We start from the raw sequence: 91,646 nt of genomic DNA, 5'->3' as shown, positions 1-91,646 counted from the left end.
CGCTCGCCCGCCTGCAAAAGACGCCCCGCATCGTGCGCGCCTTCTTCGGCGACCCGCACCTGTCCTACATCCGAGATGCCCCTCCGGACCACGCATGAAGTACGGAAACTTATGAATTAATTAGTATCGCCGAACTCCTCCGGCGAGCACCCTTCCAACCAGCCGTCGGCCCCCTCGTCCCGTTCCCCGCCGAGACGGAGACCGGAGCCGCCAGAGCCGCTTGAGGACCGGCCGCTAGCGCCGGAAAGCCGATACCCGATCCGGCCACCCTGCGAGTGGGCCCCCTTCCCCGTAGACCCGAACGCGGTGCCGCCCGGCCTGCGCTCCATCGTGTTCACCCACTGACCGGTCCCGGGGGCGGGCCACCGCACGCTCCGCTCCCTCCGGACACGGCGCGCTTCTGCGGCCGGGAGTTCCACGCCGACGAGTGGACCACCGACGACCACCACCACACGCCACACGGCTGGCTTCGCGTGCGCTCCCACACGACCCCCGCCGAGGAATGATGATCCTGCTGTCGTGTCCGCCATGCCCTTTCGCACCCACCTACCGATCCCCCCGAGCGAGCAGGACCGGACACACGATCCTATAAGAAGCACCTAGCAATCTCGCGTTGAGTAAGCAGAACGCAAGGCCGCGATCCTCTCGATTTCAATCTCATATTGACTTCCGCTCTCCGGGTCCAGTTCTTGCATCTGCAAGAAAAAACCCTCCCCCGCATCGATCAAATTCTGAACAAACTCCCCCTCTTGCACCCGGGTTGAGTTATTGAACTTTCCAGACCGAGAACCAATGGATACATGAAGCACACCCCGAGCAATCCTCTTCATTTCCAATTTTATTGGCTGATCGGGAAAGTACGCATGCGAGGAATTATCCGAAGCAAGCTCATTAAGAGAGTTAAGGATGTAGGCCCATAGTTGATCAATGTAGTCCCACATGGCCGTGGTGATCAACGGGGTTCCGTTTACATTTAGCTCCAGAGCCCCCTCCAGGTAATCAGTATCGCCAATTGGACCCTTCCACGACTGAACAGGAACAAAATTCCCGTCTGCTTTCCTCAGAAACGATTTAATACGGACAGACACGCGCCCCCACCTCCCTGGACCGAACTCCCTAGTATACAGGATAAAATTGCCCAACCCTTCCATTCTTAAGCCCAAGCACAAATTTTTCCCCGCCCACCTTCCCAGAAATTTGATACATCCCCAGTGAACCCTTTTCGATCAGCTCCCCCTTTTTTTGATTCATCACCTGCCCAATAGCGTCCACGACATCGTCGATGCTCATGCTTTGCAGAAAATAACTCTGGTCGGCCTTCTTGGACCCGTTCCAATATGCAGGGTGGTGGCGCTCCAATATATGCTTGAGCCCGGACCGGTCGAGCATAAACACAGAATCGCCATACTTCATTATTCTTGAATCAAAATCCCTCAAGTCATTAATGACCCTCTCGGGCAGAGCAGGCCTACTAGGTTCGCGGGGGTCAACTGACTCGGAGTCTTCGGTACCAGCACCGCCGTCATCAAGATCGTTACTGGGACTACCCTCGCCATCACCACGTTCAACTCGCTCGCCACCGAGTCCGTCACTGCTGCCACCCTCGGGAACGGGGCGGCCGCCGGTGGTGCCCCCCCGGCTGGTGTCTCCGTCACCGCCGGGTGTGAAACCGGTGCTGGAGGTGCCGTCCTGGGACGTCCGGGGCGGACCATCGCCATTGCCCGAGTTCGGGTCATGGGAGGCGGTGATCCCGAAGTCCTCGTTTACGAAGCCGCCGAAGTCGGAGTTCTGCGGGCCTCCCACGTTGGCGCCGACCAGCTGGTTCACGCGCAGCCACTCAAGCTGCCTTTCGGCGGGCAGCGCGCGGAACTCCTCCACCGTGTCGACGACCTGCTGCGTCGTCCGTTCGACGTCCCGCTCGTACTCCCGCTCGATCTCCCCTGCGTCCAGACCGAGGGAAGCGAACAGCCTGTTGTTCGGGGCGGCACCAGAGGCACTATCCGCCGTGACGTCCAGCGGCCGGTGGGAGTCCGCCTCGGAGAACTCCGAATCCCGGTCCGCGACGGACTGTTCGTCGTCCCCACGCCGGTGCTCGGAGTCCAGGAACTCCTCCATCTCCGGCCAGCGCTCGGTGCTCGGCGCGTCGAGATGGTGCGGAGCCAGGGAAGGCCGGTCCTCGTCCCCGCGACGCGGCGGACCGGGCTGGTCCGCCGCGGCCAGCACCTCGTGCTCGTCCTCGCGGCGCGGCCGGTCCGATTCACCCGGACGGTCGCCACCTGACCGCCCGTTGCCCGGACGACCGTCGTCCGGCGCGCCGGAGTCCCCTGCGACCGGCGCGGTGACGGGACGCGCGGCCCCCGGCGCACCCGGCTCCGGAACGAAGACGGGCAGGTCCGAACCACCGCCCCCAGCCGGGACGCCGCCACCCACCGGACCGCCCGCCGAGAAGCGGTCGATCAGCGCCGACAGGTCCCCGAACCCCGCCCCGAAGCCCCCCGTGGTGTCGGAGAAGTCGTCGCTGATCTCGCTGAACGTCTGCGACAGGCTGAACCCCGGCCGCGCCGCCGCGCCCGGCTCCCACACCACCTCCGGCCGGTCCACCGGGTCGAGGTCGGGCAGGCCCGAGCCGCCCCGGCCGAGGCTGCTCAGGATCGTCCCTCCCCTGACCGGGAGGGACACCAGGGTCAGCGCCGCGTTCCCGGCCCCGGTGTAGACCGTGTACGCGGGCCGGTCCTCCCACTCCCGCCACGGCACGACGTCGTGCGCCACCTCGGTCCAGGCCGCACCCGCGTTGGCCCGCCACGTCTGGCCGGAGCGCTCGTCCGAGTCGAACGGGTTCATCCACCCGTCCTCGCCGTAGAGCCCGGCGAGCGAGCCGAGCCCTTCGAGGGTCTCCTGCTTGTGCGTGAAGAAGTTGTCCGTGGCCTCACCGACGCTGTTGGCCCACCCGCTGCCCTCGCGCCACAGGCCGGTCCAGGCGACCGCCCCCACGCCCACGTCCCAGAGCATGCCGGGGCCGAAGTTGTCCCACTGGGCCATGAAGGCGTCGGTCGCCCAGTCCGCGGGCCAGGGCTTCTCCGAGTACTCCAGCTGGTGCCAGGTGTCCTCCATCGCCCGCTGCCAGTCGGCGAGGCTGGTGAGGTCGTACGCCACGTCAGGGACGTCGTCCGGGTCCAGGCCGTAGACGATCTCCCCCGCGCCCGGCGCTTCGCCGCTGGCCGCGACGTAGGAGTTACCGGAACCGGAGACGGCCGAGATGGCGTTGGCGCAGGTCCGCTCCGCCTCCTGGAACGTGGCCCAGACCCCGTTCACCTGGAGCTTCAGCCTGCGGTTCTCCGCATAGTCGAGGGGGTTGGCGCTCCAGTGCTCCTTGTCCCTCATCTCCTCGGCGAAGGTCGTGGCCTCGTCCTTGAGCGCGTTGAGGGTGGTCTTGGCGGTCTGCGCCGCTTCGGCGAAGGTGTCCAGCGCGCTGGCGACCGTGGTGACGTCGTCCAGGATGGTCCCGCCCTTGGCCGCCACCGGACCCATCGCGGCGAACAGGGTCTCGGACTCGGGCGCGGTGTAGTGGGGCTGCAACCCCTGCCAGGTGGACTCGTTCCCCTCCCCTCCCCTCCCTCAGCGACCTCGCCCGCGGCCGTGCGCATGGCGGAGACCGCGCCCTGGAGGATCTCCACGGAGGTCCCCGGGATCGGGATGGCCCCGGGAACGATCAGGACATCGAAGTCCATGTCCAGCGGCTGCTGGTTGCGGGGGTCGGGGACGGGACTCATCACGTCGACGGGAGGCACGTCAACTCCGGGGGGTGGTGGGGGAACGGGGGCTCGGGGGCGGCTTGGCGCCCGGAAGGGCCGGAACTCGGGCTACGCACCGGGCGGGCCGGGGAGGCCCGCGCGGCGGAAGGAGCGGGGGCGGCCCTCCGTTCACACGGGCGGGTTGAGGGGGTCGAGGGTGTCGATCGAACCGGCGTTGCCCTGCGCCTCGGCGGCCATCTCCTCGTCGCCGAGGAGGTAGGCGTCCACGGCGAGCGCGCATCCCTCCATCGCCGAACCCGCGCGGGCGACCGTCTCCTCGGCCATGCCGCCGACGTGCTCCAGGAAGTAGTACAGCTCCGTCTCCACGGGCCCGCTGCACGCGGCGGTGGCGGCGTCGAGGATCTCGTCGCCGGTGGTGGTCAGCGAACCGTCCAGGGCCTCGCCGCCGCCGTCGCCCACCTGGCCCAGCACGTCGTTGAGCACGACGCCCACCGAGGGCGCGTCGATGTTCCATCCGCTCATCGGTTCTCCTCGTTCGTCGCGGGGGCGGGGGCCACGGCCGCCGGGCCCGAACCTTCTGCCGGAGCCGTGACCGCCTCCCGTGCCGTCTTACCGGCGAAGCGGTCAGCGCGGAAGGTGTCCGGGGGCACGGGGGCGGGGCCGTGACCGGAACCGGCCAGTTCGCGCTCCGCCCGGACGATGCCCGCCTCCATCCGGTGGAGCGCGGGCCGGACGGCCTCGATGATCCTGGTCAGACGCGTGCCCAGCTCCTCGCTGCGGTCGCGCATGCGCGCGGCCAGCACCTCGTGCGCCCCAGGAGAGGAGGCGGGGGGCACCGTGGGCTCGGCGGAGGACCCGGTCGCGACGCCTGCCGCCGGCTCCGGGGCATCCGGTGGCTCCGCCGGTTCCACCAGCTCGAACTTCACGTGCTCCCCTTCCGTCCCGCGCCTGAGTGCCCATCTCCGCGCTGCCCTTTTGTGCGTATTATGCCGGTATCCAACGACAGACAGTGATGCGTCTCTCGCGCAGGATGTCCGTCTCGGTACCGCGTTCCTTGACACGGCGCGGAACGCTCCCCCCAGCCCCGAAGCTCACTCCCCTTCCCCCGCACCCCGATCCCCCGACCCGCCAAGGAGAACGGTTGAGCTACGACGTGGTGGCCCTGCTCGCCGCCGAACCCGGCATGCGCGCGATCTCCCGGGCCCTGCGCGAGGCCGGTCCCGAACTGCTGGTGCGCGTGCTGGACAGCGGCAACGTCCTCCAACTGTGCGACACCGACCGCCGCGTCCTGGCCGCGCTCGAACCCGCCCAGCTGGTCGAGTCGCGCGGCGAGGTCGCCCGGCTGCTCGGCGGGGAGGCCGCCGTGAACCTCCCCGAGACGTGCTGGTGGACCGAGATCCGCGCCCGTCCCGACGAGGCGGGACGCGAGGCCGCCCACCGGCTCGCCGACGCCCTCGCCCTGCGGCTGGGCGGCGGCGTCTGGACCTCGGGCCGCGCCGACTTCTCCCTGTGGGAGGAGAGCGGGCACCCCGCCGTCGAGGCCGCCGCCGAGAAGGCGGTGGTCGTCGCCCAGGACCGCGAGGTCGTCCCCCTCTCCTCCTGGATCCTCGACGCGGTGGCCGCCCACGGCGCACAGGGAACGGCACTCCAACTGCTCACCCCGAGGACCTCCCGGCTCACCTACGCCCTGCGCACCCTGCTCACCCAGCCGCTGGCCCGCTGGGCCGTGCGCGCCGAGGACGGGAGCTGCTTCGACGGCGTCAGCGGCGTCCCATTGCGCTGGGACCCCGTACACGCCTACGTTCCCGTCCCACCGGAGGAGGGCGCGCCCGAACCGGCGGAGGGGTTCCTGGACGACTCCCCGACGGGCGCGCACCTGGTCGTGGACCTGTCGGTGCGCCACCGCGAGTCCTTCGCCCCTCCCCTGGGCCGGGCCGTGGAGGTGGTCGCCGAGCACCTGGCCGGGGCGCTGCCCGCCGGGTGGGGCGAGCACGAACCGGCGCTCGCCCCCTGGGAGCGCGAGCGGCTGGTGCGGTTGGCGCGCCACCGCGCGCCGAAGGGGACGATCCTCCAGTTCTCCGGACCGCACGGGACGGGTCACCCGTTCACCGGCGGCGTCCGCGTCGGCTGGGACGGGGGTCGGGGCACCGAGCGGATCTCCATGGCCGTCGGCTACGGGGACGAGTCGGCGCAGCCCCTCGACGCGCTGCCCGGCCTGGTGGCGACCCTCGCTGAGGAAGGCCTGCTGGACGTGCTCCACGTCCGCAGGGCGCGCGGACGCCGCGACGTCACGTACGAACCCCGCTGGCACGGGCTGGCCGTCCCGGTCGGCATGGCCCTGGGCCCGGACGGGGTGCGCCGCGCGGGCGTGGAACACGCGCTGGGCGGACCGCTCCCCGGCACCATGTTGGGCGGGGAGGACGCCCCCGCGGTCTGGTACCCCGTGCCCGAGGACGCACCGCGCCACCTCGGGAGCCGGGCCGTGGCCGCGCAGACGCGGCACCTGGCGGCGGCTCCGTCCGCCTGACCGGCACGTCCGGCCCTCCCCGCACGGGGAAGCCGGGGTCGGCCGCGCCACCATTCTCACTCTCTGTGATTTCGTGGCGACTCTTTGCGAGAATGCGTTCAGTCCTCCTGCCGGTCACCACGCCGACCCGCACACGGTTCGCACGACCCGCACGACCGCACGACCAAGGGAGAATCCTCCGTGAAACCCAGCCGCCCGCTGCTCGCCCTGACCATGGGCACGCTGCTCCTACTCCCCGCCGGGGCCGCGACCGCGGCGCCAGCCGCACCAGCCGCCCCCGCCTCAGGGGCCGACCACTCCCGTGTGGTCGGCGAACAGCCCGTGCGGTGGACGCCGCACGTCCTGGACGGGGCGGTCAAGGACATCCTGCGCGTCGGCGACACCGTCCTCGTCGCCGGAAGCTTCACGCGGGTCAGCGCGGCCGAGGGGGGCCGCGCCCACGACCTGCCCCACCTGTTCGCGTTCGAGCACGGCACCGGGCGCATCCTCCACGGGTTCGAACCGGAGCTGGACGGCACCGTCACCACGCTGGCCCCCGGGCCCGACGGGACGGTGATCGCGGGCGGGGACTTCCGCTCGGTCGACGGTGAACCCTCCACCGGTCTGACCCGGCTGTCGGTCGACGACGGCGACGAGGTGCCGCGGTTCCGCGCCGACCTCGACGGGGGCCGGGTCCACCGCGTCGCCAGCGACGGCGGGCACCTGTACGTGGGCGGCAGCTTCCCCGGTGTGAACGGCGTGGAGCAGCCCGCGCTGGTCCGCCTCGACTCCGGTTCCGGCGAGGTGGACACCGGCTTCACCCCCAGCGTGACCGAGGAGCGCAACGGCGTGTTGAAGGTCCAGGAGCTGGCGCTGAGCCCGGACGGGCGGCGGCTGGTCGTCAACGGGTCCTTCACCGAGGTGGACGGCGAGGACCGCTACCAGATCGCCATGATCGACACCGCGAGCGGCTCGGTCTCCCCGTGGTCCACGTCGGCCTACGAGGCCCCCTGCGAGGACGTGCGGCTGCACACCTACATGCGGCGGATGGACTTCTCCCCGGACGGCTCGTACTTCGCGGTGGTGACGGCGGGCGGCCCGGAGGTCAAGCCGGGCCTGTGCAAGTCCGTCGCGCGCTTCGAGAACACCGACACCCCGGACTCCGACCCCACCTGGAGCAACAAGACCGGCGGCGACTCGCTGTACTCGGTGGAGATCACGTCGGCGGCGGTGTACGTGGGCGGGCACCAGCGCTGGATGGACAACGAGAAGGGCGCCCTCAACCCCGGCCCCGGCTCGGTGGCCCGCGAGGGCATCGGGGCCGTGGACCCCGGGACCGGCAGGGCACTGCCGTGGAACCCGGGCCGGACGCGCGGCCACGGCGTGGAGGCGATGCTCGCCACCTCCGGCGGGCTGTACGTGGGCAGCGACACCGAGCGCCTCGCCGGCGAGTACCACGCCCGGCTGGGGATGTTCCCGCTCTCCTGAACCGGGGAGGTCAGGACACGGGGGCGTCCCTGCGGCGCCCCCGGCGTCCGCCGGGCACCGGCGTGTCCACGCCCTTGAGCAGCTGGTGGACACGCTGGTGGGAGAGGTCGACGACGTCGGCCATGGCCCGCTGGGTGACGCCCTCCCTCCGCATGGTCTCCAGGACCCGGGCGCGGGCCCGGTCGCGCTCGGCCTGGGAACGCCGGAACTCCTCCTCCGCCACGAGGTACTGGATGACGTCCTCGGTCACGTCCTCGCCGCCGAACTCGTAACGCCAGGTGATCGTGAAGTCCTCCGGGTCGGTGTCCGTGAGATCGGCGATGGCCTCGGGAACCTCGTCCTTGATCTCGGAGAAGTGCACGTAGTCGACCGTTCCGACGACGTGTTCGGGCAGCCCCGCGATACGTACGACCCAGAGGTCCTCGTCGCGGATGACGGTAGCCGTGTAGTCAAGCATCACTTCTCCATCCATTTCTCACCGAACAGGTGCTGCAAGCCGTCCTCCACGTCCCTTAGAAGGCCCCGGGACAGCTCCTTGGAATGTTGCGTGACCACGAAACGGCCAACCTGTGCTCCGCCTTCGTCCAGGAGGACACAGGTCTGGTGTGTTCCTTTGCCTCGCCCTTTGGGTTCTTCCGGGCGCAGGCCGTTCTTACGCGCCATCCGGCGCACCAGGGCGAGCAGGACCCGCGCCTTCATCCGCTTGTTGACCATGAGCCTAAAGCTAGGCCGGTTGCCACTCAAGCGACCAGGAAACTAGATATATGAAGCACGAGCCCGTGGGTTCCGGATTACCGAAACCGCCCCAAGACTTCTTGGCCAACACCTCTTGGCCAAGAACCCTTGGGCGTTTACGGTGACCGCATGAACGACTCCGCCCCCCGCGACAGCGAGAACCCCGACCGAGCCGCCGACCACACCCCCGGCCCGGACCCGAACCCCGTCCCCGACGCCTTCGCCCACGCGGCGACCCTCGACGCCCGCTCCCTGCGCGGACTGGCCCACCCCCTGCGCATCCGCGTCCTCAACCTCCTCCAGCAGCGGGGACCCGCCACCGGCAAGACCGTCTCGGAGTGGCTGGACGTCTCGTCGGCCTCGGCCAGCTACCACCTGCGGCAGCTGGAGGCCCACGGGTTCATCGAGGAGGATCCCTCCCTGGGCTCCTCCCGGGAACGCTGGTGGCGCTCCCGGCACAGGGGCTTCCGCTTCCCCGAGCACCTGGACACCGACGAGCCCGAGCTGAGCACCGCCGTGCGCATGGCCCTGGCCGCCAGCTGGAGCGAGGAACTGGCCGCGGCCGTCAACGTGTGGGCGGCCCAGCCCGAGGGCTGGCGCGAGGCGCAGGTCATGTCCGGGCGGCGCACCGAGCTGACCCTGGACGAGCTCACCGCCTTCCGGGCGGAGGTCCGCGCGCTCTTCGACCGCTACGCGCGCGGGACCGGCGCACCCGGCAGCCGACCGGTGCACATCCAGTTCGCCGCCTTCCCCGACCCCGAGGACCGGGGCCCGGACGGAGAGGACGCCGGGAAGGGCGGCGCGGAGGCGGGGACGTGAAGGACGTCGGCGGACTGGTCGCCGCCCAGGCCCTGTGCTACACCGCCACGCGGCTGGCGATGATCGCCATCCCCTGGTTCGTCCTGGAGACCACCGGCAGCCCGGCGTCCATGGGGGTGGTGGCCTTCTTCGAGATCGGCTCCTACACCCTGGCCCGGCTGCTGGGCGGACCGCTGCTGGATCGCATGGGCCAGCGCGCGGTGAGCGTGCGCGCCGACCTCGTCGCCGCCGCGGCGGTGGCCTGCGTCCCGCTGCTGCACGCGACCGGGCTGCTGTCCTTCCCCGTGCTCCTGGCGCTGGTGACCGTGATCGGCCTGGCCACCGGCCCCGCCGAGGCCGCCAAGGTCTCCATGGCCCCGGCCGTCGCCGAACGCACGGGGACGCGCCTCGAACGGGTCACCGGGCTCACCGGGACCGTGGACCGGCTGTCCACGACCGTCGGACCGGTGGCCGCGGGCGGGCTGGTGTCCCTGCTCGGCGCGCTCCCGGCCCTGTACGCGAACGCCGCGCTGCTCGCCGCGGCGGCGGTGGTGCTGGCCGTCACCCAGCCCGGGGAGCGTCCCGGCCCCGGCGAGGACCCCGAGGCGGACGCGGGCTACCTGGCCAGGCTGCGCACCGGCTGGCGGGCGGTCTGGGGCGACGCCACCCTGCGCGTCCTGGTGGTCGTGCTCGCGGTCACCAACATGATCGACATGTCCGTGGCGTCGGTGCTGCTGCCGGTGTGGGTGGACGAGAACGGCATGGGACCCGCGGTGGTCGGGCTCCTGGGCGGTGTGATGGGCGCGGCCTCGGTGGCGGGTTCGCTCGCGGCCACGGCGGTCGGGCACCTGCTGCCCCGGCGGGCGGTGTTCTTCGCGGGACTGGTGCTGGCCGGGCCGCCCCGGCTGCTCGTGCTGGCGCTGGACGTGCCGCTGTGGGCGGTCCTGGCGGTATGGGGCCTGTGCGGGCTCGCGGGCGGGGTGCTCAACCCGATCCTGGGCGCGGTCCTGTTCGAGCGCCTGCCCCGCCGCGCCGTGGGACGCGGGACGGCGACGATCGGCGCGCTGACCCGGATGGCGGCGCCGCTGGGCGCGCCCGTGGCGGGCGCGGCGGCCGGGCTGCTCGGAGCGGCGCCGGTGCTGCTGGTGTGCGCGGCCGTCTACCTGGCCGCGGTCCTGCCGCCGCTCGTGGGCCGCGCGGCCGAGGGCCTCGACCGGCGCGGGTCGGGGGCGGACCGGTCGCCGGACGGAGCGGGCACGGGCTGAGGCACCGGTCGGGGCGCACGGACCCGGACCCGGGCCGATGTGCACGGGCGCGGGATCCGGATTCCGGCCGGGACGCGCCGGGACAACGCCGGCAGTCCCCGGCTGGGGTGCGCGGAGGCGCGGGACCCGGTCAGGACTCCCTGGCCGCGGCCGGCGCGTCCTCGCCCCTCTCGCCCTTCTCGCCCCCGTCCGCCTCGGCACCGGAGCCGGAACCGGAGTCGGCGTCCGCCCCGGCCGGGGCCTCCCCGTGGCCCGGTGCTTCCTGGTTCGGTGCTTCCTGGGCCGGTGCTTCCTGGAACTCGTCCTCACGCGCGGAGGCGGCCGACAGGCGCTCGGACACGCTGTCCGCCTTGCGGCGCTCCATCCGCTCCACCGCGCTCGCCGAGATCTTGTCGCGCATCCCGGACAGCAGGACGTAGGAGGCCAGTCCGCTGACCAACCAGGCCAGGATCAGGGCGATCCACGCACGGGCGCCGAAAAGGTAGACCACTCCGAAGGCCGCCGCGAACAGTCCCAGGCGGGCGGCGGTATAGGTCAGCAAGCTACGCATCCAAAAGCCTCACAACAGACGATTACCTGGACTAGATTGGTCGCTACGCCCATCGGCGGCGCGGAACGCCCGGTCAACACCTGTGTCCGGACGTTCCCACGCCCGGCACGGGTCGGGCTGAGGGCGTCCCACAGGTCCTTATCTCCAGGTTAAGGGCGTGCCCGCAGCGACGGGCATCGGGTCGGTGTGTCGCCTGCGGCACAGGGGAACCGGACATAGGCGAACACGATTCGCATAGTCATGGGATGTTTTCAATCCCGACAGCAGGGCCCGAACATCACGTTCCGGTCACATATCCGGTACTCCTCCCCCCAACACCGCAATTTCTCCGAAAACTAGGGAGGAAACGGTCCAACTCGTGCACACTAGGGGATCAAACGCCCGCCGCCCCCAGAGTCCGAGGCGGGCACGATTGGGGGAATGTGAAGGTGGAACGAGCAAGCGAACGCCTGTTGACCCCCGGGGAAGTGGCCTCACTCTTCCGGGTTGATCCCAAGACCGTCACGCGCTGGGCCGCCTCCGGGCGGATCAGCAGCATCCGGACTCCGGGCGGGCACCGCCGCTTCCGCGAGTCCGAGGTGCGCGCCCTCCTGCTCGGGGAGCCGAGCGAGAGCACGCCCTGAGTCAGAGCGCCCTGGGTCAGAGCGCCCCGAGACAGCCCATCCGGCGGGAGCAAGAGCTCCAGGAGCCACGGGGCTTTCCGGCCGCCCCGTCGGCCGGGCAGCCGCCCCGCGGTCTCCCCCTGCCCTCCGGCCCGGTGTCCCGACCGTGAGGAGTCGACTGCAAGAGTTAGGCTGGAACCATGGTGTGGCTTGGTGGCCTGATCACGCTCGTATCGATCGTTCTGTGGGTGTACGCGTTCTTCGACGCGCTCACCACCCCTTCCTCTGAGGTGCGCACTCTGCCGAAGGTGCTGTGGGTGTTCGTCATCGTGCTGTTCGTGCCCGTCGGCGCCGTCCTGTGGCTCCTCCTCGGCCGCCCGCGCCAGGCGGCCGCACCCCGCGGGAGCGCGCCCTCCCCGGAACAGACCACGGCCTCGGCCGACGACCTCGACCCGTCCGACTTCACCAAGCCCTCGGGCAGCCCGCACCCGCTCGGACCGGACGACGACCCCGAGTTCCTGCGACGACTCAACCGGCGCATCGATCCGGAGGACTGACCCGGACACGACCGGGCCGGACCGGCGCACGACGAAGACGAAGGTGGGGGCCGCCCGACAGGGGGCGGCCCCCATCGTTGTCCACGGCGCGGCACCCGTGCGTCGACCGGAGGCGTCGCCGCCGGGGCCCGGGAGGGGTCCGGAGCCCCGCCCGCCCAGGCGGTCTCCTGGTGGGCACCGTGCGGACGGACCGGTCATCGATGTCACATCCCCGCATCGAAGCCCCGTACCTGGGAACCCGCTCGTCGCTTTCGGCGTCCAGACCCGTGCACACCGCCGAACCCTGAGGAGGTCGCAATGCGGCAGACCGGACGTCGTCGAGTCATCACCGGAACAGCGCTGGGCGCGGTTTCCCTTCTCCTGACCACCGGCTGTTCGTTCGAGTTCAGCGTCGGCGGCCCCGACGCCGTCGACGCCGAGCAGGTCGCCGAACGATCGAGTGAGATGCTGGCCGAGCAGGTGGGCCAGACCCCCGACGACCTCACCTGCTCCGAGGACCTCCCCGCGGAGGTGGGCGCCGAGATCCGCTGTGAGCTCACCGCCGACGGCCAGACCCTCGGCGTGACCGTCACGACCACCTCGGTCGACGGTGACGACGTCCAGTGGGACGTCAAGGTCGACGACGCCCCGGCCGGGGACGACGCCGCCGAGGAGAGCGCCGCCGGCGGGGGCGCGGGCGAGGGCACCGGTGGGGACGACAGCGCCGCCGCCGCGAGCAACGGGGTCGTCCCCGCCGAGCAGGTCGCCCAGCAGTCGGCCGCGCAGCTGGAGGCGGTGGTCGGCCAGGCCCCCGAGGACTTCACCTGCTCCCAGGGCCTCCCCGCGGAGGTGGGCGCGGAGATCCGCTGCAACCTCGTGGACGGCGGCACGAACTACGGCGTGACCGTCACGACGACCTCCGTCGACGGTACCGACGTCCAGTGGGACATCAAGGTCGACGACCAGCCCCTGTAGCGGCGGCGGCCCGCCCGGCGGGGGCCGGGCGGGCCTGCTCCCCGGTGCGTGATCACGCCGGGAGCGCCGGTCTCAGAGCAGTCCGGCGCCCGCCTCGCGCGGCACGCCGCGGACCGCGTGCACCGGCTCCACCCGCGTGGAGTACTGCGGCACCCAGGTCAGGTCGGTGCCCAGCGACTGGTCGGGGTAGGCGTCGTTGTGCGCCTCCACCAGGTCGACCTCCGTGACGCGCCCGCGGCCGTCCTCCATCACCGCGTTGCCGTGCTCCACGATGTCGGTGCCGCCCCAGTTGGCGACGATCTCCCCTGCCCCGATGCCGTCGCGCAGGTCGAACAGGTTGTTCTCCGCGTACAGGTGCGACTCGAAGCCCACGCCCAGGCTGTACTGGTACAGGTCCGTGGCCACCGTGTAGTGGTTGTTGTAGACGTGCACCTGGCCGTAGCGCACGCGGGGCGCGCGCTGGCCCAGGCCGTCGAAGTGGTTGTGGTGCCAGGTGGTGCGCAGGTACCCGCGGTCGGTGGTGCGGCCGTCGCTGTTGCCCACCAGGATGGCCTTGTCCCGTCCCTCGAAGTGGTTGTACGACACCGTCACCAGGTCGCTGGCGCGCACGATGTCGAGCAGGCCGTCGTGCACCTCGTACCTGCGCCCGAAGTACTCCGGCAGCTCCGAGCCCGGGTTGTCGCCGTCGTCGAACGTGTTGTGGTCGATCCACACGTTCGTGGAGCCGGAGACCTCCAGGTGGTCGTACTCGGAGTTCCAGTTGCCCTCGCCGCCGTCGCCGGGGTCCCAGCCGGGGAAGCAGTCGTGCGTGTCGGAGAGGGTGAGGTTGCGCAGGATGACGTTGTGCGCGCCCACCACACGGATGCTCATCCCGGTGATCTCGGCGCCGTCCCCGACCCCCACCACGGTCGTGTTGGAGCCGACCTCCACCCGGACCCGCTCCGCCTGGGCGGCGTACGAGGCCTCGCGGGCCTCCTCCAGCGGGCCGCTGGGATCCTGCCAGCCCCACACCTCGGGGTCGTAGGCGGCCAGGTAGTCCTCCAGCGTGTAGCCGTCCACGGCGTAGTCCTCACACGACAGGGGCGTGCCGTCCGGCGCCGTGTTCGCGTCGAGGAGGCCCTCGACATGGACGATCTTGGGCTCGTCGCCGCTCACCGCCTCGCGGAACTCCTGTGCCGTGGAGACGTGGAAGACGTTCTCCGGGGAGGCGTCCGCGCCTCCCGTCGTCCCGCCTCCGGCCGAGGCCCAGCCGTCGCCCTCGGGCAGGACCTGCCTGCCCACGTCGGGCGCCGCCTGGACGGGCGCGACCGCGGTCATCACCAACACCGTGCTCAGAGGGAGTACGAGCCTGCGCATGGTTCTGCTCCTCAGGGGGGAAACTGCAAACGGTTGCATGAACATCTCCCAAGAGCCGGATCCGCGTCAACCCCTCCCACCCGGGAAAACCCCGGAAAACCAGGCACCGGACCCAAAAGTACGCACTGGTCAACCACAACCGGTTGCCAGTAACCTCGGAACCGTTCCCCACCGAAGGAGGCCACGGGTGGCCGTGACCATCAAGGACGTCGCCCTGGCGAGCGGGGTGCACGTCTCCACCGTCTCCCGGACCTTCTCCGCCGCGCACCTGGTCAACCCCGACACCCGGACCCGCGTGCTCGCCGCCGCCAGCGCCCTGGGCTACCGGCCCAACCGCGCCGCGCGCGCCCTGTCCACCCGGCGCACCGGCAACCTGGGGCTGATCGTCGCCGACATCGCCAACCCCTTCTTCCCACCCCTGATCAAGGCCGCCCAGGCCCACGCCCGCCGCAGCGACCACCACGTGTTCGTCGCCGACACCGACGAGCAGGCCCGCGTGGAGGAGGAGCTGATCCGCTCCATGGCCACCCAGGTGGACGGCGCGCTCCTGGTGGCGCCGCGCCTGAGCAACCGCCTGATCGCCGAACTCAGCGCCGACGTGCCCTTCGTCGTGGTCAACCGCCAGCCCGCCGGGCTGCCCGCCGTCCTCATGGACGTGGCCTCGGGCGCCGCGCAGGCCGTGGACCACCTCGCCTCCCTCGGCCACCGCGAGATCGCCCTGCTCACCGGCCCGCGCGCGTCGTGGACCAACCAGCGCCTGGAGCGCGCGGCGGAGGAGGCCGCCCTGCGCCGAGGCCTCCTCCTGCACAGCGTGGGCCCCAACCAGCCCACCGAGGAGGGCGGCGCCGCCGCTGCCCCCGGGGTGCTGGCCCTCGACGCCACCGCCGTCCTGGCCTACAACGACCTGGTCGCCCTCGGCCTGGTCCAGGAGCTCCGTGCCCTGGGCGCGTCCGTGCCGGGCGACCTCAGCGTCGTGGGCGTCGACAACACCCACACCGCCCGCCACTGCGACCTGACCAGCGTCGACATGCCCACCGCCGCCGCCGGGCGCTCCGCCATCGACCTGCTGCTCCACCGCATCAGCAGCGAGGATCCCCCCGGCACCGTCACCCTGGACACCCGCCTGGTGGTGCGCGGGTCCACCGCTCCCCCGCCCGTCTGAACACGGAGAGCACCGCGCGTAGCGTCCGTCGGGGGCGGTGGCCCGCCCCGAAGCGAAAGGCCCCGCCGTGGCGGGGCCTCGTGCGTCAGTCGGGGTCAGGCGTAGGAGTGCAGCCCGCTGAACATGTAGTTCACCGCGAAGAAGTTGAACAGGATGGTCGCGAAGCCCACCACGTTGATCCACGTGGCCTTGGGTCCGCGCCAGCCGCCGGTGGCGCGGGCGTGCAGGTAGGCCGCGTAGATCACCCAGGAGATGAACGACCAGACCTCCTTGGGGTCCCAGCCCCAGAAGCGGCCCCAGGCCTCGTCCGCCCAGATGGAACCGGCGATGATGCCGAAGGTCCACAGCGGGAAGGCGAAGAGGATGAACCGGTGGGAGATCCGGTCCAGCAGCTCGGGGCTGGGCAGGCGGCCCGCGATACCGGCCACCGTCTCGCCCAGCGCGCGCTTGGCCTCGGCCCGGTGCGCCACGAGGTAGGTGACACCGGCCGCGCCGGAGACCATGAAGGCGCCGCCCGCGATGATCGTCGCGGTCACGTGGATGGGCACCCAGTACGAGTGCAGGGCGGGGATGAGCGGGCCCGGGTCCACGTACAGCCAGCGGACGCCGATGCCCAGCAGGACGAGCACCGGGACCAGCACGAACGCGCCCAGGAAACGCGCCTGGTACCGGTAGGAGGCGAAGAGCAGACCGCCCACCGCGACCAGGCACAGGGCCACGACGAACTCGAACATGTTGCCCCACGGCCAGCGCCCGGCGGCCAGGCCGCGGGCGATGATCTGGGCGACGCCCATCACGAAGCCGAACGCCGTCACGCCCAGGGCGATCTTGCCCAGGACGCTCTGGGAGGCCTTGGCCTCCGCCTCGGTGCTGCGGACGTTGACCTCGATGCCGTCGTCGGCGCCGGACTCGGCACCGGCGTTGACCGGCATGAGCCGGCCGGACCTGAGCTTGGTGCGTTGTCCGTAGGCGGCCTCGATGGCGAAGAGGAACAGCGCAGCCGCGTACGTGACGATCATCGCGATGATCAACGAGTCACTGACTGACGCCATCACCTCGTCCACCTGTGCGGCGAGTGTGTACGTCACCGGTCACTCCCTTGTGTCGTCGACTCTGGCGGGTCGGATGGCGGATGGGGGTCGGAGCCCGGAACGGGGTCCGGGTCGAGGTCCGGCTCGGGGTCCGGACGGCCGTCCGGTTCGGAGCCGGGGTCCCCGTCGGACCGGCTCCGGAGCCGTCCGGCGAGTTCCGTGGTGAGTTCGTGGAACTCCACGTTGTTGCCCGCCGCCTCGGTCTTGCCCAGGGCGGCCAGCTCCACACGGGTGCGGCCGTCCCCGCCCCTGGTCGCGCGCACCCACACGCGGCGCGGACGGACGAACAGGGTGATGACCAGCCCGGCCACGGCCAGGGAGGCCGCGGTCAGCGCGGGCAGCCGGGCGCCGTCCCGGTTCATCTGGAGGCTGACGTACTCCTTGTAACCGGAGAAGGTGATCGACCCGGCGCCCTCGGGCAGCTCCCAGGTGTCCCCGATCTCCATCACGGGGGAGCTGCCGAGCTCCTCCATGCCGCCGGTGCGCAGCTGGTAGACCGACTGCGGGTCGACCAGGCCCAGGTCGCCCTGGTAGCCCTCCAGCGTGATCCGGGGGTTCTCGGCGCCCGGGAAGTTGGACACCAGCTCCCCCTCGGACGTCTCCACCGCGCTGGGCAGGAACACGCCGACGAAGCCGAGCTGCTCGCCCCCGGTGTCGGGCACCTTGACCACGCCGTCGGAGGTGTAGGAGGCGGTGTCCCGGTGCAGGAAGGGGACCGCCTGGTCGAAGACCACGTCGCCCTCGCCGTTGCGCACCTCGAACTCCGGCGCGTACCCGTGGCCGAGCAGGTAGACCTGTACGCCGGACACGCTCAGCGGGTGGTTGACCTCCAGCCGGTGCTGCTCCTCCTGCGCGTCGGGCGCCTCCCTGTAGGTGAGGTCGGCGACGTAGGACTCGGCCTGCCCGCGCAGGTCGCCGTCCTCGATGAAGGAGGCCTCGAAGTCGTCCAGGTGGATGGAGAAGGGCTCCAGGGAGTCGGTGTCGGTCCAGTGTCCGGGGTAGATGGCGTCGTAGGAGGTCAGGGTGTTGGCGAACCCGTCGCCCTCCACCAGGAGCATGTTGCCGCGGTAGCCGAGGAAGGATCCGGCGGCCAGCGCCAGCAGCAGGCCCAGCAGGGCCAGGTGGAACAGGACGTTCCCGGCCTCGCGCAGGTAGCCGGTCTCGGTGGAGAGCGAGTCGCCGTAGCGCTCGGTCCGGTAGCGCCGCAGGACCTTGCGGGACTGCTCCAGCACCGTCTCGGGGTCGGCGTCGGTGGTGAACGCGGCCGCGTAGGGCATCCGGCCCAGGTTCTTGGGCGTGCGCACCGGGCGGGCCCGCACTGCGCGGGCGTGGGCCAGCGCGCGGGGGAGCACGCAGCCCGCCAGGGAGACGAACAGCAGCAGGTAGATCGCCGCGTACCAGGGCGAGGAGAACACGTCGAAGAGGTAGAACCGGTCCAGCCAGGGCGCCAGTTCGGGGTTCTCCTGGAAGTAGGTGTTGACCTCGTCGACGCTCACCACGTTCTGCGGCAGGATCGAGCCCGGGATGGCCCCGACCGCCAGCAGGAACAGCAGGATCAGGGCGGTGCGCATCGAGGTGAGGGTGCGCCAGATCCAGCGCAGCCAGCCGACCGCGCCCAGGCCCTTGGGGCGCGGTCGGGCGCTCTCCTCGTCGTGGGAACCGGTCCCGGTCCCCTGGTCGTTCGCGGTCGTGCTCATCAGATCACCGTCTGGAAGTCGGCGGCCCAGCCCTGCATGGCGATGGTCAGCTGTGTCCACAGCCCGGTCACCATCGCCAGGCCGACCAGGACGAGCATGGCCCCGCCGATCACGGTGACCGTGCGGGTGCGGCGCTTGAGCCAGTCGAAGGTGCCCAGCGCACGCCGGTAGAGGAAGGAGGCCAGGACGAACGGCAGCCCGAGGCCGACGCAGTAGACCAGGGACAGCAGCATGCCGCGCCCGGCACCGCCCTCGACGAAGGCGAGGGTCTGCACGGCGGCCAGGGTGGGCCCGATGCAGGGGGTCCAGCCCAGGCCGAACAGGACGCCGAGCAGCGGGGCGCCCGCCAGACCGGCCCGCGGCAGGCGGTGGAAGCGGAACTCCCGGCCGAAGCCCGGGATGACGCCCATGAAGGCCAGGCCCAGGACGACGGTGAGGACGCCGAGCACCCGGGTGATGGGGTCGGTGTAGTCCATGAGGAGTTCGCCGAGCCAGCCGATGAAGCCGCCGACGGCGACGAACACCAGGGTGAACCCGGCGATGAACAGGACGCTGCCCGTGACCATGGTCCAGCGGCGGGAGGCCAGCTCGGTGTCGATGTCGGCGACGGTGGCGGTGCCGCCCCCCGCGGCCGGGGCGGTGCGCTCGCGGACCTGGGCGCCGCTCATCCCGGTCACGTAGGACAGGTAGCCGGGCACGAGCGGGAGCACGCAGGGCGAGAGGAAGGAGACCAGGCCCGCGGCCAGGGCCAGCGGGATCGCGGCCAGCAGGGAGCCGGTGAGGACGGTGGTGCCGATGGGATCCATCAGCCCTCGCCCCCGGACCCGCCGTCGTCCCCCGCGTCGCCGGAGTCCTGGGCCGCCTCGGACGGCGCGTCCGAGGGGTCGGCCGAGGGGTCGGCCGAGGGGTCGGCCTCCTCCGGGGACGCCGTCTCCCCGGCCTCCTGCTCCGCGACCCGGGGACGCTCCTCCGGGTCGCCGAAGTCGAACTCGACCACCAGCGGGTTGAGCAGCTCGGTCAGCTGTCCGTAGGTGGTCGGGCCGATGACGCGGGCGGCGATGCGGCCCTCGGGGTCGATGACGAGCGTGCTGGGGATGGAGCGCGGGGGCACGGTGTCGCGGAAGGCCTGGGGCACCGCGCCGGGCTGGTCGTACAGGCTCGGGTAGGGGACCCCCATGCTCTCCTGGTAGGACCGCGCGGCCGTCTCGTCGTCCTTGATGTTCACGCCGAGGAAGTCCACGCCCAGGTCCGCGTACTCGGCGTGGACCTCGTCCAGGACCGGCTGCTCCGCGCGGCAGGGGCCGCACCAGCTCGCCCAGACGTTGAGGACGACGATGCCGCCCTCGTAGTCGCTGAGGGAGACCTCCTCGCCGTCGAGGGTGGTGCCGGTGACCTCGGGCGCCTCGGCGCGGTCGGCGGCCTCGAAGGCGGTGGCGCTTCCGTCTCCGGAGATGAAGCGGTTCTCCTCGTCGCTGGCCTGGATCTCGTTGCCCCCGGCGCAGCCGGTCAGGGCGAGTACGGCGGCCAGTCCGGCCGCCGCCAGGCGCGGCACGGCACGGCTTCGGCGCGTACCGGTGCTGGTTCTGGGCATAGAGGGGACCTCGCGAACGGGGTGTGAACAGGGCGGACTACAACAACGACAAAGTGTAGTAGATGCCCTGGAGCCCGTTCGGCCGCCCCGGCACAAGGGGGAACCGCGGCCGGTGGGGGTGGGGACGGCCCCGTCGTGCGCCGGACTGCACGCGGCGAGGGGGTGGAGAACCCCGGTGGGGGCGGTGGCCGTCAGACACCGCCCCCCGGGTGTGTCGGCTGACCGGGGGCCGGGGGACGGCTCCGGTCGGCCGGGCCCTGCGTCAACCAGCCTCGACGAAAGCCTCGCGGAGGTAGTCGTGCACGGCCCGCTCGGGGACCCGGTAGGAACGCCCCACGCGAATCGCGGGGAGAACTCCCGAGTGCACCATTCGGTAAACGGTCATCTTGGACACACGCATGATCGTGGCTACCTCCGCCACGGTCAGGAACCTGACCTCTTCGAGAGGCGGCTTGCTCCCGTTCATCTTTCGACGCCCTCATTCCCGGACGTGAGCATTGTCTACCCTTGGGACCGGCGTGGTGTGCGGCGGCGACCCCGGTGTGCCCGCCCCAAACCACGCCAGCGTGTCACGCTGTCACTACTGACACGTCCGTTTTCAGAGTAGAGCCGAGTTCGCCTCAGCGAAAGGCCGTTGGGGCTGTCTTCGGCGCTATGTGTTGATGGCGGGTCGGATGAGGTTTAACGGTGGGTATAAATGGTCTTCCCCACTCACAGGAGACCGGCTCTGGCGAGAACGTACTCGCGCAGCGGGGCGTAGTCCTCGGTCAGGTAACCGTCGTCCAAAGGCACCGTGACCAGTAGTTTCCCCTCGGCCTCGGCGAGGAAGAGGGCGGGGTCGTTGCAGTCGGCGAAGCCCATCGCGGGCACTCCCGCCTCACCGGCCGCACCCGCGAACCCGTGGTCGGCGATGACCAACTGCGGCCATGCCTCACCGCGGTCCGCGAGGTCCCCGAGGATGGCACGCATGGCGAAGGGGTGGTGGCTGTGGCGTGCGAGGCGACCGTCCGTGACGATGGCGACGTCGTCCTCCCACACCACGATCCGCCGGTTCGGGGGGCGTTCTGTAGTCACTTCGTAGGAGTAGCCGCCGCCTGCGGTGATGACCTGACACCCGCGCTCGACAAGGGCGTCCTTCCAGGCGCGGTAGGTCTCGCGGAGGTTGCGCGGGTGCCCGGTGGCGAACATGACCCGCTCCCGGCGCTCGGCGGCCAGGGCCAGCCGGTCGGCGAGGGCCTCCAGGGCGTCGATGGTCAGGTCGGGGTCGATGGTGTCGATCCCCCACACGTAGTCCTCGTCGGCCACCACGCCGCAGCGCTTGCTCATCAGCGCCAGGACCTCGGAGAAGGTCCAGTCGTGGGAGAAGGTGAGGCCGAACTGGTGGTAGGGGTCCTTCTGGACGAGCCGCCGGTAGTGCCGCAGGTTGTTCTGACGCGGGGTGTCGACGTGCCCGGCGATTCCCGTGCGCACCAGATAGGTGATCAGTTCAGCGCGTGTCGGCGGCGTCACCTGGCGCTCCCCTTCCTCGTCTGCGCAGCGAGCGTGCGCCACGCTGGGCGGCCACCACGGCGCCTGCTCCTGTTCGCCCGGTATTCAACCTCTGTCCTACCCGCTTCGGACGCGACACGCGCGGCTCCTCCGGAATTCACGCCGGTCGACACCGGGGTGTTATGGGAGCCGTCCCATGAGTTGTCCGGAGCCCCCTGAGCCCCTGCCTACACCGGGTCCGCGGCCCGGTCCGCGGCGCAACGGAGGGTCGGCTCTAGAGACTCGGGTCGATCCCGTGGCTGGGGAAGACCGCGGTCCGGGTCGCGTGGATGGCCCGGTCCACCGGGTCGCCCGGGTCGTAGCCGTCCACGAAGTGGTCGAAGACGACCTCGCGCCCGTCGGTCATGTACAGCGGAGCCAGCTCCCCCGTGCGCTGGCGCACGAAGTCGCGCCAGCCCTGCGGGGTCTCGGTGTCGGGGTCGACGGGGCGGCCCGCGGCCTCGCCCAGCAGGTGGGTCCAGGCGCGGGGAACGACGTGGACCAGCCCGTACCCGCCGCCGCCGAACAGCAGCCACCGGCCGCCCGCGGTCTTGCGCGCGAGCTCGTGGAGCTCGGCGTAGGCGCGGCGCTGGCCGTCCACGCTCAGGGTGAGGTTGGCGAGCGGGTCCAGGGCGTGGGTGTCGCAGCCCTGCTGGGTCACCAGGATCTCGGGCTGGAACTCGTGCAGCAGCGGCGGCACGACGGCGTCGAAGGCCCGGTGCCAGCCGTTGTCCCCGGTGCCCGCGGGGAGGGCGACGTTGACCGCGTACCCCTCGGCGTCCGGGCCGCCGGTCTCGGAGGCCTGGCCGGTGCCGGGGAACAGGGTCGCCGGGGACTCGTGGAGGCTGATGGTGAGCACGCGCGGATCGTTGTAGAAGGCGTTCTGGACGCCGTCGCCGTGGTGGACGTCCACGTCCACGTAGGCGACGCGCTTGGCCCCCTGCTCCAGCAGCCAGGCGATGGCCAGGGCGGGGTCGTTGTAGACGCAGAAGCCCCAGGCGTTGCCGCGCATGGCGTGGTGCAGGCCGCCCGCGATGTTGGCCGCGTGCGCGGTCTCCCCGCTCCACACGGCCCGCGCGGCGGCCACGGACGCGCCGGAGATGAGCGCGGCGGCGTCGTGCATGTCCTTGAAGACGGGGTTGTCGGAGGTGCCCAGCATGTGGGCCTCGTCGGGTTCCAGTGTGCGGCCCGCGCGCTTGACCGCCTCGATGTAGGCGGGGTCGTGCACGAGGGACAGGAGTTCGTCCGAGGCCGGTTCGACGTCCAGGAGTCCGACCCCCGGCGCGTCCAGCACGCCGAGTTCGCGGCTGAGCGCCATGGTCAGCTCGACGCGTATCGGCGCCATCGGGTGCTGCGGACCGAAGTCGTAGGCCGTGAGTCCGTCGTCCCATGCCACCCGAAGCGAGCAGGACGTGCGCCCTCCCATGTGGTGACCCCCGTTTCAGGTGTGCGTGCTCCGAAGCACACAGTACGCACAACCGCACGCGTGGACGAACCCCGGGGTTTGGATGACCCGGTCCGGCACGGGACTCGACCCCGTGCCGGACCGCGGTGTCCGGGCCACTGCGTCCGGGCTACTCGGTGACGAAGTAGCAGGACTCGTACAGGTCGCCTCCGGAGAAGTCGACGGTGCCGTGCAGGGGCACCGCCCCGAAGAGCGAGTCCTGCGAGGTGAGCAGCACCCGGTACTCGCCCGGTTCGAGCTCGACCCGCATGACCTCGCCGTCGTCGAAGCAGGAGTTGCCCGTGGGCGGTGAGCTGTAGACCTCGCAGTCCTCGCACGCGGGGGTGATGATCTCCTCGTGGACGGCGTCCGGACCGACGTAGAGGAACTGCATCTCGTACGGGGTGTTGTTGGTGATCTCCAGGACGCTCTTGTCGCTGCCGGAGCCGCCGGTGGGAGCGGGCGCGAAGTCGGCCTCGCCGATCGAGGTCATGGCGTCCATCCTCTCCTCGATGCGCCCCGCGCCGATGTGGGTGACCATCCGCTCGACCTCGTCGGTCTCGTGGTCGGGGTACTCCGTCTCCAGGAGGACGACCATCTCGTCGGCGGTGTCGAGCGAGCCCCCGTCCACGCTCTCCCAGCCGCAGTTGAACGCGGCGTCGGGGCGCTCGGTGGTGATGCGCTCGGCGATCTCGGGGGCGGCGTCCCAGGCCAGGTCGGAGAACATGTCGATCTGGTCGAAGCCCGCGCACCAGTTCTCGGCGGCGTACTCGGCGGTGCCGGTGCCGTAGAGCTCGGTGAGCGCGGTGGGGACCTGGCCCGCGGCCTCGGTGCCCTCGTAGTCCACCGGGATCACGGTGTAGATCTCGTGCGCCCGCCGCATGCTCTCGCGGTACTCGTCGGTGACCTCGCCGCCGAAGTCCTCCTCGGCGGAGGCCACCAGGTCGGCGGCGTAGGAGAGGTGGATGTCGGCGACCTCGCCGTCGGTGTCCTCCCAGCGGGCGGAGGGGTGCTCGAAGTAGGCGGCGTAGGAGTCCAGGGCCCGCTCGTACTCCTCGGCGGCCACGTCGGACTGGGCGCGCTCCAGGAGCGCGCAGGCCTCGGCGCCCGCGCGGGCGCGCGACATGAGCGACGGGGAGAAGGAGAGCTGGAAGAGGTCCTCCACGCTCCCGTAGGCGGCGACGGCCTCGGAGGCGCCGCACTCGCCGCGGGCGTGGGCGGCGTCGGCGACGCGCAGCCGCCACTCCCCCGCCTGCCACACGCCGGTGAGGGCCGCCAGCAGGGCGACCGCCAGCCCGGCGGCGGTGAAGAGGGGCAGCGCCCGCCTGGACGGCTGCTCCCCCCTGCCGAGCAGGCGCTCGTCGCGGGAGCGCCCCGCGAACAGGCCGTGCACGGCCGCGACGGCGAACCAGGCCGCGAAGATCGACGCCCACAGCAGGAGGTTGTCGGCGGCGCCGAGGAAGGCGGCGGTGACCAGCAGGCCGAGGGTGATGACGAGCGCGGCGGCGAAGAACGGCCACTGGCGCAGGTAGGCGTATCCGGCTCCCATGCCCGAGGCGTTGAGCAGCGAGGTGCGCAGCGCGGAGGGGGAGGAGAACAGGCCGAGCCTGGGCGGCTTCGGGGGCGGCGGCGGTCCGAACTGCCCGGGGGGCATGCCGCCGGGGGGCATTCCGCCCGGAGGAGGCCCACCTGGAGGAGGTCCGCCGGGAGGCATTCCGCCCGGAGGCGGTCCCATGGGAGGCGGCCCGCCCGGGGGAGGCCCGCCCGGAGGCGGCATCATGCCGGGTGGCCTACCGCCCGGAGGCGGTCCCATGGGAGGCGGCCCGCCCGGAGGCCTCCCTCCGTGCGGCGTCCCGCCCGGGGGCGGACCGGGCACACCGCCCGAGTGCATACCGCCCGCGGGCGTGCCGCCGGCGGGTGCGCCACCGGCGGGCGTACCGCCGCGGAAGGCCCCTCCGGCCGGGTTGCCGCCGGTCGGACCGCCCTGGGCGGGGCTGCCTCCCGTGGGGTCGGCGCCGGTCGGGCCCGAGGGCGCGTGCCCCGGGGGCGGGAAGCCTCCGCCGGGCGGCTGGGAAGGGTCGGGCGGGGGAGGGGGAGAAGTCATGGGGGACCCTGGGATCGGGAGACGGGGGAGATCCCGCGCGTACGGGACCGAGGGGGCCGTGTACACCCTTCACCGAAGACACTACCCAGGGCCGCCGACACCGGACCCCGCAGAGCGGGCCGCTTCCGGCCATCTCCTCTCGCCCCACCCGCCGCGACCATGCGCTTACAGCGAGGCCCGGACGCCGGCATCGGCTATGAGTACGTGATCATCGGGGCCGGGACCCCTCGCGTCACACCACCACCGGTTCCGGGCAGCGCGTCAGCTGCCGGAGAGCGCGCCGCTGCGGTCCCGGGCCGCCTCGATGGCGTCGGTGAAGGCCGTGCGCACGCCGTGCCGCTCCAACTCGCGCAGCGCGGCCGCGGTGGTGCCGCCCGGAGAGGTGACGGCCTCGCGCAGCACGACCGGGTGCTCGCCCGAGCCGTTGAGCATGGCGGCGGCGCCCGTGATGGTCTGGCCGACCAGCTTCTGCGCGGTGGCGCGCGGCATCCCCATCGCCACACCGGCCTCGATCATCGTCTCGGCGATGAAGTAGAAGTAGGCGGGCCCGCTGCCGGAGATGGCGGTGACGGTGTCCATGTGCTGCTCGCCCACGCGGATGACCTCGCCGACCGTGCCCAGCAGCGCCTCGGCGCGGTCCAGGTGGGACTCCCCGGTGTGGGCGCCGCCCGCGATCGCGGTCATCCCCCGCCCCATCAGGGCGGGCGTGTTGGGCATCGCCCGGACGACGGGGGTCCCGGCGGACAGGTGCTCCTCCAGCACGGCGGTGGTGATCCCGGCCGCGACGGAGATCACGAGGCAGGCGGAGGACAGGCGCGGCGCCAGGTCGTCCAGCAGCGCCACCATGTCCTGGGGCTTGAGCGCGAGCAGGAGGGTGTCGGCGCGCTTGGCCGCGTCCGCGGCCGGGACCACCTCGACCCCGTAGCGGGCGCGCAGCTCCCCGGCGTGCTCCTCGCGCGGTTCGGTGACGAGGACGTCCTCCGGCGCGTGGCCCTTGGCCAGCATTCCGGCGAGCAGAGCCTCGCCCATCTTCCCGGCACCGATGATGGCGATCATGAAGGGTCCTTCCTGCGGATACCTCCACGCTAACGGCACGGACGGCCCCGCGTGGACACCGGATCCCACTCCGTGGACTCCCCGTGCGCCCCGGCCCGGCGGCGGACCGGGTTCACCCGGGGTCGACGGTGCCCTCGTCGTCGACGGTGCCGCCCTCGTCGACCGCGAAGCGGCGGGGCGGCGCCGAGGGGGCACGGCGCAGCAGCGCGATGCGCTCGCGGCGGTCGCGCGTCCGGTCGCCGGGGCCCGCGGTCCGGGCGAAGTGCAGCCGGGTGAAGGCCAGGGCCTCGGCCAGCTCGCGCATGCGCGCCTGGCGGTCGGGGGCCTTGCGGGTGCTGACCTCCAGGACCAGCTGGCCCCCGAAGCCGTTCCCGGCCAGGTACTCCAGCAGCTCTCCCACCGGCTGGCGTCCGCGGCCGGGGATGAGGTGCTCGTCGAGGTTCTGGCCGCCGATGCCGTCGGCCACGTGGATGTGGGAGAGGCGGTCGCCCAGGCGCTTGGCCATGTCCATGGCGTCGGAGCCGGACATGGCGGTGTGCGACAGGTCGAGCGTGACGTCGGGGTAGTCCCGGTCGAGCGGGTTCCAGCTCGGCGCGTAGGGGACGACCTCGCGGTCGCGCACGCGCACCGGGTACATGTTCTCCACCGCGAAGACGACGTCGGTCTCGTCCTGCATACGGGAGATGCCGGTCTCGAACTCACGGGCGTAGTCGCGCTGCCATCGGAAGGCGGGGTGCACCACGATCGTCTTGGCGCCCAAGGCCTCGGCCATCTCCTTGGAGCGGACGAGTTTGCCCCAGGGCTCCCTGCCCCACACGCGCTGGGTCAGGACCAGGCACGGCGAGTGGACCGCGGTGACGGGGATCTGGTGGTAGTCCGAGAGGCGCCGCAGGAGGTCGATGTCCTGGCTTGCCGGGTCGGAGGAGACGAGCACCTCCACGCCGTCGTACCCCAGCTTCGCGGCGATCTCGAAGGCGGCCGGGGTCTTCTCCGGGTAGACCGACGCCGACGACAGGACGACGGGCGCGTCTGGGACCTGGATAGGGCTCACGCGATCCAGACTATGCGCTAACGCGCCCCGTGTGCGTACCGCCCGCGTGAACGCGGCGTGCCGTTCTCCCCACGCCCTCCCCCACGGAGGGTGCGGGTCCCGGTCGCGCGACGGTGGTGGAGGGGCCCGCGGGTGCACCCGCGGAGCCCTGGTTCGTGGTTGCCGACCGCCACGTCGTCGGGGCGGTCGTACGGGTCGTGTCGCCCTCCGTGCCTGCCGCGTCGCCGACGGGTCCGTGTGCGGGACCACCCGGTCGTTTCGCGGTGGAGGCGGGGCACCTGGTGCAGGGGTGCCGCTCGGGGCTGGCCGGGTTCACTCCCCGGGGCGTGCGGGGCGGCCGTCAGCGCGCTGCGCGAGGCCTGCCCGTCTCACAGCCGTACGGCACCTGCGAGATCGTGTTTGTGGACGTCCCGCTCACGGACGTGGTCCCCCGAGTTCGGCGCGTCGATCATGCGCCCGTCGCCGAGGTAGATGGCGACGTGGTAGGCGTAGCCGCCGCTGTCGGCCCAGTACAGGATGTCCCCCCTGCGGGCGTCGGAGTAGGAGACCCGGGTTCCGGCGCCGACCTGGTCGTGGGCGACGCGGGGCAGTTCCACCCCGGCCTGCTTGTAGGCCCACTGCACGAGCCCCGAGCAGTCGAAGCCGTTCGGCCCGGTGCCTCCCCAGCGGTAGGGGGTGCCCTTCTTCGACTCCGCGGCGCTGATGGCGTCCTCCACCGTCGGCCTGGACAGGGACAGGTGGACGCGTCGCGGTTCGGCGGAGTCCTGCGCGGTGGCCGCGGCCTGCTGCGCCGGTCGCACCGGCTGCGGCGGCTGGAGCGGCTGGAGCGGCTGGGCGAGCGCGGGCGCCGTACCTGCGGTCAGGGCGGCCGCGGTGAGCGCGGCGACGGCGAGCGTGCGCCCGCCGCCCCGGCGCGGAGGAACGGGCGAGGCCTGCCGCCCCGGGTCCGTGGAACGACAGGCCTGCGTTTGCTCGTGGTGTCGCGGTATTCGCATGACGGTGGTTCTCCCGCTCTCGCTCGGAGCGCCGCGGCGCCCACGTCACTGTGACGCGGATCTCCCTGTCGCGACGCCCTCACCATTCGTCACACAGACCACGCAATATGTCACTCTCCGTAGCGCGAACAGCCGCCAAAGAGGGTAAAGAGTCCTTGACCTGCGGGGGACGAAAGCGGTCAGATCACCATCGAACGGACTCCCCTCCTCGGCGGCCGATCACCCTGGGCTACGCGGCGTCGTCCACGGGCACCGGCACCCCCAACTCCGCTCCCACGAAGTCGGCCGTGGCCTGCATGCCGAGGTAGTTCGGGTGCACCGGGGCCCCGTTCTCGGGGATCAGGCCCTCCACCCAGCGGGTGTCGGAGGACGTGCAGACGTCGTGGCCGCGCTCGAAGACGTCCACGAAGACCGCGCCCTGGGCCTCGGCCTCCTCGGCGATCATCGCGTTCAGCGCGGTCTGCGCCTGGTCCAGGAAGGGCACGTCGCCCCACGCGATGGGCGTGCTCGGCCAGCAGCCCCTGCTCTCGGGCAGGATCTGGAGGTAGCCCACGGCCAGCACCGTGGCGTCGGGGCTGCGCTCGGCGATGTCGGCGTAGACCTCCGCGACCTCCGGACGCAGGTCCTCGATGCGCTGGTCGAGCTCGTCGCCGTAGTGCTCGGCGCACGGGTCGCCCAGCGGGTTGCTCAGGCTCTGCTTGGCGCACTCCAGGAGCACCTCGGAGAAGCCGAAGTCGTTGCCCGCGATCCCGACCGTGACCAGGTCGGTCTCCGGCGTCAGGGCGTCGAACTGGGGCGGCGTGTCGTCGAACTGCGGCTCGTAGAGGTCGTTGACGACCGCCCCCGAACAGCTGGCGTCCGTGAAGTCGGTGATGCCCAGCCGCTCGGCGAGCATCGTGGGGTAGTTGTTGGAGGTGCGCAGGCAGCCCAGCAGCGGCATGCTGCTGCTGACCCTCTCCTCCCGGATGAGCGGACCGGCGACGAAGGAGTCGCCGAGGGAGACGTAGCTGTCGAAGGCGGGCGCCTGCGCGGTCTCGGCGGTGGCGGGCGCGGCGGCCAGGAGCACCGACCCCAGCGCGGCGGCGGCCACGGGGGCCAGGGCACGGCGCGGGGATCGGGACACGGCGGTGGCGGATGTACGGGGCACGCGGGTTTCCTCTCCATGGAGCGGGGGCGTTGGAGCTGTCGGACCCTAGGAATTCTTTAACACGCCCTACGGGAGAAGGCTCCTAACTCGTAGGTAACTTTCATGTGTCTCCGAAAGGTCCCTTTACTCCTTCCGGCGGGGTTGTCCCAGGGAGCCGCTAGCGTTGCCACCATGGCGAAGGCAGCGAAGACCACGTTCCGGTGCGCCGAGTGCGGATGGAGCACCCTCAAGTGGGTGGGCCGCTGCGGCGAGTGCCAGGCCTGGGGCACGGTCGAGGAGGCCGGCGCCCCCGCGCCCTCCGCCGTCGCGCCCGCGCCCGTCACCTCCCGGGCCCGGCCCATCACCGAGATCAGCGTGGAGAGCGCCGAGGCAGTCCCCACCGGCGTCGACGAGCTCGACCGGGTGCTGGGCGGCGGCGCGGTCCCGGGCGGCGTGGTGCTGCTCGCCGGCGAGCCCGGCGTGGGCAAGTCCACCCTCCTGCTGGAGGTCGCCGCGATGCGCGCGGCCGAGGGCCCCGTGCTGTACGTGACCGGGGAGGAGTCGGCCGGGCAGGTGCGGCTGCGCGCCGAGCGGCTCGGCGCGCTCTCCGACAAGCTCTACCTGGCCGCCGAGACCTCCATCGCCTCCCTGGCCAGCCACGTGGACGCGGTCGGCCCACGGCTGCTCATCGTGGACTCGGTGCAGACCATGGTCTCCCCCGACACCACCGGCGTCCCGGGCGGCGTCACCCAGATCCGGCAGGTGACCGGCGCGCTGATCCAGATCGCCAAGGAGCGCGGGATCGCCACCGTGCTGGTCGGCCACGTCACCAAGGACGGGTCCATCGCCGGTCCGCGGATGCTGGAGCACCTGGTGGACGTGGTGCTGCACTTCGAGGGCGAGCGCCACTCCCAGCTGCGGCTGCTGCGCGCGGTCAAGAACCGCTACGGGCCCACCGACGAGATCGGCTGCTTCGAGCTGACCGAGTCCGGCATCGTCGGTCTGCCCGACCCGAGCGGACTGTTCCTCACCGAGCGCACCGACCCGGTGCCGGGCACGTGCGTCACCGTCGCCCTGGAGGGACGGCGACCGCTCATCACCGAGGTCCAGGCCCTGGTCGCGCCGACCCCGCTGCCCGCGCCGCGCCGGGCCACCTCGGGCCTGGACACCTCGCGGGTGAACATGATCCTGGCCGTGCTGGAGAAGCGCACGGGCATGAAGCTGGCCAACATGGACGTGTACGCCTCCACGGTGGGCGGCGTGAAGCTGACCGAGCCCGCCGTGGACCTGGCGCTGGCCATGGCCGCGGCCAGCTCCAACAACGACGTCGCGCTGCCCGTCGGCTTCATCGCGATCGGCGAGGTGGGCCTGGCGGGCGACGTGCGCACCGTGAGCGGCGTGCGGCGCCGGGTGTCGGAGGCGCAGCGGCTCGGCTTCACCGAGGCGGTCGTGCCCAAGCACTTCGGCGACCCGATCCCGGGCATCCGCGTCCACGAGGTGGAGGAGCTGAGCGAGGCCCTGAGCCGGGTGGCCCGGCGGTCCCGGCGGGCCCGCGCCCCCCGGGACGAGGACTGAGCGCCGGCGCGCCCGCTTCGCCGTGACCTCGTACCCGTGGCGCGGTTCGTTGCGACGGACACGAGAAACCACCGCGCCGACACCGGCCATGAGCACGGGACCACCACGGTCCAGGGGCCTCGCGCCGCACCGGCGGCGCTCCCGGCCAGCGCGTCAGAAGTCGAAGACCGCGCCCTTCTCACTCGTGAGCACGCACTCGTTGGAGAACTCCTCCCGGTAGTCCTCGGTGCCGTAGGCCACGGCGACCACCGGGTCGTAGACGAACGGGCAGGCCTGCTCCTCGCCCCTGACCCCCGCGATCGAACCGGCCTCGGCGATGGCCTCGCAGGCCTCCTCGGCTCTGGGATGCGTGCCCGCGGCGACGGGGGCGCACACCAGCGTGGCCTCCCGCGTCTCGGCGTCGGTGAGGCCGTGGACGCGCAGGATGTAGCCGTTGTCGCCGGGCCGCGCCTCCTCGGCGGCGTGCGCGGGCGCGGCGAGCGCCAGGGCGAGGACGGGAGCGGCGGCCAGGGCCGGGACGATGCGATTCACGACAGCCTCCAGGGACGTGCGGGTTCCAGACAGCACGGATGGTAATCGAACCATTACGTGAAGCTGCCGCTTTTCCGCGAGGTCGCCGGAATTTCCCCGCCCAGGGGTTCCGGCCAGGCCCGATTCCCGGGCGAAAAGCAAGGAAATCGGGGTTATGTCGGAATCCCCGTCACCCCCGCGCCGACACTTCCGCCAGGTGCCCCACGACTCCGTAGCCGTCGGGGCGCAGGTCTCCCCCGGCGTCGGCCGTCCAGCGGCTGACCGAGGCCGCCGCCGCGGGCTCCTCCCTGCTCACCCGCCACACCTCGGCCTCCTCCAGGCCCTCCAGGATCCCCCGGAGCAGGACCACGACCGGCTCGTGGGCGAACAGCAGCACACGCTCTCCCGGGTACTCCGCGCACAGGTCGCGCAGGAACGAGCGCAGCCGCAGCAGGACGTCTGCCAGGGACTCACCGCGCTCGGGGCGGTGGTGCATCCGGTCGGCCAGGCGCCGGGGCGCCTCGCCGGGGTCGTACTCGTCGACCATGGCCGGGGTCATGAACGTGAAGGGGCCGCCGTCGTGGTCGCGCAGCCGCTCGTCCGGGTGCACGGGCAGGTCCAGCCCGGCCGCCTCCAGAGCCAGTCCGGCGGTGCGGCGGGCGCGCAGGTAGGTGGAGGAGAACACGACGCCGGGCCGCCGGCCGCCGGGCAGGGAGGCCAGCCAGCCCGCGCCCACGGCGCGGGCCTGGCGCTCGCCCAGCGGGGTGAGGTCCACGTCGGCGTTGCGCGCGGGCAGGTCCGCCGCGTCCAGGCGCCCGCCGTCGCGTGCGGCGGCGGCCAGGGCGGCGTTGAACGCGCTCTGCCCGTGGCGGACGACCGTCAGTTCCGCCGGTCCGCGGTAGCGCATCGTCGCGTCCTCCTCCGTGTCGGCCCATGGGGGGCGGTGGGGACTCCTCGGGGGCGAGTGCGGGCACTCCCGGAGGAGCGCCCGCTTGGGAGCGCTCCCAACCGCAGGAAGAGTATCCCCGAACTCCGGTGGCGTAAAGGGGCTCCCCGCGCCGCGGAACCGTCGGCGCGGGGGCGGGGGGTCGTGCGGCCCCCCGCCCCCGTGCCATGCGGCGGCTCAGGCCTTGAGCTGGAACGGCAGCTCGGGCTGGTCCCCGGCGTAGTCCCCGTGCAGGTTGGCCCGGTACCAGCCGGGCTGGGCCGAGGCGTCGGTGCCGCGGCAGTCCTCGAAGGAGCGCAGCCGCTCCCAGGTGAACGTGTACTCGTGCGGGACGCCCCTGCTGATCTGGTGCTTCTCCGCGCTCTCGTTCTCCGCGCAGTCGGCGGTGGAGAAGATCCGGTCGTCGCCCGAGTGGATGCGGATCTCCATGGCCTCGCCGCCCACGTCCACGGTGCAGGTCTGCTCGGCGGTGTTGACCACGGTGATCCTGAAGCCCGGGTCGGCGCCGGCGCCGTAGACCTCCTGGCCCTCCTCCGCGTACTCGAAGGTCACCACGACGTCCTGCGGGCGGCAGAGGTCCTCGGGGCGCTCCGGGGCGGGCACCTCGCCGTCCTCCCCGCCCCCGGCGGAGTCGCCGTCACCGGCCGCGGCGCCGTCGGAGTCCTCAGCGTCCCCGGAGGGATCGGCGCTCTCCCGCGCCCCCTCGGAGGGATCGTCCCCGGGCTCCTCGCTCGCGTCCGCGGAGGGCTCGGCGGGTGAGACACTGGGAGAGGCCTCGATACCCGCGTCCGAGCGGGTCGGCTCGCCGCTCCCGTCGCCGGAGGGGCGGCAGGCGTACGCGATGAGCGCGAGCACCAGCAGGGCCCCGGCCAGCACGAAGGCACGCCGCTTCCAGTAGGTCTCGCGACTGACGGCTCCTGGTTGTCCGGTACTTGACGCCATGCGCCGTAGTATTGCGGTTTTGCGTGTACCTCACCTACTCAACCCGCCGATTCCCAGTTAAAGATGAGCGATAACCCTTACAGCACCCCGGTTCTGGCGTGGTACGAGAGCCATGCCCGCGACCTTCCCTGGCGTCGGCCCGACGCCTCCCCGTGGTCGGTCCTGGTCAGTGAGATCATGCTCCAGCAGACGCCCGTGGTGCGCGTCCTGCCCGCCTGGCGCGCCTGGATGGAGCGCTGGCCCACCCCGGCCGACCTGGCCCGGGAGCCCTCCGGGGAGGCGGTGCGCATGTGGAACCGGCTCGGCTACCCGCGCCGGGCGCTGCGCCTGCACGCGTGCGCGGTGGCGATCACCGGGGAGCACGGCGGGCGGGTCCCCGACGACCACGCCACCCTGCTGTCCCTGCCGGGCGTCGGCGCCTACACCGCCGCGGCGGTGGCGAGCTTCGCCTTCGGTCAGCGGCACGCCATTCTGGACACGAATGTTCGACGTGTCCTGGCGAGAGCCGAAACCGGGGTCCAGTACCCGCCGAAAACACAGACGAAGGCGGAGACCGCCCTCGCCGAGTCCCTGCTGCCGTCCGCGCCCTCGGTGGCCGCACGCTGGGGCGTGGCCGTCATGGAGCTGGGCGCGCTGGTGTGCACCGCGCGCACGCCCGCGTGCGCGGACTGCCCGATCGCCCACCAGTGCGCCTGGCGGCTCGCGGGCAAGCCCGCCTACGACGGCCCGCCCCGGCGCGGCCAGACCTACGCGGGCACCGACCGGCAGGTGCGCGGACGGCTGCTGGCGGTGCTGCGCGACTCCGCCCACCCGGTGTCCAAGGGCGCGCTGGACGTCGTCTGGGACGACAGTGTCCAGCGCGAGCGGGCCCTGGACGCATTGGTCTCCGACGGTCTGGTGGACCCCCTGGACGACGGCCGGTACGCCCTGCCGGGCTGAGCACGCCCCGGCCCGGGGAAGCCGGTCGGCGCGCGGCGTCCCGGACTGGTACCGCCCCCGGTCAGCGGCCGGGAGGCGGACGCGCCCCGGCCCGGCGCCGTCCCCGGACGGCGCGCCAGGGGTGCCTCAGGTCCGCGGGACGGAGTACCGCGCCGCGGCGGTCCCGGTCTCCCCCGCGGGGTCGGCCTCGGTGCCGGAGTGGCCGTCGCTGCACGGCGCGCCCGGCTCCGGGGTGTTCTCGCCCTGGACGAACTCGACGAGGTACTCCGCCAGGCGCGGGTCCTCGGGGTCCTCCAGGAGGATCTGGGAGCCCCAGGCCGACGCCACCACGGGGGCGGGCAGGCCCTCCACGGGGCTGACCACCAGGTAGTCGCCGGGCGAGTAGTACCCGGCCAGGGTCTGGACCTGGGCCTGGGAGAGTCCGGGATCGTAGGCGATCCACACGGCGCCGTGTTCCTGGGCGTGCACGACGTACTCCGAGCGCAGGGGCTGGTCGTAGACGCCGCAGTTCTGCCAGATCGGGTAGTGCGCTCCGCCCGCGGGCGGGAACATCTCGTAGTCGACGGTCTCGCCCTCGTCCACGTGTTCGCTGGACAGGCCCTCGTAGTACCGCACCTCACCGACGCCCTCCGCGGAGGCGCCGCCGCCGCCGGAGAACAGCGACACAGCGGCGATCCCGCCGCCCGCCATGAGGACGACGACCAGGACGACGGCCCCGATGATCAGGCCGGTCCCGCCCTTCTTGCGCGGCTGGGGCTGGTTCGGGTACGGACCGTAGGGGCCCTGGGGGCCGTGAGGACCCTGGGGACCGGGCGGGCCCCCGTGGGGTCCCTGCGGCCCCATGGGCGGCGCTCCGGCCGGAGGGAACTGCCCCGGGGGAGGCGGACCGCCGACCGGGGAAGGGCCGCCGGGCGGGACCGCGCCGCGCTGCCCCGGGGGCGCCTCACCCGGCCGGGGACCGTGGGGAGCGGGTCCGGGCTGCGGCTGCCGCGCCTGCCACGGATCGTGCTGTCGGGGATCTGGATGCGTCACGTTCGCACCTTAGAACATGTCCGGCGAACACACACCCCGCTGCGCGACGGGCGGCGTCAGCCGGACACGCCCCGGCCTCCCCACGACGAAGGGGGCACCCCCGAAGGGGTGCCCCCGATGCCGGGTGCGGCCGGGCCGCGCTACTCCCGCTTGCCCGCGGCCGACTCCTCGACCTCGGGCGTGTCCGGCACCGCGGCCGGCTTGGGCACGCCCTTGAAGGTGAACTTGGCGTCCGTGCCCTCGCCCTCGGCGTCGATCACCACGATCTGACCCGCCTTGAGGTCACCGAACAGGATCTTCTCGGACAGCTGGTCCTCGATCTCCCGCTGGATCGTCCGGCGCAGCGGACGGGCGCCCAGCACCGGGTCGAACCCGCGCTCGGACAGGACCTTCTTGGCCTGGGGACGCAGCTCGATCCCCATGTCCCGCTCCTTGAGACGACCGTCCAGGTTCGTGATCATCAGATCCACGATCTGGAAGATCTCCTTCTCGGTCAGCTGGTGGAAGACGATGATGTCGTCCACACGGTTGAGGAACTCGGGCCGGAAGTTGGTCTTGAGCTCCTCGCTGACCTTGGCCTTCATCCGCTCGTAGTTGGTCTGGGCGTCGTCCTCCTTGGCGAAGCCCATGGCCTGGCCCTTGGAGATGTCCCGGGTGCCCAGGTTGGTCGTCATGATGATGACCGTGTTCTTGAAGTCGACGATGCGACCCTGGGCGTCGGTGAGACGTCCCTCCTCCAGCACCTGGAGCAGCGAGTTGAAGATGTCGTTGTGGGCCTTCTCGATCTCGTCGAAGAGCACCACGGAGAACGGCTTGCGGCGCACCTTCTCGGTGAGCTGGCCGCCCTCCTCGTAGCCCACGTACCCGGGCGGGGAGCCGAACAGCCGCGAGACGGTGTGCTTCTCCATGAACTCGGACATGTCCAGCTGGATCAGCGCGTCCTCGTCCCCGAACAGGAACTCGGCCAGCGTCTTGGACAGCTCGGTCTTACCCACACCGGACGGACCGGCGAAGATGAACGAACCACCCGGGCGCTTGGGGTCCTTGAGCCCGGCGCGGGTACGGCGGATCGCCTGGGAGAGCGCCTTGATGGCGTCCTCCTGGCCGATGACGCGCCGGTGCAGCTCGTCCTCCATGCGCAGCAGCCGGGAGGACTCCTCCTCGGTGAGCTTGAAGACCGGGATGCCGGTGGAGGCGGCCAGGACCTCGGCGATGAGCTCCTCGTCCACCTCGGCCACGACGTCCATGTCGCCGGCCTTCCACTCCTTCTCCCGCTGCGCCTTCTTGCCCAGGAGCTGCTTCTCGTCGTCGCGCAGCGACGCCGCCTTCTCGAAGTCCTGCGCGTCGATCGCGGACTCCTTGTCGCGGCGCACGCCGGCGATCTTCTCGTCGAACTCGCGCAGGTCCGGCGGAGCGGTCATCCTGCGGATGCGCATCCGCGAGCCCGCCTCGTCGATGAGGTCGATCGCCTTGTCCGGCAGGAACCGGTCGCTGATGTAGCGGTCGGCCAGCTGCGCGGCGGCCACCAGCGCGCTGTCGGTGATGGAGACCCGGTGGTGGGCCTCGTAGCGGTCGCGCAGGCCCTTGAGGATCTCGATGGCGTGCTTGATGGTCGGCTCGTCCACCTGGATGGGCTGGAAGCGGCGCTCCAGCGCGGCGTCCTTCTCCAGGTACTTGCGGTACTCGTCCAGCGTGGTCGCGCCGATGGTCTGGAGCTCACCCCGGGCCAGCATGGGCTTGAGGATGGAGGCGGCGTCTATGGCACCCTCCGCCGCGCCCGCTCCGACCAGCGTGTGCAGCTCGTCGATGAACAGGATGATGTCGCCGCGGGTGCGGATCTCCTTGAGCACCTTCTTGAGGCGCTCCTCGAAGTCACCGCGGTAGCGGCTGCCCGCGACCAGCGCGCCCAGGTCCAGCGTGTACAGCTGCTTGTCCTTGAGCGTCTCGGGGATCTCCCCCTTGACGATCTTCTGGGCCAGGCCCTCGACCACGGCCGTCTTGCCGACGCCGGGCTCACCGATCAGGACCGGGTTGTTCTTGGTCCTGCGGGACAGGACCTGCATGACGCGCTCGATCTCCTTGTCCCTGCCGATGACCGGGTCGAGCTTGCTCTCCCGGGCGGCCTGGGTCAGGTTGCGACCGAACTGGTCCAGCACCAGCGAGGTGGAGGGGGTGGACTCCGACGAGGCGCCGGTGGCCTGCGGCTCCTTGCCCTGGTAGCCGTGCAGCAGCTGGATGACCTGCTGGCGCACGCGGTTGAGGTCCGCGCCCAGCTTGACCAGGACCTGGGCGGCCACGCCCTCGCCCTCGCGGATCAGGCCCAGCAGTATGTGCTCGGTACCGATGTAGTTGTGGCCCAGCTGAAGCGCCTCGCGCAGCGACAGCTCCAGGACCTTCTTGGCCCGCGGGGTGAACGGGATGTGCCCCGACGGCGCCTGCTGCCCCTGGCCGATGATCTCCTCAACCTGCTGCCGAACCGCTTCGAGGCTGATACCAAGGCTCTCCAGAGCCTTGGCGGCGACGCCCTCACCCTCGTGGATGAGGCCGAGCAGGATGTGCTCCGTACCGATGTAGTTGTGGTTGAGCATCCTGGCCTCTTCCTGGGCCAGAACCACCACTCGCCGCGCGCGGTCGGTAAACCTCTCGAACATGTCTCGTCGCTCCTCTACAGAGCGGTCAGGCAGGGACGGTTCACTCCGACCCAACTCTTCCGCATATCGGCCCCACAGGGATGAACCGCCCCGGGGAGCGCTGTCGCACCCGTCCGAACGGTCGACCGGCTGCCGACCAGACGTAGGCCTCCGTACGGTCGGCCGCAGCCGTCCGTGCCAGAGACTTTCCCCGACGATAGGGCGTTCACCCAACATCCAACTACCAATTGCGGCGTCAGATTTCCCTGTACGCCGAAGGCGAACGGCCCGGGCTCTCCCTGTGTCACAGGAGTGCCCGGACCGCGCACGTGTAAGCGTTATCGGCTCTGAGCGAACAAGCCGCGTGTTGTTGTTCCGACCGGACCGTTCGGGCGGGGAAAGCGGAGAATACGCGCCGTCGACCGGAGCGGGGAGGGATGGGGCTCGGGTCCCGCGACCGGGGTCGCGGGACCGGAAGCGAGTGCCTTTCCCCGGAACCGGGAGGTCGTGTGCGGTCCCGTCGTGCGCGGGCGGTCGCGCGCGGACACGGCGTCGCGGCGCTCCGGCGGACCGGCCCGACCCGCCTCGCCGTCCGGCCCAACCCGTGGGTGTGGCGGCGGAGGCCTGGAGCCGCGGGGCCGGAGGACCGCTGTCATCGGCGCGGAGCCCTGTCCGGTGCTCCGTACCGCCCGAAGGGCCCGGCGGGCCCGGCGTATCCCCTGGCATCCCGTGTCACTGGGCCGCTCCGCGGCCCGGGATGGTCGGGTTCGGGTGTCTCCCCCCGGCAGGTACCGACCGTAATTCGATCAAGACCTGACAACATTTCGGCGAACCGGGGTCGGCGGCAAACCTAGCCCTTGATGGCCTCATATTCGGCGACGATCGCCGCGGGGATACGGCCGCGCTCATTGACGGGCTTGCCCGCGGCCTTCGCCCAGGCGCGAATCTCGGCGCTGCGCTCACGGCTGGGAGCATTCCGGCTGCCGGGACGGCGGCCCGCGCTGCGGGACGCCTTGGCCGGAGCCTTGCGGGCGGCGTCGACGAACGGAGTAAGGGCCTCGCGGAGCTTGGCCGCATTACCCGCGCTGAGGTCGATTTCGTACACGGAGCCGTCCAGACCGAACGTCACCGTCTCCTCGGCCTCGCCGCCGTCGAGGTCGTCGACCAGGAAAACCTGGACCTTCTGTGCCATGGAATCAAACCTTTCAGAAGAGCGGTGTCTCCACACCTGAATGTAAAGCTATCTCGCGAGAACGCGGAAGACAATTCCCGGCGTGCCTGAAATCACCCGGACACCGTCTCGGGTTTCGGGGGTCGCCGCAGGCGCGCGGGATCGGCGAGATGGCCCGCGCACGCGCGTGGCCGGTTCGCCGCACCCCGGAGGGCGCGTGATCGGTCGAGTACCGTATCAACGACCGTCGGATTCGGTGCGTTCCCCACCCTGGACAATCGGCGTCGTGTTCGCGGCACCCGGCTCTGCGGTCCCGGAACCCTCCCTGACCTCACCCGCACCCTCGGCGGCCCCGTCCTTGCTGACCAGGCTTCCGTCCATCCGGCGGGGCGCCATCTCCTTGCGCAGCAGCTGGACGACGAAGGTGCAGAAGACGGCACCGACGACCACCGGTGGGATGAGCGCCGACAATACGTCGATCAGTCCAGGGGGAAGCACCGACGACAAAAAGTTCCCCATCGAAGCCGTCCACCCTTCCTGGTTGTTACTTATTGCAGCAAATACCCGACTCCGTGTCGGCTGCTCCTGGGGGATGGCTCGCCAGGCACCCGGGCAAACGCATACCGGACATCATAGACATCGTTTGCCCCCGGTTTGACACCGGACGTACCCGAGACACCTCCGGCAAACCCGATGAGGGGTCAATGTCCGACCGTGCGTTCGGCGTCCTGGTGTGTCCGCGGGGGAACACCGTGCCCACCGGTGTCAAATCCCGACCCTTCGCCACCGCTCCGCGGAACTTCCTTCAACGTGTGGTCGGGACTCTACCCCCGGGGTACACATTACCCGCCCCCTTCCCCGGCCCCGCCATCCGGTTGTGCATAAGCTGCGCGGACGCGGGGAGGACGCGGTGTTGGCCCGGCTGCGGCCCGTATGGGGAACTTGGTCCCGAGTGAGCGCGAAAACCTTTAGGTCCGGGCGGTTCACGTTGCCGCGTCGAGGTGCACAAGCATGCGGGTGTTCCCAAGGGTGTTGGGCTTAACCCGCTCCAAGTCGAGAAATTCGGCGACGCCCTCGTCATAGGAACGCAGGAGTTCCTCGTACACGCGGGAGGAGACGGGTGTGCCCTGGATGCGGGCAAAGCCGTGTTTGGCGAAGAAACCGGTCTCGAATGTCAGGCAGAACACACGGCGCACGCCCAACTCCCGAGCGGTGTCGAGCAGCGCGGACACGATCCGGTGGCCGACGCCGAACCCGCGCAGGGCGGGGTCGACGGCGACGGTGCGCACCTCCGCCAGGTCCTCCCAGAGCACGTGCAGAGCGCCGCAGCCCACCACGCGGTACTCGGTCCCGGCGGCGGGGGGCTCGGCGCGGTCCGCTCCGGGCGCGGGGACGCCGGGCGGGGGCGCGGCGGACGGGGAGGCGGGGTCCGGGGAGTCGGGTGCCACCTCGGCCTCGGCCACCCAGAACTCCTGGACGTCCTCGTAGAGGTTGACGGTGCTCTTGGAGAGCACGCGCCGGTCGACGGTGTAGGTGTCGACGAGGCGTCGGACGGCGGCGACGTCGCGCGTCCTGGCGCGGCGCACGTGAACATGGCGAACGGGCATAGCCGGACCAGACTACGCCCGGACCCCGCGTCCGGCGGACGCGCGCGGTCCGAAAACGCGTCGGCACCCACCGGTGTTCCGGTGGGTGCCGTGGTGGGTGCCGCGCCCACCGGATCGCTCTTTCTCCGGTGGGCGCCTTCTCCGGAGGACGCCCGCGCCGCGCGACCGCGGCTCCGTTCCGCGGACGGCTCAGATGAGCTGGCGCCGCGCGGCCCAGACGACCGCCTCGATGGGTGTGTTCACGCCGAGCACGTCGCAGATGTTGCGGATACGGCGGCGCAGGGTGCGCGCGCTGAGTTCGAGGTGCCGGGCCGCCACCTCCGTGGTGACTCCGGTGGCGATCTCGGCGAGCAGTTCGAGCTCCTCGTGGTTCAGTTCCACCGGCGCGTAGGGGCTGCTCACAGCCGTCTCGCGCGGGCGGGCCTGCAAGGGGACCACGTTCTCCCGGCGCTCCCTCGTCTGAAGGGTGCCCTCGTCATCAGCGGTACGTCGTACGAGTGTGGCCTGTTCCACTCCGTCCTCCCTCATCATGTGAGTGCGGAACATCGACTCGTCACCTGGTGGACGCGAGCGCGCCGGACACGGGTCTCCCCCTGCTCCGGCGCGACGGACACCCCCGGGCGCACCGCTGTCCCCCACGTATCCCTCTGGCACAGGGACTGGGGGCGGGCGCACGGACGTCGCAGGGGCCGGTTCGCTGGAGGCTGGGACGGACAGACTCCACCGAGGGCGCACATGCGCGCGGGGGGCGCGGGCCGCGTCCGGCGGCCCCTCTCCCCGCTTACCGTCGTTCTCGATCCACTTCGGCAAACTCCACGGGTCTCGACCCGCTCACAGCACGCTAGGCCGCAGAGATGGTACCGTCAAGACCCGATAAATCACCATGTGTAGTTATGGCGAGCCCTTCCGTGACAAAGTAATGGAAGGGAAAATACGCTGACTACATTGACCTGCGTAAACAATGTTGAGCGGAGAGTGGTCGACTTCTCCCCGCCTCGGTCGGCAAAAAACTTCGGAACTGTCCGGTGGGACACGCGCCCGTGGCCGCCGGTTCGCCCGGCCTGTCCGGCCGGGAGGACGGAACCCGTGGTGCCGCCCCTGTCCCGAGGGAGGGGACGGGGCCGCCACACCGCGTGCGCGACGACCCCGCTCCACCTTTCGGTCATCCGACCGACGCCGTTATATCCCCGGTAAATCCGGGCTCATGGTGCTCCGGCTCAATCCCCGGAAGGCTTCACGAGCGGGAAAAGGACAGTTTCCCGGATGTTCTTTCCGGTGAAGGCCATGAGCAGGCGGTCGATACCGACGCCCACACCGCCGGTCGGCGGCATTCCGTACTCCAGGGCCCGCAGGAAGTCCTCGTCCAGCTGCATCGCCTCGGGGTCGCCCTCCGCGGCCATCAGCGACTGCCGGGTGAGGCGCTCGCGCTGCTCGACCGGGTCGACCAGCTCCGAGTAGCCCGTGCCCATCTCCATGCCGAACCCGATGAGGTCCCACTTCTCGGTGAGCAGCGGGTCCTCGCGGTGCTGCCGGGTGAGCGGGCTGGTCTCCACCGGGAAGTCGCGCACGAAGGTGGGCTGGACGAGCGTGTGCTCCACCAGCTCCTCGAAGAGGTGCTCGACGAGCTTGCCCTGCCCCCAGGAGGGGTCGTACTCCACTCCCCTGGAGTCGGCCAGGCGGCGGACCTCGTCGATCGGCGTGCGCGGGTCGACCCCGGCGCCCAGCGCCTCGGACACCGCCCCGTACAGGGTGACCTGCGGCCACTCCCCGCCCAGGTCGTAGGTCCGCCCGTCCCGCTCGACCACCGTCGAGCCGAACACGGCGCGCGCCGCCTCCTGGATGAGCTCGCGGGTCAGGTCGGCCATGACGTTGTAGTCGGCGTAGGCCTGGTAGAACTCCAGCATCGTGAACTCGGGGTTGTGCGTGGAGTCCGCGCCCTCGTTGCGGAAGTTCCGGTTGACCTCGAAGACCTTCTCCAGGCCGCCCACGACCAGCCGCTTGAGGGACAGCTCGGGGGCGATGCGCAGGTACAGGTCCATGTCGTAGGCGTTGATGTGGGTGGTGAACGGGCGCGCCGTGGCGCCGCCGTGCACCCGCATCAGCATGGGCGTCTCGACCTCGACGAAGTCGCGGGAGGCGAGCCCCTCCCGGATCGCGCGGATGGCGGCCGAGCGGCGGCGCACCATCTGCTGGGACTCGGGGTTGACGATGAGGTCGACGTAGCGCTGGCGCACCCGGGCCTCGGGGTCGGTCAGGCCCTTGTGCTTCTCCGGGAGCGGACGCAGGCACTTGGCGGTCAGCGTCCAACCGGTCACCAGGATCGACAGCTCGCCGCGGCGGGAGGTGATGACCTCGCCCTCCACGCCCACGTGGTCGCCGAGGTCGACGTCGGCCTTCCAGGCGTCCAGGCGCTCCTGGCCCACCTGGTCCAGGGACAGCATGATCTGGATGTCGCCGGTCTCGTCGCGCAGGGTGGCGAAGCACAGCTTGCCGCCGGTGCGGTAGAGCATGACGCGTCCGGCGACGGAGACCTCCGCACCCGTGCGGGTGTCCGGTTCCAGTCCCTGGTGTTTGTCGCGCACGGCCCCGATCGACGTGGACCGCGGGAAGGTCACGGGGAAGGGGTCGGTGCCCTCCTCCCGCAGCCGGTCCAGCTTCTGGCGCCGGACCCGCATCTGTTCGGGCAGGTCGTCGTAGGTGTCGTCGTGCGCGTCATTCACGCGCACGATCCTACCGGCGACCGCGGTCCGGCCCGACCGGTCGGCGTCCGCGGGCGGGCGGCCCGCGCCGTCGGTCGCGGCCCGCCCGGGAAGAGGCGCGGCGGGCGCCGACGTGGCACGGATCACTAGTATTGCGCTGCCCTGCCCCGCGCTTCGCAGCCGAGAACAGTACCTACCGAGAGATGGACCCACTGGTGAGTGTTGAGGGAAGCACGAGAGCCGTCGTCACGGCGCTGTGCGCGAATCTGGGAATCGCCGCGACGAAGTTCGTGGCCTACCTCCTGACCGGCTCGTCGTCGATGATGGCCGAGTCCATCCACTCGGTCGCCGACTCCAGCAACCAGGCGCTGCTTCTCATCGGCGGCAAACGGGCCCGCCGGGGGGCCACCGAGGAGCACCCCTTCGGCTACGGCCGCGAGCGCTACGTGTACGCGTTCATGGTGGCGATCGTGCTGTTCAGCCTGGGCGGCCTGTTCGCGCTCTACGAGGCCTGGCACAAGATCTCCCACCCCGAGCCGATCACGTCCTGGCAGTGGGTCCCCGTGGCCGTGCTGCTGGTGGCGCTCGTCCTGGAGTCGTTCGCCATGCGCACGGCGGTCAAGGAGTCCAACGCGGTCCGGGGCAAGGCGACCTGGGTGCAGTTCGTCCGCCGCTCCAAGGCCCCCGAACTGCCGGTGATCCTGCTGGAGGACGCGGGCGCGCTGCTGGGCCTGGTGTTCGCCCTGGTCGGCGTCAGCCTGACCCTGATCACGGGCAACGGCCTGTGGGACGGCCTGGGCACCGCCGCCATCGGCCTTCTGCTGGTGGCCATCGCGATCGTGCTGGCCGTCGAGGTCAAGAGCCTGCTCATCGGCGAGTCCGCCACGAGCGAGAACGTGCGGGCCATCCGCCGGGCCATCGAGTCGGTCGAGGACATCGACCGCCTGATCCACATGCGCACCCAGCACGTGGGCCCCGAGGAGCTGCTGGTGGCCGCCAAGGTGGCCGTGGACGCGCACGACGACGCGGGCCGGATCACGCGGGCGATCGACGAGGCCGAGGAGCGCATCCGGACGGCGGTGCCCATCGCCACGCTGGTCTACATCGAGCCGGACCTGTTCCGGAGCGGGGCCTCTCCCGGGGCGTCCCCCGGCACCGTCTCCTCGGGCCGAACCGGGGGTGGTGCGGCGGCCGGGGCCGTCCGCCGCACCACCACGGAGGCGAACTGACGCGGTCCTCGTGCACCGCGACCGCGACTTCGACCACCTCGCCGAGGTGCTCCCCCTGCTGCGCGTGCAGCGGCACGCCCAGGACCGAACCAGCCGGGGCGCAAGGGCCTCCTCCCGCTCCCCCCCGCCCCGGGGCCGGATCAGCCGACGTTGCGCTCGTAGACCAGGCGCAGGCCGATGAGGGTCAGCCACGGCTCGTGCAGGTCGACCGTCTCGCACTCGGCCACCACGATGGAGGCGAGCCCCCCGGTGGCCACCACGGTCACGTCGTCGGGCGCGTCGGTGAGCTCGGCGACCATGCGGTCCACGATCCCGTCCACCTGGCCCGCGAACCCGAACACGATGCCCGAGCGCAACGCCTCGGTGGTGTTCTTGGCGATGGCCGAGCGCGGCTTGACGATCTCCACCATGTGCAGCTGGGCGCCGCGCCGGGACAGGGCGTCCACGGAGATGTCGATGCCCGGGGCGATGGCTCCGCCCACGTACTCCCCGCGGGCGCTGACCGCGTCGAAGGTCGTCGCGGTCCCGAAGTCCACCACCACCGCGGGGCCGCCGTAGAGGTGGTTGGCGGCCAGCGCGTTGATGATCCGGTCGCTGCCCACCTCCTTGGGGTTGTCCATCCGGATCGGCACCCCGGTCTTGACGCCGGGCTCGACGATCACGGCCGGGACGTCCCCGAAGTGGCGGCGGAACATGTCCCGCATCTCGTGCTGCACCGACGGGACCGAGCAGCACATGGCGATCCCGTCGATGTCCTCGGGGCGGCCCAGGCTGCTGCCGTCGACGAGCCCCCGCAGGACCACGGCCCACTCGTCGGCCGTGCGCCTGGTGTCGGTTCCCACCCTCCAGTGTTCGAGAAGGTCGTCGGATGCGAAGAGACCGAAGACCGTCTCGGAGTTGCCGACGTCGATCGCGAGCAGCATGCTGGGGGCCTCATCTGTGGTCGAAGTGGTGTGTTCTCAAGGAATCTTCCACCACCCGGGCCGCTCACAACAGGTCAAGTGCGATATCCAGCGCCGGGCTGGAGTGGGTGAGCGCCCCGACCGCCAGGTAGTCCACCCCGGTGCGGGCCACGTCACCCGCGACGTCCAGGGTCAGGCCTCCGGAGGACTCCAGCCGCGCGCGGCCCGCGACCAGCGCGACGGCCTCGCGGAGCCGTTCGACGGTGAAGTTGTCGAGCAGGATCTCCTCGGCGCCCGCGGCGATGGCGTCCTCGATCTGGTCGGTCCGGTCCACCTCGACCTCCAGGGGCAGGTCGGGGAAGCGCGCGCGGATGGCGCGGACCGCCTCGCCGACCCCGCCCGCGGCGACGACGTGGTTGTCCTTGACCAGTCCGGCGTCGCTGAGGCCGTAGCGGTGGTTGACCCCGCCGCCGCAGCGCACGGCGTACTTCTCCAGCGCGCGCAGTCCCGGGCGGGTCTTGCGGCTGTCCCGGATCCGGGCGCCGGTACCGGCCACGGCGTCCACCCACGCGCGGGTGGCGGTGGCGATTCCGGACATGTGCGTGAGGAAGTTGAGTGCGGTCCGCTCCGCGGTGAGCAGGTCGCGGGTGCGCGCGGTGACCGTCATCAGGACGTCGCCGCGCTTGACCGCGTCGCCGTCGGCCACGGTCCGGTGCGCCTCCAGGGCCCCGTCGGCGACCAGCCAGAAGACGAGTTCGGCGAGCGGGAGGCCGCTGACGGTGCCGTCGGCGCGGGCGACCACGTGCGCGGTGCGCACCTGGTCGCCGGGGATGGTCGCGACGGTGGTGACGTCGATGCCCGGCCCCGCCGTGAGGTCCTCGGACAGGGCGCGGCGGACCAGGTCCACGTGGGACTGCGAGGGGGCGGTGTGGGGCAGGGAGAACTCGGCGCGCGCGTCCGGGCGCCCCGAGAGGCGGGAACCGGCGAGGGGGAAGGCGATGGAGTCCAGTTCGGCGGTGAGCGCGGGCGGCAGGGAGGGCGTCCAGTCCTCATCCGTGGTCACGATGGTGTTCCCTTCCAGTCGGACGACGACGGGTCGGATCCGGAGCCCGGGTACGGGCTCGGGGTGGTCGGCGCGCTGGTGGGCGCCCCTGCTCTCGGTCCTGTGCAGTGCGGCGGCGGCCACGAGCCGGGCCGCGGTGAGCAGGTTGGCGGTCTCCCAGGCGGCCACGTCGGGGATGGCCGGGGAGCCGGGACGCGCGAGGGCGTCGAGTTCGGCGGTCAGCTCGGCCAGTCCCTCGCCGGTGCGCAGCACCCCGGCGTGGCGTGACATCAGGGTACGCACGCGGGCGGCGGTGGCGGGATCGGGAAGCGGTGTGACGGTGCCGGTGGCCTCGGCCCGCGCGGGCCGGGGGGCGGGGCCGCGCGCCAGGCGGGCGGCGATCCGGTCGGCGTAGACCAGCCCCTCCAGCAGGGAGTTGGAGGCGAGCCGGTTGGCGCCGTGCACCCCGGTGCGGGCGACCTCGCCGACGGCCCACAGCCCGGGGACCGAGGTGCGGCCGTCGATGTCGACCTCGGCGCCGCCGGACGCGTAGTGGGCGGCGGGGGCGACGGGGACCGGCTGGGTGAGCGGGTCGATGCCGTGCTCGCGGCAGGAGGCGAGGATGGTCGGGAAGCGCCTCTCCCAGGTGGCCCGGCCGAAGTGGCGGGTCTCCAGGTAGACGTGGTCGACGCCCTGCTCGGCCATCGTGCGGGCGATGGTGCGGGCCACCACGTCGCGGGGGGCGAGGTCGGCCAGCTCGTGGACGCCCTCCATGATGCGCCTGCCCCCGGCGTCCACCAGGTAGGCGCCCTCGCCGCGCAGGGCCTCGGAGACCAGGGGCTGGCGCCCGCGCGCCTCGGGGCCGAGCCAGAGCACGGTGGGGTGGAACTGGATGAACTCCAGGTCGCGCAGGCGCGCTCCGGCCCGGGCCGCCAGGGCGAGGCCGTCGCCGGTGGACACGGGCGGGTTGGTGGTGGCGGCGAAGACCTGTCCCATGCCGCCGGTGGCCAGCACCACGGCGGGGGCCAGGACCGCGCCGACGCCGTCACGGGCGCCCTCGCCCATGACGTGCAGGGTGGCGCCGCACACCGCGCCCGTGCCGGGGTCGCGCAGGGCGTCCAGGGCCACGGCGTGCTCGACGGCCTCGATCCGCTCCTCGGCCAGGACGGCGGCCACGAGCGCGCGCTGGATCTCGGCGCCGGTGGCGTCGCCGCCCGCGTGCGCGACGCGGTCGGCGCGGTGGCCGCCCTCGCGGGTGAGGGCCAGGGCGCCGTCCTCGGCGAGGTCGAACTCGGCGCCCAGGCCGATGAGCCAGCGCAGGGCGTCGGGGCCCTCGGCGGCCAGGACGTTGACGGCGTGGGGGTCGGACAGGCCCGCCCCGGCCAGGTGGGTGTCGACCATGTGGGCGACGGGCCCGTCCTCGGGCGCCATGGCGGCGGCGATCCCGCCCTGGGCGTAGGCGGTGGAGCCGGTGGACAGGCGGTCCTTGGTGACCAGCACGACCCGGCCGCGCTCGGTGCGCTGGACGTAGCGCAGCGCGGTGCTCAGACCGGCGATGCCCGAGCCGACGACCGCGACGTCGGCCTCGATCGTCCACCCCGGCTCGGGCGCGTCGAGCCGTGTCTGGAGGGGTGTGCTCATCTGGGTTCTCTCTTCCGGGGAGCCGCCGGTACGCGGCGCTGGTGTGCGACGGGTCCGGCCCTCCCCTGGGACGCGGGGCGGGGGACGGCTCAGAGGGTCAGGGACACGTTGTCGATGAGCCGGGTCGCGCCCACGCGGGCGGCGACGGCCAGGACGGCCTCGCCCACGTGGTCGGCGGGGGCGTCGGCGAAGGTCGCGGGGTCGACCAGCGCGAGGTAGTCGAGCTCGACGGGGGGCTCGGCCCCGGCCGCGTCGTCCAGGACGGCCCGTGCCGCGGCGCGGACCGCGTCGGGGCCTCCGGCGGAGGCGGCCCGGCCCGCCTCCAGGGCGCGGGACAGGGACAGGGCGCTGACGCGCTCGGCCCCGGACAGGTAGACGTTGCGGCTGGAGGTGGCCAGTCCGTCGGGGTCGCGCAGGGTGGGCGCGCCGACGATCTCCACGGGCATGTTGAGGTCGGCGGCCATGCGGCGGACCACGGCGAGCTGCTGGGCGTCCTTGCTCCCGAAGACCGCGAGGTCCGGGCCGACCAGGTGCAGGAGCTTGCTGACCACGGTGAGCACGCCGGTGAAGAACCCGGGGCGGGAGGCGCCCTCCAGCCGGTCGCCCATCGCGCCCGCGTGGACGGTGACCGTCTGTTCGGCGGGGTACATGGTGTCGACGCCGGGCGCGAAGACCACGTCGACCCCCTCCTCCGCGCACACGGCGGTGTCGGTGTCCAGGGTGCGCGGGTAGCGGTCGAAGTCCTCGTTCGGCCCGAACTGGAGCGGGTTGACGAAGACGCTGACGACCACGGTGTCGGCGCGTTCGCGGGCCAGGCGCATGAGGCTGCGGTGGCCCTCGTGCAGGGCGCCCATGGTGGGGACGAGGGCGACGCGTCCGGCGCCGGAGAGGGCGCGGCGCAGCTCGTCGGGCGTGTGCGCGACGAGGGGGGCGGGGGCGGCGGAGCGGGGTGCGGATGCGGTCATCGGTGGTTTCCCGTGGTGGTGTTCTGCGTCGCGGCGGCCGTGCGCGCGCCGGACCCGGCGCTTCCTCAGCGGCGGAGGACGTCGAGCAGGCGCACGGCGTCCTCGGGCTTGAGCATTCCGGCGTTGATGGCGCGGTCGGCGGTGAGCCGGGCGAGTTCGACGTAGCTGGCCACGCTCTCGGGGGCGTTCTCCCGCAGCTGCTCGATGTGCCCGGCGACGGTTCCGGCGTCGCCGCGCAGGACGGGGCCGCTCAGTCCGTGGATGCCCAGGCGCAGGGCGTTGTCCAGGGCCGCGCCGAGCATGGGGGCGAGCATGCGGCCGGGCTCGGGGACACCGGCGGAGGCGAGCAGGGCGGCGCTGTCGGAGACCAGGGTGACCAGGTGGTTGGCGCCTCCGGCGAGGGCCGCGTGGTAGAGGGTGCGCTTGTCCTCGGTGATCCACACGGGTTCGGCGCCCATCTCGACGACGAGGGCCTCGGCGATGGGGCGCAGCTGCTCGGGCGCGGTGACCCCGAACGCGCAGTTGGCGAGGCGGTCGACGTCCTCGTCGCGCCCGGTGAAGGTCATGGCGGGGTGGAGCGCGAGGGGCAGCGCGCCGACGAGGGTGGCGGGGGCCAGGACGCCGTAGCCGTGCGCGCCGCTGGCGTGGACGAGGATCTTGCCGCGCAGGTCGGTGCCGGTGGAGGCGAGCCCCTCGGTGAGTTCGGGGAGGGCGTCGTCGGGGACGGTGAGCAGGACGAGGTCGCTGGCCTCGGCGACCTGCGCCGGTTCGACCACGCGCGCGGTGGGCAGGCGGTCGGCGACGCGGGCCCGGGAGGCCTCGGAGACCGCGGAGGCGGCGACGATCTTGTGCCCGGCCCGGCCGAGGGCCTGGCCGAGGACGGAGCCGACCCGGCCGGATCCGATGACGCCGACCCGCAGGCGGGCGGGGCGTCCCTGCGTCGTCTCCATGTGTGCCCCCTCGTGGTCCGAATGCGTCAGGCGCGTCCGGTTCCTGTCATGCCGGGGCCCCTGAGCACACGATAGTCCTCCCCGGCCGGTGACCTGCCGACCCGCCCCCGCGCACGGGTGTGGGGGCGGACACCGCGTCCGCCCCCACGCCCGGCTCCGCCGGCCCCTCCGCGGGACCGGTCGGATCAGTCCTGGATGATCACCCCGGTGTTGAAGCACGAGCCCAGGGACTGGCCGAAGGCGGCGTTGGAGTTGCCGCAGCCCGTGTTCGTGTTCGCGAGGCCGTTGATGTAGGAGAGGTTGCCGCTGAAGTCGGAACCGTAGTTGGAGGTCCAGGTGCCGACGTTCGCGGCCGCCGGTGCCGCGGTGAGGAGGACCCCGGCGGAGGCGAGGATCACGGCACTGGTGGCGAGCGTCTTCTTGAGCACTGCGCGTCTCCTTCTGTGTCCGGTCGGGGGGACCGCCGGACGGGTGGTTGCGTGGTGGCGCCCTGGGGAGCCGCTCACGAAATTACCCCCGGAGAGCCCTCGTTTCCCCGCTTTGAACTGGCCTTATAACGAGAAACATCTTTATGTTCACCCTCCGTGCGCACGCCTCTCGGATGCGATCGGGACAAAGGCTCCGACATCGGCGGGAGGCGTGTGCGCGCAGCGTCACCGGCCCAACGGTTTCCAGTCGGACGACAATTGCGGTTGCGGCCGAGCGGAAGGGGGCGGGTCGCAGTCGGGGTTCGCGGGGCGGATCCGGGAGAATCGCGTGCGGGACGCGGACACGACGAAGGCGCCACCCCGTCGTCACGGAATGGCGCCTCGTTCGGGAACCCGTCGCCCGGCGGAGCCGGGTCGGGTCGCCCGGAGCTACTACCAGTTCTTCACGGTGGCGCCGGAGTCGGTGCAGTTGGCACCGGCCACACCGAGGACCGCGATGGCGTTGCCGCAGACGTTGATCGGCACGTCCAGGTCGGCCACGAGCTGGTTGCCCCCCAGGATGCTTCCGTTGCCGGAGGTCGAGACGTTGCTGTTGGCCATGGCCGGAGCGCCGGTGAGCAGGACGCCCGCGGCGGCGGCGACGATGGCACTGGCGGCGAAAGCCTTCTTCAGCATGTGGTTTCTCCCGTCGGACCGGTTGGCGGGGGGCGCCAACCGGTCGATACCATTGACTATGCGTATGACAATGAACACTCCTCGTGTTCGGTCACCATTTAGCCATACTCCCTCGCCCCATGTGGCCACAACGCGAAAGCGTTTCGCGGCCGCAACCTGGAAGTATCACCATCCGTGCGCATCCATGTCCGACATGTGGACCACAAAAGGAAGCCTGCGAGCCCCTTAATGTGACGCACGCCACATCAGCGTTCGGGGGTGTCCCGAGCCCCCTCCGTACCGTCCTCGGCGGAGGTGTCGCCGGTGCCGTCTTTCCCGGCTTCCGGAGCCCCTGGTCCCGGATCCTCGGATCCGGGACCTTCGGCCCGCGGTTCCAGGAACCGCGGGCGGCCACCCGGCGGCGCGGCGGGATCCTGATCCTCGACGGGCACCGGCGCACCGGCGGGCGCGTGCTCGCCGGGTCCGGCCTCCTCGAAGGAGGGCGGACCGGCGGACCCGGGCCGGCGGGTGAGGGTGGCGCGGGTCGCCCAGCGCTCCGTGCCCGCCGCGGGCACCCGGGCCCGGCGCCCGTGTTCGGCCAGGGCGTCCAGGAAGCGGCGCGCCTCCAGCGCCTCCCGCCCGTGGGCCCTGGCCCGGACCGGGCCCGGGGGCGTGTCCACGTCCACCGCGACGCGCCCCGTGACGCGGGCCAGCGGTCCGGCCACCAGGCGCACCGTCTGGACGCGTTCCACCGGGACGATCTCCGTCACCAGACAGAACAGGCCGCGTGTGCTGACGAAGAGGTGCTCGTCCACGCCCACCAGGCTCGGCACCGGCCTGTCGTTGGGCACGAGCGGCACGTGGGCCGCCTCACTTTCCGGGAACAGCTCGTTGACCAGAGCGAAGGCCGTCCGGCGCGGCGCCACGGGCAGCAGGGTGGACGAGTCGCCCTGGCGCGCGCCCGCGTAGCCCGCGACGTTGGCCTCGACCCGCGCCACCCCCAGGGCCCGCCAGAGCAGGGGCTCGACCACGCGCACGGCCTGCACGCGCCCCGGCGGGACGGTCTGCATGCGCCGCTGGAACATGCCGTAGCGCAGGCGCAGGCCGTCGGAGGACAGGGAGGCGTAGTAGTCGGTGTAGCGGGCCAGGGGCCCCCAGAAGTAGCGCAGCAGCCCCAGGGTGAGCGGCAGGAGCGCGCCCACCACGCCCGGTTCCGCGAAGACCGCGCCCGCGGTGGCGAGCATGAGCAGCGCGATGAAGGACAGCAGGACCGGCACGCGGAAGGTCAGCGCGCCGAGCAGCAGCAGGAAGGGCAACCGGTAGAACGGCCACTCCGGTGCCTCCGGTGAGCGCCCGGGGAGCCCCGCGGCGTGCGCGAGGACGGCCACGCGCAGGCGCTCGGCCAGGGCCCGGGGCAGGCAGCGCAGCCGGATGTCGCTCCCGTCGCCGCCCGCCAGCTCGATGCGCAGTTCGGCCATGCCGAACACCTGGAGGAACAGGGGCCGGACCACGTCCACCGCCTGGAGGCGGCTGAGCGGGACCTCGCGCGAGCTGCGCCTGACCAGGCCGCTGTGCACGACCAGGTGGTCCTCGCGCAGCCCGAAGGTGGCGTACCACCACGCGGGCAGGGCGTAGGCGAGCGTGCCGAAGACGACGGCCACCGTCATCATCACGACCCAGGCGAGGCCGAAGGTGTTGAGGATCGGGCCGACCAGCGCCACGAAGACCAGGGTCACCGCGATGACCTGGAGCGGGATGCTCATCCAGTGCGATCGGAACACGCCCGTGGTGACGTCGTCCTCCGGCCGCGGGGGCCGGACCGGCTGGGGCCGCCACCCGGACGGGGGCAGCAGGGTGGGAGGCGGTCCGAACGGCGGGCCCGGAGGCCCCGGAGGCCTCTGATACCCCGGAGGGACGGGAGGCCCCTGATACCCCGGGGGACCGGGAGGCCCCGGTCGGACGTGCGGGCCCGGGGGGCCCTGCGGCGGCTGAGCTGGTCCGTGCACTTACAACCCCGTCGAGAAGCTCTCACTGCGCGCCGCGAGCCGGTCGCGCATCCGGACCGCCTCGGCCAGCGGCAGCCCGACCACCCTGGTGTCCGCGGTGCTGGCGGCGGTGCGCACCTGCACGGTGGCGATGCCCAGGGCCTGTTCGAGGAGGTCGGCGGTGACGTCCACGACCTGCATCCGGCCGTAGGGGATGACCACCAGCTGCCTCACGAACACCCCGTAGGTGAGGTAGAGCTCCTCGGAGGCCTCCGCGTAGCCCCACGACCGGCGGAAGAGCCCGGCCAGGACCCAGCACGCGGCCAGGACCGCCGCGGCCAGCACCGCCCAGGCGACGGCCCAGGGCCAGGAGGCCCGTACGAGCAGCAGCAGGACGCCCCCGCCCCCGGCGATCAGGCACAGTACGCCCACCACGATCCGGCGGTACCAGGCCAGGGCGGGCGACACACGGCTCCAGGCGGCGTCCCCGGGCGGTGCGAACGCCGCGTCGAGCGGCCTGGAGGGCCCGGGCGGCGATGTCGTGTCACTGGTCTCCACGGAGCCAGTCAACCATCCGGGGGCAAGCACCGGCAGACCGACGCGGCGCGCAGGCCAATTCGGACGAAAGACCCCGGGGAGTCAGAACCGGGCGCCGTCCTGCGGATCGTCGTCCTCGGGGACCCGGCAGGCGTGCTCCAGGTACAGGGCGGCGGCCAGCAGCAGCCCCGACGACAGGGCCGTGCCCAGCGCGGTGAGGAACACCTCCCGGTGCACGGGCAGCACCAGCGTGTCCGACACCGACAGCGCCATCCCCGCGAAGAAGCCCAGCGCCAGGGCCGCGAACAGCGCGCTGGCCTTGGCCAGGGCGACCAGGCGGGCGGCGCTGAGCGGCTGCATCGGCTCGGTGCCCGGCTCCCGGCGGATGCGCCTGCGGGTCCGCCCCGCCGTGTAGCCCTCGGTGACCGCGAGCAGCAGCAGGGTCGGGATCGCCGACCACGGCAGCAGCGGCAGACCCGGCAGGGAGTTGGTGATCAGCACCCCCGCGAGGGCGCCGACCACCGCCAGCAGGGACGGCACCCGCCACCCGGTGGGGCGCATCCGCCCCTCCTCGTCCTGGGGCATCAGCCGCGCCCCGGCAGACGCAGCCGCAGGTCGTCGCGCCGGTGCAGCCCCTGCTCACCGCAGGCGTCCAGCAGGTCGGCGACCGCCCCCCTCCCGGGCAGGCGCGCACCGGGGTCGGCGTCCAGCCAGGGCCGGAGCACGAACCCCCTCTGGTGGGCGCGCGGATGCGGCAGGGTCAGCTCCGGGTCGTCGTCGCGCACGTCCCCGAACGCGATGACGTCCACGTCCAGCGTGCGCGGCCCCCAGCGGACCTCGCGGACGCGGTCGAAGGCCCGCTCGGCCGCCTGGGCGCGCTCCAGCAGGGCGCGGGGCGGTCCGTCGGCGTCCACGACCAGGACCGCGTTGAGGAAGGCCCCCTGTTCGGGTCCGCCCACCGGCGCGGTCTCGTAGACGGGGGACACCGCCACCGGGACCGGCGCGCCCGCGCCGCCCAGCAGCGTGTCCACGGCTCCCTGGAGGGACGCCATGCGGTCCCCGAGGTTGGAGCCCAGGGAGAGCACGGCACGCCGTGTGGAGGGATCGCGCCGCGCCCGGACCACGGTGACGGCCACGTCGGCGAACTCGTGCTCGATGGGCGCCGACGGCTTGTGCACCGTCACCTCCGCCCGCTCGACCAGCGGCTCGGCCAGGCACTCCCGGGCCAGCCGCTCGGCGAGGGTCTCGATCAGGTTGACCGGTTCCCCGGTCACGATCGCGACCAGCCGGTCGGCGAGCAGGCCGTAGTGGACGGTGTCGCCCACGTCGTCGGAGGCCGCCGCCGGGGCGGTGTCCAGGTACAGCACCGCGTCGACCACGAAGTCCTGGCCCTCCCGGCGTTCGAAGTCGAACACGCCGTGGTGGCCGCGTGCCCGCAGTCCGCGGAGCGCGACGCGATCGGGCATCAGGCCTCGACCTCTCCCTCGTCCTCGTCGTCCTCCATGAGCACGGGCGAGGCGTGGTGCGACCACAGCCGCCACCCCTGTTCGGTGTCCACGAACAGGTTGGTGGTGACCACCTGGCCGCCCGCGACGAAGCCGGGGCTGTCCTCCTCGGCGGTCAGCACGTTCTCCTCGCACGTGACCATGGCGATGTCGCCGCCGATCCCGATGTGGGTCTCGGTGAGCACGTACTGGATGTAGGTGACGTTGGCCATGATCAGCGACCAGGCGCGCATGATCTCGGTGCGCCCGCGCAGCAGCGGCCAGCCGGGGTTCACGCACACCAGGTCGGGCGCCTCGTGCTCCTCCGCCCAGACGCTGCGCATCAGGTCGATGTCACCGTTCTCGATGGCGCTGTAGAACTGCGCGTTGGCCTCGGCCACGCGCTCCATGACCTCCTGGCGCGACTTCACAGGCGGCCCTCCACCGGCTCGGCGCGTCCCTCGTCCAGACGGGCGCCCCCGTCGGACCAGGCCGCCGCCACGCGGACGGCGTCGGCGCTGGGACGGACGTCGTGCACCCGCACGGCCCACGCCCCCCGGTCCGCGGACAGGGTGGTGACGGCCGCGGTGGCGGCGTCGCACTCGGCGAAGGGGCGGTCCTCGCCCTTGGCGTCGCCGAGCAGGCGGCTCAGGAAGCGCTTGCGCGATCCGGCCACCAGCACGGGGCGTCCCAGTTCGTGGAAGCGCTCCAGTTGGTGCAGGAGCGCCCAGTTGTGTGCCTGCTCGGGGCGTTTGGAGAATCCCAGCCCGGGGTCCAGAACGATCTGGCCGGGGTCGACACCTGCACTGATCATGGCCTCCATACGGTCGCGGAGCTCATCGAGGACCTCCTGGACGACATCCGTGTACACGGCACGGCTCTGCATGTCATGACTATGCCCACGCCAGTGCATCAACACGTAGGCAACGCCGGAAGAGGCCACGAGTCGGGCCATGGCCGGGTCGGCCAGCCCGCCGCTGACGTCGTTGACCAGGACGGCCCCGGCCTCCACGGCCTTCTCGGCGACCTCGGCGCGCATGGTGTCGACGCTGACGGCGACACCCCGCGCGGAGAGCTCCCGCACGACCGGTTCGACCCTGCGCAGCTCCTCCTCCGCGGAGACACGCTGCGCGCCGGGACGGGTGGACTCACCGCCCACGTCGATCATGTCCGCGCCCTCCTCGACCAGGCGCGTCCCGTGTTCGATCGCCCTGTCGGGATCGAACCACGCGCCGCCGTCGGAGAACGAGTCGGGGGTGACGTTCACGACCCCCATGACCAGGCACCGCCCGCGGTCGGGCAGGCCCGGAAGTGTGTGTTTCGGCCCCATAAGGATCACCCTACGCGTACGCCGGAGAACCGGAGGCGCGCGCCCGGGGCTTGCGCCCGCCCGGGAAAGCACCGAACCCTCCCCCGCGACCTCGGTCGCCGGGGAGGGTTCGGGGGAGGGACGCGCCCGGCCGCTCCGGGGAGGGCCCTGGCGCGGTCCTACCGCTGGCTCAGGATCAGGCTCATCGCCTCGGAGCGGGTCCGGTCGCTGCTGCGGAAGATCCCCCGCACCGCCGAGGTGACGGTCTTGGCCCCGGGCTTGCGCACCCCGCGCATGGTCATGCACAGGTGTTCGGCCTCGACCACGACGATCACCCCGCGCGGCTGGAGGAACTCCATGATCGCGTCCGACACCTGGCCGGTGAGCCGCTCCTGCACCTGCGGGCGGCGCGCGTACACGTCCACCAGGCGGGCGAGCTTGCTCAGGCCGGTGATGCGGCCGTCCGCGCCGGGGATGTAGCCCACGTGCGCCACCCCGTAGAACGGCACCAGGTGGTGCTCACAGGTGGAGTAGAGCTCGATGTCCTTGACCAGGACCATCTCCTCGTGTCCGGCCTCGAACACGGTGGTGAGCACGTCCCCGGGCTTTTGTCCCAGTCCCGCGAACTGCTCCTCGTAGGCCCTGGCCACCCGCTCGGGCGTCTTGACCAGGCCGTCCCGGTCCGGATCCTCGCCGATGGCGAGCAGGATCTCGCGGACGGCGCGCTCGATGCGCAGGCGGTCCACGGACCTGGGAGGTAGTTCCTCAGCCGCGCTCACGCCTCGTCCCCCTCATCTCTGGCGGACGGCCCCGGGAGCTGCCCGTTGGCCGAGGGGCCCCGGACCGCCTGGGGGTCCTGGACGTCCGTGGAGCCCTGCACCGCGCCGGCCCCCGTGACCTCGGCGCCGTTGAGCACGGCCAGCTCCTTCTTGGAGCGCACCGGAGGCCGCTCCGAGGGCTGGCGCTTGCCGTACCCCGTGTAGGAGCCGCGGGACGGGCGCTTGACCACCGGCGCGAAGATCTCCAGCACCTGGGCCTTGGACAGGGTCTCCTTCTCCAGCAGCGCCACGACCAGGTCGTCCAGGACGTCCCGGTACTCGACGAGGACGTCGTAGGCCTCGTCGTGCGCGGACTCGATGAGGCGGCGCACCTCCTCGTCGATGATGGAGGCGATCTCCTCGGAGTACTCGCGGGCGTGCGACATCTCCCGGCCGAGGAAGGGCTCGGTGTTGCCGGAGCCGAACTTGCGGGCGCCCAGGCGCTCGCTCATGCCGTACTCGGTGACCATGTTGCGGGCCAGGCTGGTGGCCTTGTCGATGTCGTTGCCCGCGCCGGTGGTGGGCTCGTGGAAGACGAGCTCCTCCGCGGCGCGGCCGCCGAGCATCATCGCGAGCTGGTCCATCATCTGCGAGCGCGAGGTGAGGAACTTGTCCTCCGTCGGCACCGACATCGTGTAGCCCAGGGCCCGGCCGCGCGGCAGGATGGTGATCTTGTGGACCGGGTCGGAGTTGGGCAGCGCGTGGCCCACCAGGGCGTGTCCGCCCTCGTGGTAGGCGATGACCTTCTTCTCCCGGTCGGACATCACCCGGGTCTTGCGCTCGGGACCGGCCATGACCCGCTCGATCGCCTCCTCCAGGACGGCGTGGGTGATGACCTTCCGGTCGCCGCGCGCGGACAGCAGGGCGCCCTCGTTGATGACGTTGGCCAGGTCGGCGCCGGTCATCCCGGCGGTCTGGCGGGCGATGACGTTGAAGTCGACGTCGTCCGCCATGGGCTTGCCCTTGGCGTGGACCTTGAGGATGTCGCGGCGGCCGTCCATGTCCGGGCGGTCCACGACGACCTGCCGGTCGAAGCGGCCGGGGCGCAGCAGCGCCGGGTCGAGGATGTCGGGCCGGTTGGTGGCGGCGATGAGGATGACGCCGCCCTTGACGTCGAAGCCGTCCATCTCGACCAGCATCTGGTTGAGGGTCTGCTCGCGCTCGTCGTGCCCGCCGCCCATACCGGCGCCGCGGTGGCGGCCGACGGCGTCGATCTCGTCGATGAAGATGATCGCGGGGGCGTTGGCCTTGGCCTGCTCGAACAGGTCGCGCACGCGGGAGGCGCCCACACCGACGAACATCTCGACGAAGTCCGAGCCGGAGATGGAGTAGAACGGCACCCCGGCCTCACCGGCCACGGCGCGGGCCAGGAGGGTCTTACCGGTGCCGGGCGGGCCCATCAGGAGCACGCCCTTGGGGATCTTGGCGCCCATCGCCTGGAACTTGGCCGGGTTCTGGAGGAACTCCTTGATCTCGTGGAGCTCCTCGATGGCCTCGTCGGCCCCGGCTACGTCGGAGAAGGTGTTCTTGGGCGTGTCCTTGGTGATGAGCTTGGCCTTGGACTTGCCGAAGTTCATCACGCGCGAGCCGCCGCCCTGCATCTGGCTGAAGATGAACCAGAAGATGACGATGATGATGACCAGCGGCAGCAGGCTGAACAGCGCGGTGGTCCACACCGGCGTGGTGGCGACCGAGACCTCGTAGGACTCCAGGCTGGAGCCCTCGCTGTCCAGGGAGGACTGGAGCATCTCCGCGAGCTGGAGGCCCTGCCCCTCGACCCAGTACGCCTCGTAGATCTCGTCGTCCACGGTGGTCAGCACGATGCGCTGGTCGCGGTCGACGATCTCGGCGTTGTTCACCTCGTCCTGCTGGATGAACTGGTGGACGGTCGAGATGTCGGTCTCCGTGGGTTGGGGACCGCCACCGACGTCGAACACGCGGAAGCCGATGATGAGCATGAGGCCGACGGCCAGGATCCAGATCCACGGGCCGCGGAAAAAACGCTTCAGATTCATGTGAGCGGAACCCTGTCGGGTCCGTCCCTCCTGACCAGGCCGCCCCACCCCAGAGGAGTTTCCGAAGCAGGACCTATCGGACACGTGGTTCCCCGGAACGTCGCCGGGATATTCGACGGTACACCTCGCCCCCAAGGGCGGGCACGCCCGCACGGACGACCGGACGGGAACCGTCATGAAGGCAACGACGACACCCCACCGCGTTGTTCCCGTGGCTCTCCCCACAGCCTCCGTACGGGTCCCTGCGGGCCCGCACGGAGGCGGAACGGTGTTCCCGGCGGGCCGTCGCCGGAGTCTGTTCTCGGACCGGCCTCAGCCCCGGGGACGGTTCGGACGCCCACGGGGTCCTGGAGGCGGCGGAGGCGGGTTCGCGAGGAACGAGCCGACCCGCCGCGGGCGCCGGGGGTTCCCCCGGCGAAGGGCGTCCGAACACGGAACGAAGCGGGGCGCAGGTCCGAAGACAACGCCGCCTAGCCCTCGTAGACGTGCGGGGCGAGGGTGCCGATGAAGGGCAGGTTGCGGTACTTCTCGGCGTAGTCGAGGCCGTAGCCGACGATGAACTCGTTGGGCAGGTCGAAGCCGACGTACTCGACGTGCAGGTCCACGTCGAAGGCCAGCGGCTTGCGGATCATGGTGCAGACCTCCACCGAGCGGGGCCCGCGCGACTTCAGGTTGCCGATCAGCCACGACAGGGTCAGACCGGAGTCGATGACGTCCTCGACGATGAGGACGTCGCGGTCCTTGATGTCGGTCTCCAGGTCCTTGAGGATGCGGACCACCCCGGAGGAGGTGGTCCCGGCCCCGTAGGAGGAGACCGCCATCCAGTCCATGGAGACCGGGGTGTGCAGTACCCGGGCGAGGTCGGCCATCACCATCACCGCGCCCTTGAGCACACCGACGATGAGCAGGTCCTTGTCCGCGTAGTCGGCGTCGATCCGTGCGCCGATCTCCTCCAGGCGGGCCTTGATCTCTTCCTCGGTGACCAGGACCTTCTCCAGGTCCCGACCCATGTCTTTGGCGTCCACGCTGATGTCCTCGCTGCTGGGTTCCCCGTTTGCGGCAACCAGGATAAACGTGCCGAACACGGCGGCGGAGCCGGACCGGCCCGCCTCCCCCCGCGACGGCGCGTCCCGCGGGGCGGACACGCCGGACGCAGACGGACCTCAGCCCTCGAAACGGACACGGCCCGCGACACGTAGGCCCCGGACGCCTCCGGGCAGGTCGATGTGGGCCTGACCACGCCACGCGGTGACCAACCGGTCCAGCTCGCGCACGTGCCGGGCGGTCAGCGCGCTGGCCGGACAGCCCGCGGCGAGCGCGGCCCGGCGCAGCACCCGGGTGCGCAGGGACTCCGGAGCCCGCTCCAGCGGCGCCACCGCCAGTGCGGGCCCGACCGCGCGCGCGTCCCCGCGGTCCCCGTCCCGCCGGTCCCCGTCCCCCGGGGCGGACGCCTCCTCGAAAAGGCCGTCGGCGAGCAGGTCCAGGGTGTCGGCGTCCGCGCGCAGCATGCCCGCCGTGCGGGCGAGCGCGGCGGCGATCCCCGGCCCCAGCGCGCGCTCCAGGGCGGGCAGGGCCTCATGGCGCACCCGCGACCGGGCGAAGCGGGGGTCGAGGTTGTGCGGGTCCTCCCACGCGTCCAGCCCCATCCGGGCGCAGGCCTCGCGCACGGTGGCGCGGTCCAGGTCCAGCAGGGGGCGCAGGCGGTGGCCGGTGCGCGGCGCCATGCCCGCCAGCGAGCGGGCCCCGGAGCCGCGGGCCAGGCCGAGCAGGACCGTCTCGGCCTGGTCGTCGAGGGTGTGGCCGAGCAGCACCACGGCGGGGGCGCGGTCGGCGACCGCTCCGTCCAGGGCCTCGTAGCGGGCGCGCCGGGCGGACGCCTCGGGTCCGCCCGGGCCGGTCACCCGCACCGTCCTGACCAGGACGGGGTCGAGCCCGAGCCCGTCCAGGACCTTGGCCACCGCTTCGGCGCGCTGGGCCGACCCCTCCTGGAGCCCGTGGTCGACGGTGACCGCCCCCGCGGCCCGGCCCACGCGGGGGGCCTCGAAGGCCACCGCGCCCGCCAGCGCCAGGGAGTCGGCGCCGCCGCTGCACGCCACGAGCGCCGTGGTGTCGGCGGGCAGGTCCCGCAGCACCCGCCGGACCGCCGATCGCACGGCGGCGACGGCGGGGTGCGGACCGCTCACTCGCTGATGGCCGCCGGGCGCACGACCCGGTCGATCCAGGCCGTGGGGTTGCGGATCTCCGCCAGGGTGGGCAGGGTCTCGGGCGAGGTCCACACCCGGTTGAACTCGGTCATGCCGACCGCGGCCACCACGGCGCGGACGAAGGCGGCGCCCTCCTCGTACTGGCGCATCTTCATGTCCATGCCCAGCAGCTGGCGCATGATCCGGTCGACGGGGTTGGCGGACTCGCGGCGCTTCTGGAAGCGGGCGCGGATGGTGGCGACGGTGGGCACCACCTCGGGGCCGACGGCGTCCATGACGAAGTCGCCGTGGCCCTCGGCGAGGCTCATGACCGCGGTGACCCGGTCCATGATCTCGCTCTGCTCGGGGCTCTGGATGGCGGTGATGAGGTTGCTCTCGCCCCCGCCCCGGACGGCGTCGGCGACGGCCTCGCCCGCGGCGCGCAGCCTGCCGATGAGGTCGCCCGCGTCCATCTCCGACGACAGGAGCAGCTCCTGCATGAGGTCCTGGACGTGGCCCCGCAGCCACGGCGTGGCCGTGAACTGCATGCGGTGGGTCTCCTCGTGCAGGCACACCCACAGCCGGAAGTCCCGGGGGTCGACGTCCATCTCGCGTTCGGCGTTGACGATGTTGGGCGCCACCAGCGTCAGACGGCCGGTCGGCAGGGTGCCGTCGGGGCCCGGCGGCAGGAAGAGTTCGTACTGGCCGAGGACCTTCCCCGCCAGGTAGGAGAGCACCGCTCCGAGCTGCACCCCGGTGATCCGGGAGCCGACCGCGCTGGTCAGGTTCCCGGCCGGGCTGTTGTTGAGCCGGTCGGCGCCCATCTGTTCGAGTACGGGTTCGATGACCACTCGGAACCCGTCGACGTTGGCTCGGATCCAGCCGGGGCGGTCCACGATGACCGCGGGGCCCGCTGGTTCGAGGGGGTTCATTCCGGTGAATTCGCGTACGTGTCCGGCCGCCACGGTGGAGAGTTCGCGCAACTGCGCGACGGCCTGCCGCGCGTCGGACAGGTCCACCTGCGGGCCCGGGCGCACGAGGCGGACACCGGTGTTCACGGCTACGTCCCAGTCGATCACAGTCACACCGCCAGCCTACCCACGCGGCGCGGGACGGCACGGGGATCAGGGCGGGAATTCCGGGTACCGCCCGGGATGACCCTGAGGGCGACCGATTTCCCCGGCTCCCCCGGTACCGCCGGAGGAGCCGCACCGCCGCCGTCCGGTCGCGCGGACGGGGGCGTGTGCGCGTGGTGATCCGGTCAGGAGCAGCCGCACTGGCTGAGCGCGGCGGCCAGCGGGTCCAGGCGGTGGCCGAGGGCGTCGGGGTGGTTGGCCATGAAGGAGAACAGGAACACGTTGCCCTCCTGGTCGTGGATGGTCCCGGCCAGGGTGCTCACCCCGTTCAGGGTGCCGGTCTTGCCGCGCACCAGCCCCGCGCCCTCGTGCGCGGCCGAGTAGGGGGAGTAGCGCCCCGGCACGGCCAGGGTGCCCGTGGAGTTGGCCGTGGGCAGGCCGGTGACCGCGGCGTTGAGGTCGGGGCGGTCGCCGCTCGCGGCCAGCCGCAGCAGCTCCACCAGGGCCCGCGGTGTGATCCTGTTCTCGGTGCTCAGGCCGCTGTTGTCCGACAGCCGCACGCCCTCCACGCCCAGGCTCTCCATCACCTGGTGGGTGGCCGCCGCGGCGCCGTCGAAGGAGGGCTCCCCGCCCAGCCCGATCGCGGTGACCCGACCCAGCGCCTCGGCCATGTTGTTGTCGCTGGCCAGCATCATGTGCTCGACCAGCGCCGACATGGGGGGCGAGTCGACGCTGGCGACGGGCTCCCCGGAGGCCTGCTCCTCGGTGGGGGCTCCCTCGACCGTGATCCCCGCCTCCTCCAGCTGTTCGGCGAAGGCCTGGGCCGCGAACAGGGGCGGGTCCGGCACGCGCGACCCGTGGCCGCTGGCCTCGGGGGAGAACCTCCCGGAGTCGATCATCAGCGCGTGCACCGTGGCGGTGCTGCCCTCGAGGACGTAGGTGGGCTTCCAGCCGGGTGCGGTGTCCGGGCCGGTGAACAGCGAGTCGTCGTAGCCGAGGGAGACGGCGTCGAGGCCCTCCTCCCCCAGGGCCCGCGCCGTGCGCTCGGCCAGCTCCTCCAGGGTCGCTACCTGCGGGTAAGCTGCGGAGTCGGCGGTCGTGGTCAGGGTGACGTCGCCCTCTCCGCGCAGCACCACGCGGTCCTGTCCTGGAACCAGGTAGGCCTCGGTGCTCAGTACGTGGTCGGGTCCGACGGTGTCCAGTACGGCGACGGCGGTGACGATCTTCGTGGTCGAGGCCGGGGTCACGGGAACGTCCGGATCCAGCTCGAAGAGCGTCTCACCGGTGGCGGCGTCCACGACGAAACCGGAGAGGCCCTCCTCGATCCCGGAATCCGACATGGGATCATCGAGGGTGTCCGCGATCCGTTCCGGGTCCGCCGGAGTCGAGGCCGCGGGTTGCGCCGCCGCCACGCCCTCGGCGTCCGTGACCGGGTTGGGCGCCGCGGGAAGGGGCCGGGCCCCGATCACGTCGAGGGCGACAAACCCGGCGATCAGCACGAATATGTTGAGCAGGGCCAGCGCGAGGAGCGCCTCGCCTCGTACCCGTCGCACTCGGGGGCACCTGCCCTTCCTTCGGTGTAGCGGCCTGACGTTGTAGTTATACGGCGACATTAGTCGCATTGGGAGCCGAGATCAGCATGGAATTCGACGTTACGATCGAGATCCCCAAGGGGGAGCGCAACAAGTACGAGGTGGACCACGAGACCGGTCGTATCCGTCTCGACCGCATGCTGTTCACCTCCACGACCTACCCCGCCGACTACGGGTTCGTCGAGGGAACCCTCGGCGAGGACGGCGACCCCCTGGACGCCCTCGTCCTGCTCAAGGCCCCGACGTTCCCGGGCTGCCTGATCCGGGCCCGCGCCATCGGCATGTTCCGCATGCGCGACGAGGCGGGGGGCGACGACAAGCTGCTCTGCGTCCCCGCGACGGACCCGCGCCAGGAGCACCTGCGTGACATTCACCACGTGAACGAGTTCGAGCGCCTGGAGATCGAGCACTTCTTCACGGTGTACAAGGACCTGGAGCCCGGCAAGTCCGTGGAGGGCGCCACCTGGGTCGGCCGCCACGAGGCCGAGCAGGAGATCGTGGCCTCGGTCAAGCGCGCCGAGGAGGCGGGCGTGCACGGCGACGCCTCGCACATCTCCGAGGTCAAGGAAAGCTAGTCGGTTCCCGAACACACGTGTCCCGGCGTCGCCGCGACGGCCCGGCGGGGGTGCTCCCCGCCGGGCCGCGTCGTGTCCGGGTCCGGCGCGCGTGGCGGCGGTCTCAGCGCTGGCCGCGCGAGGCGACCGCCCCCGGGCTGGGGAAGGGCTCGTGCGCGGAGTCCGTGGTGAGCACGTACCCCGCCAGCGCGATCAGCAGCAGGGCGCACAGCAGCGCCAGGGCCACGGGCAGCAGTGAGGCCAGGCCGCGGGTCAGAACCGGGTCGCCCGGCGGCTTGGGGAAGCCCTCGCGGTCGAAGCGGTCGGCGCGCACGGCCACGTGCGTGCGGTAGCCGTCGAGTTCGGGACCGGCCATGCCGTTGAGCACCCGCAGCGGGACCAGCTCGGTGTTCTCCGGCAGCGTCAGTTCTCGCGGCGCGCCGGTCCGCGGGCCGTTGGCCCGGTGGCGGGCGCACTCTGCCTCGGCGAGCGCGTGCAGCCACTCCCCCAGCCGGTCGGCGTCGGCGAGGCGCCCGATGTGCGCGCGGGCGACGATCAGTGTGTCCCTGAGCACCACGTGCGCGGCGTCGCGGTCGCGCAGGACCAGGATGCAGCGCCGGTACAGCTCCGCCCCGTACGCGTCGAGAAGCCTGGCGTAGGCGTCCTCCGGCGGAGTACGGCCGGAGCGCAGGGCGTGGAGGAGATCCCGGTCCGTCATAGACCAAGAATCTACGCCGCGCGCGGCACGGTGCTCACCGCTTTGTCGAAAGAGCGTCCGGCGGCGTGGCGCGTACGGCCCCCGGTGGCGGGGCGGCCGAGCTCAGCCCCCCTCCGGGGGACGGCGCGGCTCCGGCCCCCGGAGGGTGTCCGACGGCGGCGTGGCGGGTCCTCCTGCGCGGGCGCGCAGCCACAGCAGCACGAAGGTGAGTGCGGTCAGGACGGCGACGAGCAGGGCCTCCCCCGGTCCGAGGAAGCCGAGCGCCATCACCCAGGCGGCCGCGACGACGAGCGCGCGCACCAGCACACGCGCCCACAGTCCCGGCGCCTCGGTGCTCAACTGCGCCTTCCGGGGACGGATGCCATAACGGCCGCTCCTGTCACTACGGCTGGGGGATGGAGCCCTTTCCGGCGGTGGCTGCACGCCGTACTCGGATTCCACATGTCACCACCACGGGGCGCCGCCCGCAACACGCCCCGGGAACGCCGGGGTGAGGGGAGCGACACGCGCGGCCACCGGACCGTCGCTTGACTCCTCCCGGCCTTTGCTGGTCTCCTTACACCCATGTATCCGCGCACGCGCACCGACGCCATGGCTCGTACGGCCCCCGGGGCCTCCTGCCACCTGGCCCGTGCGGCGTGTCCGTGTTGTCGTCGCTGAGTCGTCGCCGAGGCGTCCTCGTACGCCGCCGACCGACCGCGTGCCCCTCCGCGCCCCCCACTCCATCGTGGACGCCGGGCGCTGGGCACCTCCCCGCAGGGTGATCTCCGTCTCCGCGTGAACCCGCGAGGCCGCTTCCCCTGCCGCCCCGGCGCACCGGGGCTTCCAGACGACATCCGCGCGCTCCCGTTCCCGGGGCGCGCACACGTGAAGGATCCTCTCACGATGCCCCAGCGCACTCTCTCCGGCACTGCCGTACTCCCCGCTCCCCAGAACGCCGCCGCACCGGCCCCCTCGACCGCGCCGACCGCGTCCGTCTCCCTGGAGGGGATCGGTGACGTGGTGGACGCCGGACGACGCTCCGGCTACGCCCACCTGGGCGGGCGCCGCCTGCCGACCCTCGGCCGCCTGGCGGCCGCCGCCCGGGGCGCCGCCGACTCCCTGAGCAGGCCCACGCTGCGGCCGTCCCGGCGGGGGCACTGGCAGCTCGTCCCCCGCGCGGCCCGGCGCCACGCGGGCGGCAGGCTCCGCGTGACCGCGGTGGCGCTCGAACCCAACAGCTTCGTGTCCGGCCCCGCTCCGCGCTCGCCCCGACAGCACGGCATGGAGGTGCTGTACCTGGTCAGCGGGCGCGCGCACCTGATCGCCTCCGCCGCGGACGGGCAGATGCGCTCGGCGTCGGAGCTGTCCGCGGGCCGGGTCCGGGTGGTGGGCTCCGCCGAGGGCAGCGGCGGCAGCCACCACCTCGTGAACACCGGTGACGAGGTGGCCGTGGTGGTCCGGGTGACCGCCTGACCGGGAGCCCGGGTACGCGGTCTCACTCATCGCCGCCCCGTTCGGTCGCGGCCGCGCGCAGGGCGGCGTCGACCGCCTCGACCGACCTGAGGACGGCGGCCATGCGCTGCCCCTCCGCGAGGTAGGCGTTCATGACCTGGTCGAGGGCGTGCGGGGGCATGTGGTCGCGCAGGTCGACCCTGGCGGTCCGGTAGCCCTCCCGGGCGGCCTCCAGCGCCGAGGAGACGTACTGGCGGGCCAGCCGGGACAGGGCGACCGGATGGCGCCGCAGGACGCCGTGCAACCGGTAGTCGGCGGGTACGTGGTCGAACAGCCACACCAGGGCCGTCTGTTCGAAGGAGTCCGCCCCGGGCGGGTGGACGCTCGCGGGCCAGTCCGGCGTCAGCGGCTGATCGGGCATGCCTCCGATCATACCCGCCGTTCGAAAACCTGTTCGATGCGACCAGGGGTCAGTCCACGGTCCCGGAGGATTCGGACGTGCCGCCCTCGGCGGACTCCCGTCTCTCCATCTCCACCCGGATGGCCTGCTCCGCGGCGTCCACGGCGGCACGCGCGGTGATGGCGTTCGTGTGCGCCCGGTCCAGCTCCTCCAGGAGGATGCAGTCGAAGGACACGCGGGCGTCGTGGATGGCTGCTTCGAGTTGACGTGATGCCTCTTCCAGACTCATGTCCCTCTTCCTTCCCCAGAAGTCGGCACTTGCACATCACGTGCCCCAGGCGTCTCCCGCCCGCGGTGGCCGCGGCACGCCTTCCCGGCGGACTGTCCCCGCGCCGTTCTACGATGTTCACGAATCGCCGCTGTTCACGGCAGTGACGACCATCCGGCCGAGAGGATCCCATGCGCAACCGCTATTCCGGGACATGCACCGACTGCCAGTCCTCCGTCGGCGCCGGCGAGGGTGTCGTCGTCAAGGAGGGCGGCCGGTGGCGCACCTACTGCGCCGAGCACGAGCCGCGCCCCGTCCCTCCCGCACGGGGCGGCCACCCCGGCTGGCACACCACCCCCCTGCTGGGCTTCGACACCGAGACCTCCTCCCGCGACCCCGACACCGCCTTCCTCGTCTCGGCCGCGCTGGTGGACCGCGAGGGCAAGGCCCGCACCTGGCTGGTGGACCCGGGCCCCCGCGAGATCCCGGCGGACGCCGTCGCCATCCACGGCATCAGCACGGAGCGGGCCCGGGCCGAGGGCCGCCCCGCCGGGGAGTGCCTGGAGGAGATCGGCCAGGCGCTGGCCGACCAGCTCTCCTCCGGACAGGGGCTGGTGGTCTTCAACGCCCCCTACGACCTCAGGGTGCTCTCCGGGGAGATGCGGCGGCACGGGCTGGCGCCCCTCGCGGAGCGCCTGAGCGGCCCCCCGGCGCCCGTGGTGGACCCGCTGGTGATCGACCGGGGCGTGGACCCCTACCGCAGGGGCAAGCGCAACCTCGGCGCCATGTGCGAGTACTACGGCGTGGAGCTGACCGACGCCCACACCGCGACCGCCGACGCCTCGGCGGCGCTGGCCCTGGCCGAGGAGATCGGCGCCAGGCACCCCGAACTCGCCGCCGTCAGCCTGGCCGAGCTGCACCAGCGCCAGGTCGACTGGTCCCTGGCCTTCGCCCGCAACCGCCAGGAGTGGCTGGACCGCAGCAAACCCGGCCACGGGACCGTGGTGGACGGCACCTGGCCCTGACGGGCCGATCCGCGACGGCGCCGGCGCGCCCTCCCGGTCGGCGCACGGGGTCGTCCCGTCCGGGCCCGCGCGCCCGGGGGCCGCGGCGTCGGGGAGACACCCCGCGGCGGGCCTCCCGATGTGTGCGGCCCGGCGCGGAACGGGTAGGTCCCGACCCAACGCGATCCTGGGGGACGACATGGTCTACTTCATCCTGGTGCTTCTGGCGGTATGGCTCATCCTCGCCATCCTGGGCATGGTCATCAAGGGCCTGCTCTGGCTCGCCGTCATCGGCGCCGTCCTGTTCGTGGCCACCGCCGTGTGGGGCTGGTTCCAGAACCGGCAGCGCGCCTGAGAGGCGCGCGGCGCCCGGGCCGTGTGCCGGTCGGCGGCCCGGGCGGGGAGACCGGGCGGGCCCGCCCGGTGGCCACGGGGGGTCGAGGGCGCGGGGCCTCTTCGCCGAGCAGGCCGTCGGCCCCCTCCTTGGCCCGCAACTTCTCGGCCCACAACGCGAAACGCCACCCCGGTCCGGGGTGGCGTTTCGGCTGGAGCCGCCTGTCGGAATCGAACCGACGACCTATTCATTACGAGTGAATCGCTCTGCCGACTGAGCTAAGGCGGCGCGCCGCCGCGTGTTCCACGCGGCGATGCGGTCACCATTCTAGCCCCTCGGCGGAGTGCCGGGGACACCCGGGCACGCTCACCCGGCCGTCCGCGTCAGGCGCAGGCCATGCCGTCCTCGGGCACGGTGAGGTCGACCAGGTAGGCGTCCACGATCTCGTCGATGCACTGGTCGCCCATCCGGTAGCCGGTGTGGCCGTCGCCGTCGCGGGTCACCAGGAAGCCCGAGTCGAGCTGCTCCGCGAGCGCCTCGGACCACGCGTACGGGGTGGCCGAGTCCCGGGTGGTGCCCAGCACCATGACGGGGGCGGCGCCCGCCCCGACCAGCTCGGTGTGCGGGTCGACCGCCTCCTCCGGCCAGTACGCGCAGGGCAGGGCGCCCCATGCCAGGCTGGGGCCGAAGATCGGCGACTCCTCACCGGCCTGGGCCGCGGCCTCGGCGTAGGCCTCCACGTCGCGCGGGCTGGGCGAGTCGGAGCAGTTCACAGCGATGAGCGCGGCCGTGGAGTTGACGTAGACGCCCGTGTCACCGCGGCTGTAGAGGTCGTCGGCGAGCTGGAGCAGGAGGGTTCCGTCGCCCTCCGTACCGGCGGTGAGGGCCTCGCGCACGCGCGGCCACCAGTCCTCGGTGTAGAGCGCGGCGAGCACGCCCAGTTCGGCGCGGGCCCGGTTGACCTCGCGGTCGTCCATGCGGTTGGACAGGGGGTTCTCGGCGGTGTCCGCCAGGAAGGCGGTCAGCGCGCCGATGCCGTCGTCCACGCTGTCGCCGGGGCCGCCGAGCGGGCAGTCCGACCGGCCCAGGCAGTCCTCCACGAAGGCCCGCAGAGCGGTCTCGAATCCGGTCGCCTGCTGCACGCTGAGGTCGAGCTGTCCCTGGCTGGGGTCCACGGCGCCGTCGAGCACCAGGGCGCGGACCCGGTCGGGGAACTGCTCGGCGTAGTGGGCTCCGATGCTGGTGCCGTAGGAGGCGCCCAGGTAGGTGAGCTGCTCGTCGCCGAGCAGGGCGCGCAGCAGGTCCATGTCGCGGGCCACGTCGACGGTGCCCATGTGCAGCATCAGCTCGGGGTGGTTGGCCTGGCAGGCCTCCACGAAGCCGCGGCTGTCCTCCTCCAGCTCGGCCAGCTCGGCCTCGGAGACCTCGGACATGTCGCCGTCGCCCTCGACGCTGTCCGCCCCGCCGAGGAACTCGTCGAGGCCCTCGGCGTCCAGGCAGGTCAGCGGTGAGCTGCGGCCGACGCCGCGCGGGTCGAACCCGACCACGTCGAACCTCTCCCGCACCGCGTCGCTGACCGTGGAGGGGGCGTGGTCCACGAAGTCGTACCCGGAGCCGCCGGGCCCGCCGGGGTTGACGAGCAGGGAGCCGAGGACGTCACCGCCCTCGGAGGGGAGGCGCTTGACCGCGATCTCGATGCGCTCGCCGTCCGGGTCCTCGTAGTCGAGGGGCACCTCGTAGGTGGCGCACTCGGCGCCCGGCGCTCCGCTCTCGCACTCGCCCCAGGCCAGTTCCTGGTCGGCGAAGGCCGCCAGGTCCTCCGAGACCCCGGGCGCGACGCTTCCCTCCCTCTGCTGGTCGTCCTGCGCCGTGCACGCCGTCGCCAGCAGCACGGACCCTGCGAGCACGACCGCCCACGGTCCCCGAACCCTCGTCGCCAACGGTGTCCCGCCCTCTCGTCACGTCCGACCGCGACCGACGTGCCGTCGGCGCCGACCCATTCTCCACGACCGGCGCGTCCCGCACCGACCCAACGCGCGTTCTCCGTGCCCTGCCGGGCACGGCGTCCTGCTGCCGTCGCGCGCCGCCGCCCGGGCCCCGGCGCCGCCGCACCGCCCCGCGGCGGGTCTGCGCACGGGGGACCGCGCCTTCCACCAGATCGCCGGGACGGCGGTCCGGGCGGCCGGTCCGCGCTCGGGGAGCCTCCCTACCCGGCCAGGAGGGCGGAGGTCATGGCCTCCATGGCGATCTGGGGGTGCACGTTCGCGGCGATGCGCTCACGGCACTCCATGATGGCGTCGATCCTGCGCAGCGTGGACTCCGGGGTGCTGGAGCGGGCGAGGCGCTCCAGGTCGCCGGAGCGCTCGGCCGTGGACAGCTCCACCCTCGCGCCCAGCTGGAGGGTGAGCGCGTCCCGGTAGAACGCGACCAGGTCGAGCAGGGCCCGGTCGTAGGAGTCGCGCTTGATCCGGGTGGCGCGGCGCTTCTGCCGCTCCTCCAGGTCCTTCATCGCCCCCGCGGAGCCGCGCATCGCCTTGGCCACGCCCTTGCCCGTGGAGCCCTCGCCGAACGCGGCCCGCAGCTCCTCCCTCTCCTTCTCGTCGAGCGCCGTGGTGAGGGCCTTGGACTCCTCCTCCGCGATCTCGTAGAGCCGGGCGGCGGAGGTGACGCACGCACCGAGTCCGTCGAGCCGGGCGGGGATGGACAGCACCTCCTCCCGGCGTCTGCGCGCCTCGGGGTCGGTGGCCAGCTGCCGGGCCCGGTCGATCCGCCCGGAGGCGGCGGCCGCGGCGGCGCGGGCGGTCTCGGCGTCGATCCCCTCGCGCTGGACGAGGGCGTCCACCAGCTCCCGGGTGCCGGGCGTGGCCAGGGTGACCATGCGGCAGCGGGAGCGGATGGTGACGAGGAGGTCGTCGGGGGTGGGGGTGCACAGCAGCCACACGGTGCGCGGCGAGGGCTCCTCCACCGCCTTGAGCAGGGCGTTGGAGGCGGCCTCGGTGGCGCGGTCGGCGTCCTCGAACAGCACGATCCGGAACCTCCCGCCGGAGGGTTTGGAACCCGCCCGCAGCACGAGGTCGCGGGTGGCGGCCACGCCGAAGCTCAGCCCGCTGGGCCGCACGTACAGCACGTCGGGGTGGGTCCCGGCGAGGGTCTGGTGACAGGAGGCGCAGTGCCCGCAACCGCCTTCCGGGCACTGGAGGGCGGCCGCGAAGGCCCGGGCGGCCTCCGAGCGGCCCGAACCCGGCGGCCCGGTGAACAGCCAGGCGTGGGTCATCCCCGTGCCCCGCCCGCCGGAGACGAGGTCGGCGGCCCCGGCGACGGCCCGCTGGAGCTGGCCCACCGTGGACCGCTGGCCGATGAGGTCGTCGAAGACCGTCATGCTTCCCTCCCACCGCTGGTGTCCGGTCTTCAGGATAGGAGTCGGCGCCGACGTCCGGGCCGTCGTCCACAGGCCGGTCTCCCCCGCCCGCGCCCCGTCGCGCTCCGGTCGCTGTTCCCGGTCGTGACCCATGCGCCTCCTCCGTCACACAGCCGTCCGCCCGCCTCCCCGAGGAGTGCCCCGATCGGCGCGGACGCCGGAGGGACCATCGGGTTGTCGCAGGTCAAACAGTGTCCGCATGAGGCCAGAAGATGTATCCCCCGAACCGCGCGGGCCCTTCGGCGATCCTCTCCCATGTGACCGGGGACACGGTCGCGCACAGGAAACCCGATGGGGGAGGAACACATGTCGAGCACGAACGAGAAGGCCGCTCCGGTGGCGACCGGATGGCCCGAGCTGGCGGAGGGCCAGCGGTCCTGGAGGGTCGCCGTCGTCACCTTCCTGCTCTACGACCTCGGCTACTACGGCCGCGAGCACGTCGACGACGAGTTCGGCTGCGGCCTGGTCGAGGTACTCGTCGCCTACCAGCGCGCCAGGGGCCTGGAACGCAACGGCAGGGTCGACGCCGCCACCTGGGCCCGGCTGACCCGCGACCTCGGCGTCGTGCGCCAGAACGACAAGGGGCCCAAGGTCAAGGCCGTCCAGGAGGCGCTGGTCTCCGGCCACGGCCACGACCTCGTCCTGGACGGGGTCTTCGGCCCGGCGACCCTGGCCGCCGTCCGGTCCTTCCAGCGGGGAGCGGGGATCACCGTCGACGGCGAGGTCGGCCCGGTCACCTTCGAGGCGCTGATCACCCTCGGCGCCTGAGCCGGGGCCGCTCGGCCCGGACACCGGGGGCACGAACGAGGGCTCCCTCCCGCGAGCGCGGGGAGGGAGCCCTCCACGTGTGTCGGCCGGCCCGGCCGTCCGGGCCTCAGCCCTGTCCGACCTCGTCGTTCCTGATCACCGGAATCATGCCGGTGACGGCCTCGGAGCTGCTCGGGACCGGGTCGGGCAGCAGGGAGCGCACCCGGCGCTGGATCTCGCGGGTGGTCCTGTCCTGCGGCTCGCGGGCGTCGAGCACCAGGTAGCGCTCCGGCGCGGCCCGGGCCAGCTCCAGGAAGCCCCGGCGGACCCGGTCGTGGAACTCCGCCGACTCGCCCTCGATGCGGTCGGCCGGACCGCCCAGGCGGGACAGGCCGTCCTCGGGCCGTACGTCGAGCAGCACCGTCAGGTCCGGGACCAGGCCCTGTGTGGCCCAGTCGCTGATGCGGCGGATCTCCTCCGGGGACAGGTCGCGGCCCGAGCCCTGGTAGGCCAGCAGGGAGTCCACGTAGCGATCGCTGATGACGACCGCGCCGCGCCGCAGCGCGGGCAGGATCTCCTGCTGGACGTGGTCGGCCTTGTCGGCCGCGTAGAGCAGCACCTCTGCGCGCGGGGTGATGTGCGAGTTCTCCCGGTCCAGGAGCAGGCCGCGCAGGCGCATGCCGAGCTTGGTCGCGCCCGGCTGACGGGTGCCGACCACCTCGAACCCCTGGTCGCGCAGCCACACCGTCAGCTCGCGCACCTGGGTGGACTTGCCCGCGCCCTCGCCGCCCTCGACGACGATGAACGCGCCCGCGGGCTTGGACTCCTCGTCCTCCTCCGGCGCGATCGCGACGCCGCGCAGCGCCGCGAACAGCTCCGGGAGCAGGCCGGGACCGGCCTCGGGGTCGTCCCTGCGGTTCATCTGCCGGTAGCAGACCAGCGCCACGACCAGGGCGAGCAGGCCGGAGACCATGAGGACGACGCCGCTGCCGCGCAGGTCGTAGGTCAGGGGGCCGACCGGGATCTCGTAGCTGCCGACGAGCCCGGCGGCCAGCGGCGCGAGCACCGCGGCGCCGACCAGGGCGATGCGGGCGGCGCCGTGCAGGAAGGCGAAGGCGCCGTCCCGCTGCTCGTCCTCCATCTCGCGGTCGAACACGGCCAGGCCGATCACCCAGGCGATACCCGCGCCCACGCCGAGCAGCGCGGTGAGCACGGCGGTGAGCACCATGTCGGCGACGGCCCCGGCGAGCAGCAGGGCCAGCCCGGCGAGGGCGATGCTCAGGCCGAACAGGCGGCTGCGGCTGAACTGCTTGAGGACTCGCGGCCCGGCGAGCATGCCCAGGGCCATGCCCGCGAAGAACGCGGCGAAGACAACGCCGAAGCCGGCGTTGCCCGCGCCCAGGCCCTCGACGTGCACGCGGCCGACGCCGATGACCGCTCCTCCGGCGGCGAGGACGCCGAGCATGCCCAGGACCAGGCCGCGCACGCGCGGCGTGCCGCCCGTGTGGCGCCGACCGGTCGCCACCGCGCGCAGGATGCCGCTGTCGCGGGTGTCGCTCTCGGCGTCCTTGGAGGGCTTGTGCCTGGGGATCGGCAGCCCGGCGACGACGATCGCCGCGACGACGAAGGTGAGGCCGTTGAGGTAGAGGGCGACGTCGGCCTCGGGGCTGGCCATGGAGGGCAGGAGCGCGCCGAGCACGTTGCTCACCGAGGCGAGCGCGGCGAACAGCAGGGCTGCGACGGGCGCGGTGCCGTAGGTGGTGAGCAGGCTGAGCCGGTTGGCCTGCCCCAGCAGCTTGCGGGGCACCAGGTTGGGGATCGTGGCGTCCTTGGCCGGGGCCCAGAACAGGGCGACGACCTCGGCCAGGAGGGTGGCGATGAGCAGCCACTCCAGGGCGAAGCCGGGGAGGAGGAGGCCCACGAGGGGGATGGAGACGTACAGCAGGGCGCGCAGGACGTCGCCGACCACCATCGTCCACCTGCGGTCGAGGCGGTCGGCGACCGCCCCGGCCAGGGGGCTGAGCAGGATCGACGGGGCGAGCTTGATCGCCACGACGCCGCTGACGGCCAGGTACTGGACGAGCTGGGATCCGTCGGCGGTGAAGACGGTCGCCAGGGACACCAGTGCCAGCAGGCTGAGCCAGTCGCCCAGGCTGGAGAGGGAGAGAGAGATCCACAGCCTTCGGAAGGGTGTGATCGCAAGAACGTTGCGCGCCTCGGCCGGCGCTCCCAGGGATGCAGATCTGCTCATAGCGCTCAAGATTATCGGTGAGGGGAAGAGGGAACGACGGATCACGGATCCGTCTCAGATTCGGTGGATACCTTCGGGGATGACGCACGTTTCCGCGCCCCCGCCAGTCCTGCCAAGCGTAGTACGGAAGGCTGCTCCCGCACAGGGGCGAGAGTGCGCCCACCCGGGGTGAACACGCAGGAGAGCACCCACCCGGCCACCCCCGTCGGGAGGTGTCCGGGTGAGCCTACGCGTACGGGGGTCCGGGAGACGAATCCCGGCCCGTCCCCCGCCGCCCGCGCCCTACTCCACGCGCCTCACACCCATGTGTCCTGCTCCCCCCGAGCCCTCACTCCTCGGGGGCGGGGTCGGAGGCGCCGGTCTTCCTGGCCGGGGACCTCTTGGCGGCCGTCGTGGAGGTGGACGCCTTCTTGGCCGTCGTGCCCGTCTTCTTGGCGGGCGCCTTCTTCGCGGCGGGCTTCTTGGCCGCGGGCTTCTTCTTGGCGGGCGCCTTGGCCCGGCGCTCGGCCAGCAGTTCGGCGGCCCGCTGGTCGGTGATCGACTCCACCTCGTCACCCTTGCGCAGGGAGGCGTTGACCTCCCCGTCGGTGACGTAGGGGCCGAACCGGCCGTCCTTGATCACCATCTTGGCGCCCGAGGCCGGGTCCTCCCCCAGCTCGCGCAGCGGCGGGGCGGCGGCGCGGCGGCCGCGCTGCTTGGGCTGGGCAAACAGCGCCGCGGCCTGCTCCAGGGTGACCGTGAACATCTGCTCCTCGGTCTCCAGGGAGCGGCTGTCGGTGCCCTTCTTGATGTAGGGGCCGAACCGGCCGTTCTGCGCGGTGACGTCCTCGCCGTCGATCTGGCCGACCACGCGCGGCAGCGACAGCAGGCGCAGCGCGTCCTCCAGGGTGACGGTGTCCAGGCTCATCGACTTGAGCAGCGAGCTGGTGCGCGGCTTGACCTTGGCCTTGGCCCTGGTCTTCCTGCCCTCCTCGGCCTCCTGCGGCTCCTCGACCACCTCGGTGACGTAGGGGCCGAACCGCCCGGTCTTGGCCACGACGACGCGGCCGGTCTCGGGGTCGGTGCCCAGCTCGCGGTCACCGCTGGGCTGGGCGAACAGCTCCTCGGCCTTGTCCTTGGTCAGCTCGTCCGGCGCCAGGTCCTCGGGCACGTTCACCCGCACGCCGTCCCGGTCCAGGTAGGGGCCGTAGCGCCCCACCCGCAGCACGATGTCGGTGCCGGGCAGCGGCAGGGAGCTGATCTCCTTGGGGTCGATGTCGGAGAGGTTGTCGCTGACCAGCTCCTTGAGCCCGGTCTCCCGCTGGCCGGCGGTGTCCTCGCCGCCGAAGTAGAAGCGGCGCAGCCACGGGAGGCTCTCGGCCTCGCCCCGGGCGATGTCGTCGAGCACGTCCTCCATGTGCGCGGTGAACTCGTAGTCCACCAGGTTGCCGAAGTGCCGCTCCAGCAGCTGCACCACGGCGAACGCCAGGAAGGACGGCACCAGCGCCGTGCCCTTCTTGAACACGTAGCCGCGGTCCTGGATGGTGCCGATGATCGAGGCGTAGGTGGAGGGGCGGCCGATCTCGCGCTCCTCCAGCTCCTTGACCAGGCTGGCCTCGGTGTAGCGCGCGGGCGGCCTGGTGCTGTGCCCCTCGGGCTCCAGGTTCTGGGCCTTGAGCGGGTCGCCCTCCTCCAGCACGGGCAGGCGGCGCTCGCGGTCGTCCAGGTCGGCCGCCGGGTCGTCGGAGCCCTCCACGTAGGCCTTGAGGAACCCGTGGAAGGTGATGGTCTTGCCGGTCGCGGTGAACTCGGCGACCTCGCCGTCGGAGGAGGTGCCCTCGATGCGCACGGTGACGGACTCGCCGACCGCGTCCTTCATCTGGGAGGCGACGGTGCGCTTCCAGACCAGCTCGTAGAGCCGGAACTCGGGGCCGGACAGGCCGGTCTGGGCGGGTGTGCGGAAGGTGTCGCCGGACGGGCGGATCGCCTCGTGCGCCTCCTGGGCGTTCTTGACCTTCTTGGCGTACACGCGCGGCTTGTCGGGCAGGTAGTCGCCGCCGTAGAGGTCGCGCACCTGGGAACGGGCGGCCTTGACCGCACTGTCCGACAGCGTGGTGCTGTCGGTACGCATGTAGGTGATGTAGCCGTTCTCGTACAGCCGCTGGGCGACCTGCATGGTCTGCTTTGCCGACAGGCCGAGCTTGCGGGACGCCTCCTGCTGGAGGGTGGTGGTGCGGAACGGCGCGTAGGGCGAGCGGCGGTAGGGCTTGCGCTCCACCGCGGTGACCGCGAACCCGGCCCCGGCCAGGCGCTCGGCGAGGCCGCGCGCCGCGGCCTCGTCCAGCTGGCGGACGGGGCGGTCCGAGCGCAGCGTGCCCTGCGTGGTGAAGTCGCGGCCCACCGCGACGCGGGTGCCGTCCACGGAGACGAGCGTGGCGGGGAAGGAGGCGAGACCGTCGGCCGCGGCGGCCCCGGTGGCGTCGAAGAGGGCCTTGAGGTCCCAGTACTCGGCGGAGGTGAACGCCATGCGCTCGCGTTCGCGCTCGACCACCAGCCGGGTGGCCACGGACTGCACGCGGCCCGCCGAGAGCTTGGGCATGACCTTCTTCCACAGCACGGGGGAGACCTCGTAGCCGTAGAGGCGGTCCAGGATGCGCCGGGTCTCCTGTGCGTTGACCAGGCGGGTGTTGAGGTCGCGGGTGTTGAGGGCCGCGCGCTGGATGGCGTCCTTGGTGATCTCGTTGAACACCATGCGGCGGACGGGGATGCGGGGCTTGAGCTCCTCCAGCAGGTGCCAGGCGATCGCCTCGCCCTCGCGGTCCTCATCCGTGGCGAGGAGGAGTTCGTCGGCGTCGGCCATGAGCTCCTTGAGCTTCTTGACGTGCGCCTTCTTGTCGGTGTTGACCACGTAGAGCGGCTCGAAGTCGCCGTCGACGTCCACCCCGAGCCGCGCCCAGGCCTGCCCCTTGTACTTGGCGGGGATCTCGGCGGCCTTGTTGGGCATGTCGCGGATGTGGCCGATGCTGGACTCCACGACGTAGCCGCGCCCCAGATAACCGGCGATGGTCTTCGCCTTGGCCGGTGACTCGACGATGACGAGGGCGGTGCCCGCCCCCTGTCGTCCGCTGTCCTTCGAGCCGTTCTTGCCGGCGCTGCCCTTCGTGGGTGGCACGCTCTTCCCCTACGTCTAGCCCTACGTGATCTTTCCGGCCGCGGTCTGTCGGAAGCCCCTGGGAACCGACAGTAACCGAAACTCCAGGCGCTCCCCCCGTCGGTGGACGGGAGGGACCCCACCCTCCGCGGGTGAGGGTCCCGTCGCTCTGGGTGGACACCCGGCCCACGCCCACCGGCACCCGCAGAATAAGCGCTTCCCGAACCGGTACCGGTCCGTAGCGTACGTGAGCCGCCCCGGCAACGTGGGCCGGTTGGCCATCACCGCCTCTGACGAGCACCCATAACGACTCCCGCGAGTGACTTCGGTCACACTTGACGGTGACCGAGTGTCTACTTTCCCCAGAATGCGGCGAGTCCTCCCGGATATTCCCGGGAGGACTCGGCTCACGTCACGGGCTGACGGCCAGCTCCTCCGCGCTCCCGCAGTCCACCGCGTTCCTCACGGAACGGGAGTGCGGAGGCGGGTCGTCGTGGCCCGTCGACGCGTACGGCACTCAAGGTGCCGGTCCGGGATCGCGCTCCGTGTCCGACGCCGCCCTGTGGGATACGGCACCCCGCAGTCCACCGCGTTCCTCACGGAACGGGACGCCGTACTCCCTCAGGCCCGCGCGGCCGCGGGCACGATCCCCTGTTCTGTCGTTACAGACCCACGCCCGCGGCGCCGAGCAGCTCGTTGACCGGGTCGGCCACGCCCACGGGGGCGGACTCGGGCAGCTCGTCGGCGTGCTCGGGAGCGTGCTGCTCCACGGCCTGACGGGTGGTCTCGCTCACCTCGTAGTGGACGGGCAGCATCTCCGAGACCGGAACCTCGGGCAGCTCCTCCACCAGGGGCAGGGAACCCAGCGCGCTGGACTGGGCCTCGGGGGCGCTCTGGTGCACGACCGCGGCGCCGTCGTCGGTGCTGCTGGCGCCGGCCAGGCTCGCGACCGCTGCGATGGCGTTGCCGGAGACGTTGACCGGGACCTCGCCGTCCGCGACCAGCTGGTTGCCGCCGACCGCGGAGCCGTTGCCCGACGTGACGACGTGCTCCTCCCCCTCCAGCACCAGGGCGCCGGTGTCGGTGGAGGCCGCACCGGCCACGCCGCCGACCGCGCCGATGGCGTTGCCCGCGACGTTGACCGGAACGTCCAGGTCGACCACGGCCTGGTTGCCGCCCACCAGCGAGCCGTTGCCCGAGGTCGCGACGGACTGGTGCTCGCGCGGGGCCGACTGGTGCTCACGGGGCGCCGACTGGCGCAGCACGCCCGTGTCCACGCCGGAGGTGTCCGGCAGCGGCAGGATGGTGGCGTTCCTGGCGGCCTCGTTCACCAGGTCCATGGCCGTGTACTCGGCGGGCGCGGAGTGGTGCTCGCGGTGCCCGTGCCCGTGGCCGTCGTGCACCAGGGCGCCGGTGTCGGTGGCCGCGGCCCCGGCCACACCGCCGACCGCGCTGATCGCGTTGCCCGCGACGTTGACCGGAACGTCCAGGTCGACCACGGCCTGGTTGCCGCCCAGCAGCGAGCCGTTGCCGCTCGTGGCGACGTCGGGGCCGTGGTGGTGGTGACGGTGGCCGTGGTGGTGCTCGACCACCGCGGCGCCCGTGTCGGTCGTGCTGGCGCCGGCGATCCCGGCCACGGCGGCGATGGCGTTGCCCGAGACGTTCACGGGGATCTCGCCGTCCACGACCAGCTGGTTGCCGCCGACCGCGGAGCCGTTGCCCGACGTGGCCGCGTCGGGGCCGTGCTGGTGGTCGACCACGGCCGCGCCGGTGTCGGTGCTGCTGGCGCCGGCCGTGCCCAGGACGGCGCCGACCGCGTTGCCGGAGACGTTCACGGGGATGTCCCCGTTCACGACCGCCTGGTTGCCGCCCAGCAGGGAACCGTTGCCGCTCGTGGCGGCCTCACTGTCCGCGAAGGCCACGCCGCTGCCCAGCGCGACGAAGCCCGCCGTCAGGAGCACCGACTTCGCGGATGTGTTGACCCACTTGCGCATGTGGGAGGTCCTTTCAAACATGTCGATGAGAAGGTGTGTGCTCGGGCCACAGGCCGTTCCACGCCCCTGGGTGGGGTGCGGGCCTTCGGCCAAGGCCGGGGATCGTCCGGTCCGCCTCGCACCTGGGAGATGCGTACGACCGGTGCTGGGAGAATGCGCCGCGGTCCCGCTCCGCTGGTTGCGGCCGGACGCGCGCACCCCGTCCATCAGCCCCGCCCCGGAGGGCGGCGGCTGACGTGAACCCCGCGCACATGGCCTTGGCCGGTGCTACGGGACTCGCGTCAGCCCCCGGGCCGCGAACGGCCCGGGAGGCCGGGGGTCAGGCGCGGGCGCGGCGCCTGCCGAACAGGAGCAGCCCGGCGCCCGCGGCGATCGCGGCGGCGGCGCCGGCGAGCAGACCGCTCAGGGCGCTGCCGTCGGTGCCGGTCTGGGCGAGCTCCGGGCCGGGGGCCGGGGGCTCCTCGTCCGTGGCGGGCGGGGAGACGGGCTCCTCCGGCGTACCGCCGCCGTGGTCGCCGCCGTCGTGGCCGCCCCCGTCGTGACCGCCGCCGTCATGGCCACCACCGTCGCCGTAGCCGTCGTCGTGACCGCCGCCGTCATGGCCACCACCGTCGTGGCCGCCGCCGTCACCGGGCTCCTCCCCGTAACCGGGCTTCTCCGGCTTCTCGGGGGTCTCGGGCTCCTCCGGGGTCTCCTTCTCGGGCTCGTCGGGGGTCTCGGGCTTCTCCGGCTTCTCGGGCGTCCAGGTGGAGCTGTCGTCCTCCACCACGGCCCCGCTGTCGGTGCACTGGGCGCCCGCGAGGCCGAGGACGGCGATCGCGTTACCGCAGGCGTTGACGGGGGCGTCCAGGTCGGCCACGATCTGGTTACCGCCGAGGATGGAGCCGTTACCGCTGGTCGTGGTGTCGGCGTAGGCGACTCCGACACCGGCGGCGGTGAAGAACCCCGCGGCCACGAGTGCGGCGATACGGGCGTGCGTGTGGTAGGTCATCGCGTGTCCTTTGGTCAACGAGAAAGATCGGCCAGCTGCTCGTGGACCGCGGACGGAGAGCTTCGTGCTCCGGAAAGCCGGGGAGAAGGCACGCCCGCCGGAGTCGGCGAGGCGGCTGCGCGCAGAGGAGCGCACGGACCGGCCGCGGTCGTGGAAGACGCGGCTAGTCGGGAGCGAAGGAGGGGTCGTCCGCGGCGTCGCGGACGACCAGGGTGGGGTCGCCGGGAAGGGCGACCCGCTGGGCCCGGGGAGCCAGGTGGTCGGCTCGGGCCGTCAGGAACCCGGCGGCACCGGGCGCGGGGAAGGACGGAGCCGCGGCGCCGGTGGCGTCCGCTCCGGCCTGGTGGTACCCGCCGCCCGCGATGAGACGGATGCGCTCACCGGGGTCGTCGTCGGTCGGCGCCCGGTCGGCGCCCTCGTCGGCGACCCGGTGCCAGACGGACGGGTCCACGTGAGCGTGGACGGCCGTCACCGCACCGGTGCGGTCCCCGTCGCGTTCGGCTTCGGAACCGTCGTCCTCGTCGGACGCGGAGCGCTTGGGCGCGGACGCGGCCGGGGAGAGTTCGTCGACGCCGCCGAGAACGGGCAGTCCGAACGGCGCCGCGGTGCCCGCGGGGCCGCCGATCCGGCCCTGGACGGCCCGGGTGGACTCGGTGAGCCCCTCGGAGACCGTGCCCACGAGACTGCTGTCACGCAGTGAGCGGTCGGTGGACTCCACCATGTCGTGGCCCCTGCGGGCGAGGCCCCCGACGAGGTCGCCCGCGCCGCGCGCGGTCTCGTCGACGGTCCGGGTGGTGTCATCGACCGCCCTGTTGGCGGCGGATCCGGTCCGGGTCCGTTCCAGGGCCGCGGTCACGCCGGTCCCGTGCAGGGTGTCGGCGGGAAGAGCGGCCGTCTGGGGAACCACGGTGTCGGTGAGCGACTCCGTGGCCGACGCGGCCCGGACCGTGGCGTCGGAGAGGCGGGCGCCGCGGATCTCCTCGGCGGCGGCCTGTCCGGTGCGTCCGGCCCCGTCGCCGACCTCCAGCACCCGGTCGACCAGGCCACCGGACTCGGGGGCGGTCTCGCCGTGGGCGACACCGATCCCCCCGGCCAGCCATGCGACGGCGACGATGCCGGACAGGAGCAGCAGCCGGGCGGGGCTCAGGGCGATGCGGGCAGCGCGACTGGAGACCAGCCACTCCTTGCCCGCGAGCACCATGAGTGCCCCTCCGTTTCGCTGCTACTGGACGGTCCCGTGCGGTGGTCCCGCCACGGTCACACGCCGGTGCCGTTCCGCGCCCGCGAAGGCGGACGGGGAGCCGAGCACCGCCGAACTCACAGCAACACTAACATCACGTTCGGTGACGAGGGGCCGGATTGCGAACCGCGCCGAAAAAGTTCTCGGCGCGGTTCGGCTGAGGTGACGGCGCAAAGCGCCCGTGGTCAGCTCAACCCGACGAAACGGTCCAGGACGCGGACCCCGAACCGGAGGCCCTCGACCGGGACGCGCTCGTCCACCCCGTGGAACATGCCCGCGAAGTCCAGCTCCGGAGGCAGCTGGAGGGGGGCGAAACCGTAGTTGCGCACCCCGAGTCGGGAGAAGCTCTTGGCGTCCGTCCCCCCGGAGAGGCAGTAGGGGACGGCCTTGGCGCCGGGGTCCTCCGCCAGCAGGGACTCCGACATGGCGCTGACCAGACCGCCGTCGAAGGAGGTCTCCACGGCGGGCAGGTGGTGGATGAACTCGCGGCTGACCTTGGGACCCAGCAGCCGGTCGATCTCGGCGAAGTACGCGTCCTCGGTGCCCGGCAGGAAGCGGCCGTCCACCTGGGCGGTGGCCTCGCCCGGGATGACGTTGGCCTTGTAGCCGCCGCCCAGGACCGTGGGGTTGAGGGTGTTGCGCAGGGTGGCGCCGATCATGCGCGCGATGGGACCCAGGCGGGCGACCGTGGCGTCGACGTCCCGCTCGTCGAAGGGGATGCCGAACTCCTCGCAGATCTCCTCCAGGAAGGTCCGCACGGTCGGGGTGAGCTGCACGGGGAACCGGTGCTCGCCCAGCCTGGCGACGGCCGCCGCCAACTCGGTGACGGCGTTGTCGGTGTTGACCATCGAACCGTGCCCGGCGGTGCCGCGCGCGGTCAGCTTCATCCAGGCGATGCCCTTCTCGGCCGTCTCGATGAGGTAGAGGCGCCGGTTCTCCTTCACCGTGAACGAGAAGCCGCCGACCTCGCTGATCGCCGAGTCGCAGTCGGCGAACAGGTCGGGGTGCTCGTTCACCAGGTACTGGGCGCCCCAGGTGCCCCCGGCCTCCTCGTCGGCGAGGAAGGCCAGCACGATGTCGCGCGGAGGGCGGCGGCCCTCGCGCAGGCGCTGGCGCAGCATCGCCAGGACCATCGCGTTCATGTCCTTCATGTCGACCGCGCCGCGGCCCCACACGCAGTCGTCGGCGATCTCGCCCGCGAAGGGGTGGTGGGTCCAGTCCTCCGGGGCCGCCGGGACGACGTCGAGGTGACCGTGGATGAGCAGCGGGGGACGGCTGGAGTCCTCCCCCGTGATCCGGGCCACGACGTTGCTGCGCCCCGGGTGCTTCTCGTAGATCCTCGACTCGACGCCGACCTCGTCGAGCTTGGCCGCCACGTACTCGGCCGCCTTGCGCTCCCCGGGGCCCGAGTGGTCGCCGTAGTTGGAGGTGTCGAACTCGATGAGCTCCCGGCACAGGTCGACCACCTCGACCTCGGCCGCGCTCAGTTCCCTGCCTGGCTCCGCCATCTGACGCTCCCGTCCAGCCGCACCTTGTCGCCCTACTGTTCCACCGACCCTGCCATGTCTTCCACCGGTGGAAAACATGGTTCGTGCGGTGTTCGACCTTTGCTATGGTTGACGTGTTCGGCGCGGGAGCGACGAGCACGCCCGGTCCGGGTGGCGGAATAGGTAGACGCGCTAGCTTGAGGTGCTAGTGGCCGTTAAGGCTGTGGGGGTTCAAGTCCCCCCTCGGACACGAACCCTTCCCCCACGGGAAGAGTTGAACTCGCGGTGCGGGTCGAGTCGAATCTCGGCCCGCACTTTGTTTTGCACCGGGTGGTAGCGCATCCGCAGGCCCAGCCCCCGGTACAGCTCGGCCTTGTCCTCCCGGTCGGCGCTACCGAGTACAGCGGTGATGTCACCCAGCGCGTGAACCATCCTCATCACGTCTTCCTTGTTGGTCTTCTGCGGTGACCGGCCTACACGGGCCAGTCCTGCCTCAGCGGCCGACTTCTCGGCCTGGGTCTCCTTCATCCACTTCGTGACCTCCACGGGATCGGCTCCGGCCTCCAGAACGGCGCGGTGCTGGGCCAGCTTGCGATCGCACTCGGACAGCCTCTCCCGAAGCCGCGCCATCTCGCGGGCCACCCCGGTGCCCCGCTCCTCGTCCGCGCCCATGAGGGCGTCCACCGTGGCCGTGATCTTCCCTGGAGCGAACTCGGCGGCGATCCACGCGTCCAGTGTCGGGACCACGTCAGCCTCGCGCAGGTAGACGTTGCGCGGGTGATGGACCCTGTTGGCCAGCGCGTACTCCTCCGGAAACCGGCAGCGGTAGTACGCCTTCCCGTGAGACCACTGCCCCTGCATCCTGCGGTCGCACAGGCAGCACTCGAAAGCACCCCGGAACAGGTAGGGGTTGCGGGTGCGGCGCGTCTTGTGCTCTCCACCTGGGCTCCGCCCTCGCGAACCCATCAGCGCCTTCGCCTGCGTGAAGTCCGCGTGAGTGATCAGCGGATCGTGGACCTGGTCCCGGGACCACACCCACTCGTCGTCCTCGTTCCACCTCAGCAGGGTCTGATGGCCGAGCTGGACGTCGTTGACGTCGATGAGGACTTCGTCCTTACGCTGTTTGGCCCACACCTGGTGGCCGGTGTAGCGGGGATTCCTCAGGATCGCCCGTACCGCACCCTTGGACCAGGCGATGCCGGAGCGGTGCCGGTTGCGTTTCCGGTCGTGGGCCGAGGGCGAGGGGATGCCGTCACGTGTCAGCCCTTCGGCAATCGCGAAGATGCCCATGCCGCCCAGGTACTCGGCGAAGATCCTCCGCACCACCCAGGCCGTCCGGGGATCCGGGGCCAGCCGGTGCAGCCTCCTGCCGTCAGCTGCCTTGGCCGGATTGGGATGCGGGCCCGCGTCCACGAGCATGTACCCGTACGGCGGACGCCCGCCCAGATAGCGGCCTTCCAGCAGGGTCTGGGCTGCCATGGCGGCGCGGACCCGGGTCTTGATGCGGGTCCGTTCGCCCTTGGAGATGCCGCCGTACATCGACATGATCAGCTCGTGGGCCTCGTTGGCCGGATCGATGGGACCACCGATCTCGGGCACCCACAGCTGCACGCCGTAGTGCTCGAACACTGGTGACGTCATCGTGAACTGGCTGCCGTAGAAGGCGCGTTGCGGTTCGCCGATCACTACGGCCTGGAAGCCTCGGTCGGGATCCGGTAGCGAGTCCAACAGGCGACTGGCCTCCGGACGGCGCTGCGGGGGTATCGAACGCGAACGGTCGATGTCGAAGTACTCCGCCACGATCCGCCCGTGCGGGGCGATCAGCGTCTCAGCGCGCATCCTCTGCCAGTGGCGCGAGGATTCGGGATCCTGCTGGTCTTCGGTGGACACGCGCCCGAGGAAGGCGAAGTCCACCTGTTGGGCTGCTGCCATGGCTCAGGTCCTTCTCTCCGGGGACGAGGGGTCGGGCTCCTCGGCAGATCGCCGTGCGTACGCTGTGCGAATGATCCGCAGCAGCGCCCGGACCGCTTCGGGGGTGAAGTCCGGCGGCTCCTCCGGCGGAACCACTCGCGGAGGGTTCCCGCTTGCTCGGGTAGGGCTGTCGTGTCCATCAGGGTAGGCCTCGGAGCCGCCGTTTTCACAGTGTTTCAGCTGGTCAGAGTGGTTATCTACCTCTTCAGACACACAAACCTCCCCCCGAGGTAAGGTCCTGAAAAACGGCAGTACCGACCGCCGTCCGGCAATGCCGCCGTTGCCGCCGCGGCACCCTCGCCGCCAGAGCGGCGGACTGTGCGGAGCAACCATCTGGCACGCGCTAGGACCGGCACTGGATCGTGTGGGAAGGACGCGCGCTCCTCCGTGCCGCTCTCTGTACGCCTGCCCGGCGGCAACAAGCGGCACCGGGAAGCCGGATACGGACCCATAGGTCTCATGGCACCTCCCAGCGACGGCGAGCGATGCCCTGAACGCGGGAACGGCGTGGAGAATGCCAGTCCTCGCGGGCTGGCAAATCGGCAACGAGGCGCCATCCGGCTGCACTCAGCGAGACCCCGCTCTCGTCGCCACGGGTATAGGTGACCAGGCGCCGGTAGGCCAGAGCCCGCGCCGCTCGCCAGGACGCGGCGTAGAGCTTGGAGCAGGCATTGGGAGAACCATCACTGGCGAGTCTGGTGACTTCGAGCGTGCGGCCGTCATCGAGTTCACGCGCCACCGGCCGTCCGACCACGGCAACGGCGACCAGGACACCGTCGTCACCGACGAGGCCGAGACTGAACTTGTGCCCGCGTGGCGGCTTCAGGTGGCGGTGCCATACCTCGATGAAGGCCTTCGCTTCGGCGAGCGGTACGGGCACCAGGGTCAGTCCCATGCCGCACCTCCCGGTTCGGCGCCACGACATGCCCACGGTGCGCAGCCATCCGGTCCCGGGTCGGTGGTGGCGCTCAGGTCGGCCTGGTCCAAGGGCACACGGTCGGGGTGGAGGAAGTAGAGGGTGCCGGGCGGCATGCCGCGTGTTTCCGCTCCAGGGTGGCCGTGCCGCAGGATGGCATCGGCTGCTACCGCTTCAGTGAACGTTGCCGGATCGGCGGCCCGTAGGTGTGCCCATCCGTGGTTGGAGCGGTTGGGGCATGCCACACACGCCATCCCCGCTTCCTCGTCCAGACCGTGGTGGTGGAGGAAGGCCCGGCAGTCCCGAATACTCCAGCCGAGGTTGGCCAAGGGGTAGCGGAAGAGCACGAAGGGCGGGCCCGACAGGTGGTGAGCGTGTTCGGTGCCGTACCCGACCGCGCACTCGGCGAAGACACCATCGGGCACGGGATGAGGATGCGGGTAGCCCAGGAGACGGCGGATGTGGCTGGTCAGGGCCAGAGCCTGCCGACGGGCGCATCCCTGGGGAAGGCGTCCCGGCGTGCCGTCGGGGCTGAGGGTGAACAGCGGTAGTGGACACGGCAGACGGTTGTTGAGGCTGTCGCGGGCGATGCTGCTGGTTTCGGCGCGCGCCCACTCCATGGCGGCACCGGTGGCAATGCGGCGTAGCCGTTCCAGATGCCGGTGGGTGTGGGCGGAGTACCAGCCGGTGTCGGGGATCAGGACGGCGTCGAATCTGGGGATCGCCCCGTGGGCGGCCAAGAGGAGCAGAGTGGTGGCTCCCGGGCTGCCGTCCAGCAGTAGGAGCCGTCGTCGTGGCAGGGTGCGTGTGCTCATCGCAGGGTCAGTCGGCTGGGTGTCGAACGCCTCACCTATCAAGAGGAGCGAGATCGGCGTTTGCGCTCATGACCGCAGCCGAAGCGCGTAAGAGATGCGTACGCACCGAGCATGGCGCTTTCGATTCCCGCACCCTTGTCCGAGACCAATCAAAAACCAGGAAATAAATCCTTCATCACCGGTGGGCGGTATTCGCAACTCCTCCCGCAGCTATGGTGGCTCATCTTCTGCTCATTTCCTGCGAAGTGCGTGGTGCTCCATGGAACTCCCGAACCTGAAGGGAGTCGCACCATGGTGCACAGCACTCGTCCGGAACAGCCGCTCGTGGTTCTTCAGCGATCGGTCGACCTGCTCGCCACCGGGCCCGGCCAGCCCACCCTGTCCACCGCAGACGTGGACGGGATCGACGCCGACGAACTGACCGCCTCCCAGATCATCGACCTACTGCGCCACGGCCCCCAGGAGCTGGCTGACGCGCTCTGGCATCAACTCTTCGCGCTCTCGCGTGCAGGTGCGGCGACCTGGACGGTGATCGCAGCCGGGGCGATGCTGCCGCGCATGGTGGTGGCCTGTTCCCGGTACGCGCGCGTGCCCTCTCAGCACGTCCCCGATGTGGAGGCGGAGATGTTGACCGCCCTGTTGGAGCAGGTGCGGTCGATGCCTCTGGGCGTGAGCGAAGTGGGTGCGCGGATGTGGTCGGCGGTGGCCAACACCGCCAGCCGGTACGGCTACCACCATGTTCGTGAGTCGCACCGCTCCATCCCGTACAACCTCAACGCGCACGCCACCAACCAGGCCGATGGTGGACGTGGGCCGGTCACCGTACTGGCCGAGGCCGTCAGCGCAGGGGTACTGTCGCCGGTGGAGGCGGACCTGATCGCCCGCACCCGGCTGGAGCACAGCACGCTGGCCCAGGTCGCCGACGAGTTGGGGCTGACCTACATCACCGCACGTCGCTGGCGACGCGCCGCCGAGAGCAAGCTGACGGCTGCCCTCGGCGTGAAGAAATCCGCGAAGCCGATGAGCGCTATCGCGCCGTGAATTCCTCTTGATGGGTGAGGAGGGATCTCTCCTCACCCGCAGAGGGATCACGGAAGCCGGGACGGAGAGGGTTTCGAACGCCCACCGATACAACCCTTGACCGGAAGGAGGAGTCGGCCCTCCGCCCCGGCTTCTGATTCGCGTGAGATCCCCACATTCTGCGGGTTTTCACCGAAGCGAGGTGGAGATCGTGGAAGCGCTCAAGAATTGCCTCCGTCCGACATTGGTGGTCTGCGCTGTGGCCGTGAGCGTTGTGGTGGCCTCGGCTGACCTATCGCCCGTCTGGGCCCAGGAGACCGACACCCCCACGGTGACGGACCTGAACACCGTCATCACCAACGTCCGCAACTGGGTCGTGGGCCTGCTGGTGGTGCTGGCCACGCTGTTGCTGACCATCGGCGGGCTGCGCTACCTGCTGGCCGGTGGCGATCCGGGCGAAGTCAACAAGGCCAAGGACACCCTGAAGTACAGCGCGTTGGGCTACCTGGTGGCACTCCTCGCACCGCTCCTGGTGCAGATTCTGCGCGGGTTCGTGGGGCTGGAATGAACCCGCGTCCCTGGGCTGTGGCGTTCCTTGTCCTCACTGTCAGCGGAACGTCTCTGGTGGGCTCACCCTCCCCTGTCGAGGCCGCGCCGGTCCCCGCGGACGTGACCGAAGATCCTGCTGATCCCACTCCGACCGATCCCGAGGAGTGCGGGACCTTCGACTACGGCTGCCGCGTGACGGTCGGGTTCTACGTCTGGTTGGCCGACTTCATCGCGGAGGCCGTGGAGTTCACCATCACCCTCGCCGCCCTGCCCGCGCTGTCCACCCCACCTCCCACCGACGGAGTCAGAACCGCCTGGGGCGAGGTGCTCACGGTCGCCAACAGCCTGTACGTCCTGGTGGTCCTGGCCGCCGGTGTGCTGCTGATGAGCTACCAGACCGTGCAGACCTCGGTCGGGGTCAAGGAGCTGCTGCCCCGGGTGGTGCTCGGCTTCATCGCCGCGAACTCCTCGTTCCTGCTCATCGAGATGATGCGCCAGTTGGCCAACGGCATCGCCGTGAACATGCTGGACGGGGCCGCCACCGTCGACAACATCACCGAAACGATCGGCCGTGTCCTGGGCGATCCTGGCGGTGAGGCCCTCGTGGTGCTGCTGTTGATGTTGGTCGCCTCGCTGCTGGGGTTCTTCTTCATGCTGGCCGCCATCGTTCGGATCGTGCTGTGGATCCTGCTGACCGCGGTGGCTCCTCTGGCGTTGGCCTGCCACGCACTTCCCCAGACCGAAGGCATCGCCCGCATGTGGTGGCGGGCGATGGCGGCACTGGTGGTCACCCAGATCGCTCAGGGCATCGTGTTGCGGCTGATGGTGGTGCTGTTCTTGTCCCGGGAGGCCGCCCCGGACTTCATCGAGGCCGCCCAGAACATCGTCGACGTCTTGTTGATCACCTGCTGCATGTACGTCCTGGTCCGCATCCCCTTCTGGGCGTTCAAGCAGGTGTTCAACTACCAGAAGTCGCCCCTGGTCAAGGGGGCCAAGCTCGCGGCCAGCCTGGTGGTCTTCCGCGGTCTGGGCAAGGCGTTCGCAGCCAAGAAGGCCACAACCGCAGCGACCGCGTCCCGGGCCACGGGAGGTGCCCCGGCCATGGCATCGGCACCACCTCCCTCCCCAAGTCCAAGGCGGTGGCAGCAGCCCGAACTGCCGAACTTCACAGCCAAGCTGCCCTACCGGCAGGATCCGCTGGCTGGGATGGATCGGCAGATTGATCGACGTCAGCAGGGACGGCTGCGCGAACGGCGTCGGTACTACCAGCCCGAGCTGCCACGGCCTCGTCGCGTGCCGCGGCCCCGCTTGCGCCAAGAGCCGTTGCCGCAGTGGGAGGAGCCCACACCGCGCCAGGAGATGCTGCCGCATGCGCGCCGCCTGCCTCCGCCTCGGCCCCGGCCTCAGCAGGACGCTCTCTTCCAGCCGCCCGTTCGCCAACGTCCTCGCCGTAGGAGGTCCTGAGTGTCGCGTGTACGCATGCCCGCTGACGTGGAACGCGAGGACAAGATCCTCGCCGGGTTGACCGCCCGACAGTTGGTGCTCATCGGCGCGCCCGCGGTGGCGCTGTGGGCCGCCTACAGTTTCCTGGGCCATCTGGTGCCCATGCTCGTGGTCGTGGCCGTCGCGGTTCCGGTGATGGGAGCGGCCGTGGCCGCGGCGTTGGTCCAGCGCGATGGGTTGAGCCTGGATCGCTTGGCTTTGGCGGCGTTTCGGTTCGCCCGTTCCCCCAAACGCCGCGCGACCGGCGCCAAGCATGCGGCAGCGGTGCCCTCCTGGGTCGATGCCACCACGCCGCCGCTGCCTTCTCCGCTGAACCTGCCGGTGCGCTCCATCTCCGATGACGGGGTGGTCGACTTGGCCGAGCATGGACACGCCGTCCTCGTCTCGTGCTCGACGGTGAGTTTCGCCTTGCGTACGCCCTCGGAGCAGGCCGGGTTGGTGAACGGGTTCGCCTCCTACCTCAACTCGCTCAACACCCCGGTGCAGTTCCTGGTGCGTGCCGAGTCCATCTGTCTCGTTCCGGGTGTGATGGAGGCTCTCAAACTTGGGAAGGATGAGAGTCATGCCGGCACCGAGGAAGTACCCGCCTGAGCTGCGCGAACGAGCGATCCGGATGGCTGTGGACGCCCGCCGC

Annotated in this window: 83 protein-coding genes, 2 tRNA genes and 1 pseudogene; 21 read left to right on the top strand and 65 right to left on the bottom strand. The window is 71.8% G+C overall.

Going from position 1 to position 91,646, the window contains the following annotated elements:
- Positions 1 to 599 precede the first annotated feature (599 nt).
- The 4 genes from HGB44_RS25790 to HGB44_RS25775 form a co-directional block, all read right to left on the bottom strand.
- Positions 600 to 1,088 carry a hypothetical protein gene (locus tag HGB44_RS25790; protein ID WP_168444146.1) on the bottom strand — a complete coding sequence of 163 codons (489 nt, stop codon included), beginning with the start codon at positions 1,086 to 1,088 and terminating at the stop codon, positions 600 to 602.
- A gap of 28 nt (positions 1,089 to 1,116) precedes the next feature.
- Positions 1,117 to 3,576 (bottom strand): hypothetical protein, encoded by a 2,460-nt coding sequence (locus HGB44_RS25785; RefSeq protein ID WP_061082955.1) that lies wholly within the window; start codon positions 3,574 to 3,576, stop codon positions 1,117 to 1,119.
- A 344-nt stretch (positions 3,577 to 3,920) separates the two neighbouring features.
- Positions 3,921 to 4,274, bottom strand: coding sequence for a DUF6507 family protein (locus HGB44_RS25780; RefSeq protein ID WP_061082954.1), 354 nt, complete (start codon positions 4,272 to 4,274; stop codon positions 3,921 to 3,923).
- Positions 4,271 to 4,678, bottom strand: coding sequence for a hypothetical protein (locus HGB44_RS25775; protein ID WP_061082953.1), 408 nt, complete (start codon positions 4,676 to 4,678; stop codon positions 4,271 to 4,273). The genes HGB44_RS25780 and HGB44_RS25775 overlap by 4 nt, the downstream gene beginning before the upstream one ends.
- Positions 4,679 to 4,893: 215 nt before the next feature.
- Between HGB44_RS25775 and HGB44_RS25770 the strand changes: the two genes are divergently transcribed.
- Positions 4,894 to 6,279: a DUF6177 family protein gene (locus tag HGB44_RS25770; RefSeq protein WP_061082952.1), complete on the top strand. Its 1,386-nt coding sequence runs from the start codon at positions 4,894 to 4,896 to the stop codon at positions 6,277 to 6,279.
- A gap of 180 nt (positions 6,280 to 6,459) precedes the next feature.
- Positions 6,460 to 7,746 carry an SMP-30/gluconolactonase/LRE family protein gene (locus tag HGB44_RS25765; protein WP_061082951.1) on the top strand — a complete coding sequence of 429 codons (1,287 nt, stop codon included), beginning with the start codon at positions 6,460 to 6,462 and terminating at the stop codon, positions 7,744 to 7,746.
- A gap of 10 nt (positions 7,747 to 7,756) precedes the next feature.
- Here the strand turns inward: HGB44_RS25765 and HGB44_RS25760 are convergent, their stop codons facing one another.
- On the bottom strand, positions 7,757 to 8,203 hold the full coding sequence (locus tag HGB44_RS25760; protein WP_061082950.1) for a hypothetical protein: 447 nt from the start codon (positions 8,201 to 8,203) through the stop codon (positions 7,757 to 7,759).
- Entirely contained in the window at positions 8,203 to 8,460 is a 258-nt protein-coding gene (locus tag HGB44_RS25755; protein WP_061082949.1) for a hypothetical protein, read from the bottom strand. Before HGB44_RS25755 ends, HGB44_RS25760 begins: the two co-directional genes overlap by 1 nt.
- A 150-nt stretch (positions 8,461 to 8,610) precedes the next feature.
- Between HGB44_RS25755 and HGB44_RS25750 the strand changes: the two genes are divergently transcribed.
- Complete coding sequence (locus HGB44_RS25750; RefSeq protein WP_061082948.1) at positions 8,611 to 9,300, top strand: winged helix-turn-helix domain-containing protein; 690 nt, start codon at positions 8,611 to 8,613, stop codon at positions 9,298 to 9,300.
- Positions 9,297 to 10,544: an MFS transporter gene (locus HGB44_RS25745; RefSeq protein WP_061082947.1), complete on the top strand. Its 1,248-nt coding sequence runs from the start codon at positions 9,297 to 9,299 to the stop codon at positions 10,542 to 10,544. The genes HGB44_RS25750 and HGB44_RS25745 overlap by 4 nt, the downstream gene beginning before the upstream one ends.
- A gap of 130 nt (positions 10,545 to 10,674) precedes the next feature.
- Here HGB44_RS25745 and HGB44_RS25740 read toward each other — a convergent pair whose 3' ends face one another.
- Entirely contained in the window at positions 10,675 to 11,094 is a 420-nt protein-coding gene (locus HGB44_RS25740) for a DUF4229 domain-containing protein (RefSeq protein ID WP_061082946.1), read from the bottom strand.
- A 422-nt stretch (positions 11,095 to 11,516) separates the two neighbouring features.
- On the opposite strand from HGB44_RS25740, the gene HGB44_RS25735 reads away from it, so the two are divergent.
- From HGB44_RS25735 to HGB44_RS25725, 3 genes are all read left to right on the top strand, one after another.
- Positions 11,517 to 11,717: a BldC family transcriptional regulator gene (locus HGB44_RS25735; protein ID WP_017535950.1), complete on the top strand. Its 201-nt coding sequence runs from the start codon at positions 11,517 to 11,519 to the stop codon at positions 11,715 to 11,717.
- Between the two features lie 179 nt (positions 11,718 to 11,896).
- Positions 11,897 to 12,253 carry a PLD nuclease N-terminal domain-containing protein gene (locus HGB44_RS25730; RefSeq protein ID WP_061082945.1) on the top strand — a complete coding sequence of 119 codons (357 nt, stop codon included), beginning with the start codon at positions 11,897 to 11,899 and terminating at the stop codon, positions 12,251 to 12,253.
- A 297-nt stretch (positions 12,254 to 12,550) separates the two neighbouring features.
- Positions 12,551 to 13,207, top strand: a complete 657-nt coding sequence (locus HGB44_RS25725) for a DUF4333 domain-containing protein (protein WP_061082944.1) — start codon at positions 12,551 to 12,553, stop codon at positions 13,205 to 13,207.
- 72 nt (positions 13,208 to 13,279) lie between these two features.
- Here the strand turns inward: HGB44_RS25725 and HGB44_RS25720 are convergent, their stop codons facing one another.
- Complete coding sequence (locus HGB44_RS25720) at positions 13,280 to 14,563, bottom strand: pectate lyase family protein (protein ID WP_061082943.1); 1,284 nt, start codon at positions 14,561 to 14,563, stop codon at positions 13,280 to 13,282.
- Between the two features lie 187 nt (positions 14,564 to 14,750).
- Here HGB44_RS25720 and HGB44_RS25715 point away from each other — a divergent pair, with 187 nt between their 5' ends.
- Positions 14,751 to 15,725: a LacI family DNA-binding transcriptional regulator gene (locus HGB44_RS25715; RefSeq protein ID WP_061082942.1), complete on the top strand. Its 975-nt coding sequence runs from the start codon at positions 14,751 to 14,753 to the stop codon at positions 15,723 to 15,725.
- A gap of 95 nt (positions 15,726 to 15,820) precedes the next feature.
- On the opposite strand, the gene ccsB is transcribed toward HGB44_RS25715, so the two are convergent.
- From ccsB to HGB44_RS25655, 12 genes are all read right to left on the bottom strand, one after another.
- Positions 15,821 to 16,813, bottom strand: a complete 993-nt coding sequence (ccsB, locus tag HGB44_RS25710) for a c-type cytochrome biogenesis protein CcsB (RefSeq protein ID WP_061082941.1) — start codon at positions 16,811 to 16,813, stop codon at positions 15,821 to 15,823.
- Positions 16,810 to 18,513 carry a cytochrome c biogenesis protein ResB gene (resB, locus tag HGB44_RS25705; protein ID WP_061082940.1) on the bottom strand — a complete coding sequence of 568 codons (1,704 nt, stop codon included), beginning with the start codon at positions 18,511 to 18,513 and terminating at the stop codon, positions 16,810 to 16,812. Before resB ends, ccsB begins: the two co-directional genes overlap by 4 nt.
- A complete protein-coding gene (locus HGB44_RS25700) occupies positions 18,513 to 19,319 on the bottom strand; it encodes a cytochrome c biogenesis CcdA family protein (protein ID WP_061082939.1) in 807 nt (268 codons plus the stop codon). Before HGB44_RS25700 ends, resB begins: the two co-directional genes overlap by 1 nt.
- The gene (locus tag HGB44_RS25695; protein WP_210752160.1) at positions 19,319 to 20,104 is read right to left on the bottom strand and encodes a TlpA family protein disulfide reductase; all 786 of its coding nucleotides are present in this window, start codon (positions 20,102 to 20,104) and stop codon (positions 19,319 to 19,321) included. The genes HGB44_RS25700 and HGB44_RS25695 overlap by 1 nt, the downstream gene beginning before the upstream one ends.
- A 262-nt stretch (positions 20,105 to 20,366) precedes the next feature.
- A complete protein-coding gene (locus HGB44_RS25690) occupies positions 20,367 to 20,570 on the bottom strand; it encodes a helix-turn-helix domain-containing protein (RefSeq protein WP_013155995.1) in 204 nt (67 codons plus the stop codon).
- A 245-nt stretch (positions 20,571 to 20,815) separates the two neighbouring features.
- The gene (locus tag HGB44_RS25685; protein ID WP_061082937.1) at positions 20,816 to 21,613 is read right to left on the bottom strand and encodes a phosphatase; all 798 of its coding nucleotides are present in this window, start codon (positions 21,611 to 21,613) and stop codon (positions 20,816 to 20,818) included.
- A gap of 253 nt (positions 21,614 to 21,866) precedes the next feature.
- Positions 21,867 to 23,027 (bottom strand): acetoin utilization protein AcuC, encoded by a 1,161-nt coding sequence (locus tag HGB44_RS25680; protein ID WP_061082936.1) that lies wholly within the window; start codon positions 23,025 to 23,027, stop codon positions 21,867 to 21,869.
- A 178-nt stretch (positions 23,028 to 23,205) separates the two neighbouring features.
- Entirely contained in the window at positions 23,206 to 24,729 is a 1,524-nt protein-coding gene (locus HGB44_RS25675; protein ID WP_061082935.1) for a hypothetical protein, read from the bottom strand.
- A 711-nt stretch (positions 24,730 to 25,440) separates the two neighbouring features.
- Complete coding sequence (gene proC / locus HGB44_RS25670) at positions 25,441 to 26,235, bottom strand: pyrroline-5-carboxylate reductase (protein WP_061082934.1); 795 nt, start codon at positions 26,233 to 26,235, stop codon at positions 25,441 to 25,443.
- 112 nt (positions 26,236 to 26,347) lie between these two features.
- Positions 26,348 to 27,286, bottom strand: a complete 939-nt coding sequence (locus tag HGB44_RS25665; protein WP_061082933.1) for a sugar phosphate isomerase/epimerase family protein — start codon at positions 27,284 to 27,286, stop codon at positions 26,348 to 26,350.
- 368 nt (positions 27,287 to 27,654) lie between these two features.
- On the bottom strand, positions 27,655 to 28,281 hold the full coding sequence (locus tag HGB44_RS25660; protein ID WP_061082932.1) for a C40 family peptidase: 627 nt from the start codon (positions 28,279 to 28,281) through the stop codon (positions 27,655 to 27,657).
- Positions 28,282 to 28,510: 229 nt separating this feature from the next.
- Positions 28,511 to 29,428 (bottom strand): SGNH/GDSL hydrolase family protein, encoded by a 918-nt coding sequence (locus HGB44_RS25655; RefSeq protein ID WP_061082931.1) that lies wholly within the window; start codon positions 29,426 to 29,428, stop codon positions 28,511 to 28,513.
- A gap of 171 nt (positions 29,429 to 29,599) precedes the next feature.
- On the opposite strand from HGB44_RS25655, the gene radA reads away from it, so the two are divergent.
- Positions 29,600 to 30,982 (top strand): DNA repair protein RadA, encoded by a 1,383-nt coding sequence (radA, locus tag HGB44_RS25650; RefSeq protein ID WP_061082930.1) that lies wholly within the window; start codon positions 29,600 to 29,602, stop codon positions 30,980 to 30,982.
- A gap of 153 nt (positions 30,983 to 31,135) precedes the next feature.
- On the opposite strand, the gene HGB44_RS25645 is transcribed toward radA, so the two are convergent.
- The 3 genes from HGB44_RS25645 to HGB44_RS25635 all read right to left on the bottom strand — a co-directional run bounded on the left by HGB44_RS25645 (position 31,136) and on the right by HGB44_RS25635 (position 33,314).
- Positions 31,136 to 31,513, bottom strand: coding sequence for an SSI family serine proteinase inhibitor (locus HGB44_RS25645; protein WP_061082929.1), 378 nt, complete (start codon positions 31,511 to 31,513; stop codon positions 31,136 to 31,138).
- A 169-nt stretch (positions 31,514 to 31,682) separates the two neighbouring features.
- On the bottom strand, positions 31,683 to 32,399 hold the full coding sequence (locus tag HGB44_RS25640; RefSeq protein WP_061082928.1) for a histidine phosphatase family protein: 717 nt from the start codon (positions 32,397 to 32,399) through the stop codon (positions 31,683 to 31,685).
- Between the two features lie 216 nt (positions 32,400 to 32,615).
- Positions 32,616 to 33,314: a hypothetical protein gene (locus tag HGB44_RS25635; RefSeq protein WP_231972507.1), complete on the bottom strand. Its 699-nt coding sequence runs from the start codon at positions 33,312 to 33,314 to the stop codon at positions 32,616 to 32,618.
- A 129-nt stretch (positions 33,315 to 33,443) separates the two neighbouring features.
- On the opposite strand from HGB44_RS25635, the gene HGB44_RS25630 reads away from it, so the two are divergent.
- A complete protein-coding gene (locus HGB44_RS25630; protein ID WP_061081529.1) occupies positions 33,444 to 34,319 on the top strand; it encodes an HhH-GPD family protein in 876 nt (291 codons plus the stop codon).
- Between the two features lie 126 nt (positions 34,320 to 34,445).
- Here the strand turns inward: HGB44_RS25630 and HGB44_RS25625 are convergent, their stop codons facing one another.
- From HGB44_RS25625 to lysX, 7 genes are all read right to left on the bottom strand, one after another.
- Positions 34,446 to 35,162, bottom strand: a complete 717-nt coding sequence (locus HGB44_RS25625) for a DUF3105 domain-containing protein (protein ID WP_082768452.1) — start codon at positions 35,160 to 35,162, stop codon at positions 34,446 to 34,448.
- A gap of 329 nt (positions 35,163 to 35,491) precedes the next feature.
- On the bottom strand, positions 35,492 to 38,002 hold the full coding sequence (locus tag HGB44_RS25620; protein WP_082768453.1) for an ATP-dependent Clp protease ATP-binding subunit: 2,511 nt from the start codon (positions 38,000 to 38,002) through the stop codon (positions 35,492 to 35,494).
- 829 nt (positions 38,003 to 38,831) lie between these two features.
- Positions 38,832 to 39,173: a histone-like nucleoid-structuring protein Lsr2 gene (locus HGB44_RS25615; protein ID WP_061081530.1), complete on the bottom strand. Its 342-nt coding sequence runs from the start codon at positions 39,171 to 39,173 to the stop codon at positions 38,832 to 38,834.
- 216 nt (positions 39,174 to 39,389) lie between these two features.
- Entirely contained in the window at positions 39,390 to 39,671 is a 282-nt protein-coding gene (locus HGB44_RS25610; RefSeq protein ID WP_061081531.1) for a hypothetical protein, read from the bottom strand.
- 464 nt (positions 39,672 to 40,135) lie between these two features.
- Positions 40,136 to 40,759 (bottom strand): amino-acid N-acetyltransferase, encoded by a 624-nt coding sequence (locus tag HGB44_RS25605; RefSeq protein ID WP_061081532.1) that lies wholly within the window; start codon positions 40,757 to 40,759, stop codon positions 40,136 to 40,138.
- A 189-nt stretch (positions 40,760 to 40,948) separates the two neighbouring features.
- Complete coding sequence (locus HGB44_RS25600; protein WP_061081566.1) at positions 40,949 to 41,272, bottom strand: LuxR C-terminal-related transcriptional regulator; 324 nt, start codon at positions 41,270 to 41,272, stop codon at positions 40,949 to 40,951.
- 704 nt (positions 41,273 to 41,976) lie between these two features.
- Positions 41,977 to 43,479, bottom strand: a complete 1,503-nt coding sequence (gene lysX, locus HGB44_RS25595; protein WP_061081567.1) for a bifunctional lysylphosphatidylglycerol synthetase/lysine--tRNA ligase LysX — start codon at positions 43,477 to 43,479, stop codon at positions 41,977 to 41,979.
- A gap of 194 nt (positions 43,480 to 43,673) precedes the next feature.
- Between lysX and HGB44_RS25590 the strand changes: the two genes are divergently transcribed.
- Positions 43,674 to 44,687 carry a cation diffusion facilitator family transporter gene (locus HGB44_RS25590; protein WP_061081568.1) on the top strand — a complete coding sequence of 338 codons (1,014 nt, stop codon included), beginning with the start codon at positions 43,674 to 43,676 and terminating at the stop codon, positions 44,685 to 44,687.
- 140 nt (positions 44,688 to 44,827) lie between these two features.
- On the opposite strand, the gene HGB44_RS25580 is transcribed toward HGB44_RS25590, so the two are convergent.
- The 19 genes and pseudogenes from HGB44_RS25580 to dacB all read right to left on the bottom strand — a co-directional run bounded on the left by HGB44_RS25580 (position 44,828) and on the right by dacB (position 64,229).
- Positions 44,828 to 45,610, bottom strand: a complete 783-nt coding sequence (locus HGB44_RS25580) for a type III pantothenate kinase (protein ID WP_061081533.1) — start codon at positions 45,608 to 45,610, stop codon at positions 44,828 to 44,830.
- A gap of 64 nt (positions 45,611 to 45,674) precedes the next feature.
- Positions 45,675 to 48,272, bottom strand: coding sequence for an L-aspartate oxidase (locus HGB44_RS25575; protein ID WP_061081534.1), 2,598 nt, complete (start codon positions 48,270 to 48,272; stop codon positions 45,675 to 45,677).
- An 89-nt stretch (positions 48,273 to 48,361) separates the two neighbouring features.
- On the bottom strand, positions 48,362 to 49,237 hold the full coding sequence (panC, locus tag HGB44_RS25570; protein ID WP_061081535.1) for a pantoate--beta-alanine ligase: 876 nt from the start codon (positions 49,235 to 49,237) through the stop codon (positions 48,362 to 48,364).
- Positions 49,238 to 49,302: 65 nt separating this feature from the next.
- On the bottom strand, positions 49,303 to 50,187 hold the full coding sequence (locus HGB44_RS25565) for a Rossmann-like and DUF2520 domain-containing protein (RefSeq protein WP_061081536.1): 885 nt from the start codon (positions 50,185 to 50,187) through the stop codon (positions 49,303 to 49,305).
- 185 nt (positions 50,188 to 50,372) lie between these two features.
- A complete protein-coding gene (locus HGB44_RS25560) occupies positions 50,373 to 50,615 on the bottom strand; it encodes a hypothetical protein (protein ID WP_061081537.1) in 243 nt (80 codons plus the stop codon).
- 432 nt (positions 50,616 to 51,047) lie between these two features.
- The gene (locus HGB44_RS25555; protein WP_061081538.1) at positions 51,048 to 51,290 is read right to left on the bottom strand and encodes a chaplin family protein; all 243 of its coding nucleotides are present in this window, start codon (positions 51,288 to 51,290) and stop codon (positions 51,048 to 51,050) included.
- Positions 51,291 to 51,535: 245 nt separating this feature from the next.
- On the bottom strand, positions 51,536 to 53,122 hold the full coding sequence (locus tag HGB44_RS25550; protein ID WP_061081569.1) for a PH domain-containing protein: 1,587 nt from the start codon (positions 53,120 to 53,122) through the stop codon (positions 51,536 to 51,538).
- 153 nt (positions 53,123 to 53,275) lie between these two features.
- A complete protein-coding gene (locus tag HGB44_RS25545; RefSeq protein WP_061081539.1) occupies positions 53,276 to 53,722 on the bottom strand; it encodes a PH domain-containing protein in 447 nt (148 codons plus the stop codon).
- A gap of 171 nt (positions 53,723 to 53,893) precedes the next feature.
- Complete coding sequence (locus tag HGB44_RS25540; protein WP_061081540.1) at positions 53,894 to 54,376, bottom strand: DUF3180 domain-containing protein; 483 nt, start codon at positions 54,374 to 54,376, stop codon at positions 53,894 to 53,896.
- Entirely contained in the window at positions 54,376 to 54,915 is a 540-nt protein-coding gene (gene folK, locus HGB44_RS32155) for a 2-amino-4-hydroxy-6-hydroxymethyldihydropteridine diphosphokinase (RefSeq protein ID WP_269458473.1), read from the bottom strand. The genes HGB44_RS25540 and folK overlap by 1 nt, the downstream gene beginning before the upstream one ends.
- Positions 54,898 to 55,257, bottom strand: a pseudogene (folB, locus tag HGB44_RS32150) (dihydroneopterin aldolase); the annotation flags it as partial. The gene folK and the pseudogene folB, both read right to left, overlap by 18 nt.
- Complete coding sequence (locus tag HGB44_RS25530) at positions 55,257 to 55,706, bottom strand: nuclear transport factor 2 family protein (RefSeq protein WP_061081542.1); 450 nt, start codon at positions 55,704 to 55,706, stop codon at positions 55,257 to 55,259. The gene HGB44_RS25530 and the pseudogene folB, both read right to left, overlap by 1 nt.
- Entirely contained in the window at positions 55,703 to 56,605 is a 903-nt protein-coding gene (gene folP, locus HGB44_RS25525) for a dihydropteroate synthase (RefSeq protein ID WP_231972503.1), read from the bottom strand. Before folP ends, HGB44_RS25530 begins: the two co-directional genes overlap by 4 nt.
- A gap of 158 nt (positions 56,606 to 56,763) precedes the next feature.
- Positions 56,764 to 57,363: a GTP cyclohydrolase I FolE gene (gene folE, locus HGB44_RS25520; RefSeq protein ID WP_082768454.1), complete on the bottom strand. Its 600-nt coding sequence runs from the start codon at positions 57,361 to 57,363 to the stop codon at positions 56,764 to 56,766.
- Positions 57,360 to 59,417: an ATP-dependent zinc metalloprotease FtsH gene (ftsH, locus tag HGB44_RS25515; RefSeq protein ID WP_061081544.1), complete on the bottom strand. Its 2,058-nt coding sequence runs from the start codon at positions 59,415 to 59,417 to the stop codon at positions 57,360 to 57,362. The genes folE and ftsH overlap by 4 nt, the downstream gene beginning before the upstream one ends.
- Positions 59,418 to 59,887: 470 nt before the next feature.
- Positions 59,888 to 60,442: a hypoxanthine phosphoribosyltransferase gene (gene hpt / locus HGB44_RS25510; RefSeq protein WP_231972504.1), complete on the bottom strand. Its 555-nt coding sequence runs from the start codon at positions 60,440 to 60,442 to the stop codon at positions 59,888 to 59,890.
- A 138-nt stretch (positions 60,443 to 60,580) separates the two neighbouring features.
- A complete protein-coding gene (gene tilS / locus HGB44_RS25505) occupies positions 60,581 to 61,600 on the bottom strand; it encodes a tRNA lysidine(34) synthetase TilS (protein WP_061081545.1) in 1,020 nt (339 codons plus the stop codon).
- Entirely contained in the window at positions 61,597 to 62,679 is a 1,083-nt protein-coding gene (locus tag HGB44_RS25500) for a zinc-dependent metalloprotease (RefSeq protein WP_061081546.1), read from the bottom strand. The genes tilS and HGB44_RS25500 overlap by 4 nt, the downstream gene beginning before the upstream one ends.
- 182 nt (positions 62,680 to 62,861) lie before the next feature.
- Entirely contained in the window at positions 62,862 to 64,229 is a 1,368-nt protein-coding gene (dacB, locus tag HGB44_RS25495; protein ID WP_061081547.1) for a D-alanyl-D-alanine carboxypeptidase/D-alanyl-D-alanine endopeptidase, read from the bottom strand.
- An 86-nt stretch (positions 64,230 to 64,315) separates the two neighbouring features.
- Here dacB and HGB44_RS25490 point away from each other — a divergent pair, with 86 nt between their 5' ends.
- Positions 64,316 to 64,843, top strand: a complete 528-nt coding sequence (locus tag HGB44_RS25490) for an inorganic diphosphatase (protein WP_013155954.1) — start codon at positions 64,316 to 64,318, stop codon at positions 64,841 to 64,843.
- Between the two features lie 103 nt (positions 64,844 to 64,946).
- On the opposite strand, the gene HGB44_RS25485 is transcribed toward HGB44_RS25490, so the two are convergent.
- Together HGB44_RS25485 and HGB44_RS25480 are read right to left on the bottom strand one after the other, a co-directional pair.
- The gene (locus tag HGB44_RS25485; RefSeq protein WP_061081548.1) at positions 64,947 to 65,540 is read right to left on the bottom strand and encodes an RNA polymerase sigma factor; all 594 of its coding nucleotides are present in this window, start codon (positions 65,538 to 65,540) and stop codon (positions 64,947 to 64,949) included.
- A gap of 102 nt (positions 65,541 to 65,642) precedes the next feature.
- Complete coding sequence (locus tag HGB44_RS25480) at positions 65,643 to 65,879, bottom strand: hypothetical protein (protein WP_082768455.1); 237 nt, start codon at positions 65,877 to 65,879, stop codon at positions 65,643 to 65,645.
- Positions 65,880 to 66,425: 546 nt separating this feature from the next.
- Between HGB44_RS25480 and HGB44_RS25475 the strand changes: the two genes are divergently transcribed.
- The gene (locus tag HGB44_RS25475) at positions 66,426 to 66,995 is read left to right on the top strand and encodes a hypothetical protein (RefSeq protein ID WP_061081549.1); all 570 of its coding nucleotides are present in this window, start codon (positions 66,426 to 66,428) and stop codon (positions 66,993 to 66,995) included.
- Positions 66,996 to 67,017: 22 nt separating this feature from the next.
- On the opposite strand, the gene HGB44_RS25470 is transcribed toward HGB44_RS25475, so the two are convergent.
- Together HGB44_RS25470 and HGB44_RS25465 are read right to left on the bottom strand one after the other, a co-directional pair.
- A complete protein-coding gene (locus tag HGB44_RS25470) occupies positions 67,018 to 67,407 on the bottom strand; it encodes a hypothetical protein (protein WP_210752154.1) in 390 nt (129 codons plus the stop codon).
- 37 nt (positions 67,408 to 67,444) lie between these two features.
- Positions 67,445 to 67,663 carry a hypothetical protein gene (locus tag HGB44_RS25465; RefSeq protein ID WP_061081550.1) on the bottom strand — a complete coding sequence of 73 codons (219 nt, stop codon included), beginning with the start codon at positions 67,661 to 67,663 and terminating at the stop codon, positions 67,445 to 67,447.
- Positions 67,664 to 67,833: 170 nt separating this feature from the next.
- Here HGB44_RS25465 and HGB44_RS25460 point away from each other — a divergent pair, with 170 nt between their 5' ends.
- Together HGB44_RS25460 and HGB44_RS25455 are read left to right on the top strand one after the other, a co-directional pair.
- Entirely contained in the window at positions 67,834 to 68,667 is an 834-nt protein-coding gene (locus HGB44_RS25460) for an exonuclease domain-containing protein (RefSeq protein ID WP_061081551.1), read from the top strand.
- Positions 68,668 to 68,845: 178 nt separating this feature from the next.
- A complete protein-coding gene (locus HGB44_RS25455; RefSeq protein WP_017563073.1) occupies positions 68,846 to 69,001 on the top strand; it encodes a hypothetical protein in 156 nt (51 codons plus the stop codon).
- A gap of 191 nt (positions 69,002 to 69,192) precedes the next feature.
- Here HGB44_RS25455 and HGB44_RS25450 read toward each other — a convergent pair.
- The 3 genes from HGB44_RS25450 to HGB44_RS25440 all read right to left on the bottom strand — a co-directional run bounded on the left by HGB44_RS25450 (position 69,193) and on the right by HGB44_RS25440 (position 72,359).
- Positions 69,193 to 69,268, bottom strand: a tRNA-Thr gene (locus HGB44_RS25450).
- A 95-nt stretch (positions 69,269 to 69,363) separates the two neighbouring features.
- Positions 69,364 to 70,887: an alpha/beta hydrolase gene (locus tag HGB44_RS25445; protein ID WP_061081552.1), complete on the bottom strand. Its 1,524-nt coding sequence runs from the start codon at positions 70,885 to 70,887 to the stop codon at positions 69,364 to 69,366.
- A 299-nt stretch (positions 70,888 to 71,186) separates the two neighbouring features.
- Positions 71,187 to 72,359 (bottom strand): DNA polymerase III subunit delta', encoded by a 1,173-nt coding sequence (locus HGB44_RS25440; protein ID WP_061081574.1) that lies wholly within the window; start codon positions 72,357 to 72,359, stop codon positions 71,187 to 71,189.
- A gap of 345 nt (positions 72,360 to 72,704) precedes the next feature.
- Here HGB44_RS25440 and HGB44_RS25435 point away from each other — a divergent pair, with 345 nt between their 5' ends.
- Positions 72,705 to 73,166 (top strand): peptidoglycan-binding domain-containing protein, encoded by a 462-nt coding sequence (locus HGB44_RS25435; protein WP_168444145.1) that lies wholly within the window; start codon positions 72,705 to 72,707, stop codon positions 73,164 to 73,166.
- Positions 73,167 to 73,272: 106 nt separating this feature from the next.
- Here the strand turns inward: HGB44_RS25435 and tmk are convergent, their stop codons facing one another.
- The 6 genes from tmk to HGB44_RS25405 all read right to left on the bottom strand — a co-directional run bounded on the left by tmk (position 73,273) and on the right by HGB44_RS25405 (position 84,259).
- Positions 73,273 to 75,396, bottom strand: a complete 2,124-nt coding sequence (gene tmk / locus HGB44_RS25430) for a dTMP kinase (protein ID WP_061081554.1) — start codon at positions 75,394 to 75,396, stop codon at positions 73,273 to 73,275.
- Positions 75,397 to 75,724: 328 nt separating this feature from the next.
- Positions 75,725 to 78,547: a type I DNA topoisomerase gene (topA, locus tag HGB44_RS25425; protein ID WP_061081555.1), complete on the bottom strand. Its 2,823-nt coding sequence runs from the start codon at positions 78,545 to 78,547 to the stop codon at positions 75,725 to 75,727.
- A 641-nt stretch (positions 78,548 to 79,188) separates the two neighbouring features.
- The gene (locus tag HGB44_RS25420) at positions 79,189 to 80,520 is read right to left on the bottom strand and encodes a hypothetical protein (protein ID WP_061081556.1); all 1,332 of its coding nucleotides are present in this window, start codon (positions 80,518 to 80,520) and stop codon (positions 79,189 to 79,191) included.
- A 319-nt stretch (positions 80,521 to 80,839) separates the two neighbouring features.
- Positions 80,840 to 81,511 carry a chaplin gene (locus tag HGB44_RS25415; protein ID WP_061081557.1) on the bottom strand — a complete coding sequence of 224 codons (672 nt, stop codon included), beginning with the start codon at positions 81,509 to 81,511 and terminating at the stop codon, positions 80,840 to 80,842.
- A gap of 163 nt (positions 81,512 to 81,674) precedes the next feature.
- Complete coding sequence (locus HGB44_RS25410; protein WP_061081558.1) at positions 81,675 to 82,712, bottom strand: hypothetical protein; 1,038 nt, start codon at positions 82,710 to 82,712, stop codon at positions 81,675 to 81,677.
- A 224-nt stretch (positions 82,713 to 82,936) separates the two neighbouring features.
- The gene (locus HGB44_RS25405; RefSeq protein ID WP_061081559.1) at positions 82,937 to 84,259 is read right to left on the bottom strand and encodes a M20/M25/M40 family metallo-hydrolase; all 1,323 of its coding nucleotides are present in this window, start codon (positions 84,257 to 84,259) and stop codon (positions 82,937 to 82,939) included.
- Positions 84,260 to 84,403: 144 nt separating this feature from the next.
- Between HGB44_RS25405 and HGB44_RS25400 the strand changes: the two genes are divergently transcribed.
- A tRNA-Leu gene (locus HGB44_RS25400) sits at positions 84,404 to 84,488 on the top strand.
- Here HGB44_RS25400 and HGB44_RS25395 read toward each other — a convergent pair.
- From HGB44_RS25395 to HGB44_RS25385, 3 genes are all read right to left on the bottom strand, one after another.
- The gene (locus tag HGB44_RS25395; RefSeq protein ID WP_082768456.1) at positions 84,470 to 86,170 is read right to left on the bottom strand and encodes a recombinase family protein; all 1,701 of its coding nucleotides are present in this window, start codon (positions 86,168 to 86,170) and stop codon (positions 84,470 to 84,472) included. The two genes, HGB44_RS25400 and HGB44_RS25395, sit on opposite strands and share 19 nt — an antisense overlap.
- Positions 86,171 to 86,666: 496 nt before the next feature.
- On the bottom strand, positions 86,667 to 87,104 hold the full coding sequence (locus HGB44_RS25390) for an XF1762 family protein (RefSeq protein WP_082768457.1): 438 nt from the start codon (positions 87,102 to 87,104) through the stop codon (positions 86,667 to 86,669).
- Positions 87,095 to 87,940, bottom strand: a complete 846-nt coding sequence (locus HGB44_RS25385) for a hypothetical protein (RefSeq protein WP_082768460.1) — start codon at positions 87,938 to 87,940, stop codon at positions 87,095 to 87,097. The genes HGB44_RS25390 and HGB44_RS25385 overlap by 10 nt, the downstream gene beginning before the upstream one ends.
- Positions 87,941 to 88,264: 324 nt before the next feature.
- Between HGB44_RS25385 and HGB44_RS25380 the strand changes: the two genes are divergently transcribed.
- From HGB44_RS25380 to HGB44_RS25365, 4 genes are all read left to right on the top strand, one after another.
- A complete protein-coding gene (locus tag HGB44_RS25380) occupies positions 88,265 to 88,981 on the top strand; it encodes a hypothetical protein (protein WP_168444144.1) in 717 nt (238 codons plus the stop codon).
- Between the two features lie 244 nt (positions 88,982 to 89,225).
- Positions 89,226 to 89,528 (top strand): pilin, encoded by a 303-nt coding sequence (locus HGB44_RS25375; RefSeq protein WP_231972505.1) that lies wholly within the window; start codon positions 89,226 to 89,228, stop codon positions 89,526 to 89,528.
- A gap of 101 nt (positions 89,529 to 89,629) precedes the next feature.
- Positions 89,630 to 90,973: a hypothetical protein gene (locus tag HGB44_RS25370; RefSeq protein WP_168444143.1), complete on the top strand. Its 1,344-nt coding sequence runs from the start codon at positions 89,630 to 89,632 to the stop codon at positions 90,971 to 90,973.
- A 15-nt stretch (positions 90,974 to 90,988) separates the two neighbouring features.
- Complete coding sequence (locus tag HGB44_RS25365; RefSeq protein WP_233458900.1) at positions 90,989 to 91,603, top strand: PrgI family protein; 615 nt, start codon at positions 90,989 to 90,991, stop codon at positions 91,601 to 91,603.
- Positions 91,604 to 91,646: the final 43 nt, after the last annotated feature.

The sequence above is a fragment of the Nocardiopsis alborubida genome, assembly GCF_012396365.1.
Taxonomy (GTDB): Bacteria; Actinomycetota; Actinomycetes; order Streptosporangiales; family Streptosporangiaceae; genus Nocardiopsis; species Nocardiopsis alborubida.
This window is presented reverse-complemented; position numbering and strand designations above follow the sequence as displayed.

Coding starts and splice junctions, on each gene's coding strand:
- HGB44_RS25780 (WP_061082954.1), bottom strand. CDS start 4,274: ATGAGCGGATGGAACATCGACGCGCCCTCGGTGGGCGTCGTGCTCAAC.
- HGB44_RS25760 (WP_061082950.1), bottom strand. CDS start 8,203: ATGCTTGACTACACGGCTACCGTCATCCGCGACGAGGACCTCTGGGTC.
- HGB44_RS25755 (WP_061082949.1), bottom strand. CDS start 8,460: ATGGTCAACAAGCGGATGAAGGCGCGGGTCCTGCTCGCCCTGGTGCGC.
- HGB44_RS25750 (WP_061082948.1), top strand. CDS start 8,611: ATGAACGACTCCGCCCCCCGCGACAGCGAGAACCCCGACCGAGCCGCC.
- HGB44_RS25740 (WP_061082946.1), bottom strand. CDS start 11,094: ATGCGTAGCTTGCTGACCTATACCGCCGCCCGCCTGGGACTGTTCGCG.
- HGB44_RS25730 (WP_061082945.1), top strand. CDS start 11,897: ATGGTGTGGCTTGGTGGCCTGATCACGCTCGTATCGATCGTTCTGTGG.
- HGB44_RS25725 (WP_061082944.1), top strand. CDS start 12,551: ATGCGGCAGACCGGACGTCGTCGAGTCATCACCGGAACAGCGCTGGGC.
- HGB44_RS25720 (WP_061082943.1), bottom strand. CDS start 14,563: ATGCGCAGGCTCGTACTCCCTCTGAGCACGGTGTTGGTGATGACCGCG.
- resB (WP_061082940.1), bottom strand. CDS start 18,513: ATGAGCACGACCGCGAACGACCAGGGGACCGGGACCGGTTCCCACGAC.
- HGB44_RS25700 (WP_061082939.1), bottom strand. CDS start 19,319: ATGGATCCCATCGGCACCACCGTCCTCACCGGCTCCCTGCTGGCCGCG.
- HGB44_RS25695 (WP_210752160.1), bottom strand. CDS start 20,104: ATGCCCAGAACCAGCACCGGTACGCGCCGAAGCCGTGCCGTGCCGCGC.
- HGB44_RS25690 (WP_013155995.1), bottom strand. CDS start 20,570: ATGAACGGGAGCAAGCCGCCTCTCGAAGAGGTCAGGTTCCTGACCGTG.
- HGB44_RS25675 (WP_061082935.1), bottom strand. CDS start 24,729: ATGCCCCCCGGGCAGTTCGGACCGCCGCCGCCCCCGAAGCCGCCCAGG.
- proC (WP_061082934.1), bottom strand. CDS start 26,235: ATGATCGCCATCATCGGTGCCGGGAAGATGGGCGAGGCTCTGCTCGCC.
- HGB44_RS25660 (WP_061082932.1), bottom strand. CDS start 28,281: ATGCGAATACCGCGACACCACGAGCAAACGCAGGCCTGTCGTTCCACG.
- radA (WP_061082930.1), top strand. CDS start 29,600: ATGGCGAAGGCAGCGAAGACCACGTTCCGGTGCGCCGAGTGCGGATGG.
- HGB44_RS25640 (WP_061082928.1), bottom strand. CDS start 32,399: ATGCGCTACCGCGGACCGGCGGAACTGACGGTCGTCCGCCACGGGCAG.
- HGB44_RS25630 (WP_061081529.1), top strand. CDS start 33,444: ATGAGCGATAACCCTTACAGCACCCCGGTTCTGGCGTGGTACGAGAGC.
- HGB44_RS25625 (WP_082768452.1), bottom strand. CDS start 35,162: ATGGGGCCGCAGGGACCCCACGGGGGCCCGCCCGGTCCCCAGGGTCCT.
- HGB44_RS25620 (WP_082768453.1), bottom strand. CDS start 38,002: ATGTTCGAGAGGTTTACCGACCGCGCGCGGCGAGTGGTGGTTCTGGCC.
- HGB44_RS25615 (WP_061081530.1), bottom strand. CDS start 39,173: ATGGCACAGAAGGTCCAGGTTTTCCTGGTCGACGACCTCGACGGCGGC.
- HGB44_RS25610 (WP_061081531.1), bottom strand. CDS start 39,671: ATGGGGAACTTTTTGTCGTCGGTGCTTCCCCCTGGACTGATCGACGTA.
- HGB44_RS25605 (WP_061081532.1), bottom strand. CDS start 40,759: ATGCCCGTTCGCCATGTTCACGTGCGCCGCGCCAGGACGCGCGACGTC.
- HGB44_RS25580 (WP_061081533.1), bottom strand. CDS start 45,610: ATGCTGCTCGCGATCGACGTCGGCAACTCCGAGACGGTCTTCGGTCTC.
- HGB44_RS25575 (WP_061081534.1), bottom strand. CDS start 48,272: ATGAGCACACCCCTCCAGACACGGCTCGACGCGCCCGAGCCGGGGTGG.
- panC (WP_061081535.1), bottom strand. CDS start 49,237: ATGACCGCATCCGCACCCCGCTCCGCCGCCCCCGCCCCCCTCGTCGCG.
- HGB44_RS25565 (WP_061081536.1), bottom strand. CDS start 50,187: ATGGAGACGACGCAGGGACGCCCCGCCCGCCTGCGGGTCGGCGTCATC.
- HGB44_RS25555 (WP_061081538.1), bottom strand. CDS start 51,290: ATGCTGAAGAAGGCTTTCGCCGCCAGTGCCATCGTCGCCGCCGCCGCG.
- HGB44_RS25540 (WP_061081540.1), bottom strand. CDS start 54,376: ATGCCCCAGGACGAGGAGGGGCGGATGCGCCCCACCGGGTGGCGGGTG.
- folP (WP_231972503.1), bottom strand. CDS start 56,605: ATGGGGCCGAAACACACACTTCCGGGCCTGCCCGACCGCGGGCGGTGC.
- ftsH (WP_061081544.1), bottom strand. CDS start 59,417: ATGAATCTGAAGCGTTTTTTCCGCGGCCCGTGGATCTGGATCCTGGCC.
- HGB44_RS25490 (WP_013155954.1), top strand. CDS start 64,316: ATGGAATTCGACGTTACGATCGAGATCCCCAAGGGGGAGCGCAACAAG.
- HGB44_RS25485 (WP_061081548.1), bottom strand. CDS start 65,540: ATGACGGACCGGGATCTCCTCCACGCCCTGCGCTCCGGCCGTACTCCG.
- HGB44_RS25475 (WP_061081549.1), top strand. CDS start 66,426: ATGCCCCAGCGCACTCTCTCCGGCACTGCCGTACTCCCCGCTCCCCAG.
- HGB44_RS25470 (WP_210752154.1), bottom strand. CDS start 67,407: ATGATCGGAGGCATGCCCGATCAGCCGCTGACGCCGGACTGGCCCGCG.
- HGB44_RS25465 (WP_061081550.1), bottom strand. CDS start 67,663: ATGAGTCTGGAAGAGGCATCACGTCAACTCGAAGCAGCCATCCACGAC.
- HGB44_RS25460 (WP_061081551.1), top strand. CDS start 67,834: ATGCGCAACCGCTATTCCGGGACATGCACCGACTGCCAGTCCTCCGTC.
- HGB44_RS25455 (WP_017563073.1), top strand. CDS start 68,846: ATGGTCTACTTCATCCTGGTGCTTCTGGCGGTATGGCTCATCCTCGCC.
- HGB44_RS25440 (WP_061081574.1), bottom strand. CDS start 72,359: ATGACGGTCTTCGACGACCTCATCGGCCAGCGGTCCACGGTGGGCCAG.
- HGB44_RS25435 (WP_168444145.1), top strand. CDS start 72,705: ATGTCGAGCACGAACGAGAAGGCCGCTCCGGTGGCGACCGGATGGCCC.
- tmk (WP_061081554.1), bottom strand. CDS start 75,396: ATGAGCAGATCTGCATCCCTGGGAGCGCCGGCCGAGGCGCGCAACGTT.
- HGB44_RS25420 (WP_061081556.1), bottom strand. CDS start 80,520: ATGCGCAAGTGGGTCAACACATCCGCGAAGTCGGTGCTCCTGACGGCG.
- HGB44_RS25415 (WP_061081557.1), bottom strand. CDS start 81,511: ATGACCTACCACACGCACGCCCGTATCGCCGCACTCGTGGCCGCGGGG.
- HGB44_RS25410 (WP_061081558.1), bottom strand. CDS start 82,712: ATGGTGCTCGCGGGCAAGGAGTGGCTGGTCTCCAGTCGCGCTGCCCGC.
- HGB44_RS25405 (WP_061081559.1), bottom strand. CDS start 84,259: ATGGCGGAGCCAGGCAGGGAACTGAGCGCGGCCGAGGTCGAGGTGGTC.
- HGB44_RS25395 (WP_082768456.1), bottom strand. CDS start 86,170: ATGGCAGCAGCCCAACAGGTGGACTTCGCCTTCCTCGGGCGCGTGTCC.
- HGB44_RS25390 (WP_082768457.1), bottom strand. CDS start 87,104: ATGGGACTGACCCTGGTGCCCGTACCGCTCGCCGAAGCGAAGGCCTTC.
- HGB44_RS25385 (WP_082768460.1), bottom strand. CDS start 87,940: ATGAGCACACGCACCCTGCCACGACGACGGCTCCTACTGCTGGACGGC.
- HGB44_RS25365 (WP_233458900.1), top strand. CDS start 90,989: ATGCCCGCTGACGTGGAACGCGAGGACAAGATCCTCGCCGGGTTGACC.